The 115,343-nt window shown below is 36.8% G+C and carries 88 protein-coding genes, 3 tRNA genes and 8 pseudogenes (1 of these 99 running past the window's edge); 59 read left to right on the forward strand and 40 right to left on the reverse strand.

The features are described from left to right. Window positions 1-377 precede the first annotated feature (377 nt). Window positions 378-737 (reverse strand): helix-turn-helix domain-containing protein, encoded by a 360-nt coding sequence (locus tag ACFIJR_RS06500; protein WP_375653835.1) that lies wholly within the window; start codon window positions 735-737, stop codon window positions 378-380. A gap of 1,240 nt (window positions 738-1,977) precedes the next feature. Here ACFIJR_RS06500 and ACFIJR_RS06505 point away from each other — a divergent pair. Both ACFIJR_RS06505 and ACFIJR_RS06510 read left to right on the forward strand, forming a co-directional pair. Then, window positions 1,978-2,823 (forward strand): TIGR01459 family HAD-type hydrolase, encoded by an 846-nt coding sequence (locus tag ACFIJR_RS06505; RefSeq protein ID WP_375653836.1) that lies wholly within the window; start codon window positions 1,978-1,980, stop codon window positions 2,821-2,823. Next, complete coding sequence (locus ACFIJR_RS06510; protein WP_375653838.1) at window positions 2,823-3,824, forward strand: bifunctional riboflavin kinase/FAD synthetase; 1,002 nt, start codon at window positions 2,823-2,825, stop codon at window positions 3,822-3,824. The genes ACFIJR_RS06505 and ACFIJR_RS06510 overlap by 1 nt, the downstream gene beginning before the upstream one ends. Before the next feature lie 401 nt (window positions 3,825-4,225). On the opposite strand, the gene ACFIJR_RS06515 is transcribed toward ACFIJR_RS06510, so the two are convergent. Then, window positions 4,226-4,381, reverse strand: a complete 156-nt coding sequence (locus ACFIJR_RS06515) for a hypothetical protein (RefSeq protein WP_375653839.1) — start codon at window positions 4,379-4,381, stop codon at window positions 4,226-4,228. A 1,553-nt stretch (window positions 4,382-5,934) separates the two neighbouring features. After that, window positions 5,935-6,264, reverse strand: coding sequence for a TIGR01244 family sulfur transferase (locus ACFIJR_RS06520; protein WP_375653840.1), 330 nt, complete (start codon window positions 6,262-6,264; stop codon window positions 5,935-5,937). 1,002 nt (window positions 6,265-7,266) lie between these two features. On the opposite strand from ACFIJR_RS06520, the gene parA reads away from it, so the two are divergent. From parA to ACFIJR_RS06550, 6 genes are all read left to right on the forward strand, one after another. Then, a complete protein-coding gene (gene parA / locus ACFIJR_RS06525; RefSeq protein WP_015856698.1) occupies window positions 7,267-7,896 on the forward strand; it encodes a ParA family partition ATPase in 630 nt (209 codons plus the stop codon). Further along, on the forward strand, window positions 7,893-8,123 hold the full coding sequence (locus ACFIJR_RS06530; protein WP_015856697.1) for a plasmid partition protein ParG: 231 nt from the start codon (window positions 7,893-7,895) through the stop codon (window positions 8,121-8,123). The genes parA and ACFIJR_RS06530 overlap by 4 nt, the downstream gene beginning before the upstream one ends. A gap of 1,122 nt (window positions 8,124-9,245) precedes the next feature. After that, window positions 9,246-9,482, forward strand: a complete 237-nt coding sequence (locus ACFIJR_RS06535) for an EexN family lipoprotein (protein WP_375653841.1) — start codon at window positions 9,246-9,248, stop codon at window positions 9,480-9,482. A gap of 187 nt (window positions 9,483-9,669) precedes the next feature. Then, window positions 9,670-9,939: an EexN family lipoprotein gene (locus ACFIJR_RS06540; RefSeq protein WP_375653843.1), complete on the forward strand. Its 270-nt coding sequence runs from the start codon at window positions 9,670-9,672 to the stop codon at window positions 9,937-9,939. 3 nt (window positions 9,940-9,942) lie between these two features. After that, window positions 9,943-10,161: an EexN family lipoprotein gene (locus ACFIJR_RS06545; RefSeq protein ID WP_375627169.1), complete on the forward strand. Its 219-nt coding sequence runs from the start codon at window positions 9,943-9,945 to the stop codon at window positions 10,159-10,161. Between the two features lie 3,732 nt (window positions 10,162-13,893). Next, window positions 13,894-14,298 (forward strand): flagellar protein FlgN, encoded by a 405-nt coding sequence (locus ACFIJR_RS06550; protein WP_273788300.1) that lies wholly within the window; start codon window positions 13,894-13,896, stop codon window positions 14,296-14,298. 668 nt (window positions 14,299-14,966) lie between these two features. Here the strand turns inward: ACFIJR_RS06550 and ACFIJR_RS06555 are convergent. The 3 genes and pseudogenes from ACFIJR_RS06555 to ACFIJR_RS06565 form a co-directional block, all read right to left on the reverse strand. Further along, window positions 14,967-15,328, reverse strand: a pseudogene (locus tag ACFIJR_RS06555) (integrase); the annotation flags it as partial. Between the two features lie 881 nt (window positions 15,329-16,209). Then, window positions 16,210-16,488, reverse strand: a complete 279-nt coding sequence (locus ACFIJR_RS06560) for a hypothetical protein (RefSeq protein WP_375626277.1) — start codon at window positions 16,486-16,488, stop codon at window positions 16,210-16,212. 32 nt (window positions 16,489-16,520) lie between these two features. Then, complete coding sequence (locus ACFIJR_RS06565) at window positions 16,521-17,870, reverse strand: D-alanyl-D-alanine carboxypeptidase (RefSeq protein WP_375626275.1); 1,350 nt, start codon at window positions 17,868-17,870, stop codon at window positions 16,521-16,523. Between the two features lie 233 nt (window positions 17,871-18,103). Between ACFIJR_RS06565 and clpS the strand changes: the two genes are divergently transcribed. Further along, window positions 18,104-18,475 carry an ATP-dependent Clp protease adapter ClpS gene (gene clpS / locus ACFIJR_RS06570; protein ID WP_375627172.1) on the forward strand — a complete coding sequence of 124 codons (372 nt, stop codon included), beginning with the start codon at window positions 18,104-18,106 and terminating at the stop codon, window positions 18,473-18,475. Between the two features lie 6 nt (window positions 18,476-18,481). Beyond that, window positions 18,482-20,833, forward strand: coding sequence for an ATP-dependent Clp protease ATP-binding subunit ClpA (clpA, locus tag ACFIJR_RS06575; protein WP_375627174.1), 2,352 nt, complete (start codon window positions 18,482-18,484; stop codon window positions 20,831-20,833). 7 nt (window positions 20,834-20,840) lie between these two features. On the opposite strand, the gene ACFIJR_RS06580 is transcribed toward clpA, so the two are convergent. Continuing rightward, entirely contained in the window at window positions 20,841-21,263 is a 423-nt protein-coding gene (locus tag ACFIJR_RS06580; protein WP_375626270.1) for an HIT family protein, read from the reverse strand. 133 nt (window positions 21,264-21,396) lie between these two features. After that, window positions 21,397-21,858 (reverse strand): RidA family protein, encoded by a 462-nt coding sequence (locus ACFIJR_RS06585; RefSeq protein ID WP_375626268.1) that lies wholly within the window; start codon window positions 21,856-21,858, stop codon window positions 21,397-21,399. A gap of 145 nt (window positions 21,859-22,003) precedes the next feature. Between ACFIJR_RS06585 and ACFIJR_RS06590 the strand changes: the two genes are divergently transcribed. The 13 genes from ACFIJR_RS06590 to lpxB all read left to right on the forward strand — a co-directional run bounded on the left by ACFIJR_RS06590 (window position 22,004) and on the right by lpxB (window position 36,093). Next, window positions 22,004-22,840, forward strand: a complete 837-nt coding sequence (locus tag ACFIJR_RS06590) for a cell envelope integrity EipB family protein (RefSeq protein ID WP_273788136.1) — start codon at window positions 22,004-22,006, stop codon at window positions 22,838-22,840. 167 nt (window positions 22,841-23,007) lie between these two features. After that, on the forward strand, window positions 23,008-23,787 hold the full coding sequence (gene rpsB / locus ACFIJR_RS06595) for a 30S ribosomal protein S2 (protein ID WP_375626266.1): 780 nt from the start codon (window positions 23,008-23,010) through the stop codon (window positions 23,785-23,787). A 102-nt stretch (window positions 23,788-23,889) separates the two neighbouring features. Continuing rightward, on the forward strand, window positions 23,890-24,813 hold the full coding sequence (gene tsf / locus ACFIJR_RS06600; RefSeq protein WP_375653844.1) for a translation elongation factor Ts: 924 nt from the start codon (window positions 23,890-23,892) through the stop codon (window positions 24,811-24,813). A 158-nt stretch (window positions 24,814-24,971) separates the two neighbouring features. Then, window positions 24,972-25,691, forward strand: coding sequence for a UMP kinase (gene pyrH, locus ACFIJR_RS06605; RefSeq protein WP_012755043.1), 720 nt, complete (start codon window positions 24,972-24,974; stop codon window positions 25,689-25,691). 37 nt (window positions 25,692-25,728) lie between these two features. Beyond that, window positions 25,729-26,289: a ribosome recycling factor gene (gene frr, locus ACFIJR_RS06610; protein WP_375626264.1), complete on the forward strand. Its 561-nt coding sequence runs from the start codon at window positions 25,729-25,731 to the stop codon at window positions 26,287-26,289. A gap of 730 nt (window positions 26,290-27,019) precedes the next feature. Next, window positions 27,020-27,835: a phosphatidate cytidylyltransferase gene (locus tag ACFIJR_RS06615; protein WP_375626262.1), complete on the forward strand. Its 816-nt coding sequence runs from the start codon at window positions 27,020-27,022 to the stop codon at window positions 27,833-27,835. A 15-nt stretch (window positions 27,836-27,850) separates the two neighbouring features. Then, a complete protein-coding gene (locus ACFIJR_RS06620) occupies window positions 27,851-28,999 on the forward strand; it encodes an RIP metalloprotease (RefSeq protein WP_375627179.1) in 1,149 nt (382 codons plus the stop codon). 203 nt (window positions 29,000-29,202) lie between these two features. Beyond that, window positions 29,203-31,599: an outer membrane protein assembly factor BamA gene (gene bamA, locus ACFIJR_RS06625; RefSeq protein ID WP_375626260.1), complete on the forward strand. Its 2,397-nt coding sequence runs from the start codon at window positions 29,203-29,205 to the stop codon at window positions 31,597-31,599. 65 nt (window positions 31,600-31,664) lie between these two features. Then, window positions 31,665-32,711 carry a UDP-3-O-(3-hydroxymyristoyl)glucosamine N-acyltransferase gene (gene lpxD, locus ACFIJR_RS06630; RefSeq protein WP_375626258.1) on the forward strand — a complete coding sequence of 349 codons (1,047 nt, stop codon included), beginning with the start codon at window positions 31,665-31,667 and terminating at the stop codon, window positions 32,709-32,711. 1 nt (window position 32,712) lies between these two features. Next, the gene (fabZ, locus tag ACFIJR_RS06635; RefSeq protein ID WP_375627185.1) at window positions 32,713-33,180 is read left to right on the forward strand and encodes a 3-hydroxyacyl-ACP dehydratase FabZ; all 468 of its coding nucleotides are present in this window, start codon (window positions 32,713-32,715) and stop codon (window positions 33,178-33,180) included. Between the two features lie 24 nt (window positions 33,181-33,204). Next, complete coding sequence (lpxA, locus tag ACFIJR_RS06640) at window positions 33,205-34,029, forward strand: acyl-ACP--UDP-N-acetylglucosamine O-acyltransferase (protein WP_375653846.1); 825 nt, start codon at window positions 33,205-33,207, stop codon at window positions 34,027-34,029. 2 nt (window positions 34,030-34,031) lie between these two features. Further along, complete coding sequence (locus tag ACFIJR_RS06645; RefSeq protein ID WP_375648411.1) at window positions 34,032-34,904, forward strand: LpxI family protein; 873 nt, start codon at window positions 34,032-34,034, stop codon at window positions 34,902-34,904. After that, window positions 34,897-36,093, forward strand: a complete 1,197-nt coding sequence (gene lpxB / locus ACFIJR_RS06650; RefSeq protein WP_375648410.1) for a lipid-A-disaccharide synthase — start codon at window positions 34,897-34,899, stop codon at window positions 36,091-36,093. Before ACFIJR_RS06645 ends, lpxB begins: the two co-directional genes overlap by 8 nt. Window positions 36,094-36,113: 20 nt before the next feature. On the opposite strand, the gene ACFIJR_RS06655 is transcribed toward lpxB, so the two are convergent. The 7 genes from ACFIJR_RS06655 to gltX (ACFIJR_RS06685) form a co-directional block, all read right to left on the reverse strand. Continuing rightward, a complete protein-coding gene (locus ACFIJR_RS06655; protein ID WP_375627193.1) occupies window positions 36,114-36,887 on the reverse strand; it encodes an amino acid ABC transporter ATP-binding protein in 774 nt (257 codons plus the stop codon). Window positions 36,888-36,966: 79 nt separating this feature from the next. Continuing rightward, window positions 36,967-37,674 (reverse strand): ABC transporter permease, encoded by a 708-nt coding sequence (locus ACFIJR_RS06660; protein WP_375620077.1) that lies wholly within the window; start codon window positions 37,672-37,674, stop codon window positions 36,967-36,969. After that, window positions 37,671-38,393: an ABC transporter permease gene (locus tag ACFIJR_RS06665; RefSeq protein WP_012755055.1), complete on the reverse strand. Its 723-nt coding sequence runs from the start codon at window positions 38,391-38,393 to the stop codon at window positions 37,671-37,673. The genes ACFIJR_RS06660 and ACFIJR_RS06665 overlap by 4 nt, the downstream gene beginning before the upstream one ends. A 79-nt stretch (window positions 38,394-38,472) precedes the next feature. Continuing rightward, window positions 38,473-39,225, reverse strand: a complete 753-nt coding sequence (locus tag ACFIJR_RS06670) for a transporter substrate-binding domain-containing protein (protein WP_375648409.1) — start codon at window positions 39,223-39,225, stop codon at window positions 38,473-38,475. Window positions 39,226-39,716: 491 nt separating this feature from the next. After that, window positions 39,717-40,469 carry a transporter substrate-binding domain-containing protein gene (locus ACFIJR_RS06675; protein WP_375626242.1) on the reverse strand — a complete coding sequence of 251 codons (753 nt, stop codon included), beginning with the start codon at window positions 40,467-40,469 and terminating at the stop codon, window positions 39,717-39,719. 722 nt (window positions 40,470-41,191) lie between these two features. Further along, entirely contained in the window at window positions 41,192-42,487 is a 1,296-nt protein-coding gene (gene gltA / locus ACFIJR_RS06680) for a citrate synthase (protein ID WP_375627199.1), read from the reverse strand. A gap of 262 nt (window positions 42,488-42,749) precedes the next feature. Next, window positions 42,750-44,180, reverse strand: a complete 1,431-nt coding sequence (gene gltX, locus ACFIJR_RS06685; RefSeq protein ID WP_375653848.1) for a glutamate--tRNA ligase — start codon at window positions 44,178-44,180, stop codon at window positions 42,750-42,752. Between the two features lie 111 nt (window positions 44,181-44,291). Between gltX (ACFIJR_RS06685) and ACFIJR_RS06690 the strand changes: the two genes are divergently transcribed. The 7 genes from ACFIJR_RS06690 (at window position 44,292) to gltX (ACFIJR_RS06720) (ending at window position 54,625) form a co-directional block, all read left to right on the forward strand. Further along, window positions 44,292-46,550, forward strand: a complete 2,259-nt coding sequence (locus tag ACFIJR_RS06690) for a ComEC/Rec2 family competence protein (RefSeq protein ID WP_375653849.1) — start codon at window positions 44,292-44,294, stop codon at window positions 46,548-46,550. A gap of 482 nt (window positions 46,551-47,032) precedes the next feature. Continuing rightward, window positions 47,033-47,737: a ribose-5-phosphate isomerase RpiA gene (gene rpiA / locus ACFIJR_RS06695; RefSeq protein ID WP_375651896.1), complete on the forward strand. Its 705-nt coding sequence runs from the start codon at window positions 47,033-47,035 to the stop codon at window positions 47,735-47,737. A gap of 105 nt (window positions 47,738-47,842) precedes the next feature. Next, window positions 47,843-48,412 carry a DUF2059 domain-containing protein gene (locus ACFIJR_RS06700; protein ID WP_375626233.1) on the forward strand — a complete coding sequence of 190 codons (570 nt, stop codon included), beginning with the start codon at window positions 47,843-47,845 and terminating at the stop codon, window positions 48,410-48,412. A gap of 204 nt (window positions 48,413-48,616) precedes the next feature. Beyond that, the gene (gene gor / locus ACFIJR_RS06705) at window positions 48,617-50,008 is read left to right on the forward strand and encodes a glutathione-disulfide reductase (RefSeq protein WP_375653850.1); all 1,392 of its coding nucleotides are present in this window, start codon (window positions 48,617-48,619) and stop codon (window positions 50,006-50,008) included. Window positions 50,009-50,076: 68 nt separating this feature from the next. After that, window positions 50,077-51,456: a class II 3-deoxy-7-phosphoheptulonate synthase gene (locus tag ACFIJR_RS06710; protein ID WP_375626230.1), complete on the forward strand. Its 1,380-nt coding sequence runs from the start codon at window positions 50,077-50,079 to the stop codon at window positions 51,454-51,456. Window positions 51,457-51,579: 123 nt separating this feature from the next. Next, window positions 51,580-53,241, forward strand: coding sequence for an NAD+ synthase (locus ACFIJR_RS06715; protein ID WP_375626229.1), 1,662 nt, complete (start codon window positions 51,580-51,582; stop codon window positions 53,239-53,241). Between the two features lie 10 nt (window positions 53,242-53,251). Further along, window positions 53,252-54,625, forward strand: a complete 1,374-nt coding sequence (gene gltX / locus ACFIJR_RS06720; protein WP_375653852.1) for a glutamate--tRNA ligase — start codon at window positions 53,252-53,254, stop codon at window positions 54,623-54,625. A 58-nt stretch (window positions 54,626-54,683) separates the two neighbouring features. Here gltX (ACFIJR_RS06720) and ACFIJR_RS06725 read toward each other — a convergent pair whose 3' ends face one another. Together ACFIJR_RS06725 and ACFIJR_RS06730 are read right to left on the reverse strand one after the other, a co-directional pair. After that, a complete protein-coding gene (locus ACFIJR_RS06725) occupies window positions 54,684-56,087 on the reverse strand; it encodes a DEAD/DEAH box helicase (RefSeq protein WP_375626225.1) in 1,404 nt (467 codons plus the stop codon). Between the two features lie 145 nt (window positions 56,088-56,232). Further along, window positions 56,233-57,006 (reverse strand): NAD kinase, encoded by a 774-nt coding sequence (locus ACFIJR_RS06730; RefSeq protein ID WP_375627214.1) that lies wholly within the window; start codon window positions 57,004-57,006, stop codon window positions 56,233-56,235. 263 nt (window positions 57,007-57,269) lie between these two features. Between ACFIJR_RS06730 and ACFIJR_RS06735 the strand changes: the two genes are divergently transcribed. The 4 genes and pseudogenes from ACFIJR_RS06735 to ACFIJR_RS06750 all read left to right on the forward strand — a co-directional run bounded on the left by ACFIJR_RS06735 (window position 57,270) and on the right by ACFIJR_RS06750 (window position 59,295). Continuing rightward, window positions 57,270-57,346, forward strand: a tRNA-Arg gene (locus ACFIJR_RS06735). Between the two features lie 551 nt (window positions 57,347-57,897). Further along, a pseudogene (locus ACFIJR_RS06740) lies at window positions 57,898-58,321 on the forward strand (YbfB/YjiJ family MFS transporter). Window positions 58,322-58,712: 391 nt separating this feature from the next. Further along, window positions 58,713-58,859, forward strand: a complete 147-nt coding sequence (locus ACFIJR_RS06745) for a hypothetical protein (RefSeq protein WP_375653853.1) — start codon at window positions 58,713-58,715, stop codon at window positions 58,857-58,859. 307 nt (window positions 58,860-59,166) lie between these two features. Continuing rightward, window positions 59,167-59,295: a hypothetical protein gene (locus tag ACFIJR_RS06750; protein ID WP_375626294.1), complete on the forward strand. Its 129-nt coding sequence runs from the start codon at window positions 59,167-59,169 to the stop codon at window positions 59,293-59,295. 608 nt (window positions 59,296-59,903) lie between these two features. Here the strand turns inward: ACFIJR_RS06750 and ACFIJR_RS06755 are convergent. Further along, entirely contained in the window at window positions 59,904-61,472 is a 1,569-nt protein-coding gene (locus ACFIJR_RS06755; RefSeq protein WP_375627217.1) for a TerC family protein, read from the reverse strand. Window positions 61,473-61,909: 437 nt separating this feature from the next. On the opposite strand from ACFIJR_RS06755, the gene ACFIJR_RS06760 reads away from it, so the two are divergent. After that, window positions 61,910-61,985: transfer RNA gene (locus ACFIJR_RS06760), tRNA-Lys, on the forward strand. Window positions 61,986-63,293: 1,308 nt separating this feature from the next. On the opposite strand, the gene ACFIJR_RS06765 is transcribed toward ACFIJR_RS06760, so the two are convergent. The 4 genes from ACFIJR_RS06765 to ACFIJR_RS06780 all read right to left on the reverse strand — a co-directional run bounded on the left by ACFIJR_RS06765 (window position 63,294) and on the right by ACFIJR_RS06780 (window position 69,096). Continuing rightward, entirely contained in the window at window positions 63,294-64,247 is a 954-nt protein-coding gene (locus tag ACFIJR_RS06765; protein ID WP_375627219.1) for a YbhN family protein, read from the reverse strand. Between the two features lie 15 nt (window positions 64,248-64,262). Beyond that, the gene (ybaL, locus tag ACFIJR_RS06770; RefSeq protein WP_375627221.1) at window positions 64,263-66,014 is read right to left on the reverse strand and encodes a YbaL family putative K(+) efflux transporter; all 1,752 of its coding nucleotides are present in this window, start codon (window positions 66,012-66,014) and stop codon (window positions 64,263-64,265) included. A gap of 99 nt (window positions 66,015-66,113) precedes the next feature. After that, window positions 66,114-68,627, reverse strand: coding sequence for a protein translocase subunit SecD (secD, locus tag ACFIJR_RS06775; protein WP_375626215.1), 2,514 nt, complete (start codon window positions 68,625-68,627; stop codon window positions 66,114-66,116). 91 nt (window positions 68,628-68,718) lie between these two features. After that, window positions 68,719-69,096 carry a hypothetical protein gene (locus ACFIJR_RS06780; protein ID WP_375626213.1) on the reverse strand — a complete coding sequence of 126 codons (378 nt, stop codon included), beginning with the start codon at window positions 69,094-69,096 and terminating at the stop codon, window positions 68,719-68,721. 180 nt (window positions 69,097-69,276) lie between these two features. On the opposite strand from ACFIJR_RS06780, the gene ACFIJR_RS06785 reads away from it, so the two are divergent. The 3 genes from ACFIJR_RS06785 (at window position 69,277) to ACFIJR_RS06795 (ending at window position 73,456) form a co-directional block, all read left to right on the forward strand. Continuing rightward, the gene (locus ACFIJR_RS06785; RefSeq protein ID WP_375653854.1) at window positions 69,277-71,652 is read left to right on the forward strand and encodes a mechanosensitive ion channel domain-containing protein; all 2,376 of its coding nucleotides are present in this window, start codon (window positions 69,277-69,279) and stop codon (window positions 71,650-71,652) included. After that, window positions 71,646-71,918, forward strand: coding sequence for a hypothetical protein (locus ACFIJR_RS06790; protein ID WP_375626209.1), 273 nt, complete (start codon window positions 71,646-71,648; stop codon window positions 71,916-71,918). The genes ACFIJR_RS06785 and ACFIJR_RS06790 overlap by 7 nt, the downstream gene beginning before the upstream one ends. 560 nt (window positions 71,919-72,478) lie before the next feature. Further along, on the forward strand, window positions 72,479-73,456 hold the full coding sequence (locus ACFIJR_RS06795) for an outer membrane protein (RefSeq protein WP_375653856.1): 978 nt from the start codon (window positions 72,479-72,481) through the stop codon (window positions 73,454-73,456). Window positions 73,457-73,782: 326 nt separating this feature from the next. Here ACFIJR_RS06795 and ACFIJR_RS06800 read toward each other — a convergent pair. Continuing rightward, window positions 73,783-74,142: pseudogene (locus ACFIJR_RS06800) on the reverse strand (hypothetical protein); the annotation flags it as partial. Between the two features lie 177 nt (window positions 74,143-74,319). Here ACFIJR_RS06800 and ACFIJR_RS06805 point away from each other — a divergent pair. Together ACFIJR_RS06805 and ACFIJR_RS06810 are read left to right on the forward strand one after the other, a co-directional pair. Then, window positions 74,320-74,513, forward strand: a pseudogene (locus tag ACFIJR_RS06805) (hypothetical protein); the annotation flags it as partial. Between the two features lie 6 nt (window positions 74,514-74,519). Beyond that, window positions 74,520-74,819 (forward strand): annotated as a pseudogene (locus tag ACFIJR_RS06810) (BrnA antitoxin family protein). 51 nt (window positions 74,820-74,870) lie between these two features. On the opposite strand, the pseudogene ACFIJR_RS06815 reads toward ACFIJR_RS06810, so the two are convergent. Beyond that, window positions 74,871-75,397: pseudogene (locus ACFIJR_RS06815) on the reverse strand (antA/AntB antirepressor family protein). Between the two features lie 59 nt (window positions 75,398-75,456). On the opposite strand from ACFIJR_RS06815, the gene ACFIJR_RS06820 reads away from it, so the two are divergent. From ACFIJR_RS06820 to ACFIJR_RS06830, 3 genes and pseudogenes are all read left to right on the forward strand, one after another. Beyond that, window positions 75,457-75,711 carry a hypothetical protein gene (locus ACFIJR_RS06820; protein WP_375626205.1) on the forward strand — a complete coding sequence of 85 codons (255 nt, stop codon included), beginning with the start codon at window positions 75,457-75,459 and terminating at the stop codon, window positions 75,709-75,711. 68 nt (window positions 75,712-75,779) lie between these two features. Next, a pseudogene (locus ACFIJR_RS06825) lies at window positions 75,780-76,368 on the forward strand (lambda exonuclease family protein). A gap of 68 nt (window positions 76,369-76,436) precedes the next feature. Then, window positions 76,437-76,641, forward strand: a pseudogene (locus tag ACFIJR_RS06830) (helix-turn-helix transcriptional regulator). Between the two features lie 99 nt (window positions 76,642-76,740). Here the strand turns inward: ACFIJR_RS06830 and ACFIJR_RS06835 are convergent. From ACFIJR_RS06835 to rpmH, 8 genes are all read right to left on the reverse strand, one after another. Beyond that, window positions 76,741-76,825, reverse strand: a tRNA-Leu gene (locus ACFIJR_RS06835). Between the two features lie 112 nt (window positions 76,826-76,937). Next, a complete protein-coding gene (locus tag ACFIJR_RS06840) occupies window positions 76,938-77,558 on the reverse strand; it encodes a 2,3-bisphosphoglycerate-dependent phosphoglycerate mutase (protein WP_375626499.1) in 621 nt (206 codons plus the stop codon). A 28-nt stretch (window positions 77,559-77,586) separates the two neighbouring features. Further along, the gene (dapB, locus tag ACFIJR_RS06845) at window positions 77,587-78,399 is read right to left on the reverse strand and encodes a 4-hydroxy-tetrahydrodipicolinate reductase (RefSeq protein WP_375626501.1); all 813 of its coding nucleotides are present in this window, start codon (window positions 78,397-78,399) and stop codon (window positions 77,587-77,589) included. Window positions 78,400-79,438: 1,039 nt separating this feature from the next. Continuing rightward, on the reverse strand, window positions 79,439-80,131 hold the full coding sequence (locus ACFIJR_RS06850; protein ID WP_375642514.1) for a glutathione S-transferase family protein: 693 nt from the start codon (window positions 80,129-80,131) through the stop codon (window positions 79,439-79,441). 138 nt (window positions 80,132-80,269) lie between these two features. Next, window positions 80,270-80,914, reverse strand: a complete 645-nt coding sequence (gene yihA / locus ACFIJR_RS06855) for a ribosome biogenesis GTP-binding protein YihA/YsxC (protein WP_273788101.1) — start codon at window positions 80,912-80,914, stop codon at window positions 80,270-80,272. Then, the gene (yidC, locus tag ACFIJR_RS06860; protein WP_375653857.1) at window positions 80,911-82,749 is read right to left on the reverse strand and encodes a membrane protein insertase YidC; all 1,839 of its coding nucleotides are present in this window, start codon (window positions 82,747-82,749) and stop codon (window positions 80,911-80,913) included. Before yidC ends, yihA begins: the two co-directional genes overlap by 4 nt. Then, complete coding sequence (rnpA, locus tag ACFIJR_RS06865) at window positions 82,739-83,131, reverse strand: ribonuclease P protein component (RefSeq protein WP_015856278.1); 393 nt, start codon at window positions 83,129-83,131, stop codon at window positions 82,739-82,741. The genes yidC and rnpA overlap by 11 nt, the downstream gene beginning before the upstream one ends. Window positions 83,132-83,248: 117 nt before the next feature. Further along, window positions 83,249-83,383, reverse strand: a complete 135-nt coding sequence (rpmH, locus tag ACFIJR_RS06870; protein ID WP_005864709.1) for a 50S ribosomal protein L34 — start codon at window positions 83,381-83,383, stop codon at window positions 83,249-83,251. Between the two features lie 609 nt (window positions 83,384-83,992). Here rpmH and ACFIJR_RS06875 point away from each other — a divergent pair. After that, the gene (locus ACFIJR_RS06875; RefSeq protein ID WP_375626510.1) at window positions 83,993-85,054 is read left to right on the forward strand and encodes an Mrp/NBP35 family ATP-binding protein; all 1,062 of its coding nucleotides are present in this window, start codon (window positions 83,993-83,995) and stop codon (window positions 85,052-85,054) included. Window positions 85,055-85,450: 396 nt separating this feature from the next. On the opposite strand, the gene ACFIJR_RS06880 is transcribed toward ACFIJR_RS06875, so the two are convergent. The 7 genes from ACFIJR_RS06880 to ACFIJR_RS06910 form a co-directional block, all read right to left on the reverse strand. Beyond that, window positions 85,451-86,242, reverse strand: a complete 792-nt coding sequence (locus ACFIJR_RS06880; protein WP_375627239.1) for a pyrroline-5-carboxylate reductase — start codon at window positions 86,240-86,242, stop codon at window positions 85,451-85,453. Between the two features lie 55 nt (window positions 86,243-86,297). After that, window positions 86,298-86,543 carry a hypothetical protein gene (locus ACFIJR_RS06885; protein ID WP_330168884.1) on the reverse strand — a complete coding sequence of 82 codons (246 nt, stop codon included), beginning with the start codon at window positions 86,541-86,543 and terminating at the stop codon, window positions 86,298-86,300. A 102-nt stretch (window positions 86,544-86,645) separates the two neighbouring features. Further along, window positions 86,646-87,014 (reverse strand): YraN family protein, encoded by a 369-nt coding sequence (locus ACFIJR_RS06890; RefSeq protein WP_375627263.1) that lies wholly within the window; start codon window positions 87,012-87,014, stop codon window positions 86,646-86,648. Between the two features lie 4 nt (window positions 87,015-87,018). Further along, the gene (gene rsmI, locus ACFIJR_RS06895) at window positions 87,019-87,906 is read right to left on the reverse strand and encodes a 16S rRNA (cytidine(1402)-2'-O)-methyltransferase (protein WP_375648616.1); all 888 of its coding nucleotides are present in this window, start codon (window positions 87,904-87,906) and stop codon (window positions 87,019-87,021) included. A 1,726-nt stretch (window positions 87,907-89,632) separates the two neighbouring features. Next, window positions 89,633-91,297 carry a 4Fe-4S dicluster domain-containing protein gene (locus ACFIJR_RS06900; RefSeq protein WP_375653859.1) on the reverse strand — a complete coding sequence of 555 codons (1,665 nt, stop codon included), beginning with the start codon at window positions 91,295-91,297 and terminating at the stop codon, window positions 89,633-89,635. A 3-nt stretch (window positions 91,298-91,300) separates the two neighbouring features. After that, a complete protein-coding gene (locus tag ACFIJR_RS06905) occupies window positions 91,301-92,221 on the reverse strand; it encodes an electron transfer flavoprotein subunit alpha/FixB family protein (protein ID WP_375653860.1) in 921 nt (306 codons plus the stop codon). Between the two features lie 51 nt (window positions 92,222-92,272). Further along, window positions 92,273-93,019 (reverse strand): electron transfer flavoprotein subunit beta/FixA family protein, encoded by a 747-nt coding sequence (locus tag ACFIJR_RS06910; RefSeq protein ID WP_375627246.1) that lies wholly within the window; start codon window positions 93,017-93,019, stop codon window positions 92,273-92,275. 525 nt (window positions 93,020-93,544) lie between these two features. Between ACFIJR_RS06910 and ACFIJR_RS06915 the strand changes: the two genes are divergently transcribed. The 3 genes from ACFIJR_RS06915 to ACFIJR_RS06925 all read left to right on the forward strand — a co-directional run bounded on the left by ACFIJR_RS06915 (window position 93,545) and on the right by ACFIJR_RS06925 (window position 96,291). Beyond that, entirely contained in the window at window positions 93,545-94,381 is an 837-nt protein-coding gene (locus ACFIJR_RS06915; protein ID WP_375653862.1) for a hypothetical protein, read from the forward strand. Between the two features lie 177 nt (window positions 94,382-94,558). Further along, a complete protein-coding gene (locus ACFIJR_RS06920; protein WP_375627248.1) occupies window positions 94,559-95,479 on the forward strand; it encodes a sulfite exporter TauE/SafE family protein in 921 nt (306 codons plus the stop codon). 2 nt (window positions 95,480-95,481) lie between these two features. After that, complete coding sequence (locus ACFIJR_RS06925; RefSeq protein WP_375627249.1) at window positions 95,482-96,291, forward strand: TIGR02186 family protein; 810 nt, start codon at window positions 95,482-95,484, stop codon at window positions 96,289-96,291. A gap of 22 nt (window positions 96,292-96,313) precedes the next feature. Here the strand turns inward: ACFIJR_RS06925 and ACFIJR_RS06930 are convergent, their stop codons facing one another. After that, window positions 96,314-96,595, reverse strand: a complete 282-nt coding sequence (locus tag ACFIJR_RS06930; protein WP_375651883.1) for a DUF6460 domain-containing protein — start codon at window positions 96,593-96,595, stop codon at window positions 96,314-96,316. 1,096 nt (window positions 96,596-97,691) lie between these two features. Between ACFIJR_RS06930 and ACFIJR_RS06935 the strand changes: the two genes are divergently transcribed. From ACFIJR_RS06935 to ACFIJR_RS06990, 12 genes are all read left to right on the forward strand, one after another. After that, window positions 97,692-99,317 carry an ABC transporter substrate-binding protein gene (locus ACFIJR_RS06935; RefSeq protein ID WP_375653863.1) on the forward strand — a complete coding sequence of 542 codons (1,626 nt, stop codon included), beginning with the start codon at window positions 97,692-97,694 and terminating at the stop codon, window positions 99,315-99,317. 927 nt (window positions 99,318-100,244) lie between these two features. Continuing rightward, complete coding sequence (locus tag ACFIJR_RS06940) at window positions 100,245-101,876, forward strand: ABC transporter substrate-binding protein (protein WP_375653864.1); 1,632 nt, start codon at window positions 100,245-100,247, stop codon at window positions 101,874-101,876. A gap of 830 nt (window positions 101,877-102,706) precedes the next feature. Further along, entirely contained in the window at window positions 102,707-104,338 is a 1,632-nt protein-coding gene (locus tag ACFIJR_RS06945; protein WP_375653866.1) for an ABC transporter substrate-binding protein, read from the forward strand. Between the two features lie 401 nt (window positions 104,339-104,739). Next, window positions 104,740-106,170: an exodeoxyribonuclease VII large subunit gene (gene xseA / locus ACFIJR_RS06950; RefSeq protein ID WP_375627254.1), complete on the forward strand. Its 1,431-nt coding sequence runs from the start codon at window positions 104,740-104,742 to the stop codon at window positions 106,168-106,170. Then, window positions 106,148-106,774 carry a DNA-3-methyladenine glycosylase I gene (locus ACFIJR_RS06955; protein WP_375627255.1) on the forward strand — a complete coding sequence of 209 codons (627 nt, stop codon included), beginning with the start codon at window positions 106,148-106,150 and terminating at the stop codon, window positions 106,772-106,774. The genes xseA and ACFIJR_RS06955 overlap by 23 nt, the downstream gene beginning before the upstream one ends. A gap of 925 nt (window positions 106,775-107,699) precedes the next feature. Continuing rightward, window positions 107,700-107,966 (forward strand): hypothetical protein, encoded by a 267-nt coding sequence (locus ACFIJR_RS06960; protein WP_375653867.1) that lies wholly within the window; start codon window positions 107,700-107,702, stop codon window positions 107,964-107,966. A 420-nt stretch (window positions 107,967-108,386) separates the two neighbouring features. Further along, complete coding sequence (locus tag ACFIJR_RS06965) at window positions 108,387-110,012, forward strand: ABC transporter substrate-binding protein (RefSeq protein WP_375653868.1); 1,626 nt, start codon at window positions 108,387-108,389, stop codon at window positions 110,010-110,012. 365 nt (window positions 110,013-110,377) lie between these two features. Beyond that, the gene (locus ACFIJR_RS06970; protein WP_375653870.1) at window positions 110,378-111,979 is read left to right on the forward strand and encodes an ABC transporter substrate-binding protein; all 1,602 of its coding nucleotides are present in this window, start codon (window positions 110,378-110,380) and stop codon (window positions 111,977-111,979) included. A 112-nt stretch (window positions 111,980-112,091) separates the two neighbouring features. Beyond that, window positions 112,092-113,165: an ABC transporter permease gene (locus ACFIJR_RS06975; RefSeq protein WP_375653871.1), complete on the forward strand. Its 1,074-nt coding sequence runs from the start codon at window positions 112,092-112,094 to the stop codon at window positions 113,163-113,165. Between the two features lie 2 nt (window positions 113,166-113,167). Continuing rightward, window positions 113,168-114,097, forward strand: a complete 930-nt coding sequence (locus ACFIJR_RS06980) for an ABC transporter permease (RefSeq protein WP_375653873.1) — start codon at window positions 113,168-113,170, stop codon at window positions 114,095-114,097. Beyond that, window positions 114,090-114,974, forward strand: a complete 885-nt coding sequence (locus ACFIJR_RS06985) for an ABC transporter ATP-binding protein (RefSeq protein WP_375653874.1) — start codon at window positions 114,090-114,092, stop codon at window positions 114,972-114,974. Before ACFIJR_RS06980 ends, ACFIJR_RS06985 begins: the two co-directional genes overlap by 8 nt. Then, window positions 114,961-115,343 carry the 5' portion of an ABC transporter ATP-binding protein gene (locus ACFIJR_RS06990; protein ID WP_375653875.1) on the forward strand. It continues 400 nt past the right edge of the window, so 383 of the gene's 783 nt are visible here — the first part of the coding sequence; the start codon lies at window positions 114,961-114,963; its stop codon lies off the right edge, out of view. The genes ACFIJR_RS06985 and ACFIJR_RS06990 overlap by 14 nt, the downstream gene beginning before the upstream one ends.

Below are 115,343 nucleotides of genomic sequence, written 5' to 3' on the forward strand. Positions count from 1 at the left end.
TATAGCAGGTATATTAAATGCAGATCATCTAAAATAAATGGAGCGTCCACAGCGAAGAAGGGGCTAATTTTTTAAAAATCCGCATGAATGCTTATTCTGTTGTGCTGTAAAAACATCATCGTTTGAGGTGTGGTGTAAGGCATAAAAACTTTATGCATGGGGTGTTTTGATAAGAGAGTGTAGTGAATATTCAAGAGAGGGCTTTCTTGTATAATTTTGTGAAAGGAACCATATGAAATGTGAAGCCGAGAGGGAGCTGTTTTTGAGAAGTTGGATTGTGTATCAACCAGTTTGAGGAGGGATTTGCATCCTTTGGTGTGTGGGAAGGAAGGCAAGAACAGAGCGTGTAGCACCCTATACTTATGTTTTTAAAGGTTTTAATTTTGATCAGAAATTAATTTTAAAATTGCTTTTTGTTTGACAGATGTAAGAATTCTAAAACTTTTTAAAAGCAAATATTCCTCTTTGCTCGAGGCGATTTCATCATAATGGTACGGGGTATGTTCTTTTTTGATGATATCAGCGTAAAAAAAGGCAATAGGGACATTCAATATATCGGAAATTTCCTTTAAACGTCCTACGCTCACACGGTTTAAGCCTTTTTCATATTTCTGGATTTGTTGGAAAGTGACACCTAAATGATGCCCTAATGTTTTTTGAGACATTTTTAGCATTTTTCGCCTAAAGCGAATTTTTTTGCCTACAAAAAGATCAACATTAAGATTTTGAGTTTGCATTTTCCCCCTCCGGTTGCGAGCGCCCTCGCATTGGTATTCCGGGAGCTTGAAAACACTGAACCCTAGTCAGCATTTTGCTTTTAGTGCTTGGGGCACCTGGACATAGCAAAATCTCCCGGAATTCCGGGATACCCACACAGTGGGTTTATGTTACGCTAGGGTTTCGGGTTTTCAAGGCCCTATTGGTCGTTGCGTATACGACCAAAACATTTTCTAATTAGTAAAGTAATTTTAGGAGATTGGCAATAAAAATAGTTTTTCTTGAGATGGATAGATTTTTTAAATGAGAGGTTGTTTGCCTTTCAACTTTTTAAGACTCGCTTACTAAACTCATGTTTTCAGATCCGCTTTTTACAAAGGTAAACCTTGGTTTTTAAGCTCAAGGCACCGCCTATGGTGCTGTTCTTAATCAATAACCAAAATGGCTTGTTTTGATGCGTCTGAGATATCATGATGATAGGGGAAACCTTTTATGAGTAAAGAGCCCTCATGCAAAATAAAATCAAAACAGAATAGATTTGGTTGTTGTATATTCACATGTTTGTTTTGAGAAGATATTTCTCAATGTTAGCGCCCATTTCACGAATGGCGTTTCGTAAAGTGTATAACGTAAAAGCTTCGATGAATGGGATAAAAGCTATATTTCTATCTTTACTGAAAAAAAAGATGCTTGGAGGGCACATACTCTTTGTCAGTTTAAAATATTACGACAGTTTTTACCTTTGAAAAGGAGGATAAAAGCTATTTTTTCTCTCTTCACGTGTTTTTATTTATACGCTCATCCTGCTTATAATGTGCAAGCGAATAGTTTTGATTGATTCAATATCAACAGATTTGAAATGAGAAAAGATATTTTGGTTTCTCATTATGTATGAATAATAAATTATTATTATAAATTAATAATTCTATACTTAGGGAAGCGTTTTTTTAAGGAGTTTTTTTGTTCGTTTTTAAGAATGTGCGTGTTTTAGATAAAAAACTGTATCAACGCAGTTATTGTTAGAATTAAAGTTTTTATGAGAAAAATGAGCATTGTGGAATGATAAGCTTTTGATATAAAGCGTTTTAGAATTTTGCACAACTTAACGATAACTTATTTATTTTATCATTTCTTATGATTGCTATAAGCGATGCAAAGTTGGAATATGGTTTGAGAAAGCAGATGACACAAGTATTATCTTTCGGTAAGTAGTTTTGAAATAAAAGACAGCTTTAAATGATAAATAAAGATAGGTGCACCATGAATGAACTTACCCATATTGAGACTATTATAACGCATTATGATGCTGTTTTTTGTGATGTGTGGGGTGTTGTGCATAACGGTGTACATGCATTTGAACCAGCGTTGAAAGCATTGTATAAAATTCGACAAATGGGAAAAAGTGTTATTTTATTAACCAATTCTCCTCGGCTACGGGAAGATGTTGCTGCTCAATTACAAAGCATGAATGTTCATCGTGACTATTATGATGCCATTATCACTTCAGGGGATGTAACGCGCGATCTCATTCGGACTGCTCCGCGTAAAGTTTTTTTTATTGGTTCACAACGTGATTTGGTGCTGTTTGAAGGGTTAGAGTGTGAATTTGTTGAAGAATGGGAGGCTTCTGTTGTCGTCTGTAGCGGTTTTCTTGAAGATTTTGACGAAGAACCCTCTGCTTATGAGGAGATGTTTCTTCGCATGCGGGCGCGGAATTTACCTTTTATTTGTGCTAATCCTGATGTGATTGTCCATTATGGAAATAAAGAATTTTGGTGCGCTGGTGCATTGGCGCGTCTTTATCAACAATTAGGGGGGGAAGTACGCATTGCTGGAAAACCTCACGCGCCTATTTATGAGTGTGCCTTTGAAAAACTTCAAAACATTCGTGGAATTGTGGAAAAAAGTCAAGTTTTAGCTATCGGTGATGGTCTTTTGACAGATATTAAGGGGGCAGCTCATTTTGGTCTTGATGCCCTTTATATTATGGGGGGGATTCATCATTATGATTATGCGCAAAATGGTGTGTTGGATAAGCAAGCCTTGCATTCTTTTCTTGAACGTCATGGTTATAAACCACAAGCAATCATGTGGGCACTTCAGTAATGGCTAATTTTTTGCGTCTTCAGGGGACTCACATGTTTCCCTCGGCTTGGCGGGGAGCCGTGTTGGCACTTGGAAATTTTGATGGTGTTCATTGCGGACATCAGATGGTGTTGCAAAAAGCGCTTGATTTCGCGCAGATAAAAAAGAAACCAGCAGTTGTTTTAACCTTTGAACCACATCCAAGAAGTTTTTTTCAACGTTCAGCTCCTGTCTATCGTTTGACAGAGGCAGCTGAAAAAGCTGAAATTTTTAAAGTCCTTGGCTTTAATGGCGTGATTGAACAGCCCTTTGATGCGCACTTTGCCACGCTTTCAGCGGATGAATTTATCAAATCGATTTTAAAACAGGTTTTTGATGTTTCAGTTGTGGTGACAGGGGAAAATTTTCAATTTGGTCATCAGAAAAGTGGAAATTCACATCTTCTTTGCCAAAGGGGGAAAAAATATGGATTTGAGGTTGTGCAAGTTCCTTGTGTTTCTCGTCTTCAAGATTCAAAACAGTTGATTATTTCTTCTAGTTTTATTCGACAGCTTCTCTCACAAGGGAACGTAGAAAAAGCGGCTCATTTGTTAGGGTATCACTATCGGGTATGCTCCAATATTATTCAAGGCGATAAACTTGGACGTCTTTTGGGATTTCCTACCGCTAATCAAATGTTGCCTTCCCAAGTTCGTTTGGCTCATGGTGTTTATGCGGTGCGTTTACGTCGTGCGAACGGTGTTTTGTATGATGGTGTTGCAAGCTTTGGTTGTCGTCCAACGGTTGTTAAAGATGGTGCGCCACTTTTGGAAACCTATTTGTTTGACTTTAACGACGATCTTTATGGGGAAAGCTGTACCGTTTCTTTTTTGCAGTTTTTGCGAGGACAAGAAAAATTTGATGGGCTTGAACCTTTGATTGCGCAAATGCACCGTGATGAAAAAAAAGCAAAAGAAATTTTAAAGACAGCACAACCATTATCAAAGTTGGATAGGCTGCTTACTTTTAAAAATATGCCCTAAACTTATCTGAAAAAGAGAGAAGAGCCGTAAAAATAGCACTTAAAGTGATTATAATCACAAAGATATATTCCAAAACATCGTGGAATATATGTTTTTTCCGTTGTTGAGAGGAAGAATCGAATATCTGAATATCTGATTTTGGCATTATCTTTTTCAAAATTCATTTTATGGCTTTTCTTGTCATTCAAAAGTTTACTGCTTGTTTCTTTCTGATCGGTTAAAACCCATCATAAAAGATGCAGTAAAGAATAAGCCCCAGCCTATTTGGCAATAATAGACGTGAAGGGGGAGAAAGGCTGTTTTTAAAATTTCTTGCGATTTTAAGCTTATAGCTTGATAAAATTTAATCGATAACTCTTTTATTTCAAAAATTTATGGTCTCTTTTTTCTAATTTGCTTTATTATGTCGTATCATCTTTTATGATGGGATTGGGTTTATCTAAAACCTTACGCATGTGATATTTGGTATCATATGATGAATATTTAAAAAAAGGTTCGTTTGTTGAGTCTTGTGAAGTAGAGCGGTGGTCAGCAGCTGTTTTGTGCTGACCAATCACGTAAACGAAAATGAAGCTGATGGAAAATGCTTTAAGTCTCGTTTCTCTCCTATGTTGTGACAGGAAATTCACATTAAGGAGACTGCGATTGATTGCAGATAAAAAGAAATCATTGCGAGAAAGCAGGTGTACTTGTTTCAAAAATTTTTAATGCTTTTGATTGATAAAGGCACAATTTGGTTGTCGTAATACGTAAATGTTTCAGATTCTCAAACAAAGAACTGTCCATATATCTTCTTTGTCCTTCACAAATATAACGCCTATAATGTAACGGGAAGGCAGTCTTGTAAGGATATGAAAACGCAAAACTAATTATGTCTTGTTGTTTTTTAATAGAAGTGTTGGATAAAAGTTGGGACATCTTTCCAATCTATGTTCGCTCTATTCATGACTTTATGGTTTTGTTTTTCTCATAAAACTTTTGCTTTAGCGGTCCTCAACGCGAGCAGTATGTTTGAGACAAAGATTAAGGCGCTTTATTGCTCTCTCTGCTGTTACAGCTTTTGTATACCAGGTGGGGAGAGTCCTATTGCCATATTCGTTTGGGTAATCTCTGAAATCAGTCTACAGCCTTATTGGGGAAAAATATGAAGTTATAAAAGGAGAAATCAGTCCAGATAACTGTCTTTTTTAAATTCGGCTTTACCACTTTCAAAAGTGTTCAGAGCAATATCTCTTAAATCATGAAAATAACAGTTTCAGGCTTTTCTTGTTCTTTGAATAGGTTATCATGTCCTACAGGTAAAATAAAATGCTGGAATATACTTGTTTTGCTAATTTACGCGCTTGTTTTAAAGAAATATCTCTCAACGCTTCCATATCCATTTTCATGATGGCACTCATGAATGGTATCTTGCAAGCGCCGTTGAGCGCTATCATCTTTATGCCTAATAAAATAGCAATCCGGTATCATCCGTTAATTGACAAGCCTTCAGTGTTGTACAGCCTTGGCTATTTGAAAGCGTTTATGAGAGGGATTTTTTCTTAACTCGTTTTATTTCACACGAACTCTTCCTGCTTGTGACATACAAGAAATACGCTTTTGATTGATTCACTATAAATAGACTTAAAATGAGATAATCTTACGGTATTAGGGTTTCTCACTCAACGTGAAAAATAATTAATTGTTATAAATCAATGTGTTGAAATTAATCATAGATTATAGCTTACAGCTTTTTTATAAAATATTCTGCATGCCTTTTATACGGAATATGGGGGTTTTCTTAGTGGTTTTACTGTTGTTTTAGGTGTCTGTGGCGTACGAATGAGCTCGTACTGGTAAAGGAAGAGACAAAGAAGGTGAAGCAGTGATAAAAGGTGAGGTGAAAATAAATTTCCTTGATCATCATATGAATTTTCATGCATTTTTGTGGCTTCAGGTGTGCATGCTTGTTGTATATTTAATAGCAAAGTTTGCTTGTAGAGCTTTATGAAGTGGGAATCCTGAGTGGAAAGTGCAAGACAAAGATTATTGACAGATTATTTTTACAGATCGATGTGTATTTAAGATTCTTCATCTTTTAAGGCGATGAGGAAGTGTATGAAACCTATGTTTAAAGACGTGCCAAACGATAAAGATGCAGCGAGCGTGCTCCGTGATGGCAATAGGCAAGAAGAGGGAGGGGGGCTGTTTTTAAAATTGTTTGCATGGCTTCAACAGCTGACTTTTCTATAGTTGGAGGAGAAATGGGAATGTGATAGGCTTTTATGCCATATTCATTTGCGACCGTTTTAATGCTAGAAAAGTCAGTTTGATGAAGTTCCTCGTGATCGGGGCGGTTACAGATAATTGTTTTAAAACCAGCTTGTGCCAATGTTTTGATATTTTCTATGCTAATTTGGGCGCTGATAAAAATATCAGGTTCAATTTTTTGTAAATTCATTTTTTATTCTCAATTGCACGATCTTCACGATACCCTCTGGTCTGGTATATAAAAGAACATAATGAAGGTAAGTTTTTCAATGGCATCTTAATAAAAATATTCTTTTTGTCGAGAAAATCTATTTGGGGAAAATGAGTTGTAAGATGCAACATATCTCACTCCGCAACATGTTCGTTATTCAACTTTATGCAAGACGGCTGTTTGGTTTTTATGGATGATCCATTGTGTTTACCCAGCATAGACATTCCATTGTGTTGCTTGTTCACACGCTTGCTATAGAGGTATCTTTATTTCTCTTAAGCCCATTTTGCCCTGTTGAGCGTAAAGAGTATAAAATTCATGGATCACCACCCTCTTTACGCTTATGAAGAAGTAAGCTGGCACCATTTTTATATTTGCCAGCCCCCAATGTTATACTAAAGTCCTTGGCTATTGAGACGGTTCATAAGAAGGATTTTAAATCCTTTCTTGTATAGTTTTTACTCACACGCCAGCCCTGCTTGTAACGTACAAGAAATATGATGTTGATTGATTTAATATAAGAGGGCATGGAATGAGAGAATCTTCCTGATTTCGGCTCTCTCATTCAACGTGCAAGACAACGAATGCTCCTTATAGTTTGTTGTATATTCAGAGTGGAGTTCATTTGTAGCGTTGCATTAAGTGGACTGCATGAAGGGAGAAGCTCAAAAGGCAGGCGCGAGATAATAAGCTGGATCATTTACAGAGCATTGTTTACAGATTGATATGGATTTAAGAATCTTCGTTTTAGGGTGGGGGAAGAAGAGCGTGTCTCTTGTTTAAATTTATTTTTATTATTCTCAAGAGCATCATCTTCATAATGTTTTTGCTCATGCTAAAAGAATATTATAAAGACAAAATTGCGGGCTGTCATTTTATCCTAAAAATAGGAGAAATGGTTATTTTTCACGTATTGGATGCTTGCTTCTTTTATTACTTTCTGTATAATCGTAAAAACGATAATGCTGAAAGGCGTAATAAATGATCATTGGACTTTTGAATCAAAAGGGAGGCGTAGGAAAAACTACGTTGAGTGTTAATCTTGCGGCCAGTTTTGCGCGTACCGGTGCACGGGTATTGCTTATTGACGTTGATCCACAGGGGAGCGCATTGGATTGGGCTGCTGCGCGTGAAGATGCACCTTTGTTTTCGGTTATTGGTTTACCACGTGCAACGGTTCACAAAGAGATTACACAGATTGGTCATGGTTATGATCATATTATTATCGATGGTCCTCCGCGTGTGACTGATCTTGCTCGTAGTGCTCTTATGGCTTCGGATTTGGTGCTTATACCTGTTTTGCCTAGTCCCTATGATATTTGGGCAGCAGATGGAATTGTAAAGCTGATTGACGAAGCACGTGTTTATAAAGAAAATCTTAAATCTGCTTTTGTTATCAATCGTAAAATAGTCAATACAGCGATAGGGCGTGATGTGAACGAAGCTCTTGGCATATACCCCGTGCATGTTCTTTCTTCTAGCGTTGCGCAGCGCGTGATTTTTGCAGAAGCAGCAGCACAGGGGAAGGCGGTTTATGAAGTTGATAAGCAAGGACCAGCAACAGCAGAGATTGAAGCTGTTGCAGCGGAAATCAAGGAGTTAGCGCGATGAATAAAAAAATTAAAATCGGCACGAAACCAACGAATAAATCAATTCCTTTAACGGCGGATGCATGGGTAGGGAGCCCCAAAGGGAGCATGAGTGGAGGTATGAAGCGCCTCACGATTGATATACCAGAAAGTTTGCATCGATTGATTAAGGTAAGTTGTGCAAGTCGTGGAACTAAAATAGCCGATGAGGTGCGCGAATTGCTTTCACAAAAATACGGAAAAGTGTAAAAAATGATATATGATAATAAGTTTTAGTTGGTTTGAATGCTTTTTCTAGAGATGATATCGGTTGTTTTTATACGAAGTTAATAATACAAGCGCCTTTCTTTTTTCACGAGGGCTGCTTCATTTAAGTTGTTTTTCATAAGGTTCTGTATCATCTCATGAAAGAGCGATGCGTTTGCGAAAAATTCTCTGTTTCAAAATTTTCCCTATAAATGTGATAATCATCATACTTCTTGTGATCTTATCTGTTAGATGAATAGATAAGTGTACTCTTCTAAAAAGATTGTCTTGATAATGATTTTAAACGTCAGATTATTTTTTTGTTTATTTTACTTAATATATGCGTAAATAATGTAATTAAGAGTAGCGTTAATTATTTTTTTTGTTATGCAGCGATTCATTTTATTAAATTATATTCATGTTTATAAAGGGGGGATAAAAAAATACATAAAATTTACTGATATTGGCGCGCTATAAGTTATTCCTAATAAACAAAAGAAGTCATTGAGCATATTATAGACAATATTTCTTACATTTATATGATTTTATAGTCTTAAATAGTTAATACCAGTCGTAATGGTACGCAAGGAAATAGGTTTTTTGCTTCAATTGGAATGTATAAGATCGCTTTTTTAGCATTTCTATTGGCTTTTAAAAAGTGCAGGGGGGACTTAAAGTTTTCTTTCTTTTCCGGTGGTTTAAGAAATGATAAGAGCGCAATCAGTTGGTTAAAAGGTGTATTCTTTCGTTTGCAGGGAATTTGCAATGGATATAGGCATTACGAATTTTTGATAAGATTTTGTGCGACTTCTCATGATGAAGTGGTTTTTGAAAAATGCCAAGATATCAAAATTACTGCTGAAGTTTAAATACTTCAAATACAAAGAGCAGCCGTGCAGATAATGCTACAAATGCAAGCCTGATAAATAAAAGCAGTTTTCATGATTTAACATGTTTGCGTTGCAAGTGTGCGTATTTGCAAAGGAAAGTTAGACGCAAGGTCACAATATAGGAGGGGATGTGAATCCAAAGATATTGTTAATAAAATATAAAACAAAGAGAGGGGTTAAATCATGAACAAGATCATTATAACAGCGCTGTTGCTTTGCACGGGGCTTGTTACTGTTGGTTCACGAAAAAAACTACAGTGTTGAGGAATTTAAGAAAGATAAAAAATTGATGCAAGAATGGGGAAAGAAATGCGATAAAATGGGAGGATCTGCTTTTGCAACCAAGAGTTGTCAAAATGTCATGCAAGCCGATATGGAACTTTTTCAAGAGCATTATAGAAATCTTGCAAAGCAACTTCGTGAAAGTGGCAAAAAGGGGAATGAAACTGAAAAAAAGCAGGACAACAATTAAATCATAAAAATATATTGATAGCGGTGTTTTTCTTTGTACGCGATTTATTATCATAGGTTGGAAAAAATTGCGTACAGAAGTTGATTATAAAATTTTTGAAAATGCACAATGAACCGCATGTACAAATTTAATGGGTCCCTAAATTGTGTCCTAAACTTTGTAAATTTGAAAAAAGGGGAATTTATTGATGAATAAAGCCATTATTACAACAGTGCTGCTTTGTGCTGGACTTGCTGTTACTGGTTGTGAAAAAACTTATAGCGTAGCAGAGTTTAAGAAAGATCCTAAATTACTCGAGCAATGGGCAATGAAATGTATGATATCAGGGAGTTTAGATTCTCAAAATTGTAAGAACGCAGATAAAGCGTATCGTGAAGTTCATGCCCGTGATTGGCTTGGTGCGAGCTTTGTACACGATGACGAGAAAAAAACTGAAGATAAAAAGGAGGGAAATTAAATCATGAATAAAATTATTATCACAGCATTGCTGGTTTGTACTGGACTTGTCGTTGCTGGTTGCGAAAAAAATTACAGCGTAGCGGAATTCAAGAAAGATAATACATTACTCGAAGAGTGGGCAAAAAAATGTGAAAAGATGGATCGATCGTCTATAGAGAAATCTAAAAATTGTCAACATGCCAGACAAGCCTATATGGAACTTATGTTTGGCATTAATTAAAAACTTAAAATTCAATAAATTACTCTATCAATAAGGAATTTGGTAGTTATTGATTCTATTTTGTTTTTTAGATTCTCTCTAACTTTTAGAGAGTCTTTTTATGGCTTCAAGAATTAGTCGTTTACGATCTGTACTCTTTATGTAAACGGATGCTATACTGTCATTTGTCTAGCCAAAAAGTGCTTTTAATTGTGATAGTATTGCATCCGAATGAGTTGCTACGTGTTACTGCTAATTTTTCAAATTATGCGCTGATTGTTTAATGTCTTGGTTGCATGTATTTAAAACATGAGATTAAATTTACCTTTGGGGTGTTTTGCTGACTTTATCACAAATAAATGTTTCATCACACTAAGACCGGCTTTAAGCGTTGCGGCTAATTTCGAAAAAAATTGGGAGGAAACATCTGTTTTGAATTTACTTTTCTCTATTTTAATAAAGAGAAAAACATTCTGAATGGAATTATTATCGTTTTATATTCAAATGTTTTTCTCAAACTATTTTAAAAAAATTGCTTTTGATTTGAGAATATTATAACATTAGTTAAGACGTGAGGCAGTTTTTCTAGGACGGTTTTGCTGGATGTGTGAGGAATTGAGCGCTCTTCCCACCGTTTCATTTTTTCCCTCTCTTTTCTGAGTTTGCAAGGTTTTCCCTTGTTATTTTTTTATCTTAATTGTGTTGTAATATTATCATGTTGAGCGGTGGAGCTTATGTAAAACTTTATGTATGAGTTTTTTTTGTTCTCGAGTGTGTGATGAATGTTTTTTGAATAATACTTTGATTTATAAAAATAATTTAATTATTTTATGTTGAATAAGGATCTCGTCAAAATCTGTTCTAGGTTGAATCAATTAAAATCATCTACTTGCACGTTACAAGCATGGAGGGTCCGTGTGGATAAAAACTGTTGAAGAAAGAAGTAAAAATGATTTTTTGAACTATCTCAAGTACTAAAGGTTTTGTTTGCAACATTTGGTGCTGGAAAAGTGTGTGATGGTGCTGGTTTATTCCCTCGCAAGTGTATGATGATGGTGTTCAATGGATTTATCAAAAGTTTCTTGAAATATTCCTTTAGAATTGTGATATGCCCTGAAGGGAAGAAGCAAGAGGAACTTACTCAATGAGGAGACAAATTATTTACAGATCGGATTTGGTAGAAAATTTAGTTCTTTAAGGCGGGAATGAAGTTGAGATTCAAGTAGCATGAAAAGACGGAAACTGATGGTTAAAAATGCATACAAAAAGCAGAGTTAACATTTAAATAGTTGCAAGCGATGTTTGAAATTGGGTGTGTGATTTATCTGTAGAATTAAAATTTTGCTTTGATCTTATGTAAAATTAAGATGATCGTTTGAGCAAATTATAAAAAGCCAAGAGAATATGCTTAGTATATTTCTATTACGAGAACTAAAATAACAACAAAAGCATTCATGGTGATAATCAAGGTTAAATAAAGCACAGCGGCTTTTACGAGATCAGCCATAAAAACCTCTTTCTGTTCTTTTTGAGGTGATTTTATGAATAACAATATGTTATAATCTGTAGTATATGTTGATATAAGTAGTATATGTTGATATAATATATTAGGCAAGCTTAGAATCTTTCCTTTTTTATAAAGGCTTGAGGAATTGGAGCACTGTAAATCCTAAAAAAGAAAGTTTTAAAGAGAATATTAATTGATTTCGTAGGTTTATTTATTGAGCCTTTCGTTTAAGTGAATCACATGAGTGGAAAGTCAAGAGAAGATCGCTTGACAAAAATTCAGACTGCGTACAGAGCAGATTGAGTTAAGATCTTGGTGCTTTAAGGTGCGCGGAAGAAGACAAAAATGTTTTCTGATCGTTTATTTCATAGCAAGATTGGTTAATGTTGCTCTAATGGGCATGTTTTGCACAAAAGAAAAGAACGTTCCAAACAAAATATACTTATGTTGTATATTAATATATTTGTATTGTACATTTATGTACGTGTAAAAAAATATCTCTCAATGCACACGACAAATATTTTACGATGACACTCGTAGATGGTATAACAGTAAAGTTCTCGTGAAATAATATAAAATCTATAGAATGCTCCCATCTTTACACTTATGAAAGAGCAAGTCACTGTCATCTCGTACGCTTGCTTTCAATGTTTACTATAGCCCTTGGCATTTGAGAAGGTTCATAAGACACATTTTTCTTTTAGTGTATTTTATCAACACATCAGGTTGTTTTTTGTGATGTGCAAGCAAGTGATTTTAATTTATTCAACATGGAATAGATTTGAGATGGGATGATTATGAAAGAGAAGAGCTGCATTTAGAAGATTGAAAATGAGAGAAAGTTCGTAACAAAAATTGTACCTTTATTATAAAATGATTGTTTCTATGTTTTTATACCAGTAGCACATGTAAAGCCGCGATATTAAGAGAAAACTGTGTTATGGAGTGAAATAATCTATAGGAAGATGCTGTGGAAATTCTGAAAATATCAATGTGGGGAGCGTTAAGCATTATGCATTGGATAATATTTTGATAGATAATGATAATCTATCGTTATTCAATTTGAATTAGAGTCCTGAATACCGTAATTTTTTTCATTCCAAATCTGTTCGAGGTTTAATCAACCAAAACCATGTCTTTTGCAGTTACAAGTGGGGAGGGTCCATGCGGAGTGAAACTGTACAAGAAAGGCATGCTTTTTGAACCGCACTTAAATGTCAAGGATATCGCAACATGAGGGGCTAGCAAAATATGTGATGGTGCTGGCTTGCTTCTTTTATTAAGCGTAAAGATGGACAGTGCTCAATGGATTTTATACACGTCATGGGGGATTTATCATTATATTATTCATGGGCCACGGCGCGAAATAGGCTTGGGTACACTTAAGAGATGTTTCTTTAAAACAAGCGCGTGAATATGCGATTGAAGACGTATCGAACTTGATTGGCTAAGAAACTCTTGAAAAGGTTCAAAAAATCTTATATAGTCGTTCATTGCAAAGAAAAGCGAATGATAATTAAAAAAAGGGAGATTGATGGCTGTTTAGCTATTCTAAGATGTCTTTTTTTATATTGCTGTATGGCTGATCTGTTCAAAAGAGCGTTCTTTTTGTTTTTTATGCGAAATACTGCATGTGTGCAGAAAGAGTACGGGGGAGGGTGTGTCTTTTTGAATGGGTGCAAACTAATTTTGTAGGGTGCCATCTTATGGGGTGCCGGAAGGTATGCAAGTTTAGGTGCAGAGAAAGCCATAAGGTTATGGAGGGTAAGATGCTGCTATCGTTAAAATGCTGAGATTTTTAATGAGCTTAAGTCTTTGATATGCTGCAAGATATGCTGTGGGTTTTTGTCGGCAGGTGGTCTTTTTATGGACAAAGTTCTCGTGAGAGCGTTGTTGTTTTCTGTTGAAGGCGTGCTGGTGACGAAATAGGCAAAGGAAATTGGCAAGGCGAAATAGACCAAAATAGACAGAGCAAATGTAGGATTTTCAATATTACTGCGTAAGGTTTAAGTTTATAGCGTTTTGGTGAATTAGTATAGCCGCAATGATGGTTTTGGAGCAAAGCAAGAAAAATACTTGAGAGAATGCGTTGAAAGTTGAAGTGGTATACGCTTTGAAGGATTGTCGTGCTGTTGTTTGAGCGATGTTCGCACCACGAGCTTTATTGAGTGTATCAGCATTGAAGAGAACCTGTTTAATCTCCCTCATTTGAAAGATTGAACAAGAGTGTTGAAGGGGAAGTAAAAATGTCTGTAGTGCAATATGGTGATGATAGTTTTGCATCAAAAGCAAAAGTTCTTGATAATAATCTTATTGATCGTGATTGGGCGATGACAAAATTTGTTGCTGCTGTTAAAGGATTAGCTCAAGTTGTTGATTATGAAAGCAATATGCTAGAGAGCAGTGGTGTTCCAGATTACGAAGAAATAAATTTATGTAAAATACGTGGTTTGCGTGATCTTAATAAATCCATGAGCGATGTGAAGCGCTACATGAATCAAGATATTGAGCATGAAGTTGAAAGTTTGTTGTCTGATTTACAAGAAAAATTACAGCGTAATAGTGAATTGCTTCAGACGCATTTAAATGCAGTTAATGATCTTTCTAGAGCTATGCAACTATCTGGACGCGTAAAAGAAACAGAGGAATGATTCAAATCTGATGAATATTGGCTGTTCTAAGTGATGACAATGATTAGGTAGATCATGTTTATTTGGATAAATAGTGCGTTTAGTCAGTGGACTTGTTTTAAGCGCATTTGGGTATTTAAATTATTATCCTGTTGTACTGTAAAACACTGTTTTTAAAACAGTGTCTTTTAAGGTGTAGTGATGTGAACCGCATGCTGTGGGAAGCTAGCTGGGGGAGGACTAAGAGAAGGGGGGGATTTACAGAGTATTATTTGCAGACTGAGTTAATAGGGAGCTTCACTTTTTAGTTTAGCCCCCCCCCGATCAAGAGAATATTTAGACCAGCCCGTGATGCCTTAAAAACAGCTTACTTGGGGCTATGGTAATTAAGGTTTTATGCATTAGTCTTTTGAGAGTATGTGATGAACACTGCCTATAAGCCTTATAGAGTACTGTCCTTTGAAGTGTGGTGATACGAAGCGGTTAGTTGTTTAAATCTATATGTTTGAGACAAAAATTAAAGTGGTTTAATATTTTCTTCTGCTGTTTTTAGTTTTTGTATGTCAGATTGGAGAGAGCATCCAGATTTGAGTGAATATATTGCATATACCTTTGTTGGCGTAATATTTTAAATGGGGAGGCGATCTTATTGGGAAAGAATAAAGGGCTAGAAATCAGCTTTTCTCTGTACCAGCATCCTTTAATTTAGCTTTATTTTTTTCAAAAGAATCTAAAGCACTATCTGTTAAATGATGAAGATTACGCATTATTTCACGCTTCTGTTTCTCTCGTTCTTTAATGGGGGCACGTCCCTCATGTAAAACAGAACGTCATTGTGTTGCCAATTCACGTGCTTTTTTTAAGAAATATTTCTTAAGGCACCTAATCCCATTTCACGGTGATGTTCGTGAATGGTATAGTGGTAGATTCATTGAGCACCACGATCTTTATGCTTAATAAAAAGAGTGCGCTGGCACGATTACACACTTTACCAGCCCCCCCTGTATGGGGACCAAAGCCCTTGGTATTTGAAACGGTTCATTATAGGCATTTTGAGTTTTTTTGTACGGTTTCACACCACACACTAATCTCGCTCATAACATGCAAGAGAACAGTTTTGATTGATTCAACATAAACAAATTTCAAATGAGAGAATCTTACGATATTCGAGATTCTCATCTAACATGAAAAATAATGAACTATCTTTATAAATCAGTATCTTGGATATGAATAGTATAATGTAAGTTTCCCATGAATGGTATAAAATCTATAGAGTATTAGCATCTTTATTTATAGAGGGAGAAAAGCAGCACTATCATCCTTTTTTTTAATAGTTTAATGCCAATCTTGCTCGTGATGAGCAAGCGAACGATTTTGACTGATTCAATATAAGAAGAAAAATAAGAGAATTTTACGAAAACCTCTTATTCAATATGCAAAAAATAAATTATAAATTAAAATCTTATGGAAATCGTTAAAATGATATTTAATCTGATAATTTCTTTTACGTTTTTTCATCGATAGTATTTGTATTTTCCAGTTTGCTTTGTCTGTCGAAAGAAATAAAAGTAAGAGGAGTTAGATTATTTTTTACAGCGTTTATGTTGTAGGGGGGAGCGTTATTAAGAGGGACTTCCTTTATTGAACTTTTACAACAACTCCTAAAATGATAAGCTTTCATCCAATAAAGCTATTTATTTTTTCCAAAAAGATATCAAGGATAATTTTTATATTAAATCCAAAAGTGGAAAAATATTGGGTGTTTTTTATGTCCTTAATAATGGTTTTATTGAAAGCTTGGAGGTACTGGATAGTTGGAAAAGCTTTCAGCACAATTCCATAATTTAAGAAAAAAGTATCTTTATCAAAGGGGGGCTAAGGCTGTAGATAATGGTTAATAATAAAATAATTTTTTAGAGATGGTCTGTAAAATTAAATATTTGTTGCTCCTAGACGGATTTTAATAGGCACATTACCAGTTTGGCTAGCAACGCGTAAATGAATGCGTACAGGAGGCATTATGAGACGACGGTTGCGTATTGTTTGGCAAATGAGAAGGTTAACAAGAGATTGTGTATCTAATGCAGTCGAATTATATTTTAAACCAGTAAGTTTTGCGGCAGCATCGTGAAGAGAACGCAATGAAAGGAGGGATGATTGCTTCAATAAAATTTCTTTTTTATGGAATGAAGCAAAAGCATTATCTGTCATAATACTATCCTTAACGCAGAATTCAAAAATTTTTAGTAGGCTACAGTATAGCAGTTAAAATTTGCTTTCTTTAATGTAGAGCAAGCGTCAAATGCAGCTTTTTTTGATTGAAACCCTGTAAAGCGCGCTCGATAATAACGCTGCCCACTTTTTTCAAACAGTTGCATGTGCGAAGATGCGTGCTTTAAAGTAGAAAAAGCTATATTTTTTGCTTTTAAAAGTAAAGTTTTTGCTTGTTCTTCACTAGGAAGAGAACCAATTTGGATAGCCCATCCGGCATTTGTGGACAAAGAGGCTGTTACAATTTTATGAGTCTCAACCGGTATAGTTTTTTGAGGGTTTGGTATTGGTATAATTACTTTATTTACAGCCGTTATTGCGATATTGGAGTTTTTAGGTTGTTCTGCAAATGCTGTCAACATAGTCGAAATTTCATCGTCAAAATTACTTGAATCAGCTTTAATGGTCGGTATAGGAGTATTGGCACCAGTCGGTAAGTGATAGCGTACAGAAGCCATTAAACGTTCACCACTTTTCATTTGGCTTGCTTTGGGCAAATATTGGTTCAATAGGCTAGCCATATGCTCGTCACGTGCAGTAGACGATTTACCTCCCAGAACAACAGCGACAACAGAGCGCCCATCGAGACGCATTGAAGTTGCTAAATTAGAACCTGACATTTGTGTGTATCCTGTTTTAATTCCATCGACACCTTTCATTATTTTAACGAGTTTATTGTGGCTGTTAATTTTATGTCCACGGAAATTAAAACTTTTTGTTTTGAACAATTTATATTGTTTTGGAAAATGTTTACGTAAAGCTAATGACAAAGTCGCTATATCTCGTGCTGTAGAATAATTGTGCACATCCGGAAGCCCTGAAGCATTCGCGAAATGTGTATGTTTCATGCCAAGTTTACGAGCTTTTACTGTCATCATTTGAGCGAATTTTTTTTCACTACCTCCAAGATATTCTGCAATGGCAGCAGCAACATCATTTGCGGATCTTGTAATGAGTGCTTTAGCTGCTGATTCTGCAGAAATTGTTTGGCCTGCTTTAAAGCCAATTTTTGTCGGTGGACGCATTGCTGCATAATGTGAAACAGGAATTGGTGTATTTGGTGTCACACGACGCATCTGCATAGCTTCAAAGAGTAAGTACAATGTCATCATCTTTGTTAAAGAAGCAGGATAACGTTTCAGTGTTGCATTGGCTTGAAATAGAGTTTTTCCCGTAGTAGCATCTATAACAATAGCCGCATACTTATCAGGATAGGCTCCTTGAGGTGTGGCTGATGCCCAACAGTAAGAAAAAGCTAACACAACAAAAGAAATTGCTATTGTTTTACAGTAGCGCATAATTTTTTGATAATTAATATACACTTGCAGTATCCTATTTCTCCATTTATCCTAAAAAACTTCTATAAAGCTTCCTTTTCTGTAATTTGTTGATGCAGTTTAGACGAATGGTATTACTAATTTGTTTACAGAAGTTATTTTATAAGTGAGTGATTGAAGTCTAACCATAGAGGGAATCTTTTTCTAACACATACAGGTATTGCAATAATTATGAAAGAATTTAAAATTGATAAAAATGTGCTGCATGGAAAACGATAATGGGACAGATGCTTATAATAAACTCTACAGCTCATATTATGCATAATGAAAAGGGCAAGAATTGGGATGAAATTAGGCATGGTGCGGTTATAACGCTTAAGGCTAGAGCAAAACTCGAAAAACCTAAATTATGTCGAGTTTTTTTGCTTAATGATGATTACACACCTATGGATTTTGTTGTTTTCGTTTTGAAGAGCTTTTTTAAAAAAAGTTTCGAAGAGGCAACGCGAATAATGTTAAATGTTCATCACAGTGGGATAGGAGAATGTGGAACTTATACTTATGAAGTCGCTGAAATGAAAATATTACAAGTGAGGGAATGTGCGCGTCAAAATGAACATCCGTTACAATGTGTAATGGAATGGAAGTGAGGAATTATGCCATCTTTTACACCTAGTCTTGAAGAGGTTTTGCATCGTGCATTAACAATTGCTACTCAGGCACAGCATGAATACGCAACATTAGAGCATCTTCTACTTGCGCTGTTAGATGATGCTGATGCAAATTCCGTTATTCAGGCTTGCCAAGTAGATGTGGAGGAATTACGAGAGCGCTTAACCAATTATCTTCGCTCAGAGTTAGATGAACATATTAGAGCTGATGAGGATACTAAGCCTACAGCTTTTTTCCAGCGTGTTATCCAACGTGCGGTGATTCATGCACAATCAGCTGGAAAAGATGAAGTATCGGGGGCAAATGTTCTTGTTGCAATTTTTTCTGAACGTGAAAGCCATGCAGCATATTTTCTTCAAGAAATGGGCATGACACGCTATGATGCTGTACGTTTTATTTCGCATGGTATCACGCGTGATGATGGGTTATCCATGTTACTTGAAGGACTTGAAGAGCAATTAGATCAGCAGATTTCGGATAATGATGAAAGAGGAACAAGTGCTTTAACGAATTATTGTGTTGATCTCAATTGTAAAGCACTTAATGGAAAAATTGATTTATTAATTGGCCGTGAAATAGAAATTTCACGCATGATTCAGATTTTATGTCGAAGGTCAAAAAACAATCCGCTTTTGGTTGGTGATCCTGGAGTGGGGAAAACCGCTATAATTGAGGGATTGGCAAAGCGCATTGTTGATGCGCAAGTGCCTGAAGTTTTATCAAATGCAACAATATTTTCTCTTGATATGGGGGGGCTTGTTGCTGGTACACGTTATCGCGGTGATTTTGAAGAACGCTTAAAGCAAGTTATTAAAGAGTTTGAGCTGTATCCAGATGCTATTTTATTTATTGATGAAATTCATACCTTAATTGGAGCAGGAGCGACATTAGGGGGAAATATGGATGCAGCAAATCTTTTAAAACCTGTATTATCTTCTGGAACTATGCGATGTATTGGTTCGACGACTTACAGAGAATATCGCAAATTCTTTGAACAAGATCGTGCTTTAGAGCGTCGTTTTCAGAAGATTGATATTAATGAACCTTCTGTTACAGATGCGATTAAGATTTTGCAGGGGATGAAGCCTTACTTTGAAGATTTTCATCAGATTAAATATACAGATCAGGCGATGAAGGCATCTGTAGAATTATCTTCACGTTATATAATTGACCGTAGGTTACCTGACAAAGCAATTGATATTATTGATGAAAGTGGCGCAGCGCAAAAGCTTTTGCCACAAAAACAACGCAAGAAGAGTATAGGTGTTAAAGAAATTGAGGCTACTGTTGCTACAATTGCAAGAATTCCACCAAAAACAGTTTCTCGGAATGATCAGAAGATATTGAGTAAGCTTGAAAGAGAACTCAAACATGTTGTTTATGGGCAAGATCAGGCAATTTCCGTCTTAGTTTCATCCATAAAATTGGCGCGAGCAGGTTTACGCGAACCGGATAAACCAATAGGAAGTTATTTATTTTCAGGACCAACAGGTGTAGGAAAAACTGAAGTTGCAAAACAGCTTGCATCATCTTTAGGCATTGAATTATTGCGTTTTGATATGTCAGAATATATGGAACGGCATACGGTAGCACGTTTAATCGGAGCTCCTCCAGGTTATATAGGGTTTGATCAAGGAGGTCTTCTTACAGATGCTGTTGATCAGAAGCCTCACGCAGTCCTATTGCTAGATGAGATTGAGAAAGCACATCCAGAGTTATTTAATATTTTATTGCAGGTAATGGATTATGGTAGATTAACAGATCATAATGGTAAGAAAATTGATTTCCGCAATGTTATTTTGATTATGACAACCAATGCTGGTGCTTCAGATATGGCAAAATCAGCTATTGGATTTGGGAAGGTACATCGTGATGGTGAGGATATAGAAGCAATCAATCGGTTATTTACACCAGAGTTTCGTAATCGGTTAGATGCAATTATTCCGTTTGCCCCTTTATCTCATTTAATCATCAATCAGATAGTGCAAAAATTTATTTTTCAGCTTGAAGCACAATTAGCTGATCGGGGAATTTGTTTTGAATTAAGCCCTTCTGCAACTTTATGGCTTTCCAATCAAGGATATGATTCTCAGATGGGAGCACGCCCATTAGGGCGTGTTATACAAGAATATATTAAAAAGCCATTAGCTGATGAAATTTTATTTGGAAAGTTACGCAACGGTGGCATTGTTCGCGTATTGACACAAAAATCAAATTGCAAAAAAGAAAGCTTACAGTTGGAAATTTCATCTTCCGATATATCTGCAAGTTCAAAGAAAAGTAAAATGGAAAATTTTACAAAAAAACGTGTAGGAAAAAAAAGCACAACAACTTAAGAGTGTGTTATAAGGCTGCACGGATTTTTTTTGCATTCTCTTCAAGTATTTCTGTAGGCGTTATCATATTATTATGAGGGGTAAGTTCTATTCCCTCCATACGTGGTATAATATGAAAATGGAGGTGATAAACGGTTTGTTGACTAGCTGATTCATTAAATTGCATGACAGTTATGCCATCTGCTTGAAAGGCTTTTTTGACGGCATTTGCAATTTTTTGAACAGCTTTAATAACGGGAAATAATGTTTCAGTATCCGCATCAAGTAAGTTTCTAGAGCCTTTTTTAGGAATGACCAGCGTATGACCTGGTGCCTGTGGCATGATATCCATAAATCCAATAACATCATCATCTTCGTAGACACGAACAGAAGGGATTTCATTGCGAATCAATTTAGCAAAAATATTGTTATTGTCATAAGCTTGTTTCATACAAATATTTCCTTTTATTATAAGTTTAAGATTTTAATTAAAAACGAAAAAATGCAAAGTTTATCAGAGTGTAAGACAAAGAAGTATTTTGACTTTAGTTATATTTAGGATGGGGCTCTGTCTTAATGAAGGCTTAGATTTCTATGATGGCTTCAACTTCTACAGGAACATCCATAGGAAGAGAGGCAACACCAATAGCAGAACGGGCGTGTTTTCCAATGTCACCAAGAATATTGACAAATAAATTAGAAGCTCCATTGGCAACAAAAGGAATATCGGTAAAATGAGAATCTACAGCCACAAAAACAGTAATTTTTACCACACGTTTTATTTTATTTAAGTCACCTAGAGTTGCCTTGAGTTGAGCGAGAATATTGAGAGCGCAAGCTTCGGATGCTTTTTGGGCTTGTTCGGTATTCACAGTTGCACCAACTTTACCGATGGCTATTGGTTTTCCATTAATAAGAGGGAGTTGTCCAGAAATAAAGAGTTGATTGCCACTTTGTGAAGTGGTGATGTAATTGGCAAGGGGGGAGATTACTTCAGGAAGAGTGATTCCGAATTCCTCTAAGTTTTTTTCAATCATATTGGTCATAATTTAAACTCCATAGCTGCTCTATAATACATTCATTGTATAATCTATTTTTTGATTTAAGGAAATGTGTGGTTAATTGAGAAATTAGCCTTTTTTGCCTTATTGTATGATGTTATGCAACGGGGATAAAGTTTGGAATTTGGGAATGATTAGATCATTATTTATAATAATTTTATATATTGTTTTTTTATGTACAGCGAGAGCTGAAGAGCCTATTTTTATTGTGCCTCATCGAGCAATTTATGATTTTCATCTCGATAGCGTTTCTCATGACATGACAATTTCTGCGATGTCAGGGCGAATGGTTTACGAGCTTACTGGTTCGGCATGCCAAGGCTATAGCACACGTTTTCGTTTTATTAGTCGTGTTCACATTGAAGATATGCCGGTACGTTTAACGGATCAACAGACGACGAGTTATGAAACAGGAGACAGCCGTACATTTCGTTTTAATATTACAGATCAAGAGGGAGAAGAGGTTGCGCATCGTGCTGAGGGGGTCGCGGAGCGTACTCAAGATGGTATTACAGTTACCTTAAAAAAGCCAAAGGAAAAAGAGTATAAGCTTGCAATGGCTGAATTTCCAATGATGCAACTAAAAAATATTATCCGCCATGCAAAAGCAGGGCATCATTTTTACAATGTTACTGTATTTGATGGGACAAATAAAGCAGATAAAGTTATAAAAGAAAGTATCGTCATAGGGGAAAAGAAGGCGCTTTTATCTGATAGCGAAACGGAAAAAGTGAGAAAATTGGATGAAGACGAATATTGGCCTGTTACAATTTCTTATTTTGATGATGGAGAAAATAAAGATGGTTTGCCGGTTTATCGTAGCAGTTTTCTCTTACATGAGAATGGTATCATGCGTGATCTTCATATAGATTATGGAACTTTTTCAGTGCGTGCAAAATTGAACAGTCTCGAATTCTTGGAACTTGGAAAAGATCTTAATCAATGTGAAAATGCAAATATTAAATGATTAAAGAAAATGACTTGAAAAAGAATCAAATATTAGTATGTTTGCACTATTCCACACGCGGAGTTTGGGTGTTTGCAAATAATTTGTGAGAAAATTCTAGCAAGCATCCGCCGGTAGTAGGTTTTCCTGCTTTTTCCGCGGAGGTTGAACCGGAAAGGATAAGATTTATGGCACTACCCGATTTTACTATGCACCAGCTTTTAGAAGCAGGTGTGCATTTTGGTCACCAGACTCATCGTTGGAATCCCAAAATGACTCCCTATATCTATGGTCAGCGTAATAATATCCATATTATTGACCTTGCTCAGACCGTTCCGCTTTTACACCAAGCGCTTAAACTTGTTTCAGATACTGTTGCGCGTGGTGGTCGTATTCTCTTTGTTGGTACGAAAAGGCAAGCATCTGACATTATCGCTGATGCGGCGAATCGTTCTGCCCAGTATTACGTTAATGCACGTTGGCTTGGTGGCATGCTCACAAACTGGAAAACGATTTCCAATTCGATACATCGTTTGCGAAAGCTTGACAAAATTCTTGCTGCTGAGGCGCAAGGTTTTACCAAAAAAGAACGTTTAAATCTTGAACGTGATCGTGAAAAGCTTAATCGTGCGCTTGGTGGTATTAAAGATATGGGATCTGTTCCAGATCTTATATTTGTCATCGATACGAATAAAGAAAATATTGCCCTTCAAGAAGCAAAACGTTTAGGTATTCCAGTGATTGCTATTATTGATACCAATTGCGATCCTGATGACGTAACGCATCCGATACCAGGTAATGATGATGCTTCGCGTGCAATTTCTCTTTATTGCGATCTTTTTGCTCGTGCTGCCCTTGATGGTATTGCACGCCAGCAAGGAGCAATGGGTATTGATTTGGGAGCTCAAGTTGATGCGCCTGTGGAGCCTATTTTGAAAGAAAATGCGGTTTCAGAAGTTTCTGAATAATATAAAACGCCTAATTAAGGTACTTTTATTGTCTAAAGAAGAAGTTATAGGCGTGCAGAGGGGGGGTGCACGCTTTCACTATTACAAAATAAAGAGGCAAATATGAGCATTACTGCTGCACAAGTAAAAGAACTTCGAGAACTATCTGGCGCTGGTATGATGGACTGTAAAGCCGCTCTAGCTGAAACCAGTGGTGATATGGAAGCTGCTGTTGATTGGCTTCGTAAAAAAGGAATAGCTAAAGCAGATAAAAAGGCTGGTCGTACAGCGGCTGAAGGATTAATCGGAGTCGTATCAAAAGATTTAAATGCGGTTTTGGTTGAGGTTAATTCTGAAACAGATTTTGTTGCACGCAATGCCGGATTCCAAGACATCGTGCGCAATATAGCAATTGCTGCTTTGGATACGTCAGGTGATGTTGAATCTGTTTCTGTTTCTCTTTATCCCGGTTCTGAGAAAACTGTAGAGCTTACGATTAAAGATGCAATTGGTACAATTGGCGAAAATATGACATTTCGTCGTTCCGCTAAATTGTCTGTTGAGAATGGTGTTGTTGCGACTTATATACACAATAGTGTAGCTGATGGTCTTGGTAAGCTTGGTGTTTTGGTTGCGATTGAAACAACAGGAAATAAAGAGGCTGCTCTTGCTTTTGGTCGGCAAGTTGCAATGCATATTGCGGCAACCAATCCCTTAGCACTTACAGCACAAGATGTTGATGCTGCTGCTGTTGAGCGTGAAAAAGCAATTTTTTCAGATCAAGCACGTCAGTCTGGAAAGCCTGAAAATATCATTGAAAAAATGGTAGAAGGACGTATGCGTAAGTTTTTTGAAGAGGTTGTTTTGCTTTCTCAAGCTTTCGTTATGAATCCTGATATGACTGTTGAGGCAGCTTTAAAGGATGCTGAGAAATCAATTGGTGCACCAGCAAAAATTACAGGCTTTATTCGTTTTGCATTGGGTGAAGGTGTGGAAAAAGAGGAGTCTGATTTTGCTGCAGAGGTTGCTGCTGCTGTAAAAGGCTAGTTATTGCAAACTCTTGATTAGAGATTTAAAATCATATCGTTGGTTGTAGAATCTCTGGTGTGGGCAATGTAATTGTTGAGAGGGCGTCACGTGAAAAAAAGTGGTGCCCTTCGTGATGTCAAAAGCAAAAAGTAAATGTGCTTTTGGGGAGATTATTAATGGCATTAGCACTTCCGTATAAACGTATTCTTTTAAAAGCTTCTGGTGAAGCTCTTATGGGGGGGCAAAGTTTTGGCATTGATGTTTCTGTTGTAGATCGTATTGCCGCTGATATTGCAGAAGTGCGCACAATGGGGATAGAAGTTGCAGTTGTTATCGGTGGGGGAAATATTTTTCGTGGCGTTGCTGTTGCTTCACATGGTGGAGACCGAGTGACAGGGGATCATATGGGAATGCTTGCAACTGCTATCAACTCTTTAGCATTGCGAACATCTTTGACAAAATTAGGGGTTGAAACTGTTGTACTCTCTGCGATTGCTATGCCACAAATTTGTGAAAGTTTTTCGCAACGTAAAGCAATAGCTTATATGAATCAGGGAAAAGTTGTTATTTTTGCGGGCGGTACAGGAAATCCATTTTTTACCACTGATTCTGCTGCTACTTTGCGTGCAGCTGAGATTGGTGCGGATGTCCTTCTTAAAGGAACACAAGTTGATGGTATTTATTCAGCAGATCCAAAGATAGACCCTACGGCTAAACGTTTTGACCAATTAACACATGTTGAAGTTTTACAATGGGGATTATCTGTTATGGATTCAACGGCGGTTACTTTAGCACGTGAGAACAATGTACCGATTATTGTGTATTCCATTCATGAAAAGGGCGGTTTGGCTAAGGTCTTGAATGGAACAGGACGCTTTACAATAGTATCAGAATAAGGGTAAGCTTCAAAGGACAATTGAAGGAGACAGAAATATGAATGTTACATCAATTATAGATGATCTGAAACGTCGCATGGATGGTGCTATTACGGCTTTTAAACATGAATTAGGTGGTTTGCGGACTGGACGTGCATCGGCCAGTTTATTAGAGCCGTTGACCGTTGAATCTTATGGTTCTGTTGTGCACATAAATCAGGTTGCTAATATTTCTGTTCCCGAACCTCGGATGCTTTCTGTTTCTGTATGGGATAAAACGATGGTAGGAGCTGTAGAGCGCGCTATTCGCGATTCTGGTCTTGGTTTAAATCCCATAACTGATGGTACGAATTTACGTATTCCTTTGCCTGAGTTGAATGAAGAGCGCCGTAAAGAACTTGTAAAAATTGCACATCACTATGCAGAGCAAGCGCGTGTTGCTACACGTCATGTTCGTCGGGATGGTATGGACAATTTGAAAAAGTTAGAAAAAGATGGTGAAATTGGACAAGATGAAGCCCATAGTTTGTCTGAAAAAGTTCAAAAACTCACAGATGAAACGATTGCTGATATTGATAAAATTTTAGCCGTAAAAGAATCTGAAATTATGCACGTTTAAGACGATTTTGTTGTTAGAAAAGGATGTTTACTCCCAGCCTGTAAATTGTTTCTATAGATAAGGGAAGTGGTGTGCTCTGTGATAACAAGGTGTGATGCAGGAAGGTATTTTATCATTTTGATATGGGAGAGATTGATTTGAAAGGGCAGATGTTTTAATTTTTTAATCTGCGTGGTAAATCATGTCCTTTGCTGGAAGACGCTATTGAGCAGCATGGTGAGGGCTTTCAGTTTAGCATGTCTTTGTTAAACAGCATAATGAAAGCATTCTTAGAAATTATTTAAATATTCTAAGATGAGGGTTGGGGAAAGAATATAACACAAAAAAACAAGCCTAACCTTTCCTTATTTTCCATTATAAAACATCTGAGTATAATCGATGAAGCAGATGCTATATGGTATAATTCGTTTTTTTACGACGAATATTTGATAGAGAAGTGTTTTTATATGAAACCTATATTAGTTAATTTATATGGGGATAGGTAGCTGCTTTTTCATTTTATATTTGAGAAAATATTAAAAAAATACTTTAGGATCAATCTTGACGGAGATTTTCGAAGCTGTTTTCATTGATTATTTGTCTTATAAGCGCTATCTTGGTAAACTGAATTGTTTATGATAAATTATAAGGGAAATTTATACAAGTATGAAATAAAAATATTGCGTAGGGAGGTTTTTCTTACGTCAATTTTAGAGCTTGTATTTTCTATTTTTATTGTTTGGATGTTGTTTTGTCTAATTTGGTTTATCGTGTTCTGACAGCTTTTGTGTTTGGTTTTATTGCATTGTATCTAACATGGTTGGGAGGGATCTCCTTTTTTTTATTTGTATGGTGTATTGGCGGTTTTGTTCTTTATGAGTGGATGAGTATTACTAAAGAGAAATGGTGTATTTTACAAAAAATATTAGCAAGTAGCTTTTATTTGATCTTTGGCTTTTTTTTAGTGTTGAGTGTATCTGCTTCATTGATTTTTTGTGTTTTAATCGTTTTGGCTGCGGTGTTGGCTATTATATCTATAAAAAAGAGTGGTTGGGTTTTTTGTGGTTTTTTATATGCATCTTTTCCTGTTGTTGCTTTATGCTTTCTACGGGATCATGAAATGTTGGGGTTCCAAGTTGTTATTTTCTTATTTACGATAGTGTGGGGAACAGATATTGGCGGGTATTTTATCGGACGTGCATTAGGGGGACCTAAATTAGCACCACAATTTTCTCCTAATAAAACATGGTCAGGAGCACTTGGTGGTACATTTGTCGGAGTTTTCGGTGGTATATGGGTTGCTTTTGGATTTTTTGATATAAATTTAGCAAGTTTTTTTGTGCCTCTCCTTACACTTGTTTTGTCAATTGTTTCACAATTGAGTGATTTAGGGCAATCATGGCTCAAAAGACGGTTTTCTGTTAAAGATTCTAGTTCTTTATTGCCTGGACATGGTGGTTTTATGGATCGTATAGATGGATTGGTAGGGGCAGCTTTTCTTCTTTATTTAATTGGTTCATTTATGTCTGATATGGATGCACCTTTTAATCTTTTTAGTATGATCTAATTGGGAGAAGGTAGTTTGGGACTTTTAAATTATATCGTCACTATGGGTGATTTTCTTTTAAGAAGTTTGAGTATTCTTTTCATCATTATGATTATCATTTTTGTGCACGAATTTGGGCATTATCTCATTGGTCGGTGGTGTGGTATTAAGGCGTTAGTTTTTTCGCTTGGATTTGGGCCAGAAATAGCGAGTTATACAGATAAGCATGGCACGAAGTGGCGTTTAGCGCTTATCCCCGTAGGAGGGTATGTAAAGTTTGTTGGGGATGAGGAAAAAAATGATACGGTATCATCCCAATCATCTCTGATTGTTGACGGTTCATTTGCTAGTGCGCATGCTTGGAAAAAAGCAGCAACTGTTTTTGCCGGTCCTTTTTTCAATGCCCTTTTTACTGTTGTTATTCTAACATTTTTTTTCTTTATCTATGGTCGTGTAGCCATTGAGCCCGTTATTGGTTCTTTGGTAAAAGATAGCCCTGCTCTTCAGTCCGGTTTGGAATTAGGTGATCGTTTTGTTGAAATGGATGGACGACGGGTTGAAAGTTTTGAAGATTTGATGAATTATGTAGCTTTTCACGGAAGAGAACCCATAGAGTTTAAAATAGAACGCATGGGGCGATTCTTTACAACGGTGATTACTCCGAAAATCGTTGAGCGAGATGATGGATTTGGTAATCGAACACGAAGTGCTATGATAGGTGTAGGTGTTCCTATTGATTTAAATAATCCTGCACATTTAGATCCAACTTATATAAAACATATTCGCTATGGTTTTGTAACAGCCGTAAGAGAAGCGTCAGACCGTACTGTGTTTATCGTCACTCAAACCGTTCTTTTTATGAGTCGTTTAATAGGAGGAAAAGAGGACCGTTGTCGGCTAAGTGGACCTTCTAAAACCGTTAAAATTGCTTGGAAAGTGAGCGAGACAGGTTTTGTCTCTTTGTTGAATTTAGCGGCTTTTCTTTCAATAAGTGTTGGGCTTATTAACCTTTTTCCGATTCTACCGCTTGATGGTGGGCATCTTTTATTGCATGTCATTGAGGTCATTACTGGGAGGGAAATATCTGCTAAAATCCAGGGAATTATTTTTCGTTTAGGTTTTTCCATTCTTCTCCTTTTTATGATCTTTGTCTTTTTTAATGATTATTTTTGTTGGTTTAGCTAATTAAATTATGGAAAACGCTTTATAAATTGAGTAATAATAGCGAAAACAAATTGAAGGTTGTTTACCATGTCTGCAAAATGTTGTGGCGTCGTACATTATAATGAGTAATTAAGGAATGAAAAGTCTCGCTGTAAAGAGGTTGTTATGGCAGTTAGCTTTTTAAGGCATCATGTCCAAGGAACAAGAGTAAGGTAAAAAAGCCAATGACTACAAATTCAAAGTTTTTAAATGCAGCATCTGTATTGGTGTTAAAAATGGGGATGATTGCCCCAGCAACGGTTTTTATGTCAATTGCTGCGGTTGGAGAAATACAAGCGTCTGTAGTCCGTTCTATTGAGGTTCGTGGGAATAAGTTTGTAAGTTCTCAGGCAATTCGAGACAATATCGGGATTAAGGCTGGACAAGGGGTTTCCAGTGCTGATGTTGATAATGCTGTGAAGAATCTTTTCGAATTGGGTTTATTTTATGATGTTAAAATAAATCCGGTAGGTGATAAATTGGTTGTATTCGTAAAAGAATATGAGGTTGTCAATCAGATATTGTTTCAGGGAAATAAATCTTTTAAAGACCCAGATCTTAAGCGGTTTATTTCTTTAAAACCGAATGAGCCTTTTAATTCTGCTAAGCTTTCTGCTGATATAAATACAATTCGTGAAGCTTATAAAACTCTTGGTCGTAATAATATCACTGTCAACGTTCAAACGATTAACCTTGGAAAAGGACGAGTTAATGTAGTATTTAATGTTGTTGAAGGGCAAAAAACAAAGATTGGTGATATCACTTTTAAGGGGAATAGTGTCTTTGGAAGTCGCCGTTTGCGTGATGTGATTTCAACAAAAACTTCAGGAATTTTTTCGAAGTTGTTGGGAGGTGATGTTTACAGTGAAGAGCGTCTCGCTGCTGATGAAGAAGCTTTACGTCGCTTTTATTATAATCGTGGTTATGCAGATTTTCGTGTAGTCTCTTCTAAAGCGACTTTTGATGCAGCAAGCAATACATATAAAATTTCTTTCGTTCTTGATGAGGGGGTGCGCTATAAAATTAGTGATATTCAGGTTGAAAGTGATGTTGATGGAATTGACGTTCAATCTGTGAAAAGGGGGCTTAAAACCCAGCCAGGTGATGTTTATAGTGCAGAAGATATTGAACAGTCTGTTGCAATTATTAATAACAAGGTTGCTGATTCGGGATATGCTTTTGCTAAAGTTGAGCCGCGGGGAAATCGTAATTTAGCAAATCATACAATTTCAATTTTATATAATATTGAACAGGGTACACGTGCTTATATTCAGCGTATTGATATACGTGGCAATGAGAAAACGCGTGATTACGTCATTCGCCGTGAGATTGATTTAAACGAAGGGGATGCTTACAATCAAACTTTATTACAGCGGGCAAAACGTCGTCTAGAAAGTTTAGGTTTCTTCAAAGCTGTTAATATTTCAATGGTTCCCACAGATCAATCTGACCAAGTTATTTTGGTAATAGATGTCGTTGAAGCTTCAACAGGAGATCTCTCTCTTTCTGGAGGATATACAACAGGGGGAACAAGTCCTGGTATGTCACTTGAAGTTTCTGTTACTGAACGTAATCTTGGGGGACGTGGTCAATATGTTCGTTTAGGGTTGGGTGCAGGGCAAGAAAAATCTCGTAATTATAATTTATCATTTGTTGATCCTTATTTCTTAGGGTATCGTTTATCTGCTGGTGTTGATGTTTTTCGTAGTACTTATCGTGCTGATAAAGCTTATGATGTACGACAGACAGGTGGATCGCTGCGGTTTTCGTTACCTATTAATAATCAATTATCTGCTAATTTAGCTTATTCTTACGTGCAGGAAGAATATGATTTTGGCGGAGAGTATGATTTTGACAAAGAGAGTGACGTAATAGCATTATATGGGAAATATTCTGGTGCGATTGTTCAAGCTGCAAAACAAAGCCCTTGGAAACGTTCATCAATTAGTTATGGTTTCACCTATAATACGATTGATGATATGAGATCCCCCCATGATGGGTGGTACGTGCATCTTCTTCAGGAATATGCAGGGCTTGGTGGAAGTGCAAAGTTCTTGAAGACCACGGGTAAGGCGATGATGTACAAGACTCTTTCTGACCAGAAGGATATTGTTGGTTTGCTTTCCTTTGGGGGTGGTTATATCCACGGAATGGGTCGAGATGGTGTTCGTATTTTCGATATGTTTAAAGCGAATACTGATATGATTCGAGGGTTCAAATATAATGGAATAGGTCCGCGTCAGGTTTCCAGTAAGGGTGAGGTTTATTTCTTGGGGGGAACAACATATATGAATGCGACTGCTGAAGTACAGTTTCCTATCCCTGTTGTGCCTGAAGGGTTCGGGTTGCGCGGTGCTTTATTTGCGGATATTGCCACGCTTTATGGCAATAATTATAAAGCCGTTTTTAAGGGTGAACCGTCTGTTACCAATACCAAAAGTGCTTGGCGTTCATCTGCAGGTGTGAGTTTGATGTGGGATTCTCCGTTTGGTCCTTTGCGTTTTGATTATGCTTGGCCAATAACGAAGCAGGAAGGTGATCGTTTGCAACAATTGAATTTTGGTATTTCTACAAAGTTCTGATTTGAGCGATTTTAAGAAGGAAAAACTTGAAGAGAATAGCTTAAGCTGGGAGAGAAAGTGTTTTGATGGCGGATACATTTTTTTTTACGCCGTCCCGGCAATTGACAGTTGCAAATGTTGCTGAGTTGACGGGTGCAAAGCTTCTTAATCCAGAGTTTTCTCATAAAGTTATCAATACTCTTTCTTCACTTGAGAGTGCTGTGGAGGGTTCTCTTGTTTTTGTAGAGCATCGGAAGTTTTCTGATGCTTTACTGGACAGTTCCGCTGTTGCTGTTTTTTGTACGAATGAGATTGTTTTTAAAGTTCCCGAAACTATGGCAATTTTAGTAACATCCACACCACAGCGTGACTTTGCTCAGATTGGTCGTATTTTGTTTCCAGATTCTGTCAAGCCAATGCCTTGGTTGGGACCCAAGGGGATTTCATCGCATGCGCATATTCATCCAACGGCTAAGTTGGCACATGATGTGTGTATTGAAGCGGGAGCTGTTATTGGTAGAAATGTTGAGATTGGTGCAGGAACTCTTATTTCATCCACAGCTGTTATCGGTGAAAATTGCCGTATTGGATGTGACTGCTATATTGCTCCTAAGGTAACAGTTCAGTGTTCTATAATAGGTGATAAGGTTCAGCTTTATCCTGGTGTTTGCATTGGGCAAGATGGTTTTGGTTATATTGGGGGCGTTTCTGGAATCGAGAAAATTCCACAGCTTGGTCGCGTTATTATTGAGGATGGTGTAGAAGTTGGTGCGAACACGACAATTGATCGTGGGACATTTCAAGATACTGTTATTGGTGAAGGAAGCAAGATTGATAATCTTGTCCAAATTGCCCACAATGTAAAAATTGGCCGCTATTGTCTTATTGCCGCTCAATGTGGCATTGCGGGAAGTACATCGATAGGGGATATGTCTCAGCTTGGCGGAGGTGTCGGAGTAGCCGATCACATCATAATAGGTAAATGTGTTCAGATTGCTGCTCGTAGTGGTGTTATGAATGACATTCCGGATGGCGAAAAATGGGGAGGTAGTCCAGCACGACCATTTAAACAATGGTTTCGTGAAGTAGCGACGTTGCGCAGTATGGGAAAAGTTAAAAAGGAGAAACGCTGATATGATCAGCAGTGAAAAGACTAAAAACTTAGAGGCTGTCGATATTGAAAAACTATTATCAATATTACCGCACCGTTATCCATTTTTATTAATTGATCGTATCGTTGATATTGATGGTGAACAAGGAGCTATTGGTATTAAAAATATAACGATTAATGAGCCGCATTTTACGGGACATTTTCCCGCGAAGCCTGTTATGCCTGGAGTTTTGATTTTAGAAGCTATGGCACAAACGGCAGGAGCAATAGCACTTTTAAATTTAGGCAATAAGCAAACAAATTTAGTTTACCTTATGACGGTTGATAATGCGAAATTTCGTAAGCCGGTTATGCCTGGTGATCAGCTCAAGATTCATGTTCAGCTCTTGAAAAAAAGATCTGGTATGAGACGTTTTTCGTGCGTTGCAAAAGTAGAAGATGTCCGCGTCGCTGAAGCAGAAATTGCTGCGATGATTGTCGAACAAGAATAAAAGATATTTGATGGGAATTTAAAAATGTCCGGTACGAAAATCCATCCAACTGCTCTTGTGGAGAATGGAGCGCAGCTTGGTGAGAATGTACAAGTTGGACCGTTTTGTCATATTAGTTCAGATGCTGTTATTGGTGATGGATGCAGTTTGATGAGTCATGTTGTGATAATGGGGAAGACAACGTTAGGAGCCAAGAGTAAAGTATTTTCTCATGCAGTTTTGGGAGCAGATCCGCAAAATAATAAACATAAGGGAGGGGCTACGACTCTTTCGATTGGTGAAAACTGCACGATTCGTGAAGGCGTAACAATGCATAGGGGTTCCGATTCGAGTGTAGGAATGACAGTTGTTGGTGATAATTGCCAATTTTTTTGTTATGCGCATATTGCTCATGATTGCCATGTAGGGAATCATGTAACATTCGCAAATAATGTGATGATAGCTGGTCATGTTATTATTGGTGATTATGTGATTATTGGTGGGGGTGCTGCTGTGCATCAATTTGTTCGTGTTGGGCATCATGCATTTATTGGTGGTGTATCGGCATTGGTTGGTGATCTCATTCCCTATGGAACAGCTGTTGGGGTACAGGCAAAACTTGCTGGCCTCAATATTATTGGCATGAAGCGTGCGGGACTTGAGCGTCAAGATATTCATGCACTCCGTCATGCGGTTGCTATGCTTTTTGATCATAGCAAACCATTTAAAGAGCGTGTCAGTGATGTTGCTTCTTTCTATTCTTCTTCTCAGTCTGTTCTTGATATAGTTAATTTTATTAAGGAAGAAGGAAAACGTTTTTATTGTACACCAAAATTTGAAGGTGATAGAATAAAAGAACATAAGGATTAAAAATGCCTATTTGGGGAGCCAGAAGTTTTCTTTCCGGCCGTACTGCTATTATAGCAGGAAATGGTGTTCTACCGATTACTGTTGCGCAGGCTCTTGAGAAGAATGGAGAGAATCCTTTTCTTGTGCTTTTGCGTGGTGAGGCGGATTCTGTTCTTTATCGCTATGAGCATTGCGAGCTATCAATTGTGGAGTTAGCGCGACTCGTTAAAATCTTAAAAGAGGCTGGAGTTTATAATGTTGTTTTGGCAGGTGGTGTGAAAAAGCGCCCACTTCTTAAACAATTGCGACTGGACTGGACAACATTTTTAGCTCTCCCTAAGTTAATCGGAGCTTTGAAGAGAGGGGATGATGCGTTATTAAAAGCTTTTATACGGATTATTGAAACGTATGGTTTTCGTGTTGTTGGTGCTCACGAGATAGTCGCAGATCTTTTAGCTCCCATAGAGTTTGATTTAACAGTGCGGCGTGCTACGCGAAAAGAGAAAAAAGATATTTTTTTAGCAGCAGAAGCAGCAAAGCTTTTAGGTCAATTAGATATCGGGCAAGCCGTTGTTGTTGTCCAAGGAAGGGTGGTTGCACTGGAGGGCGCTGAGGGAACTGATAATATGTTGTGGCGTGTTTGTGAAATGCGAGAAAGAGGGCAAATTCCCCTTAAAGGTGGCGTTCTTGTAAAATGTGCAAAACCACAACAGGATAATCGCGTTGATTTACCATCAATTGGGCCCGCGACAATAATGAATATTGCAAAGAGTGGTTTATCTGGTGTTGCGGTGGAGGCAAATAGAAGTCTAATATTATCGGTGAAAACAACAATAGAAAAAGCCAACAAATATTCTCTATTTATAGAGACATTTGAAAAGTTTGGTCATGAATAATTGTTTTTTAAAGATTGCTGTGGTTTCAGGGGAGGAATCTGGTGATTTACTTGCGTCCGATTTAATTTCTTGTTTATCACAACAAACAGGATGCAATATTCATTTGATTGGTGTTGGGGGGAGGCATTTAAAGGCATTAGGTTTAAAAAGCTTTTTTGATTCCCATGATATTGCTTTAATAGGTTTAAAGGAGGTGTTGAAAAAACTACCATTATTGTTGCTACATATTCGCAATTTATCCAAATTTATTGCACAAGAACAACCTGATTGCCTCATTATTATTGATAGTCCTGATTTCACGCATCGTGTTGCAAAAAAGGTGCGCGTTTTAGCGCCTTCTATTCCTATCATTAAATATGTTGCACCAACCGTTTGGGCATGGCGTCCAGAGCGCGCTAAAGCTATGCGCAAGTTTGTTGACCATGTTTTAGCGGTTTTTCCTTTTGAAGAAAAGATTATGCAAGATTTGGGTGGTCCTCCCACGACTTATGTTGGACATCGTCTTTTGACATATCCTTCCCTTTTGATAGTTCAGTCAGAAAAAAAATGCCAATTAGAACAAAGAAATTTGATCGATACACAAACATCATCGCCTACATTAGTTATTTTACCAGGATCACGCAATTTAGAAATTCGTTCTTTGATGCCTATTTTTCGAGAAACAGTAGAGATTCTTGTAAAACGTATTCCTCATTTACGTATTATTTTACCAACCTTACCACGTTTAGCGGATAAAATTCGTGATTTTGTACAAGGCTGGAAAAGCAAAGTAGAAATTGTAGTTGGTGAAGATGCAAAATGGCGTGCTTTTGCACAAGCAGATGTTGCACTTGCAGCATCTGGAACGGTTTCGCTTGAATTAGCATTAGCTAAAATTCCAACGGTCCTTTGCTATAAACTTGATCGTTTTTCTAAATTCTTTTTTTTCCCTAAAATAATTTTATGGAGTGCAGCTCTTCCCAATATTATTTCTGATAAGCCTATTGTACCGGAATATTTTGATGAATTTCTACGCCCAGGCATGTTAGCAAGACAAGTAGAACAACTTTTGTTTAATCCTTTAATACGACAGGCACAACTCGATGCCTTTGAGATGGTAGAACAGAAAATGAAAACTGAAGTACCATCGGGGGTTGTTGGCGCACAAACAATTATCACTCTTTTAAAAAGCAGGAATAAAATTGTATAAATAAAGCAATATGTTAATAATTAATATTTAATTTTAGCAAGAAAATTACAAGCACGTTGGCTTTTAGGATTAGTAAAAAATTCTTCAGAGGCTGTATCTTCAATAATTTTTCCATTTTCTAGAAAGAGTATTCTTTCTGAGACTTTACGTGCGAAGCCCATTTCATGGGTAACACAAAGCATTGTGATCCCTGTATCGGCCAATCGAGCCATCACGTCTAAAACTTCTCCCACACTTTCTGGATCAAGAGCAGAGGTTGGTTCATCAAAAAGCATGACTTCAGGTTCCATACAAAGTGCACGGGCAATCGCAACACGTTGCTGTTGCCCACCAGAAAGTTGTAAAGGATATTTTTCACAGTGTTTTTCAATACCAACATGCGTTAAGTAGCGAATTGCCCGTTCTTGTGCTTGTTGTTTGGAAAGTCCTTGAACTGTCATAGGTGCTAAAATACAATTTTGTATAACACTCATGTGGGGAAATAAATTAAAGTTCTGAAAGACCATTCCTATCTTACGAAGAACATTTTTTTGCTGTTGTATAGGAGCGGTATGGATATCAACATTATGGATACAGATTGAACCTTTTTGTGCTTGTTCTAATTGATTAATACAACGGATTAATGTTGATTTTCCTGATCCCGATGGTCCACAAATAACGATATGTTCACCAGCTTGAACATTAAAGTTGATATCATGTAGGACCTGAAAGTTTCCATACCATTTATTTAGATTTCGAATAGAGATCACAGGGTTTTTACAGGGAGAGATCGATTTATTACTTTTCAAATTCATCTTATTTTATTCTTTCATTGATGAATAACTTGATTAATTCAACATTTTTGTTTGTGAAGTTTTTTATGATCATTTTTATTTACCGTAAATATCGAGTGAGGCGTTGTTCGATAAAAACAATAAAACGATGAATGAGTTCAACGATAAAGAGATAGATAAGAGCAGCCCAAACGTAAACTTGAAAATCGAAAGTCCGTGAATAAGTGAGTTTAGCAACCCCCATTAAATCATAAACAGTAATAAGTGAGGCAAGAGCACTGGATTTAATCATTAAAATCAACTCATTTCCTAGGGGGCGTAATGCTACAATCATTGCTTGTGGAAGAATAACTCTAAAAAATGTGACAGAGTTACTTAGACCTAAAGCTTTTGATGCTTCACGTTGCCCAGTTGTTACGGATAGAAAACTTCCTTTAAAGATCTCAGATTGATAGGCAGCAGAATTGAGAGTAAAAATAAAAAGACAACAATACCACGCGTTTTGAAAAAACCACCACAAACCAACCTGTTGCCAGAAGTCGTTCATTGAACCAAGTCCATAATAAAAAAGGAAGAGTTGAGCTAATAAAGGAGAGCCACGGAAAAAATAGACATAAGCGTTTGCACAATACTGTAAAAATGTATTTTTTGATAAACGTGCAAAAGCGATAAGCATACCAAGAAAAAAACCAAGAGAACAAGAAATAGAAACAAGCTCAACAGTAACAATAAAGCCATTAATAAATTTTGGTCCATAATGACTTAAAAGATCAGGATTGAAAAGGAAATACAGCCACTCAGGAATCATTGACGTAGCACCTTTTTATCGCCTATTTGAGTGTATGTTTCCAAATGGCGTAAGATTGCAGTAAAAACCGCTGAAAATAACAAATAGAGTAAGCATGCTACAAGATAAAATAGCATGGGTTTATTGGTAGCAGCGACAGCTAAGTTCGTTTGTCGCATGAGGTCAACAAGTGCGATGGTTGAAACAAGGGATGTATCTTTCAGTAAAGTAAGCCAATTATTAGAAAGTCCTGGCAAGGCATTTCGGATGAGCTGAGGAAAGACAATACGAAAAAATGTGGTTGACCGTGAAAGGCCTAAAGCTTTAGCCGCTTCATATTGGCCTTTATCAAAAATATTAAATGCTCCAAGCCAAACCTCACAAGAAAAAGCTGCAAGAACCATACTAAGCGCAAGAACACCAGCAACAAAAGCATTGATACTGAACATGATTTCAAAATTAAAATAGTCAAAGACATTTTGAATAAGGCTTTGTAACCCGTAGTAAACTAAAAACAAAGTTAAAAGCTCTGGTAGTCCACGAAATACCGTTGAAAAGAGGCGTGCCATCGCTTTGGCCATCTTAATATTGGATCGAATCATCACTGCATTTAGAAGACCTAGAGGAAGTCCTAGAAGTCCACAACATAATGCCAATGACAATGTCATTCCTGCACTAGAAAGTATAACCGCTCCCCATCCACCATTGCTAAATGATAGCAATGCTAAATTTTCAATCATTCTTGTGTTCCTCATGAAAGAGTTAGATAATATTTTTTAGAAATAACTAGCGGGTTTCATTTAAACATCATATTGATATTTAATAGATATCACTTGTAAAATATTTTCTCATAATTTTCTCATAAGTTCCATCTAAACGGATTTCTTTTAGCGCCTTATTGAACTTATTTTTAAGATCATTATTATTTTGACGCAGTGCAATTGCAACAGGAAATTTTGTTTCTTCTAGAGTTCCAAGGAGGAGACAGCAATCTTTTCCTTCATTTTTAAGCCAATTTAATGCTTGTAATTTATCAACAATAATCACATCAAGTCGATGATTTAAAAGGTCACGATTCACTTCTATTGTGGAAGGGTAGAGTTTAATTTTCACCTCTTCAGAAGCATAATGATCTTCTGCATAGAAAGCTTGTGTTGTATTTGATTGTACACCAAGATTTTTACCTCTAAAGTCTTGTGTTGAGATTTCTTTAATTCCCGAAGCTTTGGTAACAATAACAGCCAGTGCTGTATCGTAGTAAGGATCTGTGAAGTCAATTTTTTGTAAGCGCTCTTGTGTGAGAGAGAGGGAGGCAATGATAGCATCATATTTTTTTGCAATAAGTCCAGGGATCATTCCCTCGAAGTCTTGTGTGACAACAGTACACTCAACATTCATTTTTTTACAAAGTGCATAAGATATATCAATATCAAGTCCCTGCAATTTATTATTTGAGTCAATATAACTAAAGGGAGGGTATGTGCCTTCACTCGCAATTTTTAATGTTTTCGCATCAGCCAATTGGGTGAATAGTGCGGCGCTTATTATAAGAGCTCTTGCTAATAGTTTCATGATGTTCTCCTATTGGATAAGCGGGAAAATATGAAATCACTATGTTTTTATAATCTGTAAGCTTTTTTGGAGCAATTCAAAAATTTATTGATGTTTATTTTAGATCATTATGTTGGACATTATTATCAAAAAAATTATCTTTTTTATTGATAAAAAAAGAATAAATATCTTATTGCTTGTATGATAGCTTAATTTTCATGAAATGATTGATTTGAATCATTTCATGAGTAAAAACTGAGGATTTTTCTTGAAAATAAAGCTATTCAATTTGAACATAAAGAAAAAATTAGATTTTGATACCATAAAAACACAATCTTATTGTTGTCATTATATTCTATAAAACGTTTAGATATCGAGCAACAATTAAAATTATTTTGATAAATGTAAATTTTCTTATAAAAATGCCGAATTCCCAATTACATTTGCATGCCCAATAAAGAGTTTAAAATATTCCTTAAATATAAAGACTGAATTTTAACTCATAGTGATATCTAATCAATATTGAAAGTAAAATATTTTTTCATAATTTTTTCATAGGTTCCATCAGCACGGATTTCTTCTATTGCTTTATTAAAACTGTTTTTAAGATCGTTATTATTTTGACGGAGTGCAATTGCAACAGGAAAATTTGTTTCTTCTAGAGTTCCTAGGAGGATACAGCAATCTTTTCCTTCATTTTCAAGCCAATTTAATGCTTTTAATTTATCAAAGATAATGATATCAAGCCGATGGCTTAAAAGATCACGATTAGCTTCTATTGCTGTAGGATAAAGTTTGATATTCACTCCTTCAGAGGCATAATAATCTTCCGCATATGCAGCTTGTGTTGTATTCGATTGTACTCCAAGATTTTTACCTCTAAAGTTTTGTGTTGAGATTTCTTTAATCCCCGAATTTTTGGTAACGATAACAGCGAGTACAGTACTGTAGTAAGGATCTGTAAAATCAATTTTTTGTAAGCGCTCTTTTGTAGGAGAAAGGGAAGAAACGATAGCATCGTATTTTTTTGCAAGAAGACCAGGAATCATCCCCTCGAAGTCTTGTGTGACAATAGTACATTCAACATTCATTTTTTTACAAAGCGCATAAGATATATCAATATCAAACCCTTGAAGTTCGTTATTTGAGTCAATATAACTAAATGGCGGATAAGAGGCATCGCTTGCAATTTTCAGCGTTTGAGAATTGGCCGATAGGGTAAACAGTGTTGCGCTTATTATAAGAGCTCCTGCTAATAATTTCATTATGTTCTCCTATTAGATAAGCTGGCAAATATGAAACCATCATGCATTTTTATAATCTGTAAGCTCTTTTGGAGCAATGTAAAAAATTTATCTGTGTTCATTTTGCTATCATTATGCTGGATATCATTATCAAAAAAATGATTTATTTTTATCAAGTATGGGAATAAAAAATACAGGAAAAAAGTACACCTCTTGTTGATTATATAATGATTTTTAATAATTTTACTTAAAAAATCAACAAGTTAGATTTAAAAGGAAAACTATTAACTTAAATACGAAGAAAATTTCAGCTCTTAACAGGACAAAATGTAAAGTATTTTTATTCTAATCTACTTGAAGAGAGATAAGAAGTTTTGGCATTTTAAAGAAGCACTTAATGTAAGCCTTTTGCAATTTTATCTGGAGAAGATAGAAAGTAAAATTGTTACATTGCTAGATTTTAATATGCAATAAGGTTTTTAAACACGAGGGAATGACAGGAAATACACTTCCATTAAAGATAATGAGAATTATAAGGTAAAATTTTCAATTTCTTTTTGCTAAATGTTTGGCTAACTTGCAGAAGAGTATTCTCAATTTAAAACTTAGAATTTTAATTTTTATGATGATGTTACCTCTGTAGAAAGAGTTTTAAAATCACGTTTTATAAAAATTCTCAAAGGATATTTTTGGATTATTTTCAATAAAGCTTCAGTAAACTAAAGCTTTATTGATTTCTTTTTTTAATTTGCACGTTCATCTATAGGAACATAGTCACGCATAGCATAGCCTGTGTAGAGTTGTCGAGGACGACCAATTTTTTGTGCAGGGTCTTCAATCATTTCTTTCCATTGAGCCACCCACCCGACACTGCGTGCCAATGCAAAAAGAACAGTAAACATTTCAGTTGGAAAGCCTAGAGCTTTTAATGTAATGCCGGAATAGAAATCAACATTGGGATAAAGCTTTTTCTCAATAAAATATTCATCACTTAAGGCAATTTTTTCAAGTTCTATTGCAATATCAAGAAGCGGGTCATCTTGAATGTTGAGTTCTTTTAAAACTTCATGACAGGTTTTTTGCATGATTTTTGCACGTGGGTCATAATTTTTATAGACACGGTGCCCAAAGCCCATAAGGCGGAAAGGATCATTTTTATCTTTTGCACGTGCAATAAATTCAGGAATTCTTTCAATAGAACCTATTTCTTGTAGCATTTTTAAACATGCTTCATTGGCACCACCATGTGCTGGTCCCCAAAGGCATGCAACACCTGCTGCAATACAGGCAAACGGATTAGCACCCGAGGATCCAGCAAGACGTACCGTAGATGTAGAAGCATTTTGTTCATGATCTGCATGAAGGATAAAGATTTGATCCATCGCCCGAGCAAGCACAGGGTTTGTTTTATATTCCTCACAAGGAACAGCAAAGCACATACGGAGGAAATTTGCAGCATAACTAAGATCATTACGTGGATAAACAAATGCTTGTCCGATACTGTATTTATAGGCCATAGCAGCAAGCGTTGGAACTTTTGAGATAAGACGAACAGAAGCAATCATTCTCTGGTGAGGATCTGTAATATCAATAGAGTCGTGATAGAACGCAGACATAGCGCCAAGGCAGGCAACCATGACGGCCATAGGATGAGAATCACGGCGGAAGCCATGGAAGAAGCGTGCAAACTGTTCGTGTACCATGGTATGCTGCATAATACATCGATCAAATTCATTTTTTTCTTGCTGTGTTGGAAGTTCACCATAAAGTAAAAGATAACAACTTTCGAGAAAGTCTCCTTTCTCAGCCAATTGATCAATAGGATAACCACGATAAAGCAATATGCCTTTATCACCGTCGATATAAGTAATTTTTGATTCACAAGAAGCTGTTGAAGTAAAACCAGGATCATAAGTAAAAATATCGGTTTTTTTGTAGAGAGAAGCAATTTCAATGACCTCAGGTCCAATCGTACCTTTACGCAAGGGAAGCTCTACTTTTCTATCATTCACAATAATATATGCGTTACTCTCAGACATTCGGTATTCCTTTCAGATCCTTCACTTCTAAAAATTAAGACTCTGCTTCATCAGAGTGGGGGATGTATAACTGAAGCTTTTCTTACTTATATTAAGGGTAGATTGCCTCCAAAAGTGAGTACATGCAATCTAAAAATATTCCCTCATTGATCATTATTACTCAATAAAAAATGTATTTCAATGATATAACATAAAAAACTCTTTTAGGGCGCGTTGAGATATCTCTATAGATCCCTATTTGAGGAAATATACTCAGTACACATCATGGGCATATTGGTGTGATAAGTTGGTCCTTGATGCGATGAAGAGCTTCATCGCGTCCTAATAAAATAAGAACATCCAAAACACTTGGTGATGTTGCACATCCTGTAAGAGCTGCGCGAAGTGGTTGGGCGATAGATCCAAACTTGAGATTCTGCGTTTGTACACAAGAGCGAAGTGTTTCATCTAGGTTTTTTGTATCCCAAGAGGGGCAAGCTTTCAGAGCAAGATAAAGATCGTTTAAAATGGTTCGTCCATTTTTATCCAAGAGCATTTGTGCTTTTTCATCAAGTTGTAAAGGTCGTTGTGTAAAAATGAAGGAGGCATTGTCAATCAGTTCGCACAGTGTTTTTGAACGTTCTTTCAAATGCGGGATTGCTTTTAAAAATTGAACACGGCGTTTTTCATCAAGTCTTTCAATAATTTGTGCTCCCCTATCGGTTTCTGGTAGAATATTAAGAGCGGCATCAAAAAGTTCTTGATCATTACTCATGCGCATATAGTGTCCGTTGATGGAATCGAGCTTTTTGAGATCAAAACGAGCAGCACCTTTGTTAATATCTTCAATGTCAAACCAAGAAATCATATCTTTCAGTGACATCAGTTCGTCATCACCATGACTCCAACCTAAACGGACAAGGTAATTACGCAAAGCAGCAGGAAGATATCCCATTGTTCGGTAGGCATCAACACCGAGTGCACCATGTCGCTTTGATAATTTTGCACCGTTTTCACCATGGATAAGAGGAATATGGGCCATAACAGGAATGTCCCACCCCATTGCATTGAAGATAATTGTTTGGCGTGCTGCATTTGTAAGATGATCATCACCGCGTATAATATGTGTTACACCCATATCATGATCATCAACGACAACAGCATGCATATAGGTAGGCGAACCATCAGAACGCAAAATAATGAAGTCATCGAGATCTTTATTAGGAAAACGGACATCACCTTGAACACGATCATGTACAATCGTTTCTCCATCTTGAGGGGCTTTGATGCGAATAACAGGCTTAACACCTTTAGGAGCTTCAGAACTATCACGGTCGCGCCAACGTCCATCATAACGTGGTGGGCGCCCTTCTGCACGGGCTTTTTCACGCATTTCAGCTAACTCCTCAGGTGAAGCATAGCAATAGTAAGCTTTGCCGTTTTTGACCAACTGTTCGGCGATTTGGCGGTGACGTTCAGCACGTTCAAATTGCGAAATAGGGGCGCCATCATAATTAAGCCCCATCCAGTGCAAGCCATCTATAATAGCTTTTACAGCTGCTTCTGTTGAGCGCTCTCGGTCTGTATCTTCAATTCGTAAAAGCATTTTTCCACCGGTATGTTTTGCATAAAGCCAATTAAAAAGAGCAGTACGAGCACCACCAATATGAAGGAAGCCAGTGGGTGAAGGGGCAAAACGAGTAATAACAGACACGAATATTTTCCTTTAAACTAAGATATTTCTTATGGAACTTTATAGAAAAGTCATGTTAGCATAAGTGATGGGGTGTGCAATAGCCGTATTGCGAGTTAAAGTGGGGGACTGATGTTTTATAAAAGTAAAGAGGGTTTATCCGAAAAATCTGTTACAGAAAGAAAAAAGCCATGCAAAATAGGGCAGAGTGTTTTTTCTGGATATGATGATGCAAAGAACAGCAGTTATAACCAACAAAAACTTTTTTTATTGACACTCTTAAAAGAAATAATCATTTTTTTTCGCAAATGGTTAGAAGATTGTATTAGTAAAGAAGTTTCTTTTGGTATCCTTTTTTCGCTGATTTTAGTCTTTTTTGCCCTAGGAATCATTTTGTATTTTCATTTAGAGTGGGAACCAAGTTGGGGACAATTGGGGGCGTTGGTCAGTATTTTTCTGGGAATATTCTATGTTGCACGTTTTTATCGAAAAATATGGATTCCCGTGGGATTTCTGTTTTGTATTATATTGGGTGCTTTAGCGGCAAAAATAGAAACGTGGCGTATTGCAACACCCATGTTAAGCAGTGACATTGTCACTACATTGACGGGAAGAATTGTTTCTATTGAGTCAGGCGCCAAAGGAGGATTTCGTTTAGTTTTGGATATTTTGAGTACAGAAAAGCCCATATTACGCCATAGTCTTCATCGTATTCGTTTATCGGCAAGATATTTGCCATCTGGCTTAGAAATTGGTGATGGACTATATGGGAAAGTTAAGATTCGTGCATTTTCTGGGCCAGTGCGTCCAGGAGGCTACGATTTTAGTTTTCATAATTATTTTAAAAGAATTGGGGCACAAGGCGTTTATTTAGGAAAACCAAGAAAAATATCGGTTTCGCAGCCTGATGGAATATTCACTATCATTCTACAGAAAATTGAAAATTTACGCACGAAGATGACACAAAGAATCCGTATGGCCCTTGAAGGAGAAAAGGGGAGTGTTGCTGCTGCTCTCATAACAGGGCAGCGTGCTGGCATTTCAAATGAGACAAATGAAGCATTACGTACGGCTGGATTAGCCCATATTTTATCAATATCAGGTTTACATATGGCGTTGTTAAGCGGCATAGTTCTTTTGAGTATCCGTAGTTTTTTAGCATTTTTTCCAGTTTTTTCTTCCTATTATTCCAGTAAAAAATTTGCTGCTATCGTTGCGTTTATGATAACAGCTTTTTATTTGTTATTGTCGGGCTTAGCAATATCAGCGCAAAGAAGTTTTGTGATGATTGCTGTTATGTTGGTTGCTATATTGTGTAATCGCTCTGCTATAACAATGCGTAATTTTTCTATTGCAGGGTTGATAACTCTGGCGATTACACCCCATGAAATATTAGGTCCTAGCTTTCAAATGTCCTTTTCTGCGACTGCTGCTTTGATCGCTTTTTTTGATTGGTGGAGTGGAAGATCATTTTTTCGTAAAAGAAAAACAACCCCCTCTTATGTTGGAGGAGGAGTGATAAATTTTGCTTTCTTATCGATACTTTCAACATGTGCTTCTTCCCTTGTTGCAGGGAGTGCAAGTGGAATTTATGCTGCTTATCATTTTTCTAATACGGCATCTTTGAGCGTTATCAGTAATGCTTTTGCTTTGCCTGTCATCTCAATTTTCGTCATTCCTTTTGGATTAATTGCAGTTCTCGCAATGTTAGGAGGATTCGAATGGCTCCCCCTTCAAATTATGGGGTTTGGTGTTGATCTTGTGATAAAGATTGCGCTTGCGATCAAGGCTATTTCTCCTGATTTGAATCCTGATTTTATGCCGTTATCTGCGTTGGTTTTATTGAGTATAGGCTTGGTTGGACTGACTTTTTGCAAAACACCCATCCGGCTCTTTTTTAGTTTGTTTATTTTGGCTGGTATTTCTATTTGTGTAATGCATTCACCTATACAACTGATTATAGCAGATAATATGCGTCTCGTGGGCGTTATCCATGATAAAAAATTATATATTGATCGTTACCATATTTCTAAGTTCACGACATCCATATGGAAAAAGTCATTTCGTGTGAATGAAACGATTAAACCAACAAAATATGGTCCTTCGTTGCACGGACAATTTATTTGTGATTATCATGTATGTACGTCATTATTAGAGAATGGATTAAAAGTAGTTGTTTTACAAAGAGAAACAGATCAATGTGTAGAGGCAGATATTCTCATTCAGACATTTGTGATGCATAATCCAACTTGTTACAAGAAGGCAAAAATAATATTTATGCCTCAACAATTGTTATCACGAGGAAGTGTTATGATGACCAAAGGTGGAGATATTATTTGGTCTTCTCTAGGGTTTCATAGACCATGGAATATGCACAGACAGCATTCATAAAAAAATATAATCTATCATATTTTGCTTCACATTTGGATAATGACAAAACAAAAAATAATAGAAGACTTTTCTGATAAAATTTTGCGGTATTTAAATTAGTAAGTTTATCAAAGTCATTAAAACGGGATAATAATCTAGAGTTTTCTAGAAACAGATGATTTTTATATCTAATCATTTTAAATTTTTCAAAAAAAATTAAGATGCACATCTTTGTGCATCCTATTGATAGCACAAGATAAATCAAAAATTCTTATTGAATGAGAAAAATGCTAACAAATTTTCTCAAAGAAATAAAAAAGATAATTGTTGATTATTCTATTTTATTCTTATCATATATTTCTATAACGAGTAACATCTCTTCAAGCAAGAGATGATGGTAAATTTAAATAGATTGCGTCAAGAGGTTATCTTTTATTATCATTATTATCGATGGTAATAGGGGTGATAAATGTTGCTTATACGGATAAAAGGCAAAGTCATTCATGGATGTTCAGCAGTTAAAAAAAATGGCAGCTATAAAAGCGCTTGAGTTTGTTGAAGATGGTATGCGGCTTGGTATCGGATCTGGTTCGACAGTCAATGAGTTTATTCGTCTTCTAGGCGAGCGTGTTGCGGATGGTTTGCATGTGACTGGTGTTGCTACTTCAAGATATTCTGAACAACTCTGTCGTAAATTTGGAGTACCTGTTAGCACTTTAGAACAAATACCTGAGCTGGATCTTGATATTGACGGAGCAGATGAAATTGGTCCTGAGATGATGCTCATTAAAGGGGGAGGGGGAGCATTGTTGTATGAAAAAATTGTAGCATCGGCATCTCGTGCAATGCTTGTCATTGCTGATGAAACAAAGGTGGTAAAAAGACTTGGTGCTTTTGCACTACCAATTGAAGTTAATCCATTTGGTATCCACACAACATGCAGAACCATTGAAAAAGTCGCTGATGATTTAGGGCTTTCTGGAGAAATTGCATTGCGAATGAATGGAAAAAATCCTTTTGAAACAGATGGTGGTCATTTTATTCTTGATGCATTTTGGGGCTGCATTTTGCAACCAAAACCATTATCGGACGCACTTCTTTCCATTCCTGGTGTTGTTGAGCATGGCCTTTTTTTGGGATTGGCTTCACGTGCAATTGTAGCTATGGCTGATGGTCAAACAAAAATTTTAGAATCTTTTGATTTTTAGAGAAGACAGTTTCATGACGATATGTTAGCACAGTAAAAAAAGATCTTAAAGATTTTAGATAGAAAACGAATTAAAATTATAATTAGCGATCGGGGTAATCATTAAATGAGAATAATATTTTCTTTTCAGCGTTTTGTCGTATATTTTGGTGCAATTGCTATTTTTATTGTGAATATTGGAATGGCTTATGCACAAGGTGTGAGCGATCAACATTTAGCTTCAGCTAGAAAGGCTATAAGTGCCATTCACGCAACGGATCAGTTTGATAGTTTTTTACCAAATGCGGTAGACGATCTTAAAACTGCACTGATGAGGGATGATCCAAATTTGGCAGAGGCAATTTCTGATATTGTTGATAAGCAGGCGCTTGCTTTAATTAAAAGGCGCTCTGATCTAGAAAAAGAGATTGCTCATGTATATGCAAAATATTTTACTCAAAAAGAGCTTGATGCAATAACAGCATTCTACAGTTCTGATACCGGTAAAAAGTTTTTGACAGAAGTCCCCAATATCGCACGTGATTCTTATTCAGCATTTGATGTATGGCGTTCTGCGCTTATGCGGGATCTTGTAGAAAATGTGAAAAAAGAGATGTCTGAAATACTTAATTTGAATAAGTCTACTATGCCTACAAATATGCCTATAAAATCAGAATCTTCAGAAAATAAAAAATAGCTTGATTAATATCATGACAACCACTGGGCAATTTCTGATTTTTTAAATAGCGGCGGTTTTCCCGCCGTTTTTAATATTTTAATGAGAGTAGGTCTTTTTAGAATACGGCTTTATAAAAAATGCTTCTTCAAAAGAAAAAAAGACTTTCATTTGATAATAAATGATCTTAGCCTATTCTTGCAGATACATAAGAAGGAATAATTCGTGGGCTCTTTTGACTTTGATTTATTTGTTATTGGAAGTGGTTCTGGTGGAGTGCGTGCAGCACGGCTTGCTGGAGGACTCGGTAAGCGTGTTGCTATAGCAGAGGAATATCGGATAGGGGGCACTTGTGTTATTCGTGGTTGTGTTCCCAAAAAACTTTATGTTTATGCATCACAATATGTAAAAGAATTTAAGAAAAGTATTGGTTTTGGGTGGGAATATGCGGATCCAATTTTTAGTTGGGAAAAGTTGGTTGCGGCTAAAAATAAAGAAATATCAAGGTTAGAAGGGCTGTATCGTAAGGGATTAGAGAATAACAATGTGCATATTTATGAAAGTCGTGCTACTTTTGTAGATGATCACACATTAGAGCTTTCTGCCACGGGTGAGCGGGTAAGTGCAGAAAAAATTTTGATTGCAACAGGGGCAAAAGTTGCACCAAATACTTCCATAGAAGGCGGTGGATTTTGCCTCACTTCTAATGAGATTTTTGACCTTGATCAACTCCCAAAATCAATAGTCATTGTTGGTGGAGGGTATATTGGTGTTGAATTTTCTAATATTTTTCATGAATTAGGTGTAAAAACAACGCTGCTCCATCGTGGTGATTTAATCCTTCGTGGTTTTGATCATGATTTGCGGCAATTGCTTAATGACGCAATGATTGAAAAAGGGATTTCTATTCTCTATGGCGTAACAATTTCTAAAGTGCAGGCTGCAGAAAATTGTTATGAAGTTATTTTATCAAATGGGCAAACGATTAGTGCTGATCAGATTATGTTGGCTACGGGGCGTGTACCAAATACAACGGGTTTAAGACTTGAGCGGGCAGGTGTTCAAGTGGATGAATTTGGTGCAGTTGTTGTTGATGAAAGAATGACAACAAATATACCCCATATTTGGGCTGTTGGTGATGTAACAGGCCATATTCAATTAACACCTGTAGCGATTCATGATGCAATGTGTTTCGTGAAGACTGCGTTTGAGAATATTCCCACGACACCTGATTATGATTTAATTACGACGGCAGTTTTTTCTCAGCCAGAGATTGGAACAGTTGGTCTTTCAGAAGAAGATGCGGTGCGTTGTTATAAGCGTCTTGAAATTTATCGTACAGTTTTTCGTCCTATGCGTAATGTTCTTTCTGGGAGTTCAGAGAAAATGCTTATGAAACTCATTGTTGATGGTGAAAGCCGTATTGTTGTGGGTGCTCATATTTTAGGGGAAAACGCTGGTGAGATGGCACAGCTTATAGGGATAGCTCTCAAAGGAAAGCTGACGAAGGATATCTTTGATGAAACGATGGCCGTGCATCCAACGATGGCAGAAGAATTGGTAACGATGTATAAACCAAGTTATATATACGAAAATGGGAAGAAAATAGAAAGTTAAACAGCATATATTGCGGTAAAAAGCTTTTGATATGCCAATCTTTAAGATTAATCTTTAGCGAGAGTGTAATGATAAAAGAATGGGCGCCTGACTCCTGGAGAACAAGGCCAATTAAACAAGTTCCGACTTATCCGGATAAGTCTATGTTAGAAGATGTTGAACGAAAACTGAGAAGCTATCCTCCTTTAGTTTTTGCCGGTGAAGCACGTGATTTAAAAAATGAATTAGCAGCCGTTGCAAAAGGACAAGCTTTTTTATTGCAAGGTGGTGATTGTGCCGAAAGCTTTGCAGAACATGAAGCTGATAATATCCGTGATTTTTTTCGTGTATTTTTGCAAATGGCGATTGTTTTAACCTTTGGTAGTTCTAAACCAGTTGTTAAAATTGGTCGTATTGCTGGTCAATTTGCAAAGCCTCGCTCTTCTGATATCGAAAGCAAAGAGGGAGTTGAATTTCCTGCTTATCGTGGGGATATTATTAATGGCATTGAATTTGAAGCCGGTTCTCGTATTCCAGATCCGCAACGGATGTCTATGGCTTATCGCCAATCTGCGGCAACACTTAATCTATTGCGTGCTTTTTCACAAGGTGGCTATGCTAATTTAGAAAATGTTCACACATGGATGTTGAGTTTTGTTTCTAACAGTCCGCAGGGGGAACGTTATGAATTATTGGCAGAGCGTATTTCTGAATCAATTGATTTTATGCGTTCTATAGGGATTACATCCAAAACACATTCTTCATTGCGTGAAACATCTTTTTATACCAGTCATGAAGCACTGTTGCTTGGTTATGAAGAGGCTTTGACTCGGATTGATTCAACTTCAGGAAATTGGTATGCAACATCCGGTCATATGTTATGGATTGGTGACCGTACACGTCAGATTGACCATGCTCACGTTGAATATTGTCGCGGCATTAAAAATCCTATAGGATTAAAATGTGGTCCTTCCATTGAACCTGATGAGCTTTTAAAATTAATTGATATTTTAAATCCTGAAAACGAACTGGGGCGGCTTACTCTCATTACGCGCTTTGGTTATGATAAAGTTGAAAGTTATCTGCCTAAACTCATCCGTGCCGTTGAACGTGAGAAGCGTGCGGTTATATGGTCATGTGATCCAATGCATGGCAATACAATTACTGCCAATGGTTATAAGACGCGTCCCTTTGATTATGTTTTAAAAGAAGTAGAGAATTTTTTTGCAGTGCATCGTGGAGAGGGAACTTATCCAGGAGGTATTCATATTGAGATGACAGGTCGTGATGTTACTGAATGTACAGGAGGGGCGCATGCTATTTCTGTAGACGATTTATCTGATCGTTATCATACGCAATGTGATCCACGGTTAAACGCAGATCAAGCGTTAGAATTGGCTTTTCTTGTTGCTGAACTCCTTAAAAAAAATCGTGCGAATGATTCGTTAGGAATTGCTGCTGGTGGGTAGGAAAAATTTGCCTAATATACTTTTAGGTCATTATGGCAGAAGAGAATTTTTAAAAAAGTGATATTTCCTGATGATGAAGAATAAAGTTGTGGTTGCTAAACTGATGAAATGATACAAAGGCTTATGAAAAATGATTTTCGGGTATCAATTGCCCAATTAAATCCTATTGTTGGTGATATTGAGGGGAATTTTTCTTTAGCTGCCATGGCACATCAAAAGGCCAAAGAAGAGGGGGCTGATCTTGTTTTATTCACGGAACTTTTTATAAGCGCTTATCCGCCGGAAGATCTTGTTCTAAAACCTGCTTTTACAAAAACATGTGAAGAGACTGTTAAGAAATTAGCAAAGATAACCGTAGGTGGACCAGGAATTGTCATTGGTCTTCCATTAAGACGCAATGGCAATATTTACAACGGTGTCATGCTTCTTGATGAAGGGCGAGTCATTGCCGAAAATTTGAAGTTTGATCTACCTAATTATGCTGAATTTGATGAAAAGCGTTTATTTTCTTCAGGCCCACGACCTGAGCCTCTTATCTATCGTGGGGTAGGACTAGGAATAGTGATTTGTGAAGATATTTGGAATGATTCTTCACTTTGTGCGGAGCTTGGTAATAAAGGAGCGGAAATTATTCTTGTCCTTAACGGATCTCCCTACTATCGTAATAAAACCTTAAAACGTATAGATGTTGTTCATACGCAAGCTCTACGATCTGGGGTACCAATTATTTATGCTAATCAAGTTGGTGGTCAAGATGAGCTCGTTTTTGATGGTGGGTCTTTTGCCTTGAATGGAGAAGGAAAAAAGATATTTCAAATGAAGCACTTTGATAGCCATATTGCTTTGAGCCATTGGCAAAAAATAACGACGGGATGGCACTGTATTTCAGGTCCTAATGAAAGTCTTCTCAATGGATTAGCGGCCGATTATCAAGCTTGTGTTTTAGGGTTGAGAGATTACGTTAATAAAAATCGCTTTAAGGATGTTATTCTTGGTCTTTCAGGAGGAATTGATTCAGCCCTGTGTACGGCAATGGCGGTGGATGCTCTTGGCTCTGAGAGAGTTCGCACCATTATGATGCCCTATCATTATACTTCACAAGAATCGTTAAAAGATGCTAAAGAGTGTGCACAACTTCTAGGATGTCATTATGAAATAATACCGATTGAGCAACCTGTTGAAGCTTTTTTGAACGCAATGGCGCCAGTTTTTTTAGGGTTGCCGTCTGATGTGACAGAAGAAAATCTTCAAAGCCGTGTACGTGGGACTATTTTAATGGCACTTTCCAATAAATTTGGCTCAATGGTAGTGACAACAGGCAATAAGTCGGAAATGGCTGTGGGATATGCAACACTGTATGGTGATATGAATGGCGGGTTTAATCCTATTAAGGATATTTATAAAATGCAGGTTTATGCATTAGCTGAGTGGCGCAATAAAAATCACTTGCACAATTTGAAAGGACCAGAAGGAATTGTCATTCCATCCAATATTATAGAAAAAACGCCTTCTGCAGAGCTGCGGGAAAATCAAAAAGATGAAGATTCTCTTCCGCCTTATCCTATTCTAGATGATATCTTGCAATCTCTTATAGAAAATGACATGAGTATTTGTGATATTATTAAACGTGGGTATTCACGGGAAACTGTTGAGAAAGTTGAACAGCTTCTTTATGGTGCCGAATATAAAAGACGACAATCTGCACCCGGTGTAAAAATCAGTTACAAGAATTTCGGACGCGATCGTCGCTATCCCATAGTCAATCATTTTCGCGATAAAAATTGAGTATTATTTTATGGTTAAAGTTCGTTTTGCTCCCTCTCCAACAGGTTATATTCATATTGGCAATATCCGTATTGCGCTTTTCAATTGGCTTTATGCGCAAGCGCATAAAGGAGCATTTATCTTGCGCTATGATGATACAGATGTTGAACGTTCTAAACAAGAATATATCGATGCTATTGCTGTTGACCTTGAATGGCTTGGTATTCAACCAGATTCAATTTATTACCAATCTAAGCGATTTAATCGATATGATGAAGTTGCGGAAATTCTCAAACAACGCGGGCTTCTTTATCCCTGTTATGAGACTGCAGAAGAATTAGAGCGACGTCGTAAAATCCAGCTTTCACGCAAATTGCCTCCTATTTATAACCGTGCAGCATTAAAATTGACAGCAGAAGAGAAAAAAAACTTTGAATCTCAAGGTCGTAAACCCCATTGGCGTTTTCTTCTTCCTAATTTTGAAAGTGATCCTTTACAAACAAAGCGAACAGAAGTTTGCTGGAATGATGCAATAAAGGGAAAGCAGACGATTGATTTGGCTTCTCTTTCAGATCCTGTTCTTATTCGTGAAGATGGAAGCTATCTTTATACATTGCCCTCTATTGTTGATGATGTAGATATGGCTATTACGCATATTATTCGTGGGGATGATCATATTACAAATACAGGCGCTCAAATTGCTATTTTTAAAGCTCTTAATGCAGAATTACCGGTTTTTGCTCATACCAATTTATTGGCGACAGTTTTAGGAAAAGGATTTTCAAAACGTAACAATGATCTTTCTATTAGTTCTCTAAGGGAAGAAGGATTTGAATCTATAGCTGTTCAATGCCTTGCCGTTTTGATTGGGACATCGCAAAATGTGCATCCCTATCCTAATCAAGCAGCGCTTTTAGAGCATTTTAATCTCCAAGATACGTCAAGATCCGTTGCAAAATTTGATATTGCTGATCTTCTTGCTTTGAATAGTCATCTTGTCCATGAGTTAACCTATGAAGAAGTAAAAATGCGCCTTAAAAAACTTTCTATTGAGGGAGATAAGGCGGAATATTTCTGGAACGCGATAAGAAACAATATTAATAAAGTCAATGATGCTGTTTTGTGGTGGAAAATCATTCATGATGAACAGAATTTTGATACAGTGGCACTAGAGGATCGTGTATTTGTGCGTCAATCACTCGATTTCTTACCTGAAGGTGCTTTGAATGAGGAAAGTTGGAAAATTTGGACAACAGCATTAAAAGAAAAAACAGGTCGGAAAGGAAAAGCTTTATTTATGCCATTACGTCAGGCACTTACAGGCATGGATCATGGACCTGAAATGGGAAAAATTTTGCAGCTTTTAGGGCGTGAAAAGGTAGCAGAAAGACTCTCTAGGAAATAAGAGCGGCTTTTTTTAAGCATTTCGTTCATTTCACTCTTAAAGAGAGTAAAGAGCGAATTTATTTACACGTTTTTATAAGCATGAAAGCAGGAATATCATCACCAAATCCAAGGGGCGTGTAATTCTTATTTTTTCGTGGGCGTTGTTGCTCAGATGGCTTCTCTTTATCATTTGCATTTTTGATACATTCTGTTTCATTCTCTTCTACAGATTTTTTAGTGTGAGCAACAGGCTCTTTTGGAGCAGTTTTCTTTGGTGATTTTGAAGATTTTTTCTTTACAACAATATCTTCTGTTTGATCATCGGCTATTAAAGTTGAGAGATCTCCATTGAGCCATTCAATTTTTTCATTACTCATTTCCTCAATGGCATTGATATATTTTTGATCAGCTTTTGTGACAATTGTAAAAGCTTTTCCGCTACGATTTGCACGCCCTGTACGACCAATTCGATGAATATAGTCTTCAGCATGTGTGGGAACGTCATAATTGAAGACATGGCTTACGGCGGGGATATCAAGTCCACGGGCGGCAACATCAGATGCAACAAGAAGTGTGAGTTTATTGTCTTTAAAATCAGCTAATGTGCTCATGCGCGAGTATTGGTCCATATCTCCATGAAGCGCACCTACACTAAAATTATGTCTGATGAGAGATCTAAAAAGTTCAGAGATATCTCTTTTCCGATTACAGAAAATAATAGCGTTTTGAAGTTCTGCACCTTCATTATGAATAAGTTCTCGCAAAACAGCTCTTTTATCCCATGACTTACTTCCCGATTTGACGAGCCGCTGTGTAATTGTGGTTGCGGTTGAGGATGCTTTTGTAACTTCAACAGAAACAGGAGAATGTAAAAATTGCTTTGTTATTTTTGCAATTTCTGGCGCCATTGTTGCAGAAAAGAACAAAGTTTGACGTGTAAAAGGAGTTAGCTTACAGATGCGTTCAATATCAGGAATAAAGCCCATATCCAACATGCGATCAGCTTCATCAATAACAAGGATTTCAACGCCCATCAGGAGCAGTTTACCGCGCTCGCAATGATCGAGAAGGCGCCCTGGTGTTGCTATAAGAACATCAGCTCCCCGTTCAAGTTTGCGATCTTGGAGTTCAAAAGAAACTCCACCAATCAAAAGAGCAACATTTAAACGATGATTTATTCCGTATTTGTCGAAATTTTCTTCAACTTGAGCTGCAATTTCCCGTGTTGGTTCTAAGATGAGCGTACGGGGCATTCGTGCTCTTGCACGACCTTTTTCAAGGAGAGTGAGCATAGGCAATACGAAAGAAGCGGTTTTACCTGTTCCCGTTTGGGCGATTCCTAAAACGTCTTTTCTTTGAAGGACATGTGGAATTGTTTCACTTTGAATAGGTGTTGGAGCTGTATATCCCGCTGATTCCACCGCATTAATAACTTTTGCGGAAAGACCTAAATCAGCAAAACTGTTTAAAGATGGTATCATTTTTTTATCAATTGCTCTGTGATTTTAACTGCGCTATCTAAATGATAATTATAACCAATATTCTATACTCTTAAGAGTGTTAAGATGTTTTCACAAAAAAACTAACTATAACAATCATATACACATAAAAAGCATAATACAATCATTAATAGCGAAATTGTTCTGATAAAATGCGCTCATCCCATGAATGATTTGAGTCAAAAAGGATTGAAGCTGTTACTTCTGTTGCCATTGAAATAGTAACTGAATGGACAGATTTAACTTCAATATTATCTGCAGCAGCGTTGACAGGGCGTTTGTCAGGTTCAAGCATATCAAAGCGCACTGTTACTGTATTGGGAAGCAAAGCTCCATGCCAACGCCGAGGGCGAAAAGGGCTAACGGGAGTGAGGGCCATAAGAGGAGCCATAAGAGGTAAGATAGGTCCTTGCGCTGATAAATTATAGGCGGTCGATCCAGCTGGTGTAGCGACGAGGACACCATCACAACTTAATTGTTCCATGCGTACATTGTTATCAATGGTGATGCGAATTTTTGCGGCTTGATAAGATTGCCGAAAGAGGGATACTTCATTAATTGCAAGTGCCTCGATAGAATCTTGATATTCAGATTTTGCAATCATGCGCAGGGGATGGATTTCTTTTTTATGTGCGACAGCAATACGATTGGGCAATTTTTTTTCATGAAATTCATTCATAAGAAATCCTACAGAACCTTGATTCATGCCATAAATAGGTTTGCCTGTGTTCATGACGTCTCGTACGGTTTGTAACATTGTCCCATCACCACCGATTGCAACAACAATATCAGTTTCTTCCAGAGAAGAATGACCATAAACGGAAATTAATTTATGGGTAGCTTTGATAGCGTCCTCAGTTTCTGCGGAAATAAAATGAAAGCGACTTGGTAATGTAGTCATTAAAAAATTATCCTGATATTTATAATGTATGTTGTAACTTATTTTTGAGAGTTTTGAAGTTGTAACAAAAGCTCTTTTTATAATAAAAAGAGCATTGAATAAAGAGAAGTTATTTCAAGGTAAAGTATCATTGAAAAGTAAGAGGAGTGCATCGTTAGATAAGTTACAAACAAGTAATTTTTTTATTAGAATGATAATTTAGCATTGAAGCTAAGAGTATGATTAGTTAAAAGACCATAACTGATTTTAATAATCAGTTTAAAGCACCCGTAGCTCAGCTGGATAGAGCGCTGCCCTCCGAAGGCAGAGGTCACAGATTCGAATTCTGTCGGGTGCACCAAATTCTTCAACTGCATACCATTCTAAATAACAATATTACCAAAAAAGAAGCCAATTTCCTCTTTCATGAAAATGGTCCATTTGAGTTGTTTATTAAGTTTTATAGCGAAGAAGAAAATGATTTTAAGAGAAGTAAGATTTACGGTTGTGTACATAACTTCTCGGTTAGTCATTTTGAATATCGAGATAAAAAAGCAAGATTATCTAAATATGCTTTCAATTTAACTATAAAACATTTATAACATAAAAATACATAATTAATTCAATATGTTATTGTATAATTGATCTGGCATTTTTGACAGTAGATCGCTAAATATGTTGTTTTGAGCATTAAAATAGATAGCTAAATTTGCTTTTATTCTATTTTTCGAGCTAAAGGCTTTTATGGTGAGATGGAACGCGGATGAGGAATATCACCAGTTAAAGGAATAATAATGGGGATAAAAATAATCGTCAAAATTTGAATTGTTTCAAAACGCTGTATTCGGTATGGTTATTATGGTTTTGAGAATGGGTATCGGGTGATTTCTCTATACACCAATATTGCCAGTTATGTTGGATGAGGGATTGTTTACCTTTAATCAACTTTTTTATATAGCTAGCGCTAATTACGGTGGTTATTTAGTTGGGAGTATGTTCTTTACGTTTGGCAGAATTAGGAATATATCTCTTGCTCCTCACATGCTATCTTGTGCAGCTATAGTAATGAGTGCACTTATTATTTCCATGGCGTTAACACTTGATCCGTTTTGCTTCTCGTGTTGCGAGTGCAGCAATGGTGGTTTTGGGTTCTATTATGGTCATGCAGCATAGCCATAATGGGTGGATTATTGCTTCGCTTTATGCAGGTGCAGGAGTTGGTATTCTATTAGGTAATGAATATGTTATTATTAGTTTGAACAGGGCGCGTGATGCGACAAACATTTGGTTTGAAGTATGCTATTCTTTAAGCGCATGCAATTTATGTTATCGATAATTTCAAACGATTACGTTTTTAACAATGCGATTTGTGTGTGATAAAAACGTATCATAAAGTTTATGAACTGTTATGAATGATAGCTGCTTTTCACTTTATTTGAATGTTTACATGCCTTATAACATTTGCATCATAATTTGCTTTTTATAGTCTATTCATACATGGCAATTGTTTATAAAAAATGGTCAATTGAATCACGTATAAAGTGTGAATTCTAAATGGAATTCATATGAAATAATTTCACACAAACTATTGACTTTGTTGTGTGTTTTTTATGATAAGATTCTTCTCTTATACGGCGTTATCAATTTTATTTGCAAAAATCTGCTTCGCTTTTGACTTTTGATATGGATACAACCTCTTTTGAGGTAGAGCAAAGAATTTTTTAGCCATGGAGAGTGCAACAGTGTTCTTCAAAAATCTTGATTGGTCTGTTGAAAAAATTAAAGAGGTAGATAATTATTCAGCACGTTATCAACTACCAGATTGTGAAGTACAAATTCTTTATAATGACGCAATTATCAAAGGTTATCCGTAATTTGATGTTGGAGTTTCGATTAGTACTGGTATTTTAGCTACTGCCTGCATGGTAATTGATCCCTATCAATTCTCAGCATTTACAAGATCTACAACTTGATTTTTATAAAAAGGGGTTGAGAGTTTGTGAAGAAGAAATATATGCGGATTGGTTGGAATTAAGCTTGATTATCTCTTGAAATAGGCGATAGAAAAAATTGATCTTCATAAATGCTTTTATTCCAGATATGGAGCACTACCTTGGCAAAAGAGTGAAGTTGAGGCAATAAGGTTATCAAGATAGATGATGCAGATTATAGCTACTTCATATTGGTGCACTGGCTTTATTGGGTAATGTTGCAACCTTACAATCTTATTATCAAAGTTTCAGTGCAGGGGATCATTTAGCTTTGATGAAAATACCCAAAAGACTCATCTTGAACGTGCATTGGCTTTAGCTAAAGAAGTGGTGAAATCTAAGAAACTCAGCTACACTTTAATTGCAAAAGTAGCAAAAAATATGAGCCATGTGGAAGAAAAACAAAGTTCTTAATAAGAGCTTTCCAGAGAGGTGGAGCTTCATTCTTGGAAGGAAAAAAATAGCTAAATTTATCGAAACAAAAGATAAGAAATATCAAGAAGATCTCAAAAAATTATAGGAACCAGAGTCTAGTGTAACCCTGCCATTATCAGTTGAGTGAACCCAACAATGGCGGAGTTCTATCCATTGGCAGAAATCTGATGTTTGAAAGATGATTTCTTGATGTGAAGCTAATGTTATAATAAATAATTATTATAAATCAATATGTTGTATATATTCATAATTTTTGAGATTAATGACCATTGACAAATAATTTTGCATCATTTTTTCTCTTACAGCTTTTTGTAAATCATCAATGAAAATTTTTATAATGGAAAGTTTATTGATAACATAACTTTTGTATGTTCATTACTTTACGCTTAAAAAATATAAAAATAATGAAATGCAATTAAGTCATCAACTTCTTATTCTTTTCAATTTTTAATCATAAAAAAATCTTTTTATTCATCTTGCTTATAAAAAGAATTAGCTTTTTTCTGGTAAGACAATTGGAGAAATAAGGATTTTAGATATGTTTCGGCGTTCCATTTCAATCACTTTAAAGTGTAAACCATCAGTTTCAAAACTTTCTCCCTCATTTGGTAAATGACCAAACTGCCAAAGCATAAAGCCTGCCAGAGTCGTATAACGATCTGCTTCATCCACAAGGTTACGCCCAAGATAACCACTTAAACGGCGGATATCAGCATATCCCTCAACAAGAAGACTGCCATTTTCAAGTTGTTCTGCGATCATGAGTTCTTCATCGTCATCGGGAAAGTCTCCTGCAATAGCTTCAAGAATATCGGTTGGTGTTGCAATTCCTTCAAAAGATCCATGTTCATCAACAATAATTGCAAGCTGAATCGAAGAATGACGTAATTGCTCCATCAATCGTAAAACACTTGTATTTTCATGAACAACGAGGGGTTCTCGCATAGCTTTTTTCCAATTAATTTTTTTCCCCTCAGCCAAATTCAAAAGAAGATCTTTTGTCAACGCAACGCCAACAAATTCATCTACTTTTTCACGCGCAAGAATTAAGCGGCTATGTTTAACCTTTTGTAATTCTTCACGCATTTCATTTTCATCAGCATTTAAATCTAACCACTCAATCTCATTACGCGGCGACATGATAGAGCGAACAGGGCGATCAGCTAAATCGAGAACACCACGAATCATCTCCTTTTCTTCTGGTCTAAACAACTCAGAAGCTGCAGCCTGTTCAGCAATAACATCTACAGTCTCAGCAAGATGACTATCTTTACTTCCTCCTCCTAAGAGCCTCAAAACAGCATCAGCTGTTCTACTGCGTAGATCATTTGTTTTAATCATTTTTTCACGGTTACGACGTCCAATTTGATTAAAAGCTTCAATGAGAACAGAAAAACCAATAGCAGCATACAAATACCCTTTTGGAATATGAAAACCAAATCCTTCAACAATGAGAGTAAAACCAATCATCATCAAAAAACCAAGACAGAGGATTACAATAGTGGGATGACGATTAATAAAACGCATAAGAACACCAGATCCGCACATCATTACTCCCATAGCAGCTATGACTGCGATATACATAACTGTTGCCTGCTCTTTTGCAATCATCCCTGTTGCGGTAATAATACTGTCTAGTGAAAAAACGGCATCCAGCACCACGATTTGAACAATTACTTGCCAAAAAACAGCATAAGCAACGCCTGTTTTTCTTTCATGTGATACCCCTTCTAACCTTTCATGTAATTCTAGCGTTCCCTTTGCGAGCAAAAAGGCTCCACCACCGATTAAAATAAAGCTATGCCAACTAAAGACAAAAGATGAAAATGAAAGAATTACCCTATCGAGTCTCATAACCCATCCGATAACTGTAAGAAGGAAGAGCCGCATAATTAATGCTAAAGTAAGACCTAGAAAGCGTGCGCGGTCACGCAAATGCAGTGGCAATTTTTCAGCTAAAATTGCAATAAAGATAAGGTTATCTATTCCTAAAACAATTTCGAGAAAAACCAACGTGATCAAACCAAACCACGCATGGGGATCAGTGATCCATTCCATCATTCCTTACCTTTTAGAAGCTTAAAAGCGCGCGATTGACAAAAAAAATTCATAGGCTTTTATTCGTATATTGGATCATGAACATTGAATGTAAAAAAATTTATATTCAACGAAAAAACCAGCAAAATATTGCTTGAATGCATGTGATTACTGATAAAACAAAATGATGCCCCATCCCGCTTAAAACCACAAGAAGGTTCCTCTAAATTTTGCTCGGGCATTATGCTCGATAATCCTCCAACTATAGATTCTGTATAACAATCAGAACATTTATTTATAAAGCTTCTTATAATGGGTTTATTTTTATATAAGATCAAGTGGAGAATATCATATTTTTAACCTTACAGACAATGAGTCTATATAACAAACAACAAAATATCTGGACATCCATCCTTAGGAGCGTTATAGAAACGCTCATTCTCATCTTTTGGGAAGCTTATGGGTGATTAGCTCAGTCGGTAGAGCAGCTGACTCTTAATCAGCGGGTCGTGGGTTCGATCCCCTCATCACCCACCATTCGATTTTATACCATAAATAACTTAATTGATTGCGTAAATTTTTTAAGATACGAGTTGCTAAATAAAATTGGGAAGTAGGATTTCCCCATATGCGTTTGTTTAAAAGTGAAGATTGTTGATATAGCTTAGTCATCAGGTTTTGTACTTTTAGAGGGCTTAAAGAACTTCCAAAAGACATTTAAAGATCTTTTAATGCGTATTGTTTCTTTTTTTTAATCGCAATTGGTAAGGAGAAGTTTCTTACCGACAATTGTGTTATTAAAGGGGTATAAAAATCAACAGTTTTCACTTCTTTTAATATAAATTGATTAAATTTTTTTTGGATTTTTGGCATATTGTTTAAAGATAGAAGAAACTTTACATTTTAGTTGTGTCAGTAGCGTGGATATTTTTTGATAACTCTCCTACTTAAACAAAAAATCTCTGTAATAATCATCAGTATTCCAAGAGGATAAATCAAGATAAAACAAAGTAGTTAGATGGACATAACAGGAATAAAATTAGATCAGTTTAATTGTTTAAAGCTAATACCTGCTAAACGACAGAAAATAAGCTTTAATAAGGCTTCAAGTTTTTAAATATTAGACCTTACAGTTACGCTATACTGTTTTGCCTTTAGCTTAACCGCTAAAAAGATAAACATTAAGAAAGCTGCTCAGAATCATTATAATATATTGATTTATAATAATTAATTATTCTTTTTTTGAAAAAAACTTTATTGTAATAAACTTCTTTTGTTTCAATCCCTCTTATAATGAATTAATTAAAATTATTATTTTTGCATCATAAATGAGATTAACGTGTGGATAAAGACTATTGAAGAAAAGCATAAAAATGATTCTTATTAACGTTCTGAAGCGCTAAAAGTTATCACAACATTGGAAAAATAGTATAATGGTGCAGGCTTGCTCTTTCATTAAAAGGGTTCTTTAGGTATTCTTTATCTATAATAAATTTTCTTTTCAAACAATAAAATGAAATTATTTTCAGATAGAGGTTTTTAATTTTGCGCATTTGTTTTTTGCAAAAAGTTTTGCAATCATGTGCTTTATCTAACATAAAAATCGATTACACTATGAAATAGTACTTTTAGTATCCAATTTTATGGGAGTTTTTTTGAAGGAAAATAGATAAATATTTCTATGTTTTTCGTAAAGTAAGATTCTTATAAAAGGGGACCTTCAAGTTTCAATATAAAAAAGATAAATACAAATAATGATTGTATTAATTTACATATACAATCGAATTTAGTATAGATTATAATCTTTATAGGCATACAAAAAAGAAGTCGTTGATAGCCTTTTATTTATTCAGGTGGTGTTTTGGAGGCTCTTTTCCAATATTGATGCGCTTCAAAAATGGCGACCACAAATAATGAAATGATGAGCGGTATAATCAAATAAAACATTCTAAAGACAATAAGTGCTGCAATAACATCGGTTGGATTTATATTGGGCATGCCTGTTATGAAGAGAGCTTCAAGAACTCCTACTCCTCCTGCTGGAGCATTGGAGAGAAGAGTTATCGTAAAAGATGCTAGGAAAACACCAAGAACAGAGATAAAATGAATATCTGCATTGTGTGGGAGAACAGCATATATAATTCCTGCTGCTCCTAAAAGCTCTAGAGGGCTAATGAGAAGCTGTTGAATAACAATTTTCAACCGTGGATAAGAAAGTTGAATTTTCTTACCTAAGCGTAAGGGTTTTAACTGAAGCCAGCTACCAAACGTATAAAGTGCTATACAGCTGAGTAAAATTGCTCCAACCGTTGTTCCTAACCATTCAGGAAGTTCTTTGTGAATGAGGGTGATAATTTCGGGTTGCAGCACCAAAACGATTCCCAAAAGTAAGATTGTTCCGATTACAAAAGTAAAAGAGCAAAAACCTACTAATATTGCGATTTCTGTTCCGTTTAATCCTTTCATTTTATAGGCACGATAGCGCACAACGGCACCAGAAAAAACTGAAGCACCGATATTGTGTGAAAGAGCGTAGGTTGTAAATGAACATATAGCGATAAAAATCCAAGAAATTTTATGCCCTAGATGTTGCAAGGCAATTCGATCATATCCAGCAAGAGCAGCATAAGCTAGGAGAGAACATAAACAGGCTAGTAACCAATGCTGTGCATTTAAATCGCTCAAGCGCTCCAATACATCCCCAAATGAAATGGCAGAGAGTTTCATATAAAGAATCCGAATAGATATCAGCATTGCTAAGATACCAATCAAGGGCCATATAAATTGCTTTATTTTCACGATTCTTTATCCATTTTATGTTTTCTGTAAATTTTCATGGTTGAGCGTATTCCGTACAGATCTTCGTTCCGTTATATACTCCATAATGCCATTGGCAATTTCTTCATCATCCGTTACTACAACATCAGCACCTAAATCAATGAGATATGCTGTTTCTGTGTCGGATAATGCATGTGTGATTATATGAATATCTTTCTTCATATCACGTATATTCACGATACATTCTCCTACTTCAATGGTGCTTCGCATTGTAATAACAACTTTATGTGCATTATTTATATTTGCTGCGTCCATTATTTCTTGTTGAATGATATTGCCGCAAATAGCCTCAAAGCCATCTGCAATCGCTTTATCAGAGAGGCGTTTTGATTCTTCTACGATCACTACAGGTTTACCTCTATTTATTAAAGATAATGCAACACACTTACCAATACGACCATAGCCAATAATTACGATATGGTTATTTTTTAAGGTCATCGGTAAAAAATCTTGGTCGGGATCTTGTGGATCAATATCAATAATTGTTTGGGCATTTTGTGAAGATGCAGAATTTTTTTCTAGACGTTTTTTAATTTTATTACAGGCAATGAAAACAAGAGGATTGAGCAAAATAGAAAAAATTGCTCCTCCAAGAATTAAATCATGAGCGTCATTGTTTAAAAGTCCTAAGCTTAAACTTAAACCAGCAAGGATAAAGGAAAATTCTCCGATTTGGGCAAGGCTTGCAGAAATAGTCAAAGCTGTTGCATTAGAATAGCGAAAAGCCTTAACGATGAAAAAGGCAACAGCAGATTTTCCGATTACGATAATGAATAAGGTTGCTAAGAGAGGAAAAAAATGAGTTAAGAGTTTCTCTGGGTCAAATAACATGCCTACAGAAACAAAAAAGAGAACAGAAAAGGCATCGCGCAGTGGTAAAGATTCTTCTGCGGCACGGTGGCTTAATTCTGATTCACTCATGACCATACCAGCAAAAAAAGCACCAAGAGAAAGGGAAACACCAAATAAATGAGCGGCTCCGAAAGCTACTCCTAATGCAATAGCAAAGACGCTAAGACGAAATAATTCACGGGATCCCGATTGTGCGCTCATTTTTAAAAGCCATGGGATAACGCGTCGCCCAATGACGAGCATAAGTGCAATAAATACAATCACTTTCAGGATGGTGAGACCAAAAATACCCCAAATACTTAAATCCAACCATTGAACAAGAGGATCAAACGCTTCTTTTTTGGTATTGCTGATGGCACTTGCCAAGGAAGGGATGAGAACAAGTATAAGGACCATTGCTAAATCCTCAATAATCAACCATCCAACTGCAATGCGTCCTTTTTCTGTTTCAATAAGATGACGCTCCTGCAAAGCACGTAGCAGGATAACAGTACTTGCTATGGATAAAGCAAGACCGAAGATCAAACTACCACTGAAGCCCCATCCCATAATCAAACCAAGGCACAAACCTAGAAAAGTAGAAAATGCCATTTGTGCAATAGCAGCGGGGACAGCAATAGCTTTGACAGATAAAAGATCTTTTAATGAAAAGTGGAGCCCAACACCAAACATCAGCAAAATAATGCCAATTTCAGCAAGTTGATTAATGATGACGGAATCTATTTTAAATCCGCCTGTATTGGGTCCCACAATAACACCAGCTAACAAATAGCCTACAAGTGGTGAAATACGCAAACGGCTAGCAATCATTCCCAAGAGAAATGCTAAACATAAACCTGCAACAATAGTTGTGATAAGTGGTGTGTCGTGGAGCATGGATTATTTACTATTCTTGATCAAAAAGCGAATGAATGAAAATGATTATATTTCTATGAGAAGAGAGGCGAAATGTATCATACGTATTAAATGGCATTTTTATTTCACTTTGGTATTCGCACGATTATTTCGTTCACGCCACCAATTTCCTAGCAGGAGTAAAATAGGAGCAGCAATAAAGATAGAGGATGATGTTGCAATAATAATCCCAAAGACCATGGGCAATGCAAAATTATGCACAGCACTTCCACCCCATATCGCCATGGGGAGCATAGCAAGAATTGTTGTGGCTGATGTAAAAAAACAACGTACAAGAACCTGATTAATTGACAGATCAATCAGCTCGCGCAACGGCATTTTTTTATAAAGACGCATATTCTCGCGCATCCTATCATAGACGACAACTTTATCATTTATAGAATATCCAACAATTGTTAAGAGTGCAGCGATAGCCGTTAAATTAAAATCAAATTGAAATAAAGCAAAAAAGCCAATCATTTTTGTGGTGTCTAGAATGAGAGTGATAATTGCTCCAATGGCAAAGAACCACTCGAAGCGTAACCATATATAGAGAGACATGGCAATAGCCGCAAGAATAACAGCAGTAAAAGCAGCTGTGGCAAGCTCGCCTGAAATTTTGGGACCAACAACTTCTATTTGATCGAATGTGGTATCGGGATAGATATTTTGTACAGCTGTTTTGACCTTATCAATGGCGATGGTTTGTTGTGCTTCGCTACCGCTTTGTTTCTGCATGCGAATTAATACGGTATTTTCGTTATCAATATTTTGCAAGGTAACTTCACCAATATTAAGAGTAGAAAGCTTGGAACGCAGAGTTGCTAGATCTGCTGGTGCTTTCGTGGTAATACTCATTTGGCTTCCGCCAATGAAATCAATACCGAAATTCAATCCAGGCTTAAAAAAGAGAAAAACTGAAGCCATTGATAAAACAATTGAGACGCCAATACCAATGAAGCGTGCTTTCATAAAGTGGAAAGTTGTGTTTTGTGGCAGGATGTTGAAAGCAGAGTGAATATGCAATTTTTTAATTTTCCATTTACGAACGATCCAAATCATGATGATGCGTACAATGGTGATATTTGTAAACATGGAGATGATAATACCAAGCAACATTGTTACGGCAAAACCACGAACGGGACCAGTACCGAACCAAAATAGTAAGACGGTCGCTATAATTGCTGTAACATTTGCATCAACAATGGTTGCAAAAGCGTGTTTAAATCCACGATCTAGGGCTGCAAAAGCACCCACACCTTTTCGACTTTCTTCACGGATACGTTCATTGATGAGAATATTAGCATCAACGGCAATACCGATGCCTAAAATAATACCAGCAATACCAGGCAGGGTAAGCGTAGCTCCCAAAAGACTCAGTGCAGCAAATGTTAAAATCGTGTGTAGAGCTAGTGCTATATTGGCAATTAATCCCCAAATGCGGTAGAGAAGAAAAATAAAAATTGCAACAAGAATAAAGCCAATTATGCCGGTGTAAAGTCCCATTTGGATGGCATCAGCACCAAGATTTGGACCTACGGTTCTCTCTTCAATGACCGTGAGTGGTGCGGGGAGGGAACCAGCACGAAGCAAAGCAGCCAGAGTTGAGGCTTCTTTTGGGTCAAAGTTTCCTGTAATTTGGCCTTGTCCATTGGGAATGACACTATTGATGGTCGGAGCGGTTAAAACCTTATTATCTAAAACAATAGCAAAAGGACGGTTAATATTTTGTCGTGTTATATCGGCAAATATTTTTGCACCAGCGGAATCTAGAGTAAATGAAATAATGGAACGTCCTGGTATTTGGGGGTCAAAACCTGCACGGGCATCTTTCAGGACATTTCCATCTAAAGCGATCTGATCATAAATCGCATAATGTTGTGTTGCATCAGTATATCCAGGAAGAATAGAAACACCTATAGGGGGATTATTGGGGTCCACATTAGAAGGAACAAGATGAAAACTCATCTTAGCGGTTGTTCCTAAAAGATCACGTAGTTGTTTTGGATCTTGTAGTCCGGGCAATTGGACCATAATACGATCATTTCCGACCTTTTGGATGGCTGGTTCTGAAACACCAACTTGATCTATACGGCGACGGATGATTTCTAAGCTTTGTTCAATAGCATTGCTTACACGGTCTTTTATACCAGCTTCCGTTAATGTGACGCGGAGAGTTTCATTTTGAGCACTGATCGTGATGTTATGTTCTGTTGTACCAAAGCTACTGTGTATGGGGGTTATTAATGTTTTCAAAGCAGAGAGTGCTTTTTCAGTTTGCGATGGATCAGAAATAAGGGCAATAATGCTATCTTCAACGATACGCACACTTGAGGTGCGGATTTGTTTTTCACGCAATACATTGCGTACACTGCCTAAAACTATGTGTAACTGATCGCGTTTTAACGTTTTGCTATCAACCTCGAGCAGGAGAGAAGAGCCTCCTTGAAGGTCAAGACCAAGTGCTACACGGGTGTCGGGTAAGAATTTCGAGTTTTTAACTTGTTCGTATGAAAATAAATTGGGTAAGGCAACATAAATGCTGCTTAAAAGAATAAAACAATAAAGGGTAGTTAACCAACCAGGTGTACGCATGATATATTCCGCTAATAGGCAATCTAACAGTTATTCAAAGTTAAAAGCACAAGTAAAATAAGATGATCGTTTTATATTCAAGGAAGAGAATTTAAGTGTGTTCATTAGGAGGAGCGCGTTTATTTGAGAAATATTGCGTTTTAACGCTACGAAATCGCGTATCAATAGCTGGAATCTTTATTAAAAAGAAATCCAATGTTAGGATTTTTTGAAGGGTTCTCGTAAAAATAGATTCTGTATGGAGTGTTACAAGTTTTTTGTTTTCAGTTGTGGTAACATTCAACTGATCACGCTTATTGTGTAAATCAAATCTATTCGTTTTAATGGTATTATTAGTGTGTGACTGTTTGATCAAATAGGCACGCGTTCCTAGGTTGCTCGTCAAGAATACACCTAAACTGGATAGAAAAATCCAAGTTGTCAAAGGAAGAAAATTTTCTTTTTTGCAATAGAGGTGCAAAAAACACATGCTAGAGTGCCTTCTTTAATCTTATTGAGTTCAGCTTATTTATTATCCTTTTCTCTTATTATCAGTATTATAGGATAAGGGAAAGCTTTTATAAGATTATTCTACAAAAGTTGAAAATATCTGCTTTATACCATATTAAGGAGGGGGGGATAAAATCCTTTTTGTGCGCATAAGGTCGATATGTATTCATTTTGTAGAGAAAACATCCACATACTTTTCCTTCTTTTGGGGATTATCTTTGTATTTAATTCTGGTGCATGGGGGAATAGGGGTGCACAAAATACAATTGTCGAACAAACAATAGATTCTTATTCAGTTGATGAAATTATTCAACAACAACAGTTGATTATTGAGACTCTTGAAGAAAATAGTGAAACTTTAAAAAGAGATTTTGACAGAAAGTCAGAAGATGAGCGTTCTTTAGAAGAATTGCGGTTACGTGCACAAGATATCAGTGAACGTGCTATTGAGGCAGCATTTGTTTTGCGTCCTCCTCTTAATGAGATTAATACACTTCTTGATCAATTAACAGAGCTTCATCGTGACGTAAAAAAACTGAAAAGCTCAGTGAAAGAGTATTCTTACTTGATAGAGCAAAAAGCTAAAATTAACAGTATCATGCTTCGTTTTGAAGAAATTTTCTTAGCGGCAAATGGGATAGCTGAACTTTCTATTTCTCAATCTCGGGAGCTTTTTAAACGCACGCTTACGTATAGGTTTGAGTTTTCGATTCCGATGGTTAAACAGCTCGCCCAAAAAACAAAAGAGGCTTCATCAGATTTTCTTTTGTTGTTAAATTATTGGTGGAATTTTATATTTTATTTCAAGTTGTTACAACTATTTCTTTCCTTTTTAATTCCACTTTTTATCACTTTGGGTCTTTCGTATTTTTCTCGAAAAGTTCTTGTTCATGTGTATTGCCACTTTAGGAAGTCTAATGAGGAAATATCTTATTTACAACGCTTATTGATCGCCTTTATTTCAGTTCTCTTACCTTCGCTTATATGTACTCTTTGCGTTTATCTTGTGTTGTTTTTGTTTCGTAGTTTTAACTTAGATCTAGGTAAGCTTACAACAGTTTTTGATATGATAGGTTGTCAGATTATTTTAGTATTTTTAATCAATCGCTTAGCAATTGTTCTTTTATCTTCGAATATGCCCCATGCGCGTCTTTTCAGTATTGCACCATCGTCTGCTTATCAATTAGTGATTTTACTCACTTCTTTAGCGGGTGTGTTGGCATTTGATGCTGTTCTTGATAGTATTTATCAAATCATTTCAGCGCCTCTATCTTTGACAATTGCTAAAAGTTTTATTGCTGTTTTTCTTGTAGCGATATTGCTGTTTATAATATCATTTGTACCTTTGCGATTTAGACGTAAGCGTTTTCAAGGAGAAAAAAAAGAACCATACTTTTGGCCATTTTATATACGCATTCCTCTTATTGGCTTGGGGGTACTGCTCTTTGTGTTAAATCTTTTAGGTTATGTTGGTCTTGCACGTTTTATTATGCAGCAAATTATGATTGGTGGAGCATTTTTAGTTCTCATGTATTTAGGAATACAAAGCGCTCAAGCACTTGGAACTAAAGGCCAATTTATGAAAACAACGGTTGGTCATCTTTTGATGCAGAGGTTTCATTTAGAAGAAAAAACGATGAATCAATTGGGAGTTTTTGTGAGCGTTTTTCTCAATTTATTTGTTGTTGTATTTTGTGCAATGCCAATTGCTGTACAGTTTGGATTTTCCTATTCTGATTTGAAAGCAGTATTGTGGCAATTGGTTACTGGTTTTCAGATTGGAAATATTACTCTTTCTTTGATTTCTATTATAACAGGAATTATTTCTTTTTGTGTTTGCTGGTTTCTTATTCGCCGATTTATTGGTTGGTTAGATAGTGTGGTGTTGGTCCATGGAGAGTTTGATTCTGGTATACGGAATTCTATCAAAACAGTGATAAGTTATGGAGGCGTTGTTGTGTCTGCTTTGACGGGATTGTCAATGGCAGGTTTGGATCTTAGAAATTTCGCTCTTATTGCTGGAGGACTTTCACTTGGTATAGGTTTTGGTTTACAGAATATTGTCCAAAACTTTGTCTCTGGACTTATTATTTTAGTTGGCAGACCGTTTAAAATAGGAGACTATATAGAATCTGGATCAGTAGGTGGTGTTGTTAAGCGTATTAGTGTGCGTGCAACGGAACTTGAGACCATTCAGCGTAAGACGATTATTATTCCCAATTCAAGCCTTATTAATAACAACGTTAGTAATTGGACTAGACGTAATAAAGTAGGACGAATTGATATACCAGTTACTGTATCATCTAAAGTTGCTCCAGAGCATGTTGCTGAAATTTTGTTGGAGATTGCTTTTGCAACAGAAGGCGTTTTAAAAAATCCTACCCCGCAGGTGAGTTTTACAGCATTTGATCATAAGAGTTTTTCCTTTAATTTAGCTATTTATGTGCCTAATATTACCTCACCTTCTCATGTAACCAATGCTCTTCGATTTGTCTTATATAAGCGTTTTGCTGAGGAAGGAATCTTAGAATGCTGAAATATATTTATGCTTTGATTACAGTTATTCTATTGAATATTTTTACCATAACAGCTTTTGCCGCAACAGTGAAGAATACAGATTTAAAGGTACAGTCTCTCATTGTTGTCGAGGGAAGTATACCTTCAAAAGTTTCTTTAAATACTCATCAAACAATTACAATTTGTATGAAGGGATGTTTTATAACTTTTCCTAATAAAGACCGTTTTGCAATAAAGGCAGATGATAATATAGAAATCAGTAGGGGAAGAGCAATTTTTAAATAAAATGATTGAGAATTTTTATTTAGAGATAATGTTTAGAAGGATAATGATATTGTCGTATTAATAATCTCATCCTTTAGAAAATGGTAGAAAAAAGGTATGATTGTAGTATAAAATAGGTATATTTTTTATACTATATAGAATCTAAAGTATGCATTTTGGATATAAAAATATTGAGGTATTTATAATATTTTTAATGAATATCGATTTTTTAAAAATAGTTACATCATTTTTAGAATTTTTCTCATAAAAAAATTTATAAAATATACTATTTTGTTATTTTTTGCGTTTGTTTTGATACAAAATGCTTTATATTTTATCATTTAAAAAATATAATAGGTATTTTTATTAAATATTTATTATTTGAAGTATTCATTATTCTAATATTTTAAAATTTATTTGATAATATTAAATTTTGATGTAATTATATATTAATCTAGTGATAGATTTAAATGTAACTATAAAGGAGTACATGCGATTTTTCGGCATAAGATTTTATAAAACTTTGTTTTTCTAAATGTGATTTTTGATTATATTTAAATTTAGCAATGGGGTATAATTTTATGAATACAAAATTTATAACAGCATCTTTTTTTTCTTTGATTTCATCTTCTATAGTACAGGCTGCAGATGTGGTGGCTCATGAGGAGCCAGTACACGTTGCCTCAGAAGTTGTTGCTTCTTCACCTTTTTCTTGGGCAGGTATTTATTTCGGGGGGCAAGTGGGTGGCTTTTCAGGTAAGACTTCTGCAATGACGCGTGATGTTGATATTCCTCTCTATCCTGATGAGGAGAGTAAAAGTAAACCATGGATACCTGTCGAGAAACAGTATATGCCTGAGCTTTCTGGATTTATAGGTGGTTTTTATGCAGGTGTTAATTTTGATCTCGGTAATAATTTTATTGTGGGGATTGATACGGATATGCTTTTAACGGAAAAAAAGGATACAAAAACAAGATTTCATGCTGATGAATCGAGTGCTGGTGGAACGGGCACTGAAGGAGCGGGTACTGAAGGAGCGGGTACTGAAGGAGCGGGTACTGAAGAATCGGCTTCTGATTCTGAGGGAGTAGGGACAGTAGAAAAAAGTCAAAAAAGGGCGAAACAAAAAAGGGCAAAACTTGTCAAGGGCCAGGGTAGAGGCTTTTCTCGCTCTGTTGCAGAGGGTAAAGAAGAGAAAAACAGTTTAACTTTTAATCATACGTTAAAACAAAAATGGACAGGTGCTACACGGGTGCGTGTTGGGTTTTCTGCGGGGCGTGTGATGCCTTATATTGCTGGTGGTGTCGCTTATGGACAGTTTCAAGATATTTTGTCGACAATAATTACGGGAGATGAGCCTTTTAATAGGACATCAGATGTAACAAAAACAATGATTGGTTATACTCTCGGTGGTGGTGTTGATTTTGCAATGACAGATCATCTTGTTGTGCGTGCGGAGTATCGTTACTCAGATTTTGGTAAAAAGAAATTTAAAGACGAGATTGAAGTTAAGTATAAGACGAATGATTTTCGCGCAGGAATAGCTTACAAATTCTAGTTTTGTAGGATAAAGGAGCTTAAATTTAAAAGGTTCTATCTCTTTGATAGGGCCTTTATTTTTTAAATGGTATGCATTGTAAATGCTATTTTATAGTGAAGAAAGGGTCTTTGATTTTGAGTGATGATGAGGAGATAAGAAAGAATTATTTAAATTCTTAATTGTTAAGAATAAAAATTCTTTGGTTCACAAGGTATAGTTAAAATATTTATTTGCAAAGAAGGAATGATTCGTTTTTTGTATTATTGCGGTGATCACATGATAATATCGTTATAGCGTTAAAAAAGTAAACTTAAAGATAGTTTTTCTATCTAAACAATTAGAAGATGAAGAAAATTCAACATGGCATTACGGTGCGCTCTTCCAAACTCACGGGCTGCTCTCTTTACTTCTTCACGGTCGACGGTTGTTTCGCGTAGTCGTTCAAGTGCAATTTTTTCGCTTTCAAGCGGAACTTGCATCTGCTCCAGTGTCTATTTTGTATTCATTGGCTCCATCTGTGGAGGCTTGTTTTATCTTTGTCTGTGGTTGTCCATCAGGCGCTAAAAGTGAAGCAGGGCGCTTTGTTGGATTCTCATTCCATATGGCGATTGCAAGAGCTTCATTGATAGAACCATCTTCAAAAAGAGCCTCATCAAATTTTCCTGTTTTAAATCGTGAAAAACCGTATTAGGAGAGACACGCATCTTTTTCACAAACGCACGAACCGATATGCTATGCCGTTTTTTTTATTCATAGTTTCTCTATTTTGAATGATTTGTCTGAATTATTGTACACTTTAATTTTATTGATGGTGTGATATTTTTCGTGTACATAAAAGTATATGAAGATAGTGTAGGATGGACCAATAAAGAGCTTTAAACATTGATAAACATAAGCTTGATTTTGCTGATGTTATTTACTTTGACTGGGAACATGCTCTTATTGATGCACAAATTCAAATCGCATGAGGGCTATTGGACATTTTTCTGATGGCATCGTAGTTGTTGTTTTTGCAAAGCTTGGCAATGAAGCGGTGTCCATTATCAATTTTCCTCAAGAGAATAAGAAAGAGAGGTTTTCAATGACTAAAAAAACCTTTGGAACAGGATGTGGCTACACAAAAGAAGATTGGGACGCTGTGGATTCCCCACCACTAACAGATGAAGAACTTGTAGGCCTAAAGCCAGCTAAAGAAGTTTTACGTGCTTCTTTTTTTATATGTAGCACAAGAACGCCGCAAATATGGGCGTCTACCAGTTGAATCTCCCAAATAGGCGGTTACTTTATTTCTTTACCAAAACGTTATTGCCTCTTTGTAAGAAACCGGGGAGAGACTGGCGCGTGCGTATGGGGAAGTTTTAAAAAAGCAAGTGGTATCTAAACCAACCACCTCCTCATTTTTAAGAAAGAGGAGGGGATTTCTGTTTTTTACTTATGCAGCTTTCATGAAAGATCTTTTTAAGACCTGTTTTACTTCTTTAATGAGAGCTTTATAATGTTCAAGTTCTTTTTCGAGTCCATTTGCATCTAACAAACGTTTTATCATCAATCCTAAGATCTCTTCAACACCGGCAGGTTTTTTTAAACACTCATAAGAAAATAATTCATAATCAACAGATTGGCTTTTCAACTTTTTTCGCATTCAATAAAATAGCGACATGTTTGACGTCCTTTCTTATTGCGTTTAACCATTGAGAACTCTTTTGCTATATCTAATCTAAGGTGATAATTAATTGCTGTAACAGCCCTAGATTTTACGCTTCCCAATTTTGGGAACCGCAAATCTTGTGTTTTTATGAAATCTTTTCCTTCTTCAAATTTATACTGATTAATACGATCTGTAATCCAATTAGAAAAACGTTTTCCTATTCCAAAAAATGTGTGCAACTCGCGTGCGTTTACTGTTTGAACAGCTTCCGGATTAATAACCTGTTCTCTAATTTCTATAAGATTGTTCATAAATAACTCCTTGTGTTTAGATGTTTTTGATTGACACTCAATAAAAGGAATATTTCCTTTTGATGCTACAGGGAGCAAAAATAACATCCAAGCGGTTGGTTCTACTCTCACCTACGCACGATGGAACAATGCTTCTTTCAGGTGTCTCTCTTGAACAAATGAATGAGATCAGAGAATTAATAGAACAGACAAGATCGGATGAAAGTAAGCTTCTCTCTTTCATAGGAGTAAAAAACTTCACAGATATGTCTTATAAACAAGCACAAACCGCTTTGTTTTCTTTGAAAAAAAGCAATGCTCTCGCAAATGAATAAAGCACAACAAGAGCAACAAACGGCGGTGTGAGATGGAGCAACGAACAGCAGAATAGTTTCAAGCACGCTTGGGTAAAGTCACCGCATCTAATGTCTACAGCGTACTCAGTAAGGCAGCAAAATGTTTTCTGAAAAGCAAATGTGAAGATTACAAAATGAAACTCATAATAAGAGCGCTTAACAGGAGAAATAAGCCAATCTCATACAACACCTGCTATGCAATGGGGCATTGAACATGAGGATGATACCTTGAAAGAATATGCATTCATTTATAATGTCGATATAATAGAATGTGGATTCATCCAACATCCTACAATAGAAATAGTTGATGCAAGTCCTGATGGGTTCATTGGAGAGGACGGTTTAATTGAAGTCAAATGTTCACAATCAACGACTCATCTTCGTTTTTTTGTATATGACGAAATCAAGCCAGAATATCACGTACAGATGCAATTCCAAATGGCATGCACCGGACGCAAATGGTGTGATTTCATGGACTATAATCCAAACTTTGTAGGTAAATCTACTGGTTTGAGAATGAAAATCAAACGCATCCTCCATGATGAGAAACACATTGAAGAGATTAATAAAACTGTTGAAACCTTCTTAGCGGAAATAGAACAAGAGATGCACAAGATTTTGACAAAAGCCGCTTAAACCTATGGGGGTGCTTCCCCCAACACCCCCGCCCATTTAATTAATATAAAAAAGAGAAAGGCAATGAGATGATACTTGATGATGGAGATAGATATGTAACAACCCGTGAATGTGCAAAGCTTTTTAGTGTATCCACAACCACAATTTGTAATTGGGTATTTCAAAGGGGTATTTCCAGAACTATATAAGCTAGGTAGAGCAGTGAGGTGGAGAAAGAAAGAGATCTTAACCGTCACTCCAAAGAAAAATAAGGAGAAAATAGGAGTAAATTAGGTAAAGTTGTATAAACCGTATAAGGTGGTCTAAAAGCTGGTCTGAAAATGGCTATTTAAAGAAAAAATCTATATATTTCAATATGTTTAATAAATAAAATGGTGCCCAAAAGAGGACTCGAACCTCCACGCCTTGCGGCACAGGTACCTGAAACCTGCGCGTCTACCAATTCCGCCATCTGGGCTCATAAAATTGATCTAAGCGTATGAAGCAATTCTGTCAATGAAATTATAGAATTTATTTTTTTAGCTTAAAACGATTGAATTGATTTTTTGGGAGATCATGATTTTAGAAGTTTAAGGTGCGAGGACTATCTTCGATAAAATTGTTGAATCCGAATTAAATGTATAAATAATAGGAATGCCGGTCGCTAATTCTTGAGATATAATTTCCTCACCGGAGAGACCTTCAAGCGCCATAATAAGAGCACGAAGAGAGTTTCCATGCGCTGCGATCAAAACAGTTTGGGAGCGCAAAATATGAGGCTGGATGTGGTAAAGATAATAAGGCCAGATGCGCGCACCGGTGTCGCGTAGGCTTTCTCCATTCGGGGGCGCAATCGTATAAGAGCGGCGCCACATTTGCACTTGCTCTTGTCCCCATTGTTGGCGTACTTCATCTTTATTTAAACCAGAAAGATCACCATAATTACGTTCATTTAATGCGGGATTTTTTATCACTTCTAAATCTGATTGTCCCATTTGCTCTAAAATGTGCTGAGCCGTTTTTTGAGCACGCTGTAAGGCAGATGTATAAGCGATATCAAACTTCAAACCATATTCTTTCAGTTTTTTTCCTGCTTCTATCGCTTCTGCATGACCTTTTTCTGTTAAATCGGGATCTTTCCAACCGGTAAAAAGGTTTTTGAGATTCCATTCACTTTGTCCATGACGAATTAGTACAAGTATGCGTTCCATTATGAATTGCCTCTATTCTATTGATTGTTTAAAATTCATCGTTCAATCCCAAAACATCGAGCATTGAATAAAGACCGTTTTCATGATTTTTTGCCCACAAAGCTGCTTTTAATGCGCCATTGGCAAAGATAGAGCGTTCTTGCGCTGTATGTGAAAGAACAATGCGCTCATGGGAACCGGCAAAAATGACACTGTGTTCTCCAACAACTGTTCCACCACGTGAACAAGAAAAGCCAATGGAGCCTTTTTCGCGTTTACCTATATAACCATTGCGTTCGTTGACACGCACATTTTTAAGCGTAACATTGCGCCCTTCAGCTGCTGCTTGGCCAAGAAGAAGGGCTGTTCCAGAAGGGGCGTCAACTTTGTTCGCGTGATGCATTTCATAAACTTCGATATCAAAATCATTGGCTTCTAATGCTTTAGCGGCTTTCTTTACAAGGTTGGCCAAAAGATTTATTCCAAGGCTCATATTTCCGGATTTGACAATTGTTGTATATTTCGCAAAATCTGCAATTTTTTCTTCTTCTGTTTTGCTAAATCCTGTGGTGCCAATAATATGGACAAGGCTTTTTTGAGCAGCGTAGTTAGCATAAAGAATACTGGCTTCTGGTTGAGAAAAATCTAAAATACCTTCTGTGTTAGAAAAGGCATTTTCAGGATCGTCAGTAATGCCAATCCCAAGAGAATCTGAACCAATTAAGGCACTGGCATCTTTTCCTACAAACGGTGAGCCTTTGCGTACAAGAACAGCACAAAGCTCTACATCTTTCCTCTGTTGGATTGCTGTAATGAGTTCACGTCCCATTCTCCCATTTGCACCAACAACTGTAAGGCGCATTCTTATCTCCTTATAATACTTCACTGTGCAGTATAGGCAAATTCTTGCCTTCTTTCCAATGGTTCTTTTTCTTTATAGGAAAAAATTTTTCCTGCTTTAATTTATCTTCTTGTGCTGTAAAACACTGTTGTTTAGAGCAAGTGATATAAGATTTACAAATTTAAATTAGAGATGTTTTTCGTTAGAGTGTGTCATGAATATTCCTAAATAAGGTTTGCTTATGAAACCTAATGAAGATTGTGTATTACTTTACGCTTTTGTTTTTTTTGTTCTTTAAGGGGGGCGTTCTTTATGCAAAACAAGATCTCCCAAACAAATACACCTATGTTGTCAATTCATGCTTTTCTTTAATATTTTTTCACACACCAATTCCATGTGTGATGCTTAAGCAAGCGATATTGATTGTTTCAAATTTGATGAAGGTAATGAGAAAAAGGTATTTGGAATTGATGATTCAAGTTAAAAAAACGATTATTTAATCATTTTATATCAATATGTTATCCATTAATAAAATCACGTAAAAGGGGGTAGAAATAAGGGACCAACAAGAAGTTGAATTGTTTATACATGAGAATTGGTCGGATTCTTTATCTTTTAGGAAAGTCAGTTGAAAAAATTGTTATGTTGTAAAAACGCATGATGAGGCTTTGTTTGTTATAGAGAAAATAGTACATATGTTATGTAATGCGTTTTTTCATATATTGGGGAGAATGGAGGATAACATGTGTTAAGTATTGTTATTTTATTTGCCTAGCTTCCAGTGATGCTACAGCTCTTATATTTAAAGAGATTCTTTAAAGTCTTTTCTTAAATAATTTTTATTCCTGTGCTAATATTTTTGTGATACGTCAAGAAAGTGATTTTTTTCATGCATTATAAGGGGGATAAAATAAGAAAATATTATGGGGGGCTTATTCTCTGTTTAATATGATTCTAAATCAATGTATTATCGTATTGTTTATACGCATGCATAAAAATTCATAAGCCTATAAATATCCTTTAGATAAAATATCGTTTTTACTTTTTTTGTGGAAGAAGGCTAGAAATCAAGATCTGCATAGTGAGCACTTGCAACAATTCCGCGGACGCGATCTGTTAAAAGAGAACGAAAAGAAGGGCGTGATTTAATTCTCATATACCAGTCTTTGGCAGCAGGAGATTGTTCCCAGTCAATTTCCCCTAGAAAGTCAAGTACAGAAATAGAGGCTGCTGCTGCTAGGTCTGCATAGGACAAGGCAGAACCGACTAAGCTATCGCGAGAGGCACAGAGCCAGTTGAGATAGTTCATATGTGGTAAAATATTGGCACGTGCATTGCGTAAAATTTGTGAATTAGGAGCACCACCACCAATGGCAAGTGGCATTTCACGTTTATGGATTCGTTCTCGTACGATATGGCGCGTTGCTTCATTTTCGAATTTATTTAAGAACCAGTCATTGAGACGGCGTACTTCCGCACGATCTAAAGGATTTTCCGGAAAGAGCTTATTGTCTTGTCGTAAACTTCCATGTGTTTCGTCTAAATATTCGCAGATAACAAGAGGACCTGATAATGGAACCTCGTGTTCATCGAGAAAAACAGGAACATGACCAGCGGGATTGAGGGCTAGAAATTCGTGTCTTCTTGCCCATTCATATTCTTCAATCAGTTGAGTGGCTACACCATATTCCCCAAGAATGAGGCGTATGAAGCGCGAGGCAGCGGATAGGGGAGAGTGAAAAAGTGTCAGCATAATTTACACTATCAAATAGAGTTGATGAGAATTCTTTCAAGTAATCATTTTTATAAAGATGCTTGACTAGAAGTACAAGATCATTAGCAGCTGCTAGTAATTATAATTAATAAATTGTTAATAATAGCAATTGTTCTTTTATGCGATGGTTTGCAAAATGGCAGCACGTAATTCTTCTAAACCGAGAGCTTTTTCTGAAGAGGTTACAAGAAGCTCAGGATAAGCTGCCGGACGTTTGAGAAGCTTTGTTTGTGTGCTCATAATTAATTTTTCCAAGGCATTTGATTTGATTTTATCGCTTTTTGTCAAAACAATTTGATAAGAAACGGCTGCTTTATCAAGGAGAGCAAGAACATCTTCATCATTATTTTTGATTCCGTGCCGTGAATCAATTAAGATATATACACGTTTTAATGTTGTGCGCCCCCGTAAATAGCTAAAAATCAAATTTGTCCACGCATCAACCAGATTTTTAGGAGCAGCAGCGAAACCATAACCAGGCATATCTACTAATGCTAGAGGGGGAAGATCTCCCAGCTGCCCACTGAAGCCATCGGGGACAAAATAATTAAGCTCTTGAGTCCGTCCTGGTGTATTTGAGGTGCGTGCTAAGCTTTTTTGTTGGACGAGTGCGTTTATTAAAGATGATTTTCCAACATTGGAACGTCCTGCAAATGCAATTTCTGGTGGTCCTTCAGGGGGGAGAAAGCGTATTGCTGGTACACCACGAATAAAAATCCAATTGCGAGAAAAAATTCCAGAAAGGGAAGAATCTCTTGTCATTCATGCACTTCTTTTTTGGGTGATTTTCTCCACATGGTTTTCAGATTATCGAAAAGCTCAATTTTAACTCCTTGGCGCTTCATCATGATACCTTGCTGAATGATTGATAATATATTGTTCCATGCCCAATAGATAACGAGACCAACAGGAAAAGAGGCGAGCATAAAAGTAAAGACAACAGGCATCCATGTGAATATCATCGCTTGGGTTTGGTCTTGAGGAGCGGGATTCATACGCATTTGTAAAAACATCGTTATTCCCATAATCAAAGGCCATGCACCAATCATAAGGAATGTTGGAGTTGTATACGGTAAGAGACCAAACAAGTTAAAAAGAGAAGTTGGATCGGGTGCCGCTAAATCTTCAATCCAGCCAAAGAAAGGGGCATGGCGCATTTCAATGGTGATATAGAGAACTTTATAAAGAGCAAAGAATATTGGGAATTGAACCAACATTGGCCAACAACCAGCAAGGGGATTAATTTTTTCGGTTTTATATAGTTCTATTATTGCTTGTTGTTGCTTGGTTCTATCATCGGGATATTTTTCTTTTATTTCTAGCAACCGCGGTTGTAAAAGCTTCATGCGTGCCATAGATTTATAAGATTTATTGGCTAGAGGAAAAAGAAGAGTTTTTAAGAGCACCGTGACAAGAAGGATGGCGATACCAAAATTTCCTGTTTGTTTATAAAGGACATCAATGAGAGAAAACATTGGTTTGGTGATGAAATCAAACCAGCCCCAATCAATTAAAAGAGCAAACTTTTTGATTTTTAGGTCATTTTGATAGTTATTAATAATTTCAACTTGTTTTGCACCAGCAAAAAGCCGATTTGTAATAGTTTTTGTTTCATTTGGAGCAATCGTTAAAAGCGATCCTAGTAAGTCAGACTGATAATGCGTTTGCAAACGATCAAAATAAATAAAACGGCTTGTATATTCTTTATTTTGCGGGGGAATAACTGCTACAGCCCAATATTTATCGGTAATACCAATCCAACCTCCTGTTACTTTGGAGAAAGTCATGCTCTTTTGCCCATTATCAGGATTTGGATCAAGCTCTGCTAAGGTTTTATATTTTTCAGTTTTGAGCGAATCTCCTGCAATACCTATCATACCTTCATGAAGTAAATAGGTTGCATTTGTATGTTCTGGTGGTGCTGCACGTGCAACGCGGGCATAGGATGAGAGATATATTGGTTGATCACTTTCATTGCTGATAGAATCTTCAATGGTAAACATGAAATGATCATCAACAGAAAGAATACGCCGGAAGATCTGTCCTTGTCCATTATTATAAATTAAAGTGATAGGTGTTGAAGGAGTCAGGATTGTATTGTTTCCCTCTATTTGCCATTGTGTATCCGATTGTGGCAAAGCTTTTGCTGGTAAAGATGCACTTGCAAAACCAAATTCAGCAAGGTAGGTCGTTTTGAAACCCTTAGGATTCAGCAAATCGATTTCCGGTGATTTTTTATCGACTGTTAAACGATATTTTTTGAGGTGAAGATCATCAAATTGTGCACCAACAAGATTAATAGAGCCTTCCAGTTCATTGGTTTTGATCGCAATACGCTTTGTTTTGGCCAATACAGCTTTCCGGATTTCAGGTGTCATTGGCTGTTCGATGATAGATGTTGCTTGATGCGTTGAGGTATCGTCAGAAAAATTCGTCGTGGTAGTAGAAAGGGTTGATTGTTCTTTTGACAATTGCTGTGTGATGACTTGTTGTTTTGGTAACTTTGCTTGTTTGGGAGCAACATGAAGAAATTGCCATGCGATGAGCACTACGAAAGATAAGCCAATAGCGATAAAGAAATTGCGGTTATATTCCATCCGTACACCCTTGTTGTTGTTGCTGATGTTTTATTTTTGGTTTTATTCGCCGATTTAATTCACTAATTAAGGATGTAAAAGGCGCATGTAACGCATCACGATATGCTACAATGACATAGTCTGTTCCTGCTTCCATGTGGTTTGTTACACCAACTCTTACGGCTTCACGCAAGCGCCTTTTGATACGATTGCGTTTCACAGCATTACCGTTTTTACGGGTAACCGTGAAGCCTACACGTGCAACAAGAGAATCTTTTCTTTCTGTTGTTTGTTCACGAGATTTAACTTCGAGCAAAAATAAAGGACCACGCCGCTTTTCTCCTGTACGGACAGCCAAAAAGTCTGCTCTTTTGCGAATACGGCAGGGATGTTTTTTCTTCATAAAAGAACATTTCGCAATTTCACTAAATGCCTGCAAGCAGGCATTAGAGGTTCATAACAAAAGTTTCACAACGAAGAAATGGTGAGCAATCCTCAACGGTTGTGAAAATTTAAATGGTTAAGCAGAGAGCCGCTTACGTCCACGAGCACGTCTTGCAGCAATAACTTTACGTCCTCCAGCTGTAGCCATGCGTGCACGAAACCCATGGCGGCGTTTACGGACAAGTTTAGAGGGTTGGTAAGTACGTTTCATTTATTTAAATACCGCGGAGTGCGGCCCTTCTTAATCTTCGTTTTATGAGCAGTTATGCGCGAGATGAACGATTTTATCCTATCATACGGCTGTTAACCCATAAGGAAAAATATAAAAAAAGTCAATCTTAGATTGTTTTTCTCGCTCTTGAAAGAATACAAAACACCTTACAACCGTCTGTGATATTTTTTTACGATACTGTAAGAGTGTCAGAAATAACGATTGAGTCTACAGAAAATAAATGACTAGGGCGTTAAAGAATTAAAGAAAGTGTGACTGATTACTGTATACTCAATTTAAAGTATCCTTTAATATTAAAAAAATTTTTTCAGTTTTTGTTTTTACAAAATTTTTATCAGAACATTCATTAAATTGGTTGTAGAAAAATACGATTGATAGGATTTTATAGCAGATTTTATGTTTGAGATTCTTTATTTAAGGATGGTTTCATATTTTTAAAGAGAAAAGAGAAAAGAGAAAAGAGATAAGATATAAGTAATTTATACTTTATAATTCTGAGTAAAGTAGAAAATTATCAGGTGATGAACCTGTAAGTATTTTTCGTTCTTATGCTTGTATTTGCTGGTATTTTTATAGAGAGGAAAGAACTTGGATTCTATTACAAGTGAGGCTGTCCGCAACGTATTACGTAAAATCAAAGGACCAGATCTTGAAAGCGATATTGTGTCGTTGGGGCTTCTTTCAGAAATATTGATTGCTGATGGTAAGGTTTTTTTTTCCATTACAGTTCCTGATGGAGGTGTGCAAGAATGGGAATCATTGCGTCGTTCTGCTGAAAAGATGGTATGTGCTTTGGAGGGAGTGGAATCTGTTGTTGTCACACTTACAGCAGAAAAAACAACAAAGGCAGCACCTAGACGGAGAGCAAATCTCTTACCGATCAAAATGCCCATAGAAGGTGTGCGGCATGTGATTGCTGTTGCTTCTGGAAAAGGAGGGGTCGGAAAATCGACAATGGCAATAAATATCGCCTTAGCTTTACAAGATTCTGGTTTCAAGACGGGGGTGATGGATGCTGATATTTATGGTCCATCTTTGCCGCGTTTGACAGGACTTGTTAATCAAAAACCACAGCTCATTGAAGAAAAAAAGATTCAACCTCTTGAAAAATTCGGACTTAAATTGATGTCGATGGGATTTTTGGTTGAGGAAGAAAAGCCGGTAGTATGGCGTGGTCCTATGGTTATGGCAGCGGTAACGCAATTGTTACGAGACGTTTTATGGGGACCTCTGGACGTTTTAGTCGTTGATATGCCGCCCGGTACAGGGGATGCACAACTAACGCTTGCACAACAGGTACAGTTAACAGGTGCGTTGGTTGTCTCTACGCCCCAAGATCTTGCTTTAGTGGATGCGCGTAAAGCAATAGAAATGTTTATGAAAGTCAATGTTCCTATTTTAGGAATTATTGAGAATATGAGTTATTTTATCGCTCCTGATACGGGAAAACGCTATGATATTTTTGGCTATGGTGGTGCACGGGCAGAAGCGGAACGTCGAGAAGTCCCTTTCTTAGCGGAAATACCGCTTGATGCAGCTTTACGATTTTTTTCAGATGAGGGGACCCCTATTTTTGTTGCTAAGCCTAGTAAAGAGCATACTAAACTGTATCGTAAAATTGTTGATCAAATAAAAAATCAACTTTTTTAAATGGATATTTGTTTGAGAAAGTTTATTAAAACACAATCATGGAAGACGTAAAAATAGTTGCTTCTTTGTAAGGGGAAGTTTTAATGTGTGAGTAGAGTATATAGGTTAAATAAACAAAAAATTATTCATGCGTTTGGATAACCTGAAGGGGACCCAAATTAGAAGAGATAGAACCATGAGGTAGAAAAAATATTGGTATTGAGGATAAAAGAAGAAGACAGAAAATAAAAATAATTTAGAAAAATTGTAAAAGGTTGTAAAAAATATTTTAAAAATCAATTCTCTTCATAAGATGATATCTTTTTCAGGTGTAAAAAGCATTTTTCGATATGAGTTTTCTTGATATAAATCTTCAACATTTAGCTCTTTCTTATTGAGATGATAAAAAAATGTTGGTCAAGTCTTTTTAGAAGCATTCATTTTTTGCAAAGTAGCCTCAAGAGCCGTTGTTAAAGCATTCCTTCCCCCTTGATGAGAAAAGTAATTTGACAAAAATTCATTTGTTCCACCCTTTGTTGAAAACTCTTTTTCAAGCAGTGCAAAATCGAGAAGTGCAGAACGATCAGTTGCTATAGTTTTACGCATTTCATCCGTAAGATTTCCAAACATCATGGTAAGGAATTCTGCTGATTGCTGTTTTTTTAACCCTTGTGTTATAAACCACTGATGGGCTGTTTCTATAAAATTAAAATATACTCCCATCAGAGAACCAGCTGTCATAAAAAGATTAAACTGCTCTTCCTTATCCAGCACCAATGTGCCCCCCAATGCGTCAAATAAAGTGCGTAAGAAGGGATGATCGGGATAGATTGGTGTCAAATTTTTGCATTCTGCAACAAAAGGTAATGGAACAGCACGATAAACTTTATGATTAATCCACTCTTCTATTTCTGCTGCTTTTGCCATAGCAAGTACGGAAATAACCAGCTGTTCTGGACGAAAACGAAGAGAGCGCAAAACGTCTTCTGCAATTTGGTTGGGTAAGCAAAGAAAAACACAATCACTAACATCGAGCAATGTTTGGTTATTTTCAGCAATCATAACTTTGTTATAAGTGTTTGAAAGGCGCTCTGCTGTTTGTGCATTGCGAGGTGAAACAACAATAGAAGAAACATCAAAGGTGCTTGTCATTAAGCCATTCACCATTGAAGCACTGATTGTACCCGTTCCTAAAAAGCCAAGTCTCATTTCTATTTCTCAGTTTTACAATTTAAAAGGAATCTTAATCAACATCTCAAGTGTTTTAACTAACATAAACGCTAATTGAAGAAGCAACACATAACATAGCAAAAATAATCAAGCCCAAATAGATTTTAGGCTTGTCAAAGAGAACGGCAAAAGCAGAAAACCAACCAACAACAGCTGCGGCTAATGCAAATAAAAAACCTGGTTTATTCATAAGCACAATATGCATTGCCATTAAACCACCAATAATCAGCGCTCCAAAAACAATGAGCAAACCTGTTGCAAACTTTTCATAATCATCCATATTTCACTCCTTATAGCGCTCAATTATTACACACTTTTTAACGCACATGCACATAAAAACGAAATGTTTTTTATTGAATATGGTTAAAACGGGGGCTGCCTTTTATTGATCAGATGTAAAAAATGCAGGGATATGCTGTGGCCAACGCCAAGGTAAAACTGCAATTAAATCAAAGCGTACAGATAAAAGGGCATAATCTTTTTGCCGTGCGAGCCAAATATCGGCAGCTGCTTCAATTCGCCTTTCATTCATTCGGGAAACCGCTTCCATTGCTTCAGCCAACGATGAACGTGCTTTAACTTCAACGATTAACACAAGATTTCCACGTCGTGCAATTAAATCAATTTCCCCACATTTTGTTTTAAAACGCCTTTCGGCAATGTGAAACCCTTTGCAACGTAGCCACCAAGCGGCCAATTTTTCTGCACGAATCCCTCGATAAAAAGACTTTTGTCTACGTTTTTTTTGTATCATTTTACGCATTTTTTAAAAAGATTAATCGCTGAAAAAGTTCCTGCTTTTTAAAACCGGTCTCTTTTGCAACCAAAGCTGCTGCTTGAGCAGCAGAATGTGTCCGTGCGCGTTCTAATAGCATTTCATCAATTTCTTGATCACTTATCACATTTAAAGAAGAGGATGATTCTCCAACAAGCACAACAATCTCCCCACGAATATGTGCTTGTTTTCTGTAATTTTCCAACAAATTCCCTAAATTGGAAACATCTACTGTTTCAAACTTCTTTGTTAATTCACGACAAATGGCAGCAGGTCGATCAGCCGAAAAAAGAGTGACCATATCCTGTAAAGTTTCAACAAGACGATGCGGTGATTCATAAAAAATCAAAGTTGCTGGAATCTCTTTTAATTGTTCCAATCGTTTTCTGCGCTGTAGCTTGCGTGCACTCAAAAAACCTGCAAAAAAAAAGCTATCAGTAGGAAGCCCTGTCGGTATAAGAGCGGCTAAAAGAGCAGATGCTCCAGGAATAGGAATAATTTTATGACCAGCTTTACGGGCTTCTTCCACCAATCTAAATCCAGGATCAGAAATAAGTGGTGTTCCCGCATCTGACACAAGCGCTACTGTTTTGTTTTCTGCTAAAGCCGCTAAGAGCTTCGGACCCGCTTTTTGCGCATTATATTCATGATAGAGAAAAGGTTTTTTTTGAATACCGTAACGTTCCAACAAAACACGTGTTACCCGCGTATCCTCACAGGCTAAAATATCAATTCCTGCAAGCACTTGCAAAGCACGAAGCGTAATATCTGCAAGATTTCCTATAGGCGTTGCCACAAGATAAAGCCCTGATTCTATAACGGGTGCAGAATAAGCATGCGCACCTATAAAATATGCTTTTTCACACATGCTCTTTTCTTTTCATCAAATTTCCCTCACCACAAGATTTTTATCCATACTCATAAGTCATTTTGGCTCATTTTTACCAGCACATTTTTTATCCTTATAAAGGCTTACCTTACTCGAATAATCGATTACTCTCTAATAAGATAATCTCATCTTTAACGTCTTAATCTAACATTATTATCTATTTTGATCTGCGTTATCTTTTTTAGTAAAAAAAATTCCACCAATATTCTATCAGCTCCATGATTTTCTATAAAGTTTTTCCTTCGAGAACCAAAAAACAATTTTACCTATGCCACCATCTCACGCTTGGCTGTGCTCTTTTAAAACTAAGATTTTTAGATTATTTCCATAACGCCTATCTTTCAAATATTCTCTTGATATCCAAACTATTTTTCTGAGAAAATATAAACAGCCTGTTTTGAAACATAAACAGCTAACTGTATTGTTATTGATCAAATATAAGCCCTTATCAGCAAAATATTTGATTTTTTCATATTCTCTACAGCTTTAACAGTATGAATGAGTACCTTAGAAATGTTTAAGGCTAATTTTTATCTTAAAGATTTGATTTATAACGGAGAGTTTATCATTTTGCATATTGATTAAGAGCTATCTCTTAAAAACAAGCCCATAAATATAATGCGTAAAAAGCGGGGATAATCCGTGGTCTTTTCTTTTTAAAAGATATTGTGATTCTTTTGAAAGTTCTAAAACTGAATGGACAGATGATAGTAAAGAGGAAAACAGGTTTTTTCCTTTCAGATTTTATATTCTTGCTAAATGAAGCTGTATTTTCGTTTCAGAGATTACTCAAATAGAATAGGCAATATTTTTTCTCTAACTACAAAAGCTGGAACGGCGCGCAGAGCTTTCATTAACCTTAATCTTTCTTTTAAATATATCACTTGTGTTAAATTTGGATGTTGATTGACAAGCAACAGCGAAAGCACAAGCTTTATAAGAAAAACAACCCTATAAAACGCGTCATAGAGTGGTTATGAAAGCTATTTTGGTTTTTTATCAGATGGTTTTGCTAATAGCGATAGTCTCCATGGCTTGGCATCTGCTTATTCTTACGGTGTTTGTACACATTCATTGCAGTATATTGGTAAAGGTTAGATGCAAGGCGATTATCCTTGATGAAAAAATAAAAGGTTAATGTAAGGTTAAAGATTTTTTTCGTGTCATTATCAGTAGAACCATTGAAAGGGCTTGAACAAGCATGCTCTTTATTTCGTTATCTCGCAACGTTTTTTCTACATTTGTCTGTGGTTTTCTTTAGTGAGCATTACTTGGCAAAGTTTAGGAGAAAAAATAAACTTGAAACGCATCGTCATGGCTTTTGTTCTTGGCTAGTTAAAACAATTGATGTTTCTTATGAGGGGCTAAAAGCATTTTGGATCATGTGGGAGAGGGAGCAAAGTAGAGCGGACTTATTTTCCTTCTTTTCGAGAAGCGCGGCTGTTTCTTTATTGCAGAATTTTCAAGAATATATTCATTATTGTTTTGTCATTTAGATAAAAATTTTTGATAAAAATATGTTATGTTTTGCTATTGAAAAAAGTCATACGGTGGGGAGAGTGTTTTATATAAGAATAGAGTCCTTTTTACATTGTGTATGCAGGAAGGTGATTGATAGATTTCTGATCTGAGGAGAATATTTTTATTCATTGCGTTTTGTATATTTCAATTTTAGGAGAGTGAACAATGATTGTACATTGGGGAATTACATATTGGGATAGAAGGGGCCCTCATTGCCTTGCGGACAGATCCAAGTGATATTTTGGTTCGGATCTTTGATGTCGCATGTTTTACAATGTATGCAATTTGAAGCGTTGATCATATAAGTCAGATGATCATTATCCTCTAGCCACTCGTAGACAGCGGCGGGGCAATAGCGTGTAGAGGGTCCTCCATAGATTGCATATTCGGAGTCTTTTTGTTTTTTTAATGAGGCTATTTTTAAATGGCAAGGTTGATTTTCTTCATGGTGCGTATTGGAAAGGGCAACACTTGAAAGGCGATCAAAGGTTACAACGCCATCTGGTTTTGGGTAAGCAATGGGTTGAAATTTTTCTGCTGGTTCAAGATATGCATAATCTTCCTTTTTGTGGGGGAGTGTTTTAAATAAGGAAAATCCGAACAGTTGTTGCCACCACATATCAAAACCGGCAAGTTTAATTCCATATTTTGTCCCATATTTTGCCCAAAGCGGTTTGGCATTTCGCACTTTATAAAGATCTTTGCCAATGAGCCCTTTTCGCCATTGTTCTTCGATTTCTTTAACCTCATCATGGGCACGCCCTTGGGCAAGAGCGGTAGCAATTTTATCGGCAGCTAATATGCCAGATAAGATGGCATTGTGTGATCCTTTGATACGAGGAACATTGACAAATCCAGCAGAGCAGCCAATAAGCGCCCCACCAGGAAAGGTGAGTTTTGGTACAGATTGCCAACCTCCTTCGCTGATAACACGTGCACCATAGGAAAGACGTTTTGCACCTTTGAAGATTTCATAGAGTTTTGGATGTGTTTTAAAACGTTGAAATTCTTCAAAAGGAGAAAGATAAGGATTTTTGTAATCTAAGTGCACAACAAAACCGGCAGAAATGATATTGTTTTCTTGGTGATAAAGAAAGCCACCACCACCGGTATTATTGTCCAAAGGCCAACCCGTGAAATGTTGCACTAAACCGCGTTGGTGTTTATGGGGATCAATTTCCCAGAGTTCTTTGAGGCCAAGACCAAAATTTTGTGGTTCACGATTTTTGCTAAGATTAAAATGTTGTATCAGTTGTTTTGCAATTGAGCCGCGTGCTCCTTCCGCAATCAGAGTATATTTTGCCAATAAAGCCATACCAGGCATATAATTTTTTCCAGGGGTTCCATCTTTGTTAAGCCCCATATCTCCGGTGAGAACACCAATGATAGCTCCGTTATCTTTTTGGATGATGGGTTCTGTTGCAGCAAAACCAGGATAGATTTCAACACCCAACGCTTCAGCTTTTTTGCTTAGCCAGCGGCAGACTTTCCCAAGCGAAACGATATAACATCCGTTATTTGATAAGATTTTGGGATGCAAAATATTGGGCAATAGTGTCGCTTTTTGAGGCTTTAGAAAAAAAAATTGGTCTTGGGTGACGGGGGTTGTGAAGGGATGGTCGTTGTCATTTCTCCATTCTGGTAAGAGTGTATCGATACCAATGGGGTCAACAACTGCGCCCGAGAGAATATGTGCGCCAACTTCGGTCCCTTTTTCAACAATTGTGACAGAAAGCTCAGGATTAATTTGTTTAAAACGAATTGCGGCAGAAAGTCCCGCAGGTCCTGCTCCGACAATGACTATATCAAACTCCATACTTTCACGTTGGTCATGCAGAGGTGCTTTCATGGTTTATAAAGCTTTCTCCAATTCTGGAACAATTTGGTGGAGATCACCTACAAGGCTGTAATCCGCAATTTGCATGATGGGAGCTTCTTCATCTTTATTAATGGCAACAATAATTTGTGCATCCATTATACCGGCTAAATGCTGGATTGCACCGGAAATGCCAACAGCGATATAGAGTTCAGGGGCAACGACTTTTCCTGTTTGTCCAATTTGCCATTCATTGGGGGCGTAGCCTGCATCAACTGCTGCGCGGCTGGCACCTAAAGCGGCATCTAATTTGTTTGCAAGAGGAAGAAGAAGTGCCATAAATTGTTCTTGAGAACCAAGACCACGCCCGCCTGATATAATAACACGTGCAGAGGTAAGATCAGGACGATCACTTTTGTTGGTTTCTGCTTTTACGAAAGAAGAAAGATTTGGATTAGGAGCTGGTGTTATTATTTTAATGGGAGCAGAATTATTTTGGGAAGGCGTTGGTGTGAAAGAAGCTGTGCGAACTGTTATAATTTTTTTATAATCATTGGTGCGGACAGTTTCAAGTACATTGCCTGCATAAATGGGTCGTTTGAAGGTATCGGGTGAAAGAACGGCGGTAATGTCTGAAATTTGCATAAGATCAAGAAGGGCTGCTACGCGTGGCATCACATTTTTCCCAGTGCTGCTGGATGCAGCCATGATCACATCATAATCATTTGCTAACGTGAGAATTGTATCTGCCATAGGCTCGGCAAGTTGATGGGCTAAATAGTCTGCTTTTGCAATAAGAACTTGCCGCACACCACTAAGTTTAGCACTATTTTCCGCTATCGTTTGAATTTTTTCTCCGCAAACCAGAATATCGATATCATTACTGAGTGCGCGTGCAGCGGTGAGCACTTTTGCTGTTTCTTCTGTATTATGATCAGCCAATAAAAGAATTGCCATAAGTTTTTGCCCTTTTATGTGAGTGTTGCTTTTACTCTAGTGGTGAGAATATTAAATGCAGTTCTTTTGTTTTAGTGCACTGACAAGCTCTGCTACATTCGCCACTTTAATACCGGGTTGACGGGGTTTTGGCTCTTCAACGCTTAAAATTGTTAAGCGTGCTTCCGTATCGATGCCAAGATCAGCAAGAGATTTTTGTTCAATGATTTTCTTTTTTGCTTTCATGATATTGGGGAGAGAGGTGTAACGCGGTTCATTGAGCCGTAGATCGGCGGTCATAACCATGGGAAGGGGAAGACAAAGAGTTTGTGTTCCATTATCAACTTCACGAGTAACTGTAGCATGCCCATTTTCTATATTAAGATGTGAGGCAAAAGTTGCCTGTCCCCAACCAAGAAGAGCAGCGAGCATTTGTCCTGTTTGATTACTATCGTCATCAATTGCTTGTTTTCCTAAAAAGACCATATCGGGTTTTTCTTCATCAACAATAGCTTTGAGAACCTTAGCAATTGCTAAGGGTTCAAGTGTTTGATCCGTTGTGACAAGAAGTGCGCGATCAGCGCCCATTGCAAGTCCTGTTCGTAGAGTTTCTTGGGCTGCTTCTGGGCCAATTGAAACAAGAAGAACTTCTGAAATTTTACCGGATTCTCTCTGGCGAATAGCCTCCTCCACGGCTATCTCATCAAAAGGATTCATAGACATTTTTACGTGAGACAGATCAACACCTGTACTATCGGGTTTGACGCGTATCTTGATGTTATAATCAACAACACGTTTGACAGCGACAATTATCTTCATAATGATCCTCTTTGTTTGTATGCCCACAAGTTTATAGCAATACTCATAAGAAACCAAATTGTTTAGAATGAAGTCTCATTTATAACTTGTGTTCTCTTTGATATAAGCTTTTTTACGTTTACTTGTACTTTCTCGTCGTTATTTTCAACCTTCATATTTTGCATTGCTATAATTGCCTTATTTGCTTGAATAAAAAGTAAAAAAATCAATCTGTCTTGTGAGAATATTCTTTTTTAGTTTCTTATGCTTTGTTTATGATGGTGCAATAGGCCCTTTATACAATGAAAAATTAAGTGAAAAAGATAAAAATGGGGGAATGATTTTGCTCTTCAAATCTTGAAGACAGAAAAATTAAAGAACTTTCTTTCAAATATTTTGGATAAAGATTGGGGAAAAATATTTCTAACAAATGCGCAAAATAAAAAGTTTTTAGGAGTTCTTAAAGCTCTATTTACTAAAATAGACCACACTTTCTCATCATTTGTTGCGATTCTTTTCAAAAAGGTTAATGAGGGGTAAGCGTTTGTGAATACGAAGGGTCATACGATCGATCAGGCGACCAATCAGATTAGGCATGGTAAATTCTTTTCTTTTGTTGAACAGAAAGAGAGAATGGATACTTCTGTAGAAGTAACGATGTCAGATATTGCTCAAAAATTACGCACCGTTTATACGCAAATGCAAATGAAGCATCCGCCCCATTCTTTGATGCAGCAGAGTTCTGTAGAAGAGCATTTTAAATCTTACTTAGATGATATTAGTCGAGCCATTTTGGCTGAACATTATATGCGTCGTCAAAGAGAAAAAAAGCTTTTTGAGTCTTTAGAGCAGATTAAAACAATTGTTAAAAGTTTGCAGAGTGAAAAAAAAAGCTTAGAAGAAGAAGCGGTAACACGACGGGTATCTCGTTCAAAATCACCTGATTCTGTTGTACAAAAACTTGCTCATATGGAATGTAAGGACAATCAAGAACGTTTATTCCTTCAAAAGGTGCAAAATTTTTCGAAACAAAACGGTATAATTCCACTCCAAACAAATGTTGAAAATACGTTGCAGCAAGAAAATAGAAGCTCTTTGCCCAGTGATGCTATTTTGCTAAGTGATGCTCTGAAACCTTCTTTTAAAAAGGATGAGGGAGTAGTGAAGCGTGCTATAATAGAAGAAAAGGGTATGATGGGTGTTCAGGCATCTAATCATTGCAGTGAGAATGATTTTTCTTCTTTAAAGGTGCAGTCTCGGAAACATGTCTCGTTTTTATCTTATTTGGTAAAAAAAAGTGTTCTTTGTTTTTTAACCGTTGTATTTGTGCTAGCGATAACGTTATGTCTTTATAGCTTTTTAAAAGGAGCTCGTTTTTTTTAATTTGTATGATGTTGATGTTAATAGATGTGAAATGTATTGCGCATTCGTGTTTGTGCGAAAGCTATAGAAACTAAAATTATTCTTTTAAACACGCAACAGAAATTATTGGAAAAGAGGATAATTGGAGAAGGATTCTCTAGTTGTAAAAAATCTCAAATTATCTTGAAGGTTCTGTAAGTGAGTATTTATTTACCAATTGCTGAAATGTCACTCAATATGCTGATCTTGATTGGTATGGGAGTCGTTGCTGGTTTTTTTTCAGGCCTTTTTGGAATCGGTGGTGGGTTTCTCATCACACCGTTATTGATTTTTTATAATATTCCTCCTGCTATTGCTGTTGGAACAGGCGCTAACCAGATGATTGCGTCATCTGTAACAGGAGCAATTACACATTTTAGAAGACGTACGCTCGATATTAAACTTGGTATTCTTTTGGCGATTGGAGGAGGAGGTGGTTCTTTAATTGGGATTCAGGTTTTCTCTGTTTTGAAAAAGTTAGGTCAATTAGACTTAATGATTTCGCTTCTTTATGTGATTCTTCTTGGAAGTGTAGGAAGCTTGATGATCGTTGAAAGTTGGTATGATATGATGCGCAAGCGTAAGGCAGGAAAAGCCAATATTCGTCTTGCTGGTCGACATAACTGGATTCATCGCTTACCCTTAAAAATGCGTTTTCGGACATCTATGATATATGTTAGCATTATTCCAGTTTTAGGGATTGGTCTCATTGTGGGATTGTTGTCTTCTATTATGGGAATTGGTGGGGGGTTCTTTATGATACCAGCATTGATTTATCTTCTGCGTGTTCCAACCAGTGTGGTGATTGGGACTTCACTTTTTCAGATTACATTTGTGTCTTCTTTCACGACAGTTTTGCAAAGTGTGACTAATCAGTCCGTTGATATTGTCTTGGCTTTTTTGTTAATGCTTGGAGGAAGTATTGGTGCACAATATGGAACAAGGGCTGGACGGAAGTTAAAGGCTGAACAATTGCGTATGGCGCTTGCATGTTTAGTGTTGATTGTGTGTATGCGTCTTGCTTTTCAATTATTTATACGCCCTGATAATCTTTTCTCTTTGGATATTCTTATGAGATAAAAATGGGTAGATTATTTTCTTTATACATCATTGCAGGTTGCTTTTGTTTTATTTCTTTTTCTACATGGTCACATGTTGGGACGCCAGCTACATTCATTGATCAAGTTGACCACGAAACTGTCCAAATTATCGTAACAACGAATACGATTACTGTGGATGCAAATTTTGCTGGTCGTGATCTTTATATTGCTGGTGTTTTGGAAAATATTGATCCGTTATATTCTCGACAGAACCGTTATGATATTGTTGTAAGCTTGGAGGGACAAGATCGGACAATGGTGATGCGAGAAAAAAAACGCAATGCCGGTGTATGGGTTAATACAGATTCTCTTATTTTTAAAAAGGTTCCTCTTTTTTACTCTATGGTCACAACGCGTGAAATTGGCGATATTACGAGCATTGAAGATTATAAACGCTTGGGGTTAGGATTACTCTATTTGCCATTGCAGACGGATGAACAAGATCAGAAAAAAATACAAATCTTTCGCGATGAACTTATAAAGTTGCAAAAAGCTAAAAGCCTTTATTATGAGGAAGTGGGTGGGGTTCGTTTTGGTTCTGACACACTTTTCACAGCACATTTTCGTTTGCCAGCAAATATCCCGGTTGGACATTATAAAGTTCGTGCTTATCTTTTTCGTGATGGACAGTTTATTGATAGTGCAACAACGACTCTTGAAATTGTTAAAGCACATATCGCTTATACAATTTTTTATGCAGCGCACAAGTATCGTTTTTTATATGGTATTGTTGCAGTGATTATTGCTATTACTACAGGATTTTTATGTCGTTTGATTTTTCGAAAAGATTAACGCAAGGAAAATGTTAAGGCTTTTATTTTTTATGAAAAATTCGTAAGATAAGAAAAATAGGCACAACAATAATAGCTCCCGTCATAGTTATATGGAAGAAATTTGTAAGCGTTATAAATCCTGCTTCCCATAGTGATTTAAAAAAATCTACTATTTTGTGTATGAGGTTTCGGTGTGTCCATCCCAAAAAATTCATTACGATGCCAATGAAGAATGACAGGATAAGCAATTTTAGACTAACGCTGCTTAATTTTCTTCCAAGAAAAGCACGAAAAGAATCTGATAATCTTTTTTTCCGCTTCATTTTAATATACTTTCGAAGATCGTGTTTCTTATTGTATTATCATCAGTGCGGCGATGTTACTATCATAAAGCAAAAACATTTTTTTATTTTTTCTTACTTTGAGTTTATCACCTTTAGTCTGATTAACGGTGCTGGTTTTTGAAATATGCACATGTTTTATTGCATTTTTGCGATATTTTCATGGCGCTTCTTTTATTAAATGAAGGGAGATCCTTTCGTTTCTGAGAATTTGTAGAGAAATTTTATAACGTTTCGATATTTCGCATCAGAGTGAGAGTTTTAGCATATTGAAGATTTTGTAACAAACTTATTATTGTCGTGTATAGAAATAATATTTCAAGACAGTTTACTTAAAAAAAGACTATCTATTCTAATAAGGGTGTGCTTATATAGATATTATATTCAGATATTTCAACCTTAGTGCATTGAAAAGATCTTTTTTTCTGAAAAAATATAAGCAATGAATTGAGTGTTGTTAAAGGAGCAAAGATATTTAAAATACGATATTGAAAAAAGTTTTGTTATGTACGGACGCGTGAGGGAATGTTAGAGGTTTGTGGTGCCCGTGCTCCTTTTATTTGGAAATAAGATATAATGAGAAGCCGTTATTTAGTGGAGAATTATGGAAAAATTCAAAATTCCTTTTGCAGAAGAGGTAGAGGTGCTTGATGTTGGATGATGGGCAAATTTTTCTGTTTTGTTGAAATAATCAAGTTATTATGAAGGCTTTTTGTTATTAAGATTTTTGAGCTAACAGGGGATAGTTCTTTGATGGCATAAAAACGCTAGAGTAAAGAAGAGGTAAACTTGTTCGACAAGAGAGAAGAAATCTTTGTCTTATAGCTTTCAATGGTAGACGTTGTAATATTATCAATAGATTGGTGATGGGTTATGTCATTCATCATATATTAGATTGTTTCTCGGTGCATATTGGGGGTTGGTTTGTAACTATGGGCAGGAGGAGTGGTTGATAAGTGATGTTGTTTGAACGTTTTAATACTTTATCTCTCAGAGCCTATGGTTTGTCTGATTTTATTATTTTGCGCATTCTTGTTGCGTGGGGAATTTATACAATAAACTTTAAAAGGAAAAGTCTATGAACTTAAAAAGAAAGATATTGAAAAGTAGCAGCTCTATTGTTGCTGCTCTTATGGCACTGGGAGTAGTTGTACAACAGGTTTCAGCAAAAACACCGGCTGATACCCTTGTGATGGCTTGGAATCTTGATGCAATCAGTACGTTTGATCCTGCGCAGCTCAATGATGTTTATGGAAGTGAAATTGTTCGCAATGTTTGTGATAACTTAGTCAGTACTGCGACAGATGATCCTGCTAAAATGGTTCCTGCTTTAGCAACGCATTGGGATGTTTCAGGCGATGATCACAGTACGGTGATTACTTTTCATTTGCGTGATGGTTTGAAGTTTAATAATGGCAAACCAGCTAATGCCAATGATCTTGTTTGGGGGATGAAGCGGATTGTCAAATTGAAGATGGGTAATGCGGCAATTTTTAATGAATATGGAATTACAGAACAAAATGTTGATGATGCTTTGCAAGCTGTTGATGAGAAAACAGTGGTGATGAAATTTGATAAGCCTTATCCAGCAGAGCTCATTCTGAATAATGTTGTTGCGAGTCGTGCAACAGCTTTGCTTGATCGTAAGACGATTATGAAGCATGAAAAAAACGGTGATCTGGGAAATCAGTATTTGAAAACTCATGCTGCTTGCGTTGGCCCTTATCATTTAAAAAGTTGGCGCCCTGGAGAAGCGATTTTGTTACGTGCAAGCTCTCACTATTGGGGACAAGCACCTAAACTGAAGCAGATTTTAATTCGCCATGTTGCGGAGCCCGGAACACAGCGCTTATTGTTGCAAAAACATGATATTGATGTTGCTCGTAATTTGACACCTGAAGATCTTGCAGATTTGCAAAAAACAACAGATGTTAAAATCAAAGAAGTGTTAGAACCATCCATGATGTATTGGGGTTTCAATACGACGAATCCCATTTTTGCTAAGGAAAAAGTGCGCTTGGCGATGCGTTATCTTATAGATTATGAAGGTTTTGGCAAGAAGCTTCTCAAAGGGATTGGTATCCCACGGGCAAGTTTTATTCCTCTTGGCAATCTTGGGGCTTTGGATGAAAAAGAAGGGCAACCCTTTAAGCTTGATATTCAAAAAGCCAAACAGCTTTTAGCAGAGGCTGGTTATCCGAACGGATTTGAGGCAAATTTTCTCGTATCAAACACTCCTTATACTTTATTACTTGCTCAGTCACTCCAAGATAGTGCTGCGCAGGCGGGTGTGCGTCTTAAAATTGAACGATTGGCAGGTACACAGTTGTTTTCCAAACTTTATGCTCGAGCTTTTGATACAATTTTTGTCGGATGGAATAATGATTCTGCGGATCCTCATACAATGGCTTCACGTCTTGTTTATAATCCAGATAATCGGTTTGAGGCAAAAAATACAGCTTATCCTAGTTGGCAGCATGGGTATTTTGATGCCAAGATGAATCAAAAAGTTGAAGATGCGTTGTTTCAAAAAGATCCGCAAAAACGGGTGCAAATATATGCTGATTTACAACGTGAACTTATGCAAAAAGGACCTTATGCGTTTATCTATCAGAAATACGGCGTCGTCGCGATGACACCGGATGTCAAAAAGTGGGTTTGGAATAGTGCACCGCATATTTTTTATAGTAAAATTGAAAAATAAGCGTGTCTTCAATGCTGTTCAATAGATGAAGGACATTGTCATGATATATTCGGCGTATTGTATAAATTTTCAAGCTTTGCAATACGTCGAAGATTATAGGTAATGCGTGATATACTGTTGAATGTCTTTTTAAGACATTCGTTTAAAGGGATTTTTCATTCTCATTAGAGGTGTATTGGTGTGGATGTTAAGATTGAATATTTCAATTTCTCTGAATTGAAAAGTCATCAATTTATTTGTTAAAAGACTGAGTGTAACATAAAAAAACTAAGTGTAACAAATGTCGTGGAATTTAGTAGTGTTAAAGGTGTAAAGGTTTTTCGATGTTGAAGGAAAGTTTTGGTATGGGTGGGTACACAAGGGATTCAGTTTTTTATGGTGTTCATATTTTCTTTTGCTTTGAAAGATGATGAGATACCAATTGGAGGGTCTTATTTTACGGGGAGTGATGAAAAAAAACAAATTTCCTTTTGAAAAAGGAATAAAAGTCGTTGCACTTGGCAAACTAACGAATTTTCCTGTTTTATCAAATCGTCAAATTATTATGAAAGCTCTTTGTTATTAAGGTACGTGAGCCGAAAGGGCTAGTGCTTTGATGGTATACAAAACGCTGGAAGAAATAAAAGAGACAAGCTTGCTTAACAAGATAGAGAAAAAATATTGGTTTTATAGTCTTCAATAGTAGGCGTTATGATATCGTGAATAAGCTCTGTTGTTGGTGAGTGTTCATTATATACCAGAGTGTTTTCCTTTGTATGTTTTGGTTTGGCTTACAAGTGTAGGCAGGAGGAGTCATTGGCAAGAGGTGCTTGTTCTTAAATATTTTAAAGCTTGGTCTTTAGGAGCCTATAGTTCGTCTAAACTTAATTATTAAGCACGTTTTGCTGCATAGGGAATTTATACAATAAACGTTAAAAGGAAAAGTCTATGAACGTGAAAAGAAAAATATTGAAAAAGAGCTGTTCTTTTGTTTCTGCTGTTCTTGCAATGGGGATGTTTGTGCAACAAGTTTCAGCAAAAACACCTACCGATACGCTTGTGATGGCTTGGAATCTGGATCCAATAAGTACATTTGACCCTGCACAACTCAATGACCGTTATGGAATTGAAGTGGTTAACAATATTTGTGATAATTTGGTCGTTTCTGCTACAGATGATGCAGCTAAAATGGTTCCTTCTTTGGCAAAGAGTTGGGATGTTTTAAGTGATGACCAGAGTACGGTGATTACTTTTCATTTGCGTGATGGTTTAAAGTTTAACGATGGTAGATCAGCCAATGCCAATGATCTTGTTTGGGGTATGAAGCGGGTTGTGAAATTGAAATTGTCTAATGCGGCAACATTTAATGAATATGGGATTACAGAACAAAACGTTGATGAGGCTTTTCAAGCACCGGACGACAAAACGGTGGTGATGAAATTTGATAAACCTTATCCTGCAGAGCTCATTCTTAGCAATATTTCCACTAATCGCACTGCTGCCTTGCTGGATCGTGAGACACTCATGAAAAACGAACAAGATGGCGATATGGGAAACCGGTATTTGGCAAGTCATTCTGCTTGTGTTGGTCCTTATCAGTTAGAGAGTTGGCGTCCTGGAGAAGCTCTTTTATTGCGTGCAAGCTCCAATTATTGGGGGGAAGCGCCTAAACTGAAGAAGATTTTAATTCGCCATGTTGCGGAGCCTGGAACGCAACGTTTATTATTGGAAAAACACGATATCGATGTTGCACGTAATCTGATGCCAGAGGATTTGGCAGATCTCCAAGCAACAACGGATATTAAAGTTGAAAGAGTGTTAGAGCCATCCGTGATCATATGGGGGTTCAATGTGACAAATCCTATTTTTGCCAATGAAAAAGTGCGTTTAGCGATGCGCTATCTTATTGACTATGAAGGACTCGGTAAGACTCTTCTCAAAGATGTTGGTGTTCCCCGTGCAAGTTTTATTCCTCTTGGTAATCTTGGGGCTTTAGATGAAAAAGAAGGACAACCCTTTAAACTTGATCTCCAAAAAGCAAAGGAACTTTTAACAGAGGCAGGTTATCCGGATGGTTTTGAGGCCAATATTTTTGCAGGGGCATCTCCTTATCCTTTTGCTTTACCTATTGCTCAGTCCCTTCAAGACAACGCAAAAAAGGTTGGGGTACATTTTAAAATTGAACGTTTTGTAGGTACGCAGTTGTTTTCAAAATTTTATGCGCGTGGTTTTGATACGATTTTTTTCGGATGGAATAATGGCTCTGCGGACCCCCATACAATGGCTTCACGTCTTATTTACAATCCAGATAATCGGTTTGAGGCAAAAAATACGGGCTACGCTAGTTGGTGCCATGGGTATTTTGATAAAAGTATGAATCAAAAGGTTAAGGATGCGTTGTTTGAAAAAGATCCCCAAAAACGGGTGCAAATGTATGCTGATTTGCAACGTGAATTTATGCAGAAAGGACCCTATGCTTTTATTTATCAGACATATGTTTCTGTAGCGATGACACCTGATGTCAAAAAGTGGGTTTGGAATAGTGCACCACGTATTTTTTATAGTGCAATTGAAAAATAAGAAGGTATCAGGTTTATAAAATATAAAAAACATGATCATGATATATTTGACGTATTGCAAAGTTCTTAAATGTTTTGCAATACGTTGAAGATTGTGAATAATAGAGGATATATTGCTGAGTGTCTTTGCAAGATTTCTATTAAGGGATCTTTCATTCTCATTAAAGATGTGCTTGCTTGGATGTTTAAACTTAATATTTCAACTTCCATGAATTGAAAAGAGATCAATTCATTTGCTGAAAAAATTAGTACAACAAATGTTGTGGTATTTAGCATTGTTAAAGGAGCAAAGACTTTGCAATGTTGAAGAAGAGTTTTGGTGTGGAGGCAAAGAGGAATATCAGTTTTTTATGATGCCTATGTTATGTTTCCTTTTGTTTTGAAAGATAACACTCCGCAATTGGGGTATTATTTTATGGGGAGTGATGAAAAAATTCAAATTTTCTCTTGAGAAGGAGGGTAAATGATCAATTTCAGCAAATTACAATTCATTCAAAATCATCAAAATATCAAATTTTTATTGAGGCTCTTGAAGTAACCGGACGTGGTGTTTTCGCGACACTTTTTAGAAAATCAAAAAAGAAATTTGAAGCAAAAGGTCTGATTGATAAAGCAAAAGGAAACTTTGCCTGATATGTCCCAAATTGTAAGCACTGTGATATCTCCAACAGATGCTGTTATGCCTAATACCTTCGTTTTATATCAGATCGTTTTCTGTTGAGTTTTTAATTTTATTTCGAGGAGGTATGTTTTCTAAGTCTAATCTTATTATTTCTTGCACGTTATTGTTGCATGGAGAACTTATACAATAAATTTTAAAAGGAAAAGTCTATGAACTTGAAAGGAAAAATATTGAAAGGGAGCAGTGCTTTTGTTTCTGCTGTTATTGCACTGGGGATTTTGGTGCAACAAGTTTCAGCAAAAACACCTGCCGATACGCTTGTGATGGCTTGGAATCTTGATTCAATAAGTACATTTGATCCCGCACAAATTAATGACCGTTATGGTAACGAAGTTCTTGTCAATGTTTGTGATAATTTAGTTGAACCAGCTAAAGATGACGCAGCTAAACTTGTTCCCTCTTTGGCGAAGAGTTGGGATGTTTTAAGTGATGATCAGCGTACGGTGATTACTTTTCATTTGCGTGATGGTTTGAAGTTCAATGATGGTCGTCCTGCGAATGCCAATGATCTAATTTGGAGCATGAAGCGGGTTGTTAAATTGAAGATGGCTACTGCGGCGACATTTAATGAATATGGTATCACAGAACAGAATGTTGATGAGGCTTTTCAAGCACCGGATGAGAAAACGGTGGTGATGAAATTTGATAAACCTTATCCAGCAGAGCTTATTCTTAGCCATTTTGCCACTAGTCGTACTCTTGCTTTGCTTGATCGTGAGACACTCATGAAACACGAAAAAAATGGTGATATGGGAAACCGGTATTTGGCAAGCCATTCTGCTTGTGTTGGTCCTTATCAGTTAGAGAGTTGGCGCCCTGGAGAAGGGATTTTATTGCGTGCAAGCTCCAATTATTGGGGTGAGGCGCCTAAATTGAAGAAGATTTTAATTCGCCATGTCGCGGAGCCTGGAACGCAACGTTTATTATTGGAAAAACACGATATCGATGTTGCACGTAATCTGATGCCAGAGGATTTGGCAGATCTCCAAGCAACAACGGATATTAAAGTTGAAAGAGTGTTAGAGCCATCCGTGATCATATGGGGGTTCAATGTGACAAATCCTATTTTTGCCAATGAAAAAGTGCGTTTAGCGATGCGCTATCTTATTGACTATGAAGGACTCGGTAAGACTCTTCTCAAAGATGTTGGTGTTCCCCGTGCAAGTTTTATTCCTCTTGGTAATCTTGGGGCTTTAGATGAAAAAGAAGGACAACCCTTTAAACTTGATCTCCAAAAAGCAAAGGAACTTTTAACGGAAGCAGGTTATCCAGATGGTTTTGAGGCCAATATTTTTGCAGGGGCATCTCCTTATCCTTTTGCTTTGCCAATTGCTCAGTCCCTTCAAGACAATGCAAAAAAGGTTGGGGTGCGTTTTAAAATTGAACGTTTTGTAGGTACGCAGTTGTTTTCAAAATTTTATGCACGTACTTTTGATACGATTTTTTTCGGATGGAATAATGATTCTGCGGATCCTCATACAATGGCTTCACGCCTTATTTACAATCCTGATAACCGGCTTGAGGCTAAAAATACAGGCTATGCGAGTTGGTGCCATGGGTATTTGGATGAAACTATGAATCAAAAGGTTCAAGATGCGTTGTTTGAAAAAGATCCCAAAAAACGGGCGCAAATGTACGCTGATTTGCAACGTGAATTTATGCAGAAAGGACCCTATGCTTTTATCTATCAGACGTATCATACTGTAGCTATGACACCTGATGTTAAAAAATGGGTTTGGAATAGTGCACCACGTATTTTTTATAGTGCAATTGAAAAATAAGAAGGTATCAGGTTTATAAAATATAAAAAACATGATCATGATATATTTGATGTATTGCAAAGCTCTTTAACACTTTGCAATACGTTGAATTTTATCGGGAATGGATTACTATGTTGTGTAGAGAATTTTATTTCAGGAATTCTTATGAAAGATGTGTTTGTGTGGATGTTAAGATTGAATATTTTAACTTCTATTGATACAGCTTTCGGATGGAATAATAACTCTGGAGATCCCCATACAACGGCTCCAAGCTTTTTTATAACTCGGATAATCGGTTTGAAATTCGAAATATAAGCTGTTCTAGCCGGTGTTATGGATATTTTGATGAAGCTATAAATAAAAATTTTAAAGATTGTGTTGTTTCAAAAAGATTTACAGAAACGGGCGTAAAGAATTGAAAAATGGTAAGTTTGTTTAGTGAAAAAACAGGTGTAACAAATGTGGCAGAATTTACTGTTTCCGAAATAGCAGGAGCTCTAAAGCGTGTTGTTGAAGAAAAGTTTGGTTATGTACGGGTGCGTGGGGAGATATCAGGTTACCGTGGTACTCATGCTTCAGGACATGCTTATTTTGCTTTAAAGGATGATAAGGCACGGTTGGAAGCTGTTATTTGGCGTGGAGTGATGGAAAAGCTCAAATTTCCTCCTGAAGAAGGGATGGAAGTGGTTGCTGTTGGTAAACTTACAACTTATCCAGGGTCATCGAAATATCAAATTGTCATTGAGGCTCTTGAACCAACGGGGGTTGGTGCTTTGATGACACTTCTTGAAAATCGTAAGAAAAAGTTTGTGGAAGAAGGCTTATTTGATGAAGCAAAGAAAAAACCTTTGCCTTATATGCCTCGAATTATAGGCGTTGTCACATCACCAACAGGTGCTGTTATTCGTGATATTATTCATCGTATATCCGACCGTTTTCCGTTACATATTTTGGTTTGGCCTGTACGTGTTCAGGGGGAAACAAGTGGGAGAGAGGTAGCTGTTGCTGTTGAAGGTTTTAATGCTCTTGCTCCAGGAGGACTTATTCCAAAACCTGATCTTATTATTGTTGCACGGGGAGGGGGAAGTTTAGAAGATTTGTGGGGGTTTAATGACGAAGCTGTTGTTCGTGCTGTTTATGCCTCTGCTCTTCCCGTTATTTCTGCTGTTGGGCATGAAACGGACTGGACTTTAATTGATTATGTCGCTGATTGGCGTGCTCCAACTCCTACAGGAGCTGCAGAAAAGGCTGTTCCCGTTAAGCTTGATCTTGAAGTGTGTGTTGCGTCTCTTGGGGCACGTTTGCGCAAGGGACTTGTACGTTCTTTTGATTTTCATCAACAAAAGTTGCGTGCAGTCAGACGTGGTCTTCCCACTGTCGACCAACTTTTCGCTCTACCACGGCGTGGTTTTGATGAAATTTCAAATCGATTACAGCGTGCTCTTTGTGTAAGCTACGATAAAAAACGTTTTTCTTTTCATACTCTTCGTTTACGTCTTTCGTTACGTTTGTTAAATAATGAAAAAGCACACCGCAATACAAAAGAATATACGGCGCGCCTTCATCGTGCTTTTGTGCGTAGTGTGGAAAAAAAACGTGCCCGAATGGAGCTTGCATTTAGGCTTTTAAAAAGCACTTCTTATCAGAATATTTTGGAGCGCGGCTTTGTTTTGGTTTTGGGGAAAGAGAATAAGCCCATTAAACGCTTGGCTCAGTTTCCTGAAACGGGGCACATAAATTTACGCTTTTTTGATGGTGATATCAATGTTGCAACACAAGAATCTGTTTCCGCTAAACGCTCAAAACACAAGCCGATAAAGTCGCCAAGCGATGATCAAGGAACTCTCTTTTAATACGGTTAATGCCATGCTTGCGGAAGGTCTTCTTAAGGGAGCGGATGGAAAAGTTCGTTGTGCATGGGCTGGAACGGATCCACTTTATTGTGCTTATCATGATAACGAATGGGGAAAACCTGTTTTTGAAGATACCTGTTTGTTTGAAAAAATTTCTCTTGAAGGTTTCCAAGCGGGGCTTTCTTGGTTTACAATTTTAAAAAAACGCTCTTTTTTTCGCATTGCATTTGATCACTTTGACTTTAAAAAGATTGCTCATTATGATGAGCTAAAGGTGAAAATGTTAATGCAGAATAAAGACATTGTTCGCCATCAAGGAAAAATTCAATCAGTGCTTAATAATGCACTTAGAGCACAAGAAATTATAACAGAGTGGGGGAGCTTGTCTCGCTATTTTTGGTCTTTTCAGCCACCACAATCAGAGCGTTATGAAAAGATAGACTTTCAAACACTGTCGGCTCATCCCACAACCCCTGCTTCTCTTCGTCTTTCTCAAGACTTGAAGAAACGTGGCTGGACATTTATTGGTCCCATAATTTGTTATGCTTTTATGCAGTCCGTAGGGATCGTTAATGATCATCTTGAAGGATGTTTTTGTCGATAAATTGGCCAACGTTCTTTTGTATGAGTAATGATCAATAGGGTAATAATTAAATTGTTTAATAAATGTATAGATTATACAACTCCATTGTATAAGATAATTGAACTATACAATATCAATGATTTCCTACTGTTGTTGGCACTCAAAACGATAAAGGTATAATTTTGAAGATGAAAAAAACAGATGCAAAAAGGAGTGATATCTTAACTGTCATGTATCTGAAGTGAGATAATGGTAACGTCTTGTATGTTTTAAAGAAACATCTAGTGTACCAAAGCCCATTTTGCGACGCAGCTCATGAATGGTATAACAGTCAATCCATTGTGCACTCTATCTTTACACTTATGAAAGAGAAAATCAGCACCATCACACACTTTACTAGCTTTCAATGTTGTGCAACAGTTCTTGGCATTTGAAATGGTTCAGAAGAGATGTTTTTATTTCTGTTAATGACATGACCGTTATAATAAGTAATGAATATTTTATTCGTGTTTATTGACGAATGCAAAGTGGTTTTTAGAGGGGGGATGTTGTTGCATTGTTATATTTTACTTTGGTTGTATGACTGTTGGTTTATTTATGTGTAGGTCAATTGCTCAGTACTTACCTAGGGAATAAAAATAAAATGCAGTGATGAAAAATTGAAGTTAAATGACTTAAGCTGCTTGTGTTGGGTTTTATTATCTGATAGTTTTCTTCTATTAGAGAGTGATTTTGCCGCGTGTGCTCTCCAATTTTTAGGAAAATGATTAAGCTCACGCAGGCTTGTATCCACTACATTACTTAGTTGAAGCTCTGTATGTTTCTGCTGGAAACAAGAGTTTCGTTGCAGTGTGTTGTTTTCTGTTCTATTTTTATAGTGGTAAAGCAATGATGCACACTAAAGTTTAGAAGGGTCTATATTCATTATGTCTTTGGGGGTAGTCTAATGAATTTTGTTTTTATCAATGGAGAAGTGCATTTTAGTGTGTATTCTTTTATTGCAATCTTTATCTCTCAAAAGACAAAGCTTGCAAGGGGTGATTCTTCTCATTATTCCTTTATTTTTGTTAACGTGTTTGGTTTTGTTGGTAAAAACGTAAAACTTTTGACACTTGGTTTTCAAAAGATTAAGCAGATTTTTGTGGGGGTAGAGTTTTGGAAAAGATCTTTTCTTATGCCTTTCTGCTGTTTTAGTGCAGTTTTGATCATGTAGTAAAGATGTGCCGCATCTTGAAATTGAGTGTTTGAGGAGAATGACAATTTTTGAAGTTTGCGTATTTTATTTTAAATACCGCCTAAAGTAATAGAGTGGTGAATTCATAAATTTTTGCGCAATGATTTTTTTTTAAAGCTTACCATTTTGGAGGCTAAAAGGCTTATCCTTTTGATGATTAATGGGGCTGGTATACGGCGTTATCGCATGCAAAGAAAGGTTATGAAAGAATGTGATACTGGTTAGCAAAACATATATTGCATGTTCGCTATGGTTTGATTGAGATGTAGTCAATGAATTTATAAAGTAGATGACTCTGTATAGGCGATTAGAATGTATTTGTTCAATGTGTATAATTATAAATTTGCCATGTTATTTCAGCGTCATTAATTAATAAAAAATAAATAAAGGGAAACGTTTATGAACTTGAAGAAAATAATATTGAAAAGTAGCAGCTCTATTGTTGCTGCTCTTATGGCACTGGGAGTAGTTGTACAACAGGTTTCAGCAAAAACACCGGCTGATACCCTTGTGATGGCTTGGAATCTGGATGCAATCAGTACGTTTGATCCTGCGCAGCTCAATGATGTTTATGCAAGTGAAATTATTGGAAATGTTTGTGATAATTTGGTCAGTACTGCGACAGATGATCCAACGAAAATAGTTCCGTCTTTAGCAACGCATTGGGATGTTTCAGGTGATGATCATACTACAGTGCTTACTTTTCATTTGCGTGATGGTTTAAAGTTTAACGATGGTAGATCAGCCAATGCCAATGATCTTGTTTGGGGGATGAAGCGGATTGTTAAATTGCAGATGGCTAATGCAGCAATTTTTAATGAATATGGAATTACAGAACAAAATGTTGATGATGCTTTGCAAGCTGTTGATGAGAAAACAGTGGTGATGAAATTTGATAAGCCTTATCCAGCAGAGCTCATTCTGAATAATGTTGTTGCGAGTCGTGCAACAGCTTTGCTTGATCGTAAGACGATTATGAAGCATGAAAAAAACGGTGATCTGGGAAATCAGTATTTGAAAACTCATGCTGCTTGCGTTGGCCCTTATCATTTAAAAAGTTGGCGCCCTGGAGAAGTGATTTTGTTACTTGCAAGCTCTCACTATTGGGGACAAGCACCTAAACTAAAGCAGATTTTAATTCGCCATGTTGCGGAGCCCGGAACACAGCGCTTGTTATTGCAAAAACATGATATTGATGTTGCTCGTAATTTGACACCTGAAGATCTTGCAGATCTGCAAAAAACAACAGATGTTAAAGTTGAAAAAGTGTTGGTGCCAACCATGATGTATTGGGGATTCAATACGACGAATCCCATTTTTGCTAAGGAAAAAGTGCGCTTGGCGATGCGTTATCTTATAGATTATGAAGGTCTTGGCGAGAAACTTCTCAAAGGGATTGGTATCCCACGGGCAAGTTTTATTCCTCTTGGCAATTTTGGGGCTTTAGATGAAAAAGAAGGACAACCCTTTAAGCTTGATATTCAAAAAGCCAAGCAACTTTTAGCAGAGGCTGGTTATCCGAACGGATTTGAGGCAAATTTTCTCGTGTCAAACACTCCTTATACTTTATTACTTGCTCAGTCACTTCAAGATAGTGCTGCGCAGGCGGGTGTGCGTCTTAAAATTGAACGTGTGGCAGGTACACAGTTGTTTTCAAAAGTGAATGCACGGGCTTTTGATACGGCTTTTGTCGGATGGAATAATGATTCTGCGGATCCTCATACAATGGCTTCACGTCTTGTTTATAATCCAGATAATCGGTTTGAGGCTAGAAACACTGCCTATCCTAGTTGGAAGCATGGATATTTTGATGCCAAGATGAATCAAAAAGTTGAAGATGCGTTGTTTCAAAAAGATCCGCAAAAACGGGCGCAAATATATGCTGATTTACAACGTGAACTTATGCAAAAAGGACCTTATGCGTTTATTTACCAGCAATATAGCGTTATAGCGATGACACCGGATGTCAAAAAATGGGTTTGGAATAGTGCACCGCGTATTTTTTATAGTAAAATTGAAAAATAAGAGTGTCTTTTCGTGTTGTCAAAGGTAAAAGTAGTTTGATCATAATAGCATGATGAAAATATTTTTTCACATAAAAGTCCTTCAGTTTTTTAAGGAAGAAACTGTGAGGGGTATTTGTGCTGTATATGGTGGAGGTCGTTTATTAAGGAGGGATGAATATAGAAAGTTATATTGGAGAAGATCTTTGTTTGTGGCTACAGATTCTATGCATCCCGAATGCAGATTGATATATGAGAGAATTATTTTATAGATGCTTAGTTTGATTAAATGAAGTTGATGTTTGATACTATGCTGTTTAAAAGATGAAAGAGCAAAATCACAACGACTATGTGTGAAAAAGGCACAAGAATATAATGGGGAAAAAAATGTTGAAAAAATTTTCTGTTTTATTAGGCATAACAGCTTTTTTAAATGGGGCTATAGCATCAGCATTTAGTGCTTCATCTAAAGATATGTTGGTGATGGCATGGAATATTGATTCAATGAGTAGTTTTGACCCAGCGCAAACTGTTGAAGTTGTGACGAGTGAGTTATTGACGAATATTTGTAGCGCGTTAGTGCAATATGATGAGCATGATCCTACAAAAATTCGCCCTGCTATGGCAAAATCTTGGGATGTTTTAGATAATGGCAAAAGAATAGTTTTTCATCTTCGTGATGATTTAAAGTTTAATGATGGAAGAACAGCAACGGCGCAAGATTTGGTATGGTCGATGCGGCGGATTATTAAATTAGGATTGAGCTATGCCCAATCTTTAATGGATTATGGGTTTACTAAAAACAATGTTGAAACAAATATTCAGGCTCTTGATGATAAGACTTTGCAATTAAAATTAGATAAACCCTATCCTATTCAGCTCATATTGACTGTTATTGGACAATCTTATGCTTCTGCTTTGCTTGATCGGAAAACAATTGAAGCGCAGAGTATTAACGGTGATATGGGGAATAAATATTTAGCAACACATTCGGCTTGTGTTGGACCTTATAAATTGGTGAGCTGGTCTCCAGGAGATAAAGTTGTATTAGAGGCTACACAGCATTATTGGGGCGATGTGCCTAAAATTAAGAAGATTGTTGTGCAGCACGTAGCAGATTCATCAAGTCAAAGACTTCTTTTGGAAAAAGGTGATGTGGATATAGCGCGTGATCTTTCTTCAGAGGATATTTTAGATCTTGAAAAAAAGGGAGGCCTAGTCAAAATTAGTCGTGTTTTGCGCCCCCAGATTATTTATCTATCATTAAATAATAAGAATGCAATTTTTGCAAACGAAAAGGTCAGATTGGCACTTCGTTATTTGGTTGATTATGAAGGTCTTGGAAAAACTGTTTTGAAGGGGATTGCTATTCCGCGGGCAACTTATATGTCCTTGGGTGTTCCTGGTGCTTTGGATGAAAAAGAAGGGCTGCCTTTTAAGTTGGATTTGAAAAAAGCAAAACAGTTGATTACTGAGGCTGGTTATCCGAACGGTTTTAAAGCTAATCTTTTAGTTGGAAGCCTTAGTTATATGTCGTCTGTTGCACAGTCTATTCAAGCTAATGCACGTAAAATTGGTGTTGAGCTGACAATTGAAAAAATGGCACAAAATCAATTGTTGAGCCGTGTACGTGGTGGAAATTACGATACTGCTATTATGGGGTGGGGGAGTGCCGATCCTGATGGACATCCTGCCTCATTAAATCACGTGTTTAATCCTGATCCAACATTTACAAAAAAGCACAATATGTATTTGGCTTGGCGCGCTGGGTATTATGATGAAAATATTAATAACATGGTGATGGATGCTTTGTTTGAGAAAGACCCCAATAAGCGTATCATGCAATATCGTACTTTACAGCATTATGTGCTAGAGCATGGTCCTATGGTTTATTTATTTCAGACATATTATACCGTTGGTATGGGACCTGATGTCAAAAAATGGATTTGGAACAGTTATAGACTTTATTACAATGAAGCAGAAAAATAAAAAGAAGCATGTTATAGAGAAGGATTGTAGAACATGCTTAATAAGAGGTTGTTTCGTTATATAAAAAAAGGTATTTGCTTTATGTTTTGTCGCTACAGAGGGGATTTTTATAATGGTTTTGCCACTTTCAGAGACTGAAAGAGCTGTATTAGAAAAGCAGAAAAGATTATTTTTATGGGATTTTTTATGCAAAGGATTGAAACTTCTTATTTCAGTTTTTATCACATTGCTTGGGTTGGTGACGATCACTTTTTTTCTTGGTCATCTTCTTCCTCTAGATCCAGTTCTGTCTATTCTTGGTGATAATATCAGTCAGGAAGCTTATGATGCAATGTATTATAAGCTTGGTCTTGATAAGCCGTTGATTGTTCAATATTGGAAGTATCTTCATAATGTATTTTTATTTGACTTTGGAGATGCTTTAACTTCTGGGCGTCCTGTTCTAGCTGATATTATGCGTGTATTTCCTGCAACATTAGAGCTTGCAACCGTTGCTATTGTTATTGGCACAAGTCTTGGAATTCCATTTGGTGTTTTTGCAGCAATGTATCGCGATTCATTTATTGATTATGTTGTTCGTGTTTTTACACTTGTAAGTTATTCTACTCCAACGTTTTGGCTCGGTTTAATGGCTTTGTTAATATTTTACGCCAAGCTTGGCTGGGTTGGTGGTCCAGGACGTATTGATTTTCTTTATGAATATTCTTTCGAACCAAAAACAGGATTTTTCCTTTGGGATACTGCAAGCCAAGGACAATGGGAGGCTTTTGGTAATGTTTTTAGTCACATTATTATGCCTGCTTTGATCTTAGCTTTCGGTGCTATGGCTTATATTAGCCGTATGACTCGTGGGTTTATGATTGAGCAGCTTAATCAGGAATATATCATTACTGCACGTGTAAAGGGGTTATCGTGGGCGCGAACGGTATGGGGACATGCCTTTAAGAATGCTGCTGTTCAAATTATTACCGTTGTTGCGCTTTCTTATGCTTTTTTATTAGAAGGGGCTGTTTTAACGGAGACAGTTTTTGCTTGGCCTGGTTTTGGACATTACTTGACAAATGCTCTTTTAGCCGGAGATATGAATGCAGTTGTAGGATGTACTTTACTTGTAGGATTTATCTTTGTCGCCATTAATTTATTTTCTGATTTGCTTTATCGCATTTTTGATCCAAGGACACGTTGAATATGACAGTAAGTAATCATCATAAATCGCAATCATCATCTTTTTTTGGCGGTTGGTTAAACGACCCTGTTCCAAGCTCCATAATTCAGGCGAACATACAAAGAATTTATCACGCACTGGTTAAGTTTTTTCATAACTTTTCGGCTGTATTTGGTCTGCTTATTATTTGTATTATTATCATATGTGCATTTTTTGCTCCTTGGATTGCTACGCATGATTTTCTTAGCAATGATCTAGGGCATCGGTTGCAGCCACCCTCTATGGCGCATTATTTTGGAACGGATGAATTGGGACGTGACATTTTTAGTCGCCTTGTTTTTGGTTCTCGTATTACTCTTTATGTTGTTTTTCTTACAACAGTTATTGTAGGTCCAATAGGGCTTATTGTTGGAACTGTATCTGGTTATATGGGCGGATGGGTTGATACTGTGCTCATGCGCATTGTCGATATTTTTCTTGCTTTTCCAGGTTTGATTTTAGCTCTTGCATTTTCAGCTGCATTGGGACCAGGGATTGAAAATGCTTCTATTGCAATTTCAATTGCAGCATGGCCCCCAATTGCACGTTTAGCACGTGCTGAGACTTTGACAATACGTTCTTCTGATTATGTTTCTGTCGTTCGCTTGCAAGGGGCTTCTGCTTGGAGAATAATTTTGTTTCACGTTGCGCCCATGTGTATTCCTTCAGTGATTGTACGATTAACTTTGGATATGTCTGGAATTATTTTAACGGCTGCTGGTCTTGGTTTTTTAGGATTGGGAGCTCAACTCCCCAGTCCTGAATGGGGCGCGATGCTTTCTTCAGGGCGGGAATTTATGATGACAAATTGGTGGTTGGCGGCAATACCAGGCTGTGCGATATTATTTGCAAGTCTTGCTTTCAATCTTTTAGGTGATGGTCTTCGTGATGTATTGGATCCACGCAATGGGTAATAAATTATTAGAAGTAGAAGATTTACGTATTTCTTTTCCTACAACGCGCGGCATTTCAGAAGTTGTGCGTGGCGTTAGTTTTTCTGTTGGAAAAGAAAAAATTGGAATTGTTGGTGAATCGGGATCTGGAAAATCGATGACTGGGCGCGCAATACTAAGGTTGAGTCCAAAAGCAGCCATTGTTAAAGCTAAAAAAATGCGCTTTGAGGATGTTGATTTATTGACCGCAAGTGAACCTCAGATGCGAAAAATCCGTGGGAAGCGTATTTCAATGATTTTACAGGACCCAAAATATTCACTTAATCCATTAATACGGATTGGTGAGCAGATTATGGAGGCTTACCGTATTCATTATCGTGTTTCAAAAGCCGAAGCGCGGGAGCGCACCATATCTATGTTAGAATCTGTTCATATTCGTGATCCTGAACATGTGATGCGTCTCTTTCCTCATGAAATATCTGGGGGGATGGGGCAGCGCGTGATGATTGCAATGATGCTCATTCCGAAACCTGATTTAATTATTGCCGATGAACCAACATCTGCGCTTGATATTACGGTCAGACGACAAGTTTTATCCGTATTAGATGAACTTGTTACAAAGTCTGGAACGGGACTTATTTTCATTAGTCACGATTTAAATATGATTGCTGATTTTTGCGATCGTATTTTGGTGATGTATGCGGGCCGTGTGTTAGAAGAGTTGCCTGCTTCTGATTTGTCTCACGCTTGTCATCCTTATACAAAGGCTTTGCTGGCGAGTTTACCACGGCTTGATAATCCTGTTGATATTTTGGCTGTTCCTGAGCGTGATCCTGATTGGTTGTATAATCCTACGATTGTTAATGGTGTTGAGGAGGTTCCTCATGACAAATTGTGAGAATATTATTGATGTTTCTAATTTATCTGTAACTTTTGGTCATAGACATAAGGCAGTAACAGTTGTTAAAAATGTTAATTTTCATATTAAGCGTGGTGAAGCTTATGGTTTGATTGGTGAATCCGGATGTGGAAAATCAACAATTTTGAATACATTGGTGGGGCTTATTCCAGATTATAGTGGAAAGTTCCTTTTTGCTGGGCAAGAAGTCGAAAAGAAAAGAAGTAAGGATTTTTTACGCTGTATTCAAATGGTTTTTCAAGATCCTTATGCTTCTCTGCATCCAAGAAAAATGGTCCATACGGTTCTTTCTGAATCGCTCAAAATCCATGGGATGGATAATCAAAGAGAGCGGGTGGAGGATGCTTT

The sequence above is a fragment of the Bartonella sp. OD88NMGDW genome, assembly GCF_042193775.1.
GTDB lineage: Bacteria > Pseudomonadota > Alphaproteobacteria > Rhizobiales > Rhizobiaceae > Bartonella > Bartonella grahamii.

Coding starts and splice junctions, on each gene's coding strand:
- ACFIJR_RS06500 (WP_375653835.1), bottom strand. CDS start 737: ATGCAAACTCAAAATCTTAATGTTGATCTTTTTGTAGGCAAAAAAATT.
- ACFIJR_RS06505 (WP_375653836.1), top strand. CDS start 1,978: ATGAATGAACTTACCCATATTGAGACTATTATAACGCATTATGATGCT.
- ACFIJR_RS06510 (WP_375653838.1), top strand. CDS start 2,823: ATGGCTAATTTTTTGCGTCTTCAGGGGACTCACATGTTTCCCTCGGCT.
- ACFIJR_RS06520 (WP_375653840.1), bottom strand. CDS start 6,264: ATGAATTTACAAAAAATTGAACCTGATATTTTTATCAGCGCCCAAATT.
- parA (WP_015856698.1), top strand. CDS start 7,267: ATGATCATTGGACTTTTGAATCAAAAGGGAGGCGTAGGAAAAACTACG.
- ACFIJR_RS06530 (WP_015856697.1), top strand. CDS start 7,893: ATGAATAAAAAAATTAAAATCGGCACGAAACCAACGAATAAATCAATT.
- ACFIJR_RS06540 (WP_375653843.1), top strand. CDS start 9,670: ATGAATAAAGCCATTATTACAACAGTGCTGCTTTGTGCTGGACTTGCT.
- ACFIJR_RS06545 (WP_375627169.1), top strand. CDS start 9,943: ATGAATAAAATTATTATCACAGCATTGCTGGTTTGTACTGGACTTGTC.
- ACFIJR_RS06550 (WP_273788300.1), top strand. CDS start 13,894: ATGTCTGTAGTGCAATATGGTGATGATAGTTTTGCATCAAAAGCAAAA.
- ACFIJR_RS06560 (WP_375626277.1), bottom strand. CDS start 16,488: ATGACAGATAATGCTTTTGCTTCATTCCATAAAAAAGAAATTTTATTG.
- clpS (WP_375627172.1), top strand. CDS start 18,104: ATGGGACAGATGCTTATAATAAACTCTACAGCTCATATTATGCATAAT.
- clpA (WP_375627174.1), top strand. CDS start 18,482: ATGCCATCTTTTACACCTAGTCTTGAAGAGGTTTTGCATCGTGCATTA.
- ACFIJR_RS06580 (WP_375626270.1), bottom strand. CDS start 21,263: ATGAAACAAGCTTATGACAATAACAATATTTTTGCTAAATTGATTCGC.
- ACFIJR_RS06585 (WP_375626268.1), bottom strand. CDS start 21,858: ATGACCAATATGATTGAAAAAAACTTAGAGGAATTCGGAATCACTCTT.
- ACFIJR_RS06590 (WP_273788136.1), top strand. CDS start 22,004: ATGATTAGATCATTATTTATAATAATTTTATATATTGTTTTTTTATGT.
- rpsB (WP_375626266.1), top strand. CDS start 23,008: ATGGCACTACCCGATTTTACTATGCACCAGCTTTTAGAAGCAGGTGTG.
- tsf (WP_375653844.1), top strand. CDS start 23,890: ATGAGCATTACTGCTGCACAAGTAAAAGAACTTCGAGAACTATCTGGC.
- pyrH (WP_012755043.1), top strand. CDS start 24,972: ATGGCATTAGCACTTCCGTATAAACGTATTCTTTTAAAAGCTTCTGGT.
- frr (WP_375626264.1), top strand. CDS start 25,729: ATGAATGTTACATCAATTATAGATGATCTGAAACGTCGCATGGATGGT.
- bamA (WP_375626260.1), top strand. CDS start 29,203: ATGACTACAAATTCAAAGTTTTTAAATGCAGCATCTGTATTGGTGTTA.
- lpxD (WP_375626258.1), top strand. CDS start 31,665: ATGGCGGATACATTTTTTTTTACGCCGTCCCGGCAATTGACAGTTGCA.
- fabZ (WP_375627185.1), top strand. CDS start 32,713: ATGATCAGCAGTGAAAAGACTAAAAACTTAGAGGCTGTCGATATTGAA.
- lpxA (WP_375653846.1), top strand. CDS start 33,205: ATGTCCGGTACGAAAATCCATCCAACTGCTCTTGTGGAGAATGGAGCG.
- ACFIJR_RS06645 (WP_375648411.1), top strand. CDS start 34,032: ATGCCTATTTGGGGAGCCAGAAGTTTTCTTTCCGGCCGTACTGCTATT.
- lpxB (WP_375648410.1), top strand. CDS start 34,897: ATGAATAATTGTTTTTTAAAGATTGCTGTGGTTTCAGGGGAGGAATCT.
- ACFIJR_RS06655 (WP_375627193.1), bottom strand. CDS start 36,887: ATGAATTTGAAAAGTAATAAATCGATCTCTCCCTGTAAAAACCCTGTG.
- ACFIJR_RS06660 (WP_375620077.1), bottom strand. CDS start 37,674: ATGATTCCTGAGTGGCTGTATTTCCTTTTCAATCCTGATCTTTTAAGT.
- ACFIJR_RS06665 (WP_012755055.1), bottom strand. CDS start 38,393: ATGATTGAAAATTTAGCATTGCTATCATTTAGCAATGGTGGATGGGGA.
- ACFIJR_RS06670 (WP_375648409.1), bottom strand. CDS start 39,225: ATGAAACTATTAGCAAGAGCTCTTATAATAAGCGCCGCACTATTCACC.
- ACFIJR_RS06675 (WP_375626242.1), bottom strand. CDS start 40,469: ATGAAATTATTAGCAGGAGCTCTTATAATAAGCGCAACACTGTTTACC.
- gltA (WP_375627199.1), bottom strand. CDS start 42,487: ATGTCTGAGAGTAACGCATATATTATTGTGAATGATAGAAAAGTAGAG.
- ACFIJR_RS06690 (WP_375653849.1), top strand. CDS start 44,292: ATGTTTTATAAAAGTAAAGAGGGTTTATCCGAAAAATCTGTTACAGAA.
- rpiA (WP_375651896.1), top strand. CDS start 47,033: ATGGATGTTCAGCAGTTAAAAAAAATGGCAGCTATAAAAGCGCTTGAG.
- ACFIJR_RS06700 (WP_375626233.1), top strand. CDS start 47,843: ATGAGAATAATATTTTCTTTTCAGCGTTTTGTCGTATATTTTGGTGCA.
- ACFIJR_RS06710 (WP_375626230.1), top strand. CDS start 50,077: ATGATAAAAGAATGGGCGCCTGACTCCTGGAGAACAAGGCCAATTAAA.
- ACFIJR_RS06715 (WP_375626229.1), top strand. CDS start 51,580: ATGAAAAATGATTTTCGGGTATCAATTGCCCAATTAAATCCTATTGTT.
- gltX (WP_375653852.1), top strand. CDS start 53,252: ATGGTTAAAGTTCGTTTTGCTCCCTCTCCAACAGGTTATATTCATATT.
- ACFIJR_RS06725 (WP_375626225.1), bottom strand. CDS start 56,087: ATGATACCATCTTTAAACAGTTTTGCTGATTTAGGTCTTTCCGCAAAA.
- ACFIJR_RS06730 (WP_375627214.1), bottom strand. CDS start 57,006: ATGACTACATTACCAAGTCGCTTTCATTTTATTTCCGCAGAAACTGAG.
- ACFIJR_RS06745 (WP_375653853.1), top strand. CDS start 58,713: ATGGAGAGTGCAACAGTGTTCTTCAAAAATCTTGATTGGTCTGTTGAA.
- ACFIJR_RS06755 (WP_375627217.1), bottom strand. CDS start 61,472: ATGATGGAATGGATCACTGATCCCCATGCGTGGTTTGGTTTGATCACG.
- ybaL (WP_375627221.1), bottom strand. CDS start 66,014: ATGCTCCACGACACACCACTTATCACAACTATTGTTGCAGGTTTATGT.
- secD (WP_375626215.1), bottom strand. CDS start 68,627: ATGCGTACACCTGGTTGGTTAACTACCCTTTATTGTTTTATTCTTTTA.
- ACFIJR_RS06780 (WP_375626213.1), bottom strand. CDS start 69,096: ATGTGTTTTTTGCACCTCTATTGCAAAAAAGAAAATTTTCTTCCTTTG.
- ACFIJR_RS06785 (WP_375653854.1), top strand. CDS start 69,277: ATGTATTCATTTTGTAGAGAAAACATCCACATACTTTTCCTTCTTTTG.
- ACFIJR_RS06790 (WP_375626209.1), top strand. CDS start 71,646: ATGCTGAAATATATTTATGCTTTGATTACAGTTATTCTATTGAATATT.
- ACFIJR_RS06795 (WP_375653856.1), top strand. CDS start 72,479: ATGAATACAAAATTTATAACAGCATCTTTTTTTTCTTTGATTTCATCT.
- ACFIJR_RS06840 (WP_375626499.1), bottom strand. CDS start 77,558: ATGGAACGCATACTTGTACTAATTCGTCATGGACAAAGTGAATGGAAT.
- dapB (WP_375626501.1), bottom strand. CDS start 78,399: ATGCGCCTTACAGTTGTTGGTGCAAATGGGAGAATGGGACGTGAACTC.
- ACFIJR_RS06850 (WP_375642514.1), bottom strand. CDS start 80,131: ATGCTGACACTTTTTCACTCTCCCCTATCCGCTGCCTCGCGCTTCATA.
- yihA (WP_273788101.1), bottom strand. CDS start 80,914: ATGACAAGAGATTCTTCCCTTTCTGGAATTTTTTCTCGCAATTGGATT.
- yidC (WP_375653857.1), bottom strand. CDS start 82,749: ATGGAATATAACCGCAATTTCTTTATCGCTATTGGCTTATCTTTCGTA.
- rnpA (WP_015856278.1), bottom strand. CDS start 83,131: ATGAAGAAAAAACATCCCTGCCGTATTCGCAAAAGAGCAGACTTTTTG.
- rpmH (WP_005864709.1), bottom strand. CDS start 83,383: ATGAAACGTACTTACCAACCCTCTAAACTTGTCCGTAAACGCCGCCAT.
- ACFIJR_RS06880 (WP_375627239.1), bottom strand. CDS start 86,242: ATGAGACTTGGCTTTTTAGGAACGGGTACAATCAGTGCTTCAATGGTG.
- ACFIJR_RS06885 (WP_330168884.1), bottom strand. CDS start 86,543: ATGGATGATTATGAAAAGTTTGCAACAGGTTTGCTCATTGTTTTTGGA.
- rsmI (WP_375648616.1), bottom strand. CDS start 87,906: ATGTGTGAAAAAGCATATTTTATAGGTGCGCATGCTTATTCTGCACCC.
- ACFIJR_RS06900 (WP_375653859.1), bottom strand. CDS start 91,297: ATGAAAGCACCTCTGCATGACCAACGTGAAAGTATGGAGTTTGATATA.
- ACFIJR_RS06905 (WP_375653860.1), bottom strand. CDS start 92,221: ATGGCAATTCTTTTATTGGCTGATCATAATACAGAAGAAACAGCAAAA.
- ACFIJR_RS06910 (WP_375627246.1), bottom strand. CDS start 93,019: ATGAAGATAATTGTCGCTGTCAAACGTGTTGTTGATTATAACATCAAG.
- ACFIJR_RS06925 (WP_375627249.1), top strand. CDS start 95,482: ATGGGTAGATTATTTTCTTTATACATCATTGCAGGTTGCTTTTGTTTT.
- ACFIJR_RS06930 (WP_375651883.1), bottom strand. CDS start 96,595: ATGAAGCGGAAAAAAAGATTATCAGATTCTTTTCGTGCTTTTCTTGGA.
- ACFIJR_RS06935 (WP_375653863.1), top strand. CDS start 97,692: ATGAACTTAAAAAGAAAGATATTGAAAAGTAGCAGCTCTATTGTTGCT.
- ACFIJR_RS06940 (WP_375653864.1), top strand. CDS start 100,245: ATGAACGTGAAAAGAAAAATATTGAAAAAGAGCTGTTCTTTTGTTTCT.
- ACFIJR_RS06945 (WP_375653866.1), top strand. CDS start 102,707: ATGAACTTGAAAGGAAAAATATTGAAAGGGAGCAGTGCTTTTGTTTCT.
- xseA (WP_375627254.1), top strand. CDS start 104,740: ATGGTAAGTTTGTTTAGTGAAAAAACAGGTGTAACAAATGTGGCAGAA.
- ACFIJR_RS06955 (WP_375627255.1), top strand. CDS start 106,148: ATGATCAAGGAACTCTCTTTTAATACGGTTAATGCCATGCTTGCGGAA.
- ACFIJR_RS06960 (WP_375653867.1), top strand. CDS start 107,700: ATGAATTTTGTTTTTATCAATGGAGAAGTGCATTTTAGTGTGTATTCT.
- ACFIJR_RS06965 (WP_375653868.1), top strand. CDS start 108,387: ATGAACTTGAAGAAAATAATATTGAAAAGTAGCAGCTCTATTGTTGCT.
- ACFIJR_RS06970 (WP_375653870.1), top strand. CDS start 110,378: ATGTTGAAAAAATTTTCTGTTTTATTAGGCATAACAGCTTTTTTAAAT.
- ACFIJR_RS06975 (WP_375653871.1), top strand. CDS start 112,092: ATGGTTTTGCCACTTTCAGAGACTGAAAGAGCTGTATTAGAAAAGCAG.
- ACFIJR_RS06980 (WP_375653873.1), top strand. CDS start 113,168: ATGACAGTAAGTAATCATCATAAATCGCAATCATCATCTTTTTTTGGC.
- ACFIJR_RS06985 (WP_375653874.1), top strand. CDS start 114,090: ATGGGTAATAAATTATTAGAAGTAGAAGATTTACGTATTTCTTTTCCT.